98 protein-coding genes and 2 pseudogenes (1 of these 100 cut by a window edge) are annotated in these 113,251 nt (G+C 72.2%); 37 read left to right on the top strand and 63 right to left on the bottom strand.

Annotated elements, in window-relative coordinates; genetic code table 11:
- Window positions 1-114 precede the first annotated feature (114 nt).
- Complete coding sequence (locus tag ACIQM4_RS31515; RefSeq protein WP_401598549.1) at window positions 115-1,107, bottom strand: DMT family transporter; 993 nt, start codon at window positions 1,105-1,107, stop codon at window positions 115-117.
- A 273-nt stretch (window positions 1,108-1,380) separates the two neighbouring features.
- Between ACIQM4_RS31515 and ACIQM4_RS31520 the strand changes: the two genes are divergently transcribed.
- Both ACIQM4_RS31520 and ACIQM4_RS31525 read left to right on the top strand, forming a co-directional pair.
- Complete coding sequence (locus tag ACIQM4_RS31520; protein WP_401598551.1) at window positions 1,381-1,998, top strand: GNAT family N-acetyltransferase; 618 nt, start codon at window positions 1,381-1,383, stop codon at window positions 1,996-1,998.
- 356 nt (window positions 1,999-2,354) lie between these two features.
- A complete protein-coding gene (locus tag ACIQM4_RS31525) occupies window positions 2,355-2,960 on the top strand; it encodes a hypothetical protein (RefSeq protein WP_401598553.1) in 606 nt (201 codons plus the stop codon).
- 97 nt (window positions 2,961-3,057) lie between these two features.
- Here the strand turns inward: ACIQM4_RS31525 and ACIQM4_RS31530 are convergent, their stop codons facing one another.
- From ACIQM4_RS31530 to ACIQM4_RS31540, 3 genes are all read right to left on the bottom strand, one after another.
- The gene (locus tag ACIQM4_RS31530) at window positions 3,058-3,582 is read right to left on the bottom strand and encodes a winged helix-turn-helix domain-containing protein (RefSeq protein WP_401598555.1); all 525 of its coding nucleotides are present in this window, start codon (window positions 3,580-3,582) and stop codon (window positions 3,058-3,060) included.
- A gap of 282 nt (window positions 3,583-3,864) precedes the next feature.
- Complete coding sequence (locus ACIQM4_RS31535) at window positions 3,865-4,791, bottom strand: alpha/beta fold hydrolase (RefSeq protein WP_401598556.1); 927 nt, start codon at window positions 4,789-4,791, stop codon at window positions 3,865-3,867.
- Between the two features lie 54 nt (window positions 4,792-4,845).
- Window positions 4,846-6,780: a GAF domain-containing protein gene (locus ACIQM4_RS31540; protein WP_401598557.1), complete on the bottom strand. Its 1,935-nt coding sequence runs from the start codon at window positions 6,778-6,780 to the stop codon at window positions 4,846-4,848.
- 305 nt (window positions 6,781-7,085) lie between these two features.
- Between ACIQM4_RS31540 and ACIQM4_RS31545 the strand changes: the two genes are divergently transcribed.
- Together ACIQM4_RS31545 and ACIQM4_RS31550 are read left to right on the top strand one after the other, a co-directional pair.
- The gene (locus tag ACIQM4_RS31545; protein ID WP_401598559.1) at window positions 7,086-8,462 is read left to right on the top strand and encodes an FAD-binding oxidoreductase; all 1,377 of its coding nucleotides are present in this window, start codon (window positions 7,086-7,088) and stop codon (window positions 8,460-8,462) included.
- 171 nt (window positions 8,463-8,633) lie between these two features.
- Complete coding sequence (locus ACIQM4_RS31550; protein WP_401598560.1) at window positions 8,634-9,206, top strand: TetR/AcrR family transcriptional regulator; 573 nt, start codon at window positions 8,634-8,636, stop codon at window positions 9,204-9,206.
- A gap of 16 nt (window positions 9,207-9,222) precedes the next feature.
- On the opposite strand, the gene ACIQM4_RS31555 is transcribed toward ACIQM4_RS31550, so the two are convergent.
- From ACIQM4_RS31555 to ACIQM4_RS31575, 5 genes and pseudogenes are all read right to left on the bottom strand, one after another.
- The gene (locus tag ACIQM4_RS31555; protein ID WP_401598562.1) at window positions 9,223-10,422 is read right to left on the bottom strand and encodes an acyl-CoA dehydrogenase family protein; all 1,200 of its coding nucleotides are present in this window, start codon (window positions 10,420-10,422) and stop codon (window positions 9,223-9,225) included.
- Between the two features lie 135 nt (window positions 10,423-10,557).
- Window positions 10,558-11,475, bottom strand: coding sequence for an aminoglycoside phosphotransferase family protein (locus ACIQM4_RS31560; protein WP_401598563.1), 918 nt, complete (start codon window positions 11,473-11,475; stop codon window positions 10,558-10,560).
- A 48-nt stretch (window positions 11,476-11,523) separates the two neighbouring features.
- The gene (locus ACIQM4_RS31565) at window positions 11,524-12,243 is read right to left on the bottom strand and encodes a class F sortase (protein ID WP_401598564.1); all 720 of its coding nucleotides are present in this window, start codon (window positions 12,241-12,243) and stop codon (window positions 11,524-11,526) included.
- Window positions 12,244-12,428: 185 nt separating this feature from the next.
- Complete coding sequence (locus ACIQM4_RS31570) at window positions 12,429-12,881, bottom strand: hypothetical protein (protein WP_401598566.1); 453 nt, start codon at window positions 12,879-12,881, stop codon at window positions 12,429-12,431.
- Window positions 12,882-13,230: 349 nt separating this feature from the next.
- Window positions 13,231-13,566 (bottom strand): annotated as a pseudogene (locus ACIQM4_RS31575) (gfo/Idh/MocA family oxidoreductase); the annotation flags it as partial.
- Here ACIQM4_RS31575 and ACIQM4_RS31580 point away from each other — a divergent pair.
- Window positions 13,486-13,686: a hypothetical protein gene (locus ACIQM4_RS31580; RefSeq protein ID WP_401598817.1), complete on the top strand. Its 201-nt coding sequence runs from the start codon at window positions 13,486-13,488 to the stop codon at window positions 13,684-13,686. The pseudogene ACIQM4_RS31575 and the gene ACIQM4_RS31580 sit on opposite strands and share 81 nt — an antisense overlap.
- A 113-nt stretch (window positions 13,687-13,799) precedes the next feature.
- On the opposite strand, the gene ACIQM4_RS31585 is transcribed toward ACIQM4_RS31580, so the two are convergent.
- From ACIQM4_RS31585 to ACIQM4_RS31600, 4 genes are all read right to left on the bottom strand, one after another.
- Complete coding sequence (locus tag ACIQM4_RS31585) at window positions 13,800-15,149, bottom strand: APC family permease (protein ID WP_401598568.1); 1,350 nt, start codon at window positions 15,147-15,149, stop codon at window positions 13,800-13,802.
- Between the two features lie 63 nt (window positions 15,150-15,212).
- A complete protein-coding gene (locus tag ACIQM4_RS31590) occupies window positions 15,213-16,232 on the bottom strand; it encodes a DNA topoisomerase IB (protein WP_401598570.1) in 1,020 nt (339 codons plus the stop codon).
- A 138-nt stretch (window positions 16,233-16,370) separates the two neighbouring features.
- Window positions 16,371-16,712, bottom strand: a complete 342-nt coding sequence (locus ACIQM4_RS31595) for a DUF3140 domain-containing protein (protein ID WP_401598572.1) — start codon at window positions 16,710-16,712, stop codon at window positions 16,371-16,373.
- Entirely contained in the window at window positions 16,709-16,942 is a 234-nt protein-coding gene (locus tag ACIQM4_RS31600; RefSeq protein WP_401598573.1) for a DUF2945 domain-containing protein, read from the bottom strand. The genes ACIQM4_RS31595 and ACIQM4_RS31600 overlap by 4 nt, the downstream gene beginning before the upstream one ends.
- Before the next feature lie 242 nt (window positions 16,943-17,184).
- Here ACIQM4_RS31600 and ACIQM4_RS31605 point away from each other — a divergent pair, with 242 nt between their 5' ends.
- On the top strand, window positions 17,185-17,940 hold the full coding sequence (locus ACIQM4_RS31605; protein WP_401598574.1) for a dienelactone hydrolase family protein: 756 nt from the start codon (window positions 17,185-17,187) through the stop codon (window positions 17,938-17,940).
- A 33-nt stretch (window positions 17,941-17,973) separates the two neighbouring features.
- On the opposite strand, the gene ACIQM4_RS31610 is transcribed toward ACIQM4_RS31605, so the two are convergent.
- The 3 genes from ACIQM4_RS31610 to ACIQM4_RS31620 form a co-directional block, all read right to left on the bottom strand.
- Window positions 17,974-19,119, bottom strand: coding sequence for an LCP family protein (locus tag ACIQM4_RS31610; protein WP_401598576.1), 1,146 nt, complete (start codon window positions 19,117-19,119; stop codon window positions 17,974-17,976).
- A 53-nt stretch (window positions 19,120-19,172) separates the two neighbouring features.
- Window positions 19,173-19,688, bottom strand: a complete 516-nt coding sequence (locus ACIQM4_RS31615; protein WP_401598578.1) for a transglycosylase SLT domain-containing protein — start codon at window positions 19,686-19,688, stop codon at window positions 19,173-19,175.
- Between the two features lie 445 nt (window positions 19,689-20,133).
- Window positions 20,134-21,195, bottom strand: coding sequence for a chaplin family protein (locus ACIQM4_RS31620; RefSeq protein ID WP_401598580.1), 1,062 nt, complete (start codon window positions 21,193-21,195; stop codon window positions 20,134-20,136).
- Between the two features lie 424 nt (window positions 21,196-21,619).
- Between ACIQM4_RS31620 and ACIQM4_RS31625 the strand changes: the two genes are divergently transcribed.
- Window positions 21,620-22,504, top strand: coding sequence for a M12 family metallo-peptidase (locus tag ACIQM4_RS31625; RefSeq protein WP_401598582.1), 885 nt, complete (start codon window positions 21,620-21,622; stop codon window positions 22,502-22,504).
- Window positions 22,505-22,540: 36 nt separating this feature from the next.
- Here ACIQM4_RS31625 and lexA read toward each other — a convergent pair whose 3' ends face one another.
- A complete protein-coding gene (gene lexA / locus ACIQM4_RS31630) occupies window positions 22,541-23,227 on the bottom strand; it encodes a transcriptional repressor LexA (RefSeq protein ID WP_401598584.1) in 687 nt (228 codons plus the stop codon).
- A gap of 156 nt (window positions 23,228-23,383) precedes the next feature.
- Window positions 23,384-23,926 (bottom strand): hypothetical protein, encoded by a 543-nt coding sequence (locus ACIQM4_RS31635; protein WP_401598586.1) that lies wholly within the window; start codon window positions 23,924-23,926, stop codon window positions 23,384-23,386.
- 10 nt (window positions 23,927-23,936) lie between these two features.
- Here ACIQM4_RS31635 and ACIQM4_RS31640 point away from each other — a divergent pair, with 10 nt between their 5' ends.
- A complete protein-coding gene (locus tag ACIQM4_RS31640) occupies window positions 23,937-24,170 on the top strand; it encodes a hypothetical protein (RefSeq protein ID WP_401598588.1) in 234 nt (77 codons plus the stop codon).
- Here the strand turns inward: ACIQM4_RS31640 and ACIQM4_RS31645 are convergent.
- Window positions 24,167-26,374, bottom strand: a complete 2,208-nt coding sequence (locus ACIQM4_RS31645; RefSeq protein WP_401598590.1) for a SpoIIE family protein phosphatase — start codon at window positions 26,372-26,374, stop codon at window positions 24,167-24,169. The genes ACIQM4_RS31640 and ACIQM4_RS31645 overlap by 4 nt on opposite strands.
- Window positions 26,371-26,826: an STAS domain-containing protein gene (locus tag ACIQM4_RS31650; RefSeq protein ID WP_401598591.1), complete on the bottom strand. Its 456-nt coding sequence runs from the start codon at window positions 26,824-26,826 to the stop codon at window positions 26,371-26,373. The genes ACIQM4_RS31645 and ACIQM4_RS31650 overlap by 4 nt, the downstream gene beginning before the upstream one ends.
- Window positions 26,827-26,886: 60 nt before the next feature.
- On the opposite strand from ACIQM4_RS31650, the gene ACIQM4_RS31655 reads away from it, so the two are divergent.
- Window positions 26,887-27,744 carry a maleylpyruvate isomerase family mycothiol-dependent enzyme gene (locus tag ACIQM4_RS31655; protein WP_401598593.1) on the top strand — a complete coding sequence of 286 codons (858 nt, stop codon included), beginning with the start codon at window positions 26,887-26,889 and terminating at the stop codon, window positions 27,742-27,744.
- On the opposite strand, the gene ACIQM4_RS31660 is transcribed toward ACIQM4_RS31655, so the two are convergent.
- The 17 genes from ACIQM4_RS31660 to ACIQM4_RS31740 form a co-directional block, all read right to left on the bottom strand.
- A complete protein-coding gene (locus ACIQM4_RS31660; RefSeq protein WP_401598595.1) occupies window positions 27,665-28,723 on the bottom strand; it encodes an acetylxylan esterase in 1,059 nt (352 codons plus the stop codon). The two genes, ACIQM4_RS31655 and ACIQM4_RS31660, sit on opposite strands and share 80 nt — an antisense overlap.
- Before the next feature lie 244 nt (window positions 28,724-28,967).
- Window positions 28,968-30,008, bottom strand: a complete 1,041-nt coding sequence (locus tag ACIQM4_RS31665; protein WP_401598596.1) for a twin-arginine translocation signal domain-containing protein — start codon at window positions 30,006-30,008, stop codon at window positions 28,968-28,970.
- Between the two features lie 10 nt (window positions 30,009-30,018).
- Window positions 30,019-31,296 (bottom strand): transporter, encoded by a 1,278-nt coding sequence (locus tag ACIQM4_RS31670; RefSeq protein WP_401598598.1) that lies wholly within the window; start codon window positions 31,294-31,296, stop codon window positions 30,019-30,021.
- A gap of 4 nt (window positions 31,297-31,300) precedes the next feature.
- Complete coding sequence (locus ACIQM4_RS31675) at window positions 31,301-31,981, bottom strand: hypothetical protein (RefSeq protein ID WP_401598600.1); 681 nt, start codon at window positions 31,979-31,981, stop codon at window positions 31,301-31,303.
- The gene (locus ACIQM4_RS31680; RefSeq protein WP_401598602.1) at window positions 31,978-34,107 is read right to left on the bottom strand and encodes a hydantoinase/oxoprolinase family protein; all 2,130 of its coding nucleotides are present in this window, start codon (window positions 34,105-34,107) and stop codon (window positions 31,978-31,980) included. Before ACIQM4_RS31680 ends, ACIQM4_RS31675 begins: the two co-directional genes overlap by 4 nt.
- Window positions 34,108-34,225: 118 nt before the next feature.
- Window positions 34,226-35,809: an FAD-dependent oxidoreductase gene (locus ACIQM4_RS31685; protein WP_401598604.1), complete on the bottom strand. Its 1,584-nt coding sequence runs from the start codon at window positions 35,807-35,809 to the stop codon at window positions 34,226-34,228.
- Window positions 35,806-36,906, bottom strand: a complete 1,101-nt coding sequence (locus tag ACIQM4_RS31690) for a LacI family DNA-binding transcriptional regulator (protein ID WP_401598606.1) — start codon at window positions 36,904-36,906, stop codon at window positions 35,806-35,808. The genes ACIQM4_RS31685 and ACIQM4_RS31690 overlap by 4 nt, the downstream gene beginning before the upstream one ends.
- 250 nt (window positions 36,907-37,156) lie before the next feature.
- Window positions 37,157-38,383, bottom strand: coding sequence for a cytochrome P450 (locus ACIQM4_RS31695; RefSeq protein WP_401598607.1), 1,227 nt, complete (start codon window positions 38,381-38,383; stop codon window positions 37,157-37,159).
- The gene (locus ACIQM4_RS31700; RefSeq protein WP_401598609.1) at window positions 38,308-39,891 is read right to left on the bottom strand and encodes a cytochrome P450; all 1,584 of its coding nucleotides are present in this window, start codon (window positions 39,889-39,891) and stop codon (window positions 38,308-38,310) included. The genes ACIQM4_RS31695 and ACIQM4_RS31700 overlap by 76 nt, the downstream gene beginning before the upstream one ends.
- Entirely contained in the window at window positions 39,888-40,460 is a 573-nt protein-coding gene (locus ACIQM4_RS31705; protein ID WP_401598611.1) for a GTP-binding protein, read from the bottom strand. Before ACIQM4_RS31705 ends, ACIQM4_RS31700 begins: the two co-directional genes overlap by 4 nt.
- A gap of 34 nt (window positions 40,461-40,494) precedes the next feature.
- Window positions 40,495-40,854: a DUF742 domain-containing protein gene (locus ACIQM4_RS31710; RefSeq protein WP_401598613.1), complete on the bottom strand. Its 360-nt coding sequence runs from the start codon at window positions 40,852-40,854 to the stop codon at window positions 40,495-40,497.
- Window positions 40,851-41,279: a roadblock/LC7 domain-containing protein gene (locus tag ACIQM4_RS31715; protein WP_401598615.1), complete on the bottom strand. Its 429-nt coding sequence runs from the start codon at window positions 41,277-41,279 to the stop codon at window positions 40,851-40,853. Before ACIQM4_RS31715 ends, ACIQM4_RS31710 begins: the two co-directional genes overlap by 4 nt.
- Window positions 41,276-42,835 (bottom strand): ATP-binding protein, encoded by a 1,560-nt coding sequence (locus ACIQM4_RS31720; protein WP_401598616.1) that lies wholly within the window; start codon window positions 42,833-42,835, stop codon window positions 41,276-41,278. The genes ACIQM4_RS31715 and ACIQM4_RS31720 overlap by 4 nt, the downstream gene beginning before the upstream one ends.
- 423 nt (window positions 42,836-43,258) lie before the next feature.
- Window positions 43,259-43,765: a MarR family winged helix-turn-helix transcriptional regulator gene (locus tag ACIQM4_RS31725; RefSeq protein ID WP_401598617.1), complete on the bottom strand. Its 507-nt coding sequence runs from the start codon at window positions 43,763-43,765 to the stop codon at window positions 43,259-43,261.
- A 53-nt stretch (window positions 43,766-43,818) separates the two neighbouring features.
- Window positions 43,819-44,247 (bottom strand): STAS domain-containing protein, encoded by a 429-nt coding sequence (locus ACIQM4_RS31730; protein WP_401598618.1) that lies wholly within the window; start codon window positions 44,245-44,247, stop codon window positions 43,819-43,821.
- Window positions 44,244-45,371 (bottom strand): B12-binding domain-containing protein, encoded by a 1,128-nt coding sequence (locus tag ACIQM4_RS31735; protein WP_401598620.1) that lies wholly within the window; start codon window positions 45,369-45,371, stop codon window positions 44,244-44,246. Before ACIQM4_RS31735 ends, ACIQM4_RS31730 begins: the two co-directional genes overlap by 4 nt.
- Entirely contained in the window at window positions 45,368-46,921 is a 1,554-nt protein-coding gene (locus ACIQM4_RS31740; protein WP_401598622.1) for a PP2C family protein-serine/threonine phosphatase, read from the bottom strand. Before ACIQM4_RS31740 ends, ACIQM4_RS31735 begins: the two co-directional genes overlap by 4 nt.
- Before the next feature lie 386 nt (window positions 46,922-47,307).
- Between ACIQM4_RS31740 and ACIQM4_RS31745 the strand changes: the two genes are divergently transcribed.
- Window positions 47,308-47,691, top strand: a complete 384-nt coding sequence (locus ACIQM4_RS31745) for an STAS domain-containing protein (RefSeq protein WP_401598623.1) — start codon at window positions 47,308-47,310, stop codon at window positions 47,689-47,691.
- Window positions 47,692-47,752: 61 nt separating this feature from the next.
- Here the strand turns inward: ACIQM4_RS31745 and ACIQM4_RS31750 are convergent, their stop codons facing one another.
- The 3 genes from ACIQM4_RS31750 to ACIQM4_RS31760 form a co-directional block, all read right to left on the bottom strand.
- A complete protein-coding gene (locus tag ACIQM4_RS31750) occupies window positions 47,753-48,652 on the bottom strand; it encodes an NAD-dependent protein deacetylase (RefSeq protein WP_401598624.1) in 900 nt (299 codons plus the stop codon).
- Between the two features lie 123 nt (window positions 48,653-48,775).
- Window positions 48,776-49,006 (bottom strand): hypothetical protein, encoded by a 231-nt coding sequence (locus ACIQM4_RS31755; RefSeq protein ID WP_401598626.1) that lies wholly within the window; start codon window positions 49,004-49,006, stop codon window positions 48,776-48,778.
- A 101-nt stretch (window positions 49,007-49,107) separates the two neighbouring features.
- Window positions 49,108-50,238 carry an FAD-dependent oxidoreductase gene (locus ACIQM4_RS31760; RefSeq protein WP_401598627.1) on the bottom strand — a complete coding sequence of 377 codons (1,131 nt, stop codon included), beginning with the start codon at window positions 50,236-50,238 and terminating at the stop codon, window positions 49,108-49,110.
- Window positions 50,239-50,496: 258 nt separating this feature from the next.
- On the opposite strand from ACIQM4_RS31760, the gene ACIQM4_RS31765 reads away from it, so the two are divergent.
- Window positions 50,497-51,111 (top strand): TetR/AcrR family transcriptional regulator, encoded by a 615-nt coding sequence (locus tag ACIQM4_RS31765; RefSeq protein ID WP_401598629.1) that lies wholly within the window; start codon window positions 50,497-50,499, stop codon window positions 51,109-51,111.
- A gap of 466 nt (window positions 51,112-51,577) precedes the next feature.
- Window positions 51,578-52,057 (top strand): C40 family peptidase, encoded by a 480-nt coding sequence (locus ACIQM4_RS31770; RefSeq protein WP_401598630.1) that lies wholly within the window; start codon window positions 51,578-51,580, stop codon window positions 52,055-52,057.
- 469 nt (window positions 52,058-52,526) lie between these two features.
- Here ACIQM4_RS31770 and gvpJ read toward each other — a convergent pair whose 3' ends face one another.
- Complete coding sequence (gvpJ, locus tag ACIQM4_RS31775; RefSeq protein WP_401598631.1) at window positions 52,527-52,907, bottom strand: gas vesicle protein GvpJ; 381 nt, start codon at window positions 52,905-52,907, stop codon at window positions 52,527-52,529.
- A gap of 551 nt (window positions 52,908-53,458) precedes the next feature.
- On the opposite strand from gvpJ, the gene ACIQM4_RS31780 reads away from it, so the two are divergent.
- Both ACIQM4_RS31780 and ACIQM4_RS31785 read left to right on the top strand, forming a co-directional pair.
- On the top strand, window positions 53,459-54,610 hold the full coding sequence (locus tag ACIQM4_RS31780; RefSeq protein ID WP_401598633.1) for a S1 family peptidase: 1,152 nt from the start codon (window positions 53,459-53,461) through the stop codon (window positions 54,608-54,610).
- A 410-nt stretch (window positions 54,611-55,020) separates the two neighbouring features.
- The gene (locus ACIQM4_RS31785; protein WP_401598807.1) at window positions 55,021-55,626 is read left to right on the top strand and encodes a hypothetical protein; all 606 of its coding nucleotides are present in this window, start codon (window positions 55,021-55,023) and stop codon (window positions 55,624-55,626) included.
- On the opposite strand, the gene ACIQM4_RS31790 is transcribed toward ACIQM4_RS31785, so the two are convergent.
- Together ACIQM4_RS31790 and ACIQM4_RS31795 are read right to left on the bottom strand one after the other, a co-directional pair.
- Complete coding sequence (locus ACIQM4_RS31790) at window positions 55,598-56,242, bottom strand: glyoxalase (RefSeq protein ID WP_401598635.1); 645 nt, start codon at window positions 56,240-56,242, stop codon at window positions 55,598-55,600. The two genes, ACIQM4_RS31785 and ACIQM4_RS31790, sit on opposite strands and share 29 nt — an antisense overlap.
- A gap of 154 nt (window positions 56,243-56,396) precedes the next feature.
- On the bottom strand, window positions 56,397-56,852 hold the full coding sequence (locus tag ACIQM4_RS31795; protein WP_401598636.1) for a carboxymuconolactone decarboxylase family protein: 456 nt from the start codon (window positions 56,850-56,852) through the stop codon (window positions 56,397-56,399).
- Window positions 56,853-57,077: 225 nt separating this feature from the next.
- Between ACIQM4_RS31795 and ACIQM4_RS31800 the strand changes: the two genes are divergently transcribed.
- Window positions 57,078-59,531, top strand: coding sequence for an ATP-binding protein (locus ACIQM4_RS31800; protein WP_401598638.1), 2,454 nt, complete (start codon window positions 57,078-57,080; stop codon window positions 59,529-59,531).
- An 80-nt stretch (window positions 59,532-59,611) separates the two neighbouring features.
- Here ACIQM4_RS31800 and ACIQM4_RS31805 read toward each other — a convergent pair whose 3' ends face one another.
- Window positions 59,612-60,466, bottom strand: coding sequence for an NAD(P)H-dependent oxidoreductase (locus ACIQM4_RS31805; protein ID WP_401598640.1), 855 nt, complete (start codon window positions 60,464-60,466; stop codon window positions 59,612-59,614).
- Between the two features lie 588 nt (window positions 60,467-61,054).
- On the opposite strand from ACIQM4_RS31805, the gene ACIQM4_RS31810 reads away from it, so the two are divergent.
- From ACIQM4_RS31810 to ACIQM4_RS31820, 3 genes are all read left to right on the top strand, one after another.
- Window positions 61,055-63,922, top strand: coding sequence for an RICIN domain-containing protein (locus tag ACIQM4_RS31810; protein ID WP_401598641.1), 2,868 nt, complete (start codon window positions 61,055-61,057; stop codon window positions 63,920-63,922).
- A gap of 229 nt (window positions 63,923-64,151) precedes the next feature.
- Window positions 64,152-66,503 (top strand): AbfB domain-containing protein, encoded by a 2,352-nt coding sequence (locus tag ACIQM4_RS31815; RefSeq protein WP_401598642.1) that lies wholly within the window; start codon window positions 64,152-64,154, stop codon window positions 66,501-66,503.
- Between the two features lie 412 nt (window positions 66,504-66,915).
- The gene (locus ACIQM4_RS31820; RefSeq protein WP_401598643.1) at window positions 66,916-68,355 is read left to right on the top strand and encodes a cellulose binding domain-containing protein; all 1,440 of its coding nucleotides are present in this window, start codon (window positions 66,916-66,918) and stop codon (window positions 68,353-68,355) included.
- A gap of 152 nt (window positions 68,356-68,507) precedes the next feature.
- On the opposite strand, the gene ACIQM4_RS31825 is transcribed toward ACIQM4_RS31820, so the two are convergent.
- Window positions 68,508-70,133: an amidohydrolase gene (locus ACIQM4_RS31825; RefSeq protein WP_401598644.1), complete on the bottom strand. Its 1,626-nt coding sequence runs from the start codon at window positions 70,131-70,133 to the stop codon at window positions 68,508-68,510.
- Between the two features lie 21 nt (window positions 70,134-70,154).
- Entirely contained in the window at window positions 70,155-70,796 is a 642-nt protein-coding gene (locus ACIQM4_RS31830) for a TetR/AcrR family transcriptional regulator (RefSeq protein ID WP_401598645.1), read from the bottom strand.
- A gap of 68 nt (window positions 70,797-70,864) precedes the next feature.
- Between ACIQM4_RS31830 and ACIQM4_RS31835 the strand changes: the two genes are divergently transcribed.
- A complete protein-coding gene (locus ACIQM4_RS31835; protein ID WP_401598646.1) occupies window positions 70,865-72,301 on the top strand; it encodes a purine-cytosine permease family protein in 1,437 nt (478 codons plus the stop codon).
- 73 nt (window positions 72,302-72,374) lie between these two features.
- Here the strand turns inward: ACIQM4_RS31835 and ACIQM4_RS31840 are convergent, their stop codons facing one another.
- Window positions 72,375-73,319: a MerR family transcriptional regulator gene (locus ACIQM4_RS31840; protein WP_401598648.1), complete on the bottom strand. Its 945-nt coding sequence runs from the start codon at window positions 73,317-73,319 to the stop codon at window positions 72,375-72,377.
- Window positions 73,320-73,502: 183 nt separating this feature from the next.
- On the opposite strand from ACIQM4_RS31840, the gene ACIQM4_RS31845 reads away from it, so the two are divergent.
- Window positions 73,503-74,108 (top strand): GPP34 family phosphoprotein, encoded by a 606-nt coding sequence (locus ACIQM4_RS31845; RefSeq protein ID WP_401598649.1) that lies wholly within the window; start codon window positions 73,503-73,505, stop codon window positions 74,106-74,108.
- Window positions 74,109-74,187: 79 nt separating this feature from the next.
- Here ACIQM4_RS31845 and ACIQM4_RS31850 read toward each other — a convergent pair.
- Window positions 74,188-74,997: pseudogene (locus ACIQM4_RS31850) on the bottom strand (helix-turn-helix transcriptional regulator); the annotation flags it as partial.
- A 126-nt stretch (window positions 74,998-75,123) separates the two neighbouring features.
- On the opposite strand from ACIQM4_RS31850, the gene ACIQM4_RS31855 reads away from it, so the two are divergent.
- Window positions 75,124-75,903 carry an SDR family NAD(P)-dependent oxidoreductase gene (locus ACIQM4_RS31855; protein WP_401598650.1) on the top strand — a complete coding sequence of 260 codons (780 nt, stop codon included), beginning with the start codon at window positions 75,124-75,126 and terminating at the stop codon, window positions 75,901-75,903.
- A gap of 32 nt (window positions 75,904-75,935) precedes the next feature.
- Here ACIQM4_RS31855 and ACIQM4_RS31860 read toward each other — a convergent pair whose 3' ends face one another.
- A complete protein-coding gene (locus ACIQM4_RS31860) occupies window positions 75,936-76,376 on the bottom strand; it encodes a hypothetical protein (protein ID WP_401598652.1) in 441 nt (146 codons plus the stop codon).
- A 152-nt stretch (window positions 76,377-76,528) separates the two neighbouring features.
- Between ACIQM4_RS31860 and ACIQM4_RS31865 the strand changes: the two genes are divergently transcribed.
- Window positions 76,529-77,485, top strand: coding sequence for a Ku protein (locus ACIQM4_RS31865; RefSeq protein WP_401598654.1), 957 nt, complete (start codon window positions 76,529-76,531; stop codon window positions 77,483-77,485).
- Between the two features lie 39 nt (window positions 77,486-77,524).
- On the opposite strand, the gene ACIQM4_RS31870 is transcribed toward ACIQM4_RS31865, so the two are convergent.
- Entirely contained in the window at window positions 77,525-77,797 is a 273-nt protein-coding gene (locus ACIQM4_RS31870; protein WP_401598655.1) for a hypothetical protein, read from the bottom strand.
- A gap of 128 nt (window positions 77,798-77,925) precedes the next feature.
- Window positions 77,926-78,687 (bottom strand): response regulator, encoded by a 762-nt coding sequence (locus tag ACIQM4_RS31875; protein ID WP_401598809.1) that lies wholly within the window; start codon window positions 78,685-78,687, stop codon window positions 77,926-77,928.
- 147 nt (window positions 78,688-78,834) lie between these two features.
- Between ACIQM4_RS31875 and ACIQM4_RS31880 the strand changes: the two genes are divergently transcribed.
- Both ACIQM4_RS31880 and ACIQM4_RS31885 read left to right on the top strand, forming a co-directional pair.
- Window positions 78,835-80,454 carry an ATP-binding protein gene (locus ACIQM4_RS31880; RefSeq protein WP_401598656.1) on the top strand — a complete coding sequence of 540 codons (1,620 nt, stop codon included), beginning with the start codon at window positions 78,835-78,837 and terminating at the stop codon, window positions 80,452-80,454.
- Entirely contained in the window at window positions 80,451-81,647 is a 1,197-nt protein-coding gene (locus ACIQM4_RS31885) for a PP2C family protein-serine/threonine phosphatase (protein WP_401598657.1), read from the top strand. Before ACIQM4_RS31880 ends, ACIQM4_RS31885 begins: the two co-directional genes overlap by 4 nt.
- A gap of 14 nt (window positions 81,648-81,661) precedes the next feature.
- On the opposite strand, the gene ACIQM4_RS31890 is transcribed toward ACIQM4_RS31885, so the two are convergent.
- Genes ACIQM4_RS31890 through ACIQM4_RS31900 form a run of 3 tightly spaced genes read right to left on the bottom strand, consistent with a single transcriptional unit; the run spans window position 81,662 to window position 84,043 of the window.
- The gene (locus ACIQM4_RS31890) at window positions 81,662-82,087 is read right to left on the bottom strand and encodes an OsmC family protein (protein ID WP_401598659.1); all 426 of its coding nucleotides are present in this window, start codon (window positions 82,085-82,087) and stop codon (window positions 81,662-81,664) included.
- Between the two features lie 37 nt (window positions 82,088-82,124).
- A complete protein-coding gene (locus ACIQM4_RS31895; RefSeq protein ID WP_401598661.1) occupies window positions 82,125-82,550 on the bottom strand; it encodes a hypothetical protein in 426 nt (141 codons plus the stop codon).
- A gap of 41 nt (window positions 82,551-82,591) precedes the next feature.
- Entirely contained in the window at window positions 82,592-84,043 is a 1,452-nt protein-coding gene (locus ACIQM4_RS31900) for an aromatic amino acid ammonia-lyase (protein ID WP_401598662.1), read from the bottom strand.
- A 238-nt stretch (window positions 84,044-84,281) separates the two neighbouring features.
- On the opposite strand from ACIQM4_RS31900, the gene ACIQM4_RS31905 reads away from it, so the two are divergent.
- The 6 genes from ACIQM4_RS31905 (at window position 84,282) to ACIQM4_RS31930 (ending at window position 90,079) form a co-directional block, all read left to right on the top strand.
- Window positions 84,282-85,649: an MFS transporter gene (locus ACIQM4_RS31905; protein ID WP_401598664.1), complete on the top strand. Its 1,368-nt coding sequence runs from the start codon at window positions 84,282-84,284 to the stop codon at window positions 85,647-85,649.
- 136 nt (window positions 85,650-85,785) lie between these two features.
- On the top strand, window positions 85,786-86,451 hold the full coding sequence (locus tag ACIQM4_RS31910; protein WP_401598665.1) for an endonuclease: 666 nt from the start codon (window positions 85,786-85,788) through the stop codon (window positions 86,449-86,451).
- A 159-nt stretch (window positions 86,452-86,610) separates the two neighbouring features.
- Window positions 86,611-87,648: a non-homologous end-joining DNA ligase gene (gene ligD, locus ACIQM4_RS31915; RefSeq protein ID WP_401598666.1), complete on the top strand. Its 1,038-nt coding sequence runs from the start codon at window positions 86,611-86,613 to the stop codon at window positions 87,646-87,648.
- 168 nt (window positions 87,649-87,816) lie between these two features.
- On the top strand, window positions 87,817-88,377 hold the full coding sequence (locus ACIQM4_RS31920; protein WP_401598667.1) for a Dps family protein: 561 nt from the start codon (window positions 87,817-87,819) through the stop codon (window positions 88,375-88,377).
- Window positions 88,378-88,483: 106 nt separating this feature from the next.
- Window positions 88,484-88,996, top strand: coding sequence for a VOC family protein (locus tag ACIQM4_RS31925; protein WP_401598669.1), 513 nt, complete (start codon window positions 88,484-88,486; stop codon window positions 88,994-88,996).
- 156 nt (window positions 88,997-89,152) lie between these two features.
- On the top strand, window positions 89,153-90,079 hold the full coding sequence (locus tag ACIQM4_RS31930) for an NADP-dependent oxidoreductase (RefSeq protein ID WP_401598811.1): 927 nt from the start codon (window positions 89,153-89,155) through the stop codon (window positions 90,077-90,079).
- Between the two features lie 83 nt (window positions 90,080-90,162).
- Here ACIQM4_RS31930 and ACIQM4_RS31935 read toward each other — a convergent pair whose 3' ends face one another.
- On the bottom strand, window positions 90,163-90,924 hold the full coding sequence (locus ACIQM4_RS31935) for an SDR family NAD(P)-dependent oxidoreductase (protein WP_401598671.1): 762 nt from the start codon (window positions 90,922-90,924) through the stop codon (window positions 90,163-90,165).
- Window positions 90,925-91,250: 326 nt separating this feature from the next.
- On the opposite strand from ACIQM4_RS31935, the gene ACIQM4_RS31940 reads away from it, so the two are divergent.
- Window positions 91,251-92,111: an SDR family oxidoreductase gene (locus ACIQM4_RS31940; protein WP_401598673.1), complete on the top strand. Its 861-nt coding sequence runs from the start codon at window positions 91,251-91,253 to the stop codon at window positions 92,109-92,111.
- A gap of 34 nt (window positions 92,112-92,145) precedes the next feature.
- Here the strand turns inward: ACIQM4_RS31940 and ACIQM4_RS31945 are convergent, their stop codons facing one another.
- Entirely contained in the window at window positions 92,146-92,982 is an 837-nt protein-coding gene (locus tag ACIQM4_RS31945) for an enoyl-CoA hydratase/isomerase family protein (protein WP_401598674.1), read from the bottom strand.
- A gap of 256 nt (window positions 92,983-93,238) precedes the next feature.
- Between ACIQM4_RS31945 and ACIQM4_RS31950 the strand changes: the two genes are divergently transcribed.
- Entirely contained in the window at window positions 93,239-94,009 is a 771-nt protein-coding gene (locus ACIQM4_RS31950; RefSeq protein WP_401598675.1) for an alpha/beta hydrolase, read from the top strand.
- Here the strand turns inward: ACIQM4_RS31950 and ACIQM4_RS31955 are convergent.
- Window positions 93,990-94,919, bottom strand: a complete 930-nt coding sequence (locus ACIQM4_RS31955; protein WP_401598676.1) for a phosphotransferase family protein — start codon at window positions 94,917-94,919, stop codon at window positions 93,990-93,992. The genes ACIQM4_RS31950 and ACIQM4_RS31955 overlap by 20 nt on opposite strands.
- Before the next feature lie 212 nt (window positions 94,920-95,131).
- Here ACIQM4_RS31955 and ACIQM4_RS31960 point away from each other — a divergent pair, with 212 nt between their 5' ends.
- Window positions 95,132-96,904 carry a penicillin-binding transpeptidase domain-containing protein gene (locus ACIQM4_RS31960; protein ID WP_401598677.1) on the top strand — a complete coding sequence of 591 codons (1,773 nt, stop codon included), beginning with the start codon at window positions 95,132-95,134 and terminating at the stop codon, window positions 96,902-96,904.
- A 218-nt stretch (window positions 96,905-97,122) separates the two neighbouring features.
- Window positions 97,123-99,534, top strand: a complete 2,412-nt coding sequence (locus tag ACIQM4_RS31965; protein ID WP_401598678.1) for a phosphoketolase — start codon at window positions 97,123-97,125, stop codon at window positions 99,532-99,534.
- A gap of 63 nt (window positions 99,535-99,597) precedes the next feature.
- On the opposite strand, the gene ACIQM4_RS31970 is transcribed toward ACIQM4_RS31965, so the two are convergent.
- Window positions 99,598-100,203: a GNAT family N-acetyltransferase gene (locus ACIQM4_RS31970; RefSeq protein WP_401598680.1), complete on the bottom strand. Its 606-nt coding sequence runs from the start codon at window positions 100,201-100,203 to the stop codon at window positions 99,598-99,600.
- Entirely contained in the window at window positions 100,200-101,369 is a 1,170-nt protein-coding gene (locus ACIQM4_RS31975) for a ThiF family adenylyltransferase (protein ID WP_401598682.1), read from the bottom strand. The genes ACIQM4_RS31970 and ACIQM4_RS31975 overlap by 4 nt, the downstream gene beginning before the upstream one ends.
- 188 nt (window positions 101,370-101,557) lie before the next feature.
- Between ACIQM4_RS31975 and ACIQM4_RS31980 the strand changes: the two genes are divergently transcribed.
- Together ACIQM4_RS31980 and ACIQM4_RS31985 are read left to right on the top strand one after the other, a co-directional pair.
- Complete coding sequence (locus ACIQM4_RS31980) at window positions 101,558-103,381, top strand: protein kinase (protein ID WP_401598683.1); 1,824 nt, start codon at window positions 101,558-101,560, stop codon at window positions 103,379-103,381.
- 110 nt (window positions 103,382-103,491) lie between these two features.
- Window positions 103,492-105,498: an amino acid permease gene (locus ACIQM4_RS31985; RefSeq protein ID WP_401598685.1), complete on the top strand. Its 2,007-nt coding sequence runs from the start codon at window positions 103,492-103,494 to the stop codon at window positions 105,496-105,498.
- 63 nt (window positions 105,499-105,561) lie between these two features.
- On the opposite strand, the gene ACIQM4_RS31990 is transcribed toward ACIQM4_RS31985, so the two are convergent.
- The gene (locus ACIQM4_RS31990) at window positions 105,562-109,332 is read right to left on the bottom strand and encodes a glycoside hydrolase family 2 TIM barrel-domain containing protein (protein ID WP_401598686.1); all 3,771 of its coding nucleotides are present in this window, start codon (window positions 109,330-109,332) and stop codon (window positions 105,562-105,564) included.
- A gap of 147 nt (window positions 109,333-109,479) precedes the next feature.
- Window positions 109,480-110,178 (bottom strand): M15 family metallopeptidase, encoded by a 699-nt coding sequence (locus ACIQM4_RS31995; protein WP_401598687.1) that lies wholly within the window; start codon window positions 110,176-110,178, stop codon window positions 109,480-109,482.
- A 222-nt stretch (window positions 110,179-110,400) separates the two neighbouring features.
- Here ACIQM4_RS31995 and ACIQM4_RS32000 point away from each other — a divergent pair, with 222 nt between their 5' ends.
- Window positions 110,401-111,090 carry a response regulator gene (locus tag ACIQM4_RS32000; protein WP_401598689.1) on the top strand — a complete coding sequence of 230 codons (690 nt, stop codon included), beginning with the start codon at window positions 110,401-110,403 and terminating at the stop codon, window positions 111,088-111,090.
- A 104-nt stretch (window positions 111,091-111,194) separates the two neighbouring features.
- On the opposite strand, the gene ACIQM4_RS32005 is transcribed toward ACIQM4_RS32000, so the two are convergent.
- A complete protein-coding gene (locus ACIQM4_RS32005) occupies window positions 111,195-112,721 on the bottom strand; it encodes a CitMHS family transporter (protein WP_401598813.1) in 1,527 nt (508 codons plus the stop codon).
- A 171-nt stretch (window positions 112,722-112,892) separates the two neighbouring features.
- Window positions 112,893-113,251, bottom strand: the final stretch of a protein-coding gene (gene map, locus ACIQM4_RS32010) for a type I methionyl aminopeptidase (protein ID WP_401598691.1). It continues 415 nt past the right edge of the window; 359 of the gene's 774 nt are visible here — the last part of the coding sequence; its start codon lies off the right edge, out of view; its stop codon occupies window positions 112,893-112,895.

Raw genomic sequence — 113,251 nt, forward strand, 5'->3', positions numbered from 1 at the left:
GCGACCCGCTACGACAAGACCGCCGAGTCCTACCAGGCCGCCGTCACCCTGGCATCCCTGCTGATGTGGGCGTGAGATTTGACGACAACTCCTAGCCCTCGACTTGTTCGGCCTTTACCTCTCGACGCGTTCCGCCTCCGACGTACGGGCCGTCCCGCCCGCCGCCACGACACGACCCGGCCGCCCGCCCGAGAGCGCGGCGACGGCGACCGCCACCAGGGCGAGCGCCGCGCCCGCGACGGTGGCGGCCGTGACGTGTGCGTCGCCGTGCGGCAGCAGCAGGTCGAGGGCGAGCGACCCCACCAGCTGACCGGTGATCGTGCACAGGCCGAGTACCAGCACACCGAGCTTGCGCACCGCGCCGACCGCGATCGTGATGAAGGAGATGCCGACCAGCCCGCCGAGGTAGAGGTACGGCTCGGCGGGCAGACGGGCCGGGAAGCCCGTGAAGGCGGCATGCGTCAGGAAGATGAGAAGCAGCGCGCCCACACCGGCGGCGAAGTTGAAGAAGGTCCCGGTGTACGCGGAGCCCGACGCGTTGCGCACGTGCCCGTTCACGGCCTGCTGCCAGCTCACGCACACGCCCGCCACCAGCGGAAGCAGCAACATCGGGTACGGGAAGCCGCCGCCCAGCTTGTCGGCCATCGACAGGCCCACGGCGCCGAGCACGCACACCGCGCCGACCAACCGCCGCCTGGTCGGCCGCTGCGGCCCGGCGGGCCCGAGCCCCATCCGGTCGAAGAGCAGGCCCCCGGCCACCTGGCCCGCCACGATCGCGACGGTGAACAGGGCGACCCCGAGCGCCCCGACGGTGAGACCCTGCGCGAGCAGGAAGGCCGCACCTCCGAAACCGCCGAGCACCTGCCACCACTTGAGCCGGCGGTTACGTACGTCAGCGACGACCAGCCGGACGCCTCGACGCGGCTTGCGCAGCACGAGGAGCCCGAGGGCCAGTACGGCGAATCCCGAACCGAACGAGATCACGGCGGCGGCGAAACCGTCCCCGCCGAGCCCGGCGGCGAGCTCACCGGTGATACGGGCCTGCAGGGATATCAGCGTGCCGGAGAAGACAGCGAGAAGCAGCCAGGGAGCTGCGGCGGTGGGCATGTGCGGACGACCTCTGGGACGTTGACGGATACGCGGCAAAAGTCCCCGTCCACGCACGGCGCCTCCGGGTCCCCAGGACCCCGGCCGCACGGGCGGCGCATTCGGGACCCCGCCCCCTTTGTAAGCGATCAACTCACCCCGCCGCGGCGCGGGCCGCATGACGAGACGGGGCGCGGGAGCGGCGGACAACCGGGCGCAACCCGGTACCTGACGCGGCCCGGTACCGGACCCGACCCAATCCGCCCCGGAACGGGGTGAGGTCACAATGAGGTCATGCCTGATCATGTTCGAAGCGACGCGCACCCCGACTTCCGCAACAAGCCGACGCTGAAGGGGGAGAGGTTGTGGCTCAGGCCGGTCACGGTGGACGACGTGCCCGCGCTGCTGCCGATGTTCCTCGACGCGGAGGTCGCACGCCTCACCGGCAGCCACGGCGAGGCCGAGCCCGACCAGGCCCGGATACGCACCTGGTACGACACGCGCCAGGAGCAGGACGACCGACTGGATCTCGCCGTGGTCGAGCGCGCGACGGGGGACGTCGTCGGTGAGGTGGTGCTCAACGAGTGGGACCCGTGCAACGAAAGCTGCAACTTCCGGATCTCTCTCGTACCGGCCACCCACGGACGCGGTCTCGGGACGGAGGCGACCCGGCTGCTCGTCGGACATGGCTTCGAGACGCTGGCGCTCCATCGCATCTCGCTGGAGGTCTACGCCTTCAATCCGAGGGCCCGCCGTGTCTACGAGAAGGTGGGGTTCGTCGCCGAGGGCGTGCTGCGGGACGCGCTGCTCCGGGAGGGCGAGCGGGTGGACGCGACGGTGATGTCGATCCTGGCGCCGGAGTGGTTCCGCCACCGCGGCAGGCCGGGCGCGGTGGGCCCGGCGGCGCGTTGACCCGCTTCGTGGGCAGAGCGGGGCTCGGTGGGGGCGGCTGACGCGCAGGCGCAGGCGCCTGGGCTTCCGTGGTGCTGGTTGCGAGGGGGCGGTTTTTCATTTTGTTCGGTGGGGCGGGCCCTTGGTCACTTCGGTTGGGGGCGTGCCCGCCTTGTGGCCGAGCGAACCGTTTCGCAGCTGTTACGTCGTCGACGGGCGGTCGTCGGACAGGCGCCGGAGGGGCCAGGACCTACTCCCCGTAGGGCAGGGACCTGTGCGGCCGGTCCGCGCGCCGGGAGCGTGATGTGGTGGAGGGACCGGTGGCGCTCAACGCCGCGCGCCGCACCCGTTCGTTCCGTTCCGGAAGGCGTCTATCCATGATCTCTGCGCGTTTCACCTCGTCGCGCGGCCGCCGTGCCGCTTCCGTCGTCGCAGGCCTTGCCGTCACGGGGGCGGCCCTCACGGCCGCGACCGCCGCTCCCGCTTCCGCGGCTCCCACCGAGCCGAAGCCCCCGGCCCCCTCGTACGGGTACGACGGCCACTACGGCGACGCCTGGACCGGCGGCCGCTGGGGCCAGGACTACTACCGGTACCCGAAGCCGAAGGTCGCCCAGGCGGACCTCAAGGTCTCCGCATCGGGCCCCGCCCACATCGACCACAACCAGGAGCAGGTCTGGCGCGTGGTCGTCACCAACGTCGGCAAGAGCACCGCCGCCGACGTCAACCTGGTCACCACCCTCCCCAACGGCATCAGCCACGTCGCGGACCGGGTGAGCCAGGGTTCCTCCTCCTACACCCCCGGGGGCAACCTCGTCGCCGGAGTGGGTTCGCTGAAGCCGGGCGCCACGGTCACCCTGGAGCTCGCGGGCAAGGGCCCCTCGTACGGTGGCGGCACGGTCCACCTGCGTACCGAAGCCGGTACCAGCAGCCGTGAGACCAACACCGCCAACAACTCCGCCTCGGTCGCCACGCGCATCAGCTGACGAGGTCGCGCCCAGGGCATCAGGACTCCCCGGATCCAGGGCATCAGGGCTCCCGGCCGCCGTGCGGACGCACTCCCGTACGGCGGCCGGGCACCGCTCAGCGCGTGACGAACCGGTAGCCCACACCCCGCACCGTCTCGATCGCCTCCCGGCACGGGGAGCCCAGCTTGCGCCGCAGACGAGCGATGTGGACGTCGACGGTGCGGTGGTCCGCCTGACCGCCGTAGTACCCCCACAGTTCCGCATACAGCTTCTCGCGGGTGTGCACCCTCCCGGGGTGGTCCACGAGGTGAGCGAGCAGGTCGAACTCCAACCGGGTGAGCTCCAGTTGGTGCCCGGCCGCCACCACGGTCCGGGTGTCGGCGTCCACCTTGATCTGCTGCGCCGGGGAGGCGCCGCCCGACGGCAGCCCGTCAAGTGCCTGCGGCAGGGCGGGTACGAGTACGAGATAACCGGCCAGGCGCGTTCGGCCCGGTGGGTCGGGCAACGCCGATTCCGGCACCTCGAACCAGGTGGCGTCCGCCAGTTCGCTCCACGGGGCCGGTGGTCCGGCGGCCGGGTGCAGTGTTGCCAGGCCCTGCCCGTCGGAGAAGTCGAGACGGGGCGAACGAGTGGTGCTCACGGAGAGACCGCATCCTCTCTCGGGACCGGCGAACAGCTCACGAACGCGTCGTGGCGCGTCCACCGGTGCGGGGCATCTTGTCCGTCCTGCGCCCGGTTGACACTACAGGTGACGACCCCTCATCGGAAAGTAACTTCCGGAAGCCGAGATTCTATGGCTGGATCTCGGGGATGGCTGTCCGGGCCCGGTGGTGTGCGCACGTGCGTGATCTGCGTGATCTGCGTGGTCGAAGTCTCGGAGCGTGCGTGCCGAGGATTCTCAGAGCGTGCGTGCCGAGGATTCTCAGAGCGTGCGTTCAAAGCTGAGGAGAGCCCTGTTGAAAGCCTTCGGCTGCTCCATGTTGGCGGCGTGGCCGTCGGCGGCGATGACACACGACGAGCCTCTGGGCGCGAGGGCCGCCGAAGCCTCGGCGTGGGCCGAGGGCCAGTACTCGCTCTCGGCGCCGGCGACGAACAGCACCGGCACGGCGGTCCCCGCGATCGTCGCGCGCCAGTCCGCCTTCGCGTGCTCGTTGAGCAGTGCGAGCTCGCCCGGGGTGAGGGCGCGTTCGGCGTCCTTCATCGCCCTGAGCAGGCGTACCAGTCGCCTGCCACGGCGCCACAGGGGAGTGCCGTGGCCGGTGTCGGGAATGCGCTGGGCGAAGTACGTGTCGACGTTCGACCCGTCGTAGCCGTAGAAACCGTAGGGCCAGTCCGCGGTGTTCAGCATTTTCGGGGTCTGGTCGACGACGGCGATCCCGGCGACTCGGTCCGTGGCGGGTCCGGCCTGGTCTCGTCGGTCCACTTCGGGTCGGTCGGCGCTCCGTTCGTCGCGACCGTGCCGGGACAGGTAGGCCCAGATCGTGTTGCCGCCCATCGAGCCGCCGACAAGCAGGGCGTTGCGCAGGTCCAGGGTGTCAAGGACGTTGCGCACGTCCTGTCCGCGCCGTGCCATGTCGACGCCTGACTCCGGCCGGTCGGACCGCCCGTGCCCGCGCAGATCGACCGCGAGCACGCGGTGTCCTGCGGCGGCGAGCGGGCCCACCTGGTAACGCCAGCTCGTCGCGGCTGCCTTGAAGCCGGCCAGCAGGACGACGGGCCGCCCTGACGGATCCCCCGTCTCCGTGAGGTGGAGACGGACGCCGTCGTCCGCGGTGATCGAGGTCGTCGAGGTCACCGGGTTCGCCGGGTTCTCCGGGGTCGTCGGGTTCTCCGGGGTCGTCGAGGGCATGAACTCACGCTCCGTTCGGGGTGGTTGTCGGTCAGTGCCGACCATGTCTGTCTGCTACCTGGCCATTCGGAGTGCCAACTCGCGCAGTCGTAGCGCCAGTTGAATGTCGAGCGAGCGGTCGGGGCCGCGCCAGTCCTCGCCCAGCAGCTGGTCCGCCCGCTTGAGCCGCTGGTAGAGGGTGTTGGCGTGGATGTGCAGGTCGGCGCAAGTACGGGCGTGGTGCTGGGCGTTGGCCAGGTACACCGCGACGGTCCGGGCAAGCGCGCCGCCCCGGCCACGGGATTCGTCGTGGTCGAGTACCGCCCCCACCGTGCGCTCGATGAACACCCGCGCGTCGTTTGCCTCGGCGCGCGCGAAGAGCGCACGGTAGGCGCCCAGGTCGGCGGGCTCGGCGACGCCCTCCGTGCGGCCCAGGGCCCTGAGCATGGTCGCGGTCTGCCGGGCCTCCTGGTGGGCCCAGCGGATCCCGGCCACCCCCCGGCCGCACGGGGCGACACCCACGGGGCCGGACAGCCGCCGCCCGGTGAGCACCTTGCGCAGCCCGGCCAGGTCAAGGCCCGGCACCACCAGGGTGATCTGGTCGCCGAGCCGGGTGCTCCACCCCGAGGTCTCATGGGTCAGACGCGCCACCTGGTCGGCTGCGCCGTCGATGTCGTACGCGTCGAGAACGGCGACGGCCGTGATGGCGTCGACGTCCATGCCGGCACCTCGCGCCCGGCGCCGTACGTTCGTCTCGTCGGAGTCCGGCGAGAGCAGCGAGGTGAGGATCTCGCCACGGGTGCGCAACTGCGCTTCCTGCATGGAGCGTTCGAAAGCCGCCACCAGAGCGACCGCCATCGCACCGATCGACAGCAGCCGCAGGTCCTCGTCGGTGATCTTGCGTTCCCCGATGGCCACCAGGGAACCGGCGTGGCCGTCACGCACCAGAACCGGCAACACCACGCCGTGGCGCGAACCGCGCCGGAAGCGGTACGGGGACGAGGCCGGCGAGGGCGACCGGGAGGGAGCTGACGACGGCGACCGGGACGAATCCGCCGACGCCGACGCCGACGCCGACGCCGAATCCGAATCCGAATCCGAATCCGAATCCGAATCAGCGTCGGACGGCGGCAGCGCCTGCGCCATGTCCTCGGCCCCCGCCAGCAACGCGCCGCCCGCGTCGAGCACAGAGGTGCGCAGCCCCGTGGCGTCGGAGACGACCTCCGCCAACTCGCCGAATCCGCCGCCGCGGACCACCGCCTCCATCAGCCGGTCCCGCAGCGCGGCCTCCTGCCGACGCGACGCGTCGGCTGCCCCCATCGTGCGGTTCGCCGCCCGTAGATCGGCGATGAGGGCGGCGTTACGGACGGCAGCCGCCGCGTGTGCGGCGAGCGCGGCCAGCAGCTCGACCTCACGGTCGGTGAACCGACGTGGGCTGCGGTCCGCCACGAGCAGTACCCCGACCGGCTCGTCGTCGACGATCATCGGCACACCGAGAATGCTGCTGAGCCGCTCCGACGCGGCGACGCTGTCGACGGTCGGCAGATGCGTGAACGTCGCATCGTCGAGGTACCCGTCCGTGGACCGTGGCGCCCCCGTGCGCAGGACCTCGCCGCCGAGCCCCATCCCGCGGTCGAGTTCGATGCCGCGCAGCATGGAGCCCATCGAACCGTCGACCGTCTCGATGCGGAGCCGCCCGTCGTCGTGCAGCACCATGATGTACGCGAGGTCCACGGAGAGCAGTCGGCGGGAGTGTGCCACGACCTCCTGGAGCATGCCCTTGGACGGGGTCAGCGCGGCGAGCTGGCGGGCCAGGTCGTTCAGCGCGGCGAGTTCGGCGGACTGGCGCTGCTGGCGGGTCATCCGGCGCAGGATCTCGCGGGCGTGCGCCGCGTCCGTCTCCACGTCGGCGGACTCGTCGCCCCGCGCCAGCAGTTCGACCCTGAGCACGTCGACGGCGTCGGGTGAGGGGCCGTCGGCGAGCAGGCGCAGCCACGGGTTCTCGCTCATCCTCACCTCCGCGAAGCTCCGGGCAGCACGGTGCGGCAGTCTGCAGTCCTCTGCCGGGCCTCCAGGTCTGCCAGCCCTCTTCAGGTCCTACGCAGCCCTCTGCAGGTCCTCCGCAGCACTCTTGCGTACCGACAAATCTTCCAGCCCGGGGCCACCACCGCTGTGGAGATTTCCTCCGGTAAGTATGGGGGAGGGTGGATCTTCTCTCCATGCGGATCCGGGGCGTGACGTGCTTCCATTCGTCCCGGACCGGTAGTCGTACTTCCGTCGGATCGAGGCGGTCGCACCGTGAGAGAGGACCGATCATGAGCGCCCCCGTCGTCAGCGCGATCCTGCGACACCTCCCGGAGGACCGGGTGCTCACGGCCCCGGAGAGCGTCGAGGGGTACAGCCACGACCAGGCCGCTTGGGCGCCGTACGGCCGTCCGGTCGCGGTGGTGCGGGCCACCTGCACGCAGGACGTCGCCGCCGTGGTCCGGGCCTGCGTCGAACACCGCACTCCCGTCGTCGCGCGCGGCGCCGGCACGGGCCTGTCCGGCGGCGCCAACGCCCTCGACGGTTGCGTCGTGCTGGCGCTCGACGGCATGGCCGAGATCGTCGAGGTCAACGAGCTGGAACAGCTCGCCGTCGTACAGCCGGGCGTCGTCAACGACGACCTGCGGGCGGCGGTGGCCAGGCACGGGTTGTGGTACCCGCCCGACCCGGCCAGCTCCCCCTGGTCGACCATCGGCGGCAACGTCGCCACCAACGCGGGCGGGCTGTGCTGCGTCAAGTACGGCGTCACCCGCGACTACGTACTCGCCCTGGAGATGGTCAACGGGCTCGGCGAGGTCGTACGCCTGGGCAGGCGGACCGCGAAGGGCGTCGCGGGCTACGACCTGGCCGGACTCGTCGTCGGTTCGGAGGGCACGCTCGGCATCGTCACCGAGGTCACCGTACGGTTGCGCCCGCTGCCGGGCCCGGCGATCACGGTGGCCGGTTTCTTCTCGTCCCTCACCGACGCCGGAGCCGCCGTGCGTGCGGTCGCCGCGGCGGGGCTGACCCCGTCGGCGCTCGAACTCATCGACCGGCACTGTCTGCGGGCCGTCGACGAGTGGAAGAACATGGGGCTGTCCGAGAGCGCGGACGCCGTACTGCTCGCCCGGGTCGACGAGCCGGGGGAGGCGGGGGCCGCGCAGGCCGAGCGGATGGTGGCGTGCTTCCGGGACGCGGGGGCGGGATGGGCCGAGCGGTCGAGCGACGCGCAGGAGGCCGACGCGCTGTTCGCCGCCCGGCGGCTGGCCTACCCGGCCCTGGAGCGGCTCGGTCCGGTACTGACGGAGGACGTGTGCGTCCCCAAGGAGCACGTGCCGGAGATGCTGCGGCGGATCGAGCGGACCGCGGCCCGGCACGACATCGTGATCGCGAACATCGCCCACGCCGGGGACGGCAACCTGCACCCGCTGCTGATCACCCCGCCAGGCGACGAGGCGGCGAAGACCCGTGCGCAGCAGGCCTTCGCGGAGATCATCACCGACGCGATCGCGCTCGGCGGGACGGTGACGGGGGAGCACGGAGTGGGACTGCTCAAGCGCCCGGGTCTCGCGGCGGAGGTGACGCCGGAGGTGATGGCGATGCACCACGCGGTCAAGAAGGCCCTCGACCCGCACGGCGTACTCAACCCGGGCAAGGTCCTGTCCTGACGTCCTGACGTCCTGACGTCCTGACGTCCTGACGTCCTGACGTCCTGACGTCCTGACGTCCTGACGTCCTGACGTCCTGACGTCCTGATGCCGCAATGCCGGCTGTCCCTGTCCACTTGTCCAAGACCGGCGCCGGACGAAGCGACGCGGGGCCGCCGATATCCTGTGCCCATGCCACCCACGCGCCGCACCGCACGACAGACCGACCTTCTGGAGCGGCTGGTGGTGCTGGTGATCGCTGAGGGGTTCGCCGCCTTCACCCTCGACGACCTCGCGGAGCGCCTGCACTGCTCGAAGACCACGCTGTACCAGCTCGCCCGCAGCAAGCACGGTCTCGCCCGCGAGGCGGTCAAGCACTACTTCAGGAACGCGACGTCCGCGGTCGAGAAACAGGTCGCGGACGCCGCGGCGCCTGCGCAGCGGGTGGTCGTCTATCTCACCGCGGTCGCGGAGCAACTGCGGCCGCTCTCACGTCAGTTCCTCGACGACATGGCCGACCTCGACGTGACCCGTGAGGTGTACGAGGCCAACACCCGGCGGGCGGCCGACCGGATCCGTGAGCTGATCACGGAGGGGGTCGCCGCGGGCGCGTTCCGGCCGGTGCACGCGGCGTTCGTCGGGGAGGCCGCCGCGGCGACCATGCAGGCGATCCAGCAGGGCGAGGTGGGCCACCGCACCGGCCTGAGCGATTCGCAGGCTTACGGGGAACTGGCCTCACTCATCGTGCACGCCGTCGCGCCCTGACGCCGGGGCGTGGCTCTCAACGCTCCTCGGCGACGGCGCCGCCGACGGGCCGGGCGCTCAGCACGCCCGTGCCTGCGGAGCGCAGCGCGCGGCTGATGACCAGGCGCTGGATCTGGTTGGTGCCTTCGAAGATCTGCATGACCTTGGCCTCGCGCATGTAGCGCTCCACCGGATGATCGCCCAAGTAACCCTCGTCGCCCAGGAGTTCCACCGCTTGCCCGGTCACCCGCATGGCGTTGTCGGTGGCGAGCATCTTGGCGATGGACGCGTCACGGCCGAACGCCAGACCCTGGTCCTTGAGGCGGGCGGCGGCGAGGGTCGCGGTTCTGGCTGATGTCACGGCGGCCGCCATGTCCGCCAGGGTGAACGCGGGTCCCTGGTGTTCGATGAGGGGCACGCCGAACATCTCGCGGCGGCAGGCGTGTTCGACCGCCGCGTCGAGTGCTGCCTGGGCGAGGCCGCTGGCGACCGCCGCGATGCCCATCCGGCCGTTGTCGAGGGCGGCGAGCGCGATCTTCAGCCCCTGCCCCTCCTCGCCGATCCGCCGCGCCACGGGAATGCGTACGCCTTCGAATCGCATGCTCGTCGTGGCCGACCCGGTCAGCCCCATCTTCCGCTCGGGCGGGTCGGCCACCAGGCCGGGGGTGTCGGCGGGGACGAGGAAGCAGGAGATGCCGCGCGAGCGGTGGTCGGAGGTGCGGGCCATCACGGTGTAGAAGTCCGCGTGACCGCCGTGCGTGGTCCATGCCTTCAGGCCGTCGATGACGTAGTGGTCGCCGTCGAGCACCGCGCGCGTGCGCATCGCCGCCGGGTCGGAACCGGCCTCGGGCTCGGACAGGCAGTACGCGCCCAGGGTGCTGCCGCCGAGCATCTCCGGCAGCCACCGGCGTTGCTGCTCCCGCGTACCGAAGTGGGCGAGCGGGAAGCAGGCCATGACGTGCACCGACACGCCGACACCCACGGTGGCCCAGACCGTCGCCACTTCCTCCAGCGCCTGCAGGTAGACCTCGTAGGACCAGCCCCCGCCGCCGAACTCGACGGGGTAGGGAAGTCCCAGCACGCCCAGGTCCCCCAGCGCGCGGAAGGCAGCACGGGGAAAGACCGCGTCGGCCTCGGCCGCGGCGACCTGCGGTGCGAGCTTCTCCTGTGCCAACGCGCGGACATCGCGCAGGAGTTGAACGGCGTCGGGGCTGGGCAGCACGCGGTCAGCAGGCAAGACTCCCCCTGGCTTTTTGATACTGAGAACAGCTTTTGATACTGACAACAGAACGACAGTATCACCGTTGGTATCGTCTTGGGGGTTGTGCGGGTTGCCGGTGGGTGGACGTATGAGTGCGAGGAGAGGCCGGAGTCAGGGGCCGGCCGTGGCGACGAGGCGTCGCAGGGCGGCTCGGGCGGGCGGGCCCCAGCTGGGTTTGCCACCGGGGCGGCCGTGGGCGCCGGCGTCCGCGATGACGAGGCACACGAGGGCTTTCAGGGCCGCGTACCCGCGGGCGCGACGCAAGGTTGCCGCGTCCACGGATGGCCCGTACGCAGCCAGGAAGCGGTCTGCGGCGCCGTCCGGCAGCAGGAGCCAGGCGGCAGCGAGGTCCCAGGCAGGATCGCCCGCGAACATATCTCCGAAGTCGATCACGCCGCAGAGAGCTCCGTCGGAGGTGAGAACGTTTGCCGCATGCAGATCGCCGTGGAGCCACAGCGGCGGTCCGGCCCAGCAGGGCGCGGCAACGGCGTCCTCCCACACGGCTCGGACGGCGCCCGGGTCGGCGAGCAGCCCCAGTTCGGTGGCCGAGGTGAGCAGCCCGGCGAACCCCGTGGCGTGGTCGGCCGGCGGCCCGCCGCGGTCACGTCCGGCGGGTGCGCCGACGGGCGCCGGCCGGTGCAGCGCCGTCAGGAAGGCAGCCAGCGCGTCGGCCGCCTGCGCCGCGCGGGTGGCGGGGAAGCGGTCGGCAGGCTCGCCCGGCACCCAGGTGGTGACCAGCCAGGGCCGCGGAAACCGCTCGGACGGCTCGCCGAGGCGCTGCGGTACGGGGACGGGCAGGGGGAGGCGCGGGGCGAGAGCCGGGAGCCAGGTGTGCTCCTTGCGCAGCAACTCGTCCGCGGAGTGGGTCGCATAGGGCAGCCGGACGGCCAAGTGGTCCCCGAGCCGCCACAGTTGGTTGTCCCAGCCGTGCGCGCCGAACTCCAGTGGGAGGCCGGCCAGATCGGGGTGCTGGTCACGGAGCAGCTTCCGGACCAGTCCCGCGGTGACGTCGATCCCGGTGTGGCTCATGCGGAACAACGGTAACCGGTGGGTGCACCCCCACCGGCGCGCTCCGGGTCAGCTGTTCGTCAGGTGGGCCGTGACGACCACGTTGCCCCGGTAGCGCTGCAGCTTCTTGTCGAAGCCGCCGCCGCAGGTGATCAGGCGGAGTTCGGGGCGTCCGGTGTCCGCGTACACCTTGTCGTTGGGGAAGTCGTCCGCGTCGTAGACGTTGACGCTGTCGATGGTGAAGCGGGCGGTCCTGTCGTCGGCACGGGTGACGTTGATCTTCATGCCCGGGGTGAGGGCGCCGAGGTTGTAGAACGCCGCCGGGCCGCCGGGGACGTCGACGTGGCCCGCGATGATGGCGGTGCCGTCCGTGCCGGGAGCGGGCCCCGCGGCCCACCAGCCGGCGAGATGCCGGTCGTCCTCGGGCGGAGCGGCCAGCCGCCCGTCGTCCTGGAGGGCGAGGTCCGTCAGCGGTACGTCGATGCGGACGGCGGGCACCTCCACGCGCAGGGGCTGCGCCGCCGGGAGCGGAGGAGCGGCAGGCTCCGTACGGGCGCCCTGCCGGACAGCGCCGTCGGCCGGTACCGGGGCGGGCTGCGACGGGTGGGAGGGCAGCACGTGGGCCACACCCGAGACGACGACCGTCATACCGATGAGGACCAGGCACAGTTCCCGGGGGAACCGCCACTTCAGCGGCCGCCGGTGCTCGCCGTCCCGCGACCGGCCCGCCTTCGCGTCCGCGTCCGTATCCGTATCCGAAGGCGCGGTCGCGATCGCGGACGAAGTCACGTTCGTACCCGTACCCGTACCCGCACCCGTACCCGCACCCGTACCCGTCCCCGCACCCGTGTGCGCGCCCGCTTCCATGCCCTGACCTCTGTTCGTCCTCAGCCTGCCAACGTGCCCGAGCTGTCCTTCGCGGGTGCCGTGCCGTCCTGCCTGTCCCTGGGCAGGACGGCGCACGGCGTCGGGAGTCAGTGCTTGCGGCTGCCGGTCGCGCGGCGGTGCAGGGCGAAACCGCCCGCGGCGGCGACGACGAGGCCGCCGGCGGCGGCGAGGGCGGGAAGGGCCGCGGGGTCCGTGCCGGTGGAGCCGGTACCGGTGTGCATGGCGCCGGAGGGCTTCGTGGAAGCCGGTGCGGTCGGGTTCATCACCGTGTCACCGCAGACGCGCTGGGCCGCTGAGGCCGCGGAGTCGGACCTCTGCTTGAGCTGCTCGACGTTGTCCTGCTCGGCCTTGCCCGGGTGTCCGCCGGCGTCGACCTGCTTCTGGTAGTCGGCGAGGGCGGCCTTGTAGGCGGTCTCCGCCTCCATCGCCGCCGCGGTGGCGGGGTCGCACCGGGTGTCGGCCGCCACGGCCATCGGCGCGGCGAACAGGATCGCGGTGCCGGCCAGGATGGTACCGGTGGCTATCTTCAGCGAACGCATCAGGTTCCTCCAGCTACGGGCGACCGCGGCACCACACGCGCCGTCAAGCAAACCGCCCTCGCCCCGACTCAAACCGGAACGGCCGCACCCCGCAGCCTCCGCGCCGGGTGGCCGCCGCGGCCTGCCCGTACCACCGGCCAAGAGCGTGCAGCTCACAGCTATCGGTGTGGTGCAGCCGGGTGAAGCAGCGGCGACTGCGCTGAACGGGACGCCGCACGGTCGGCGAGTGCCGGAGCGACCGCATACGGGCACGGGCTGTCGGCCGCCTCGGCTGGCGACGGGCTGTCGGCCACCTCAACCGGCGACAGGCTGCCCGCCCCCCCCAGCAGGCGACAGGCTGTCCGCCGCCTCAGCTGCCGGTGGTGACCTGGTGGATGAGTTCCTGGAGGCGCAGGCCGCGGGCCGCGTCGATTCCCGTGCCGGTGCCGGTACGGACCGCCGTGGCGAACTCTTCGCGCAGCACCGGCCAGCACTCCTCGGACAGGGAGGCCTGGCTGACCGCCCCGTTGGCGTGCTCGCAGGTCAGCTCCATTCAGCGGCGGGGATCACCGGCGCCGCGCACGGACACGATCGGTGCCACCGCGCTGTCCAGCAGGTCCAGCAGGTGCGGGCCCAGATCGAGCAGCGCGCCGTGCTCCCGCCGGCAGGAGGTCGCGAACTCGCCGCCGAGGAAGGCGCCGTGGAGGGCCAGGCCGACCACCCCGAGGCGGTGCCCTACCCGCACTCCTGCACACCGCAGGCATGGGCCGCGGCCACCCCGCTGGCGATCCTCACGGCCCTGCGAGGGGTGGCCGGCGGCGCCTGAGCGACCGTCGGTGACCGCGACCCCACGGTCCCACGGCGCTGCCCCGCATCCCGGCGGGCAGCGCCGTGGGGCCGCCGCCACCCCCGTACGGTCAGATCATCAGCCCCAGCAGCTCACGCGTCCTCGGCCGGCCGGCCGGAGCCCCTGCGGCGCACCCGTACCGCCGCGACGACGCCCAGCACGCACCCGGCCGCCAGCACGATGAGCCCCCTGAACCAGACGCCGCCCTCGATCTGGGTCGCGAGCAGCACGCACGACAGCGCGCCGAGCACCGGCACGACGGTCGGCGCCCGGAAGTGGTCGTGCGCGACCGTGTCGCGCCGCAGGACCAGCAGCGAGGTGTTCACGAGGAAGAAGACGACCAGCAGGAGCAGTACCAGCGTGGAGGCGAGCGTGTCCACGCCGCCCGTCATCGCGAGCAGCAAGGAGAGGGTTGTCGTCGCCGCGATCGCCGCCCACGGCGTGCGCCGTCCGGGCAGGACCTTCGTCAGGAAGCCGGGCAGCAGACCGTCCTGCGCCATGCCGTACGCCAGCCGGGACGACATGATGCCGGTGAGCAGCGCGCCGTTCGCGACGGCCACCAGGGCGATCACGCTGAAGAGCTCGGTCGGGACGCCGCCGGCCGCCCGGACCACCTCCAGCAGCGGACCGCTCGACTCGACCAGCTTGCCCGTCGGCACGGCAGCCGCCGCGGCCGCGCCGACCAGCGCGTACACCGCCCCGGCGGTGATCAGGGCGCCGAACAGCGCGCGGGGGTACGAGTGCCGGGGGTTCAGGGTCTCCTCGGCCACGTTGACGGATGTCTCGAAGCCGACGAAGGAGTAGTACGCGAGCACGGCCCCGCTCAACAGGGCCGCCACCGGGCCCTTGTCGGAGGTGCCCAGGTCCGTGAGCCGCCCCAGGTCCCCGTCACCGCGCAGCACGATCCAGGCACCCAGCCCGATCACCAGCAGCAGCCCGCCGACCTCGATGGCCGTGGCCACCGCGTTGGCCCGCGTGGACTCGCGGATGCCCCGCGCGTTCAGCAGGGCGAGCGCGACCAGGAACACGATCAGCACGAGTACGAGCGGCAGGGTGACGAACTCGGACAGGTAGTCCCCACCGAACCCCCGGGCCAGCGCGGCCACCGAGACGATACCGGCGGCGAGCATGCAGAACCCGGTGACGAACCCAGCGAAGGGCCCGTACGCCAGCGTCGCGTAGTGCGACGAACCACCCGCTCGCGGGTACTTGGTGACCAGCTCGGCATAGGACGCGGCGGTCAGCAGCGCCAGACACAACGCCGCGAGCAACGGCGCCCACACCGCCCCGCCACTGTCCGCCGCGACCTGTCCCACCAGCACGTACACACCTGCGCCGAGGACGTCCCCGAGGATGAAGCAGTAGAGCAACGGCGTGGTCAACGCCTTCTTGAGCGCCGCCGGAGAGCTCGATGCCGCCGGCTGGTCGGGGGAAGTTTTCACGCGATGCCGTATACCCACTCCGTCGCCGGACAGGCGCCGGTTCCCTCGGATGCGGGGGCCCGGTCAGGACTCCGCCAGCAGCCTGCGTACTGCTTCCTCTGTCGGGCCCTGGGTCGCGGGGTGGCCGAACACCGCTCCTTCGCCCAGCCGGTCCAGGTCCTCCGCGATCGTCCTGCCGTCCTCGAACAGTTCGATGAGGCGCGGGTTGATGTAGGAGGCGCGGCACACCGCCGGTGTGTTGCCCAGGTAGTGGCTGACCTCCTTCACCACCCTGGCGACGGCCCGTCTGCGGGCGGTCGGTGAGTCCTGGGCCGCGGGGGCGGAGACGGCAAGGCCGACCGCCGCCAGGACAGTGGCGTGCCAGGTGCGGAAGTCCTTCGCGGTGACGTCCAGCCCGGCGAAGTCCTTCAGGCACGCGTTCAGGTCGCCACCGGTGAGGCCGTGCCAGCGCCGGCCCTGCCAGTACTCGAAGAGCGGGCCCTCGTTCGAGCGTCTGCGCAGCAGGGCCCGTACGGTCTCGTAGGCGGGCGGGTCCACCACGGCGCGCACCTGCTGCACGGAGGCCTTTCCCGGATAGCAGAAGGAGATCACGCCGGCCCGGCAGTCCACGTGTTCCCTGAGCATCGTGGTGAGGCCGTACGTCTGGTGCTCCTGGGTGTACGCCGGCGTGCCGATCCGGAAGAGGCCGAGGTCGAGGAGCCGTACCGCGCACGCCGAGACCCGCTCCTGGGAGAGTCCGCGCGTCGCGAGATCGGCGGTGGCCCGTTCCCGCAGCAGCGGCAGGGCGGCGGCGAACTCGCGCACGTGCTCGTGCTTGGCCCGCTCCTGCCGGGCCCGGAACTCCGCGTGGTAGAGGTACTGACGGCGCTGGGCCGCATCCGTGCCCAGTGCCTGGAGATGGCCGTTGGGCCAGGGGCTGATCCAGACGTCGGTCCACGCGGGCGGGATGGCGAGCGCGCGCACCCGCTCCAGATGGGACGCGTCGGTGAGAGGCGCACCGGCGGTGTCCAGATACCTGAAGCCCCGGCCCCGGCGCTCCCGTCGCAGCCCCGGCGCGTTGGGGTCCACCGTCCGCAGCCGCATCGTGGGTGCCTTTCGCCGTCGGTGGTACGGGGAGACGCCGTGCCGGCGGGTGCCGTGCCTGCCTGGGGCCCCTCGTGCGGCGCCGGCGGCAGATCACCGGCGTCCTCGTGCGGCGCCGGTGGCAGGTCCCGGGCCGGCTTATTTCTCGGGGTCGTGGCCCCAGTTCATCAGCGAGTAGCGCCAAGGGGTGTCGTTGGCGTCGCCCTTGGGACGCTGCGCCAGGTGCCGGTGCACGTAGCCGGTGACCTTGCGCATGTGCGCGAGGTCGGCCTCGCCCAGGTCTGCCTCACGGGTTCGGAGCAGCTTCACGATCCTTCGGCCGGAAGCGTGCCCCGTGGACTCCCCGCCGCCGTCCTTCTGGCCCACTTCGCGGGAGCGCTCGGTGCCGAGCCACTTCTCCAGCTCACCGGCGGTCATGTTGACCGCCTCGTCGAACCCGTCCAGCGTCTCCTGCCGTTCCTGGTCGCTCCCACCGGTCACGAACCGTCTCCGCTCTTCTTCCTGCGCAGTGACTCCGGACGGTGGACGGCCTTCTTGCCCGTCTTGTCGCTGCGCACCTCGTACTGCGGCTCCTCCGTGGAGGCGTCCACCGTCCGGCCGGCCGCCGACGACCGCTTCTCGATCTTCCGGGTCACCGATCCGTCGACCTTCTGCCCGTGGCTCCGCCAGCTGACGTCGTCGCCCTTGGCAAGCTTCTTCTCCTTGGCCATGGTGTGCTCCTCTCCGGTCGCCGGCCCGCTGCCGGCCGCCGGGCCACCCTGTGTGCGCCCGACCCAGCCAGGATCGTGGCTGTGCGCCGACCGCGCACCACGGCGGGGCGGTGGGGACGAACTCCGCGCCCGCCCTTACAGGTGAGTCGTCGTCGCCGTCGGAGGACTCCTCCCGCGCCGCTGCGTTCCGCCCGCGGTGAACCCCGGCCCGAGGGGGCTCGAAGGTCACTAGGTTCCGGCCCATGACGACGATCACCACGCGCACGGTCGAGTACCCCGCCGACGGTCTGACGATGGTCGGGCACCTCGCACTCCCGGCCGGCGTCGACCGCCGGCCCGCGGTGCTGCTCGGGCCGGAGGGCACGGGGCTCAGCGACGTCGAGCGCCGCCGGGCCGACGCGCTCGCCGAGCTGGGGTACGTGGCGCTGGCCTTCGACCTGCACGGCGGCCGCTACCTGGGCGACCCGGAGGAGATGCTGGCCCGCTGTCTGCCGCTGCTCGCCGACCCCGACCGGATGCGGGGCATCGGTCATGCGGCGCTCGACGTACTGCGCGCCGAGCAGCGCACCGACCCGGACCGGATCGCCGCCGTCGGCTACGGCACCGGGGGCGCCGTGGCGCTGGAACTCGGGCGCGACGGCGTCGACCTGCGCGCGATCGCAACGGTCAACGCGACCACCACGGGCCGACCGGGCGAGGCCGCGCGCATCCGCTGCCCGGTGTGGGCGGGGGTCGGGTCACTGGACCCGATCATGTCGCCCGAGCGACGGGACGCGTTCACCGCCGAGCTCCAGGCCGCGGGCGTCGACTGGCGCCTGGTGGTCTACGGCGGCGCCCTGCACGCCTTCCACCACCCACCGGTCGACCACCCCGTGGTCCCCGGCGTCGGCCACCACCCCCGGCACGCGCAACGAGCCTGGCGCGACGTGGTCGACCTGCTCGCCGAGTGCCTGCCCGTGACCGGGGAATCGGTGGGTCCAGGCTCGGGCACCCGCTGACCAGCGATTGCCGGGGGCAGCCGGGCAGCTGCCTCAGCCGCCTGCCGTGACCGGGGAGTCGGACCTGTCGCCGACGGATGCCCCGGTGGCGGATTCGGGGATGGGGCGGTCCTGGCGCACGGCCGACCAGACCTCGTGGGACGCCTTGGCCAGCGGGAGCACCCGGCCGGGGTCCTGCGGGTCGTAGGTGACGGGCAGGGTGACCATGTTGGTGTTGTCGGGCGTGACGCCCTTCAGCTCCTTGGCCAGGCCGAGGAGTTTGTCGGCCGAGGCCAGGTCCGAGTCGGCGCTGATGCTGCGCGTGGCGGTGTCCGCGAGCTCGTAGGACTTGGCGGGGCTGGCGAGCGGGTCGACGGATTCGGCGCGTCGGATCAGCGCCTTGACGAAGGCCTGCTGGAGCTGGATCCGCGCCAGGTCGCTCCCGTCACCCACACTGTGGCGGGTACGGACGAGTGCCAGGGCCTGTTCGCCCTTGAGCCGGTGCTTGCCCGCGGTCAGGTGGAGGTGGCTGCCCTCGTCGTTGATCGCCTTGTGGGTGGTGATGTCCACGCCGCCGAGTTCGTCGATCAGCTTCTGGAATCCCTTGAAGTCGACCTCAAGGTAATGGTCCATGCGCACCCCGGACATCGCCTCCACCGTCTTGACGGTGCAGGCCGGCCCGCCCGTGGCGTAGGAGGAGTTGAACATGGCCCGCTGCGCCGCCGATGGGCCGGCGCCGTCCGACGTGCCGCACGCGGGGCGCTGCACCACCGTGTCGCGCGGGATGCTGACGACGGAGGCCTTGTGATGGGTCCTGTCGACGTGCAGGACCATCGCGGTGTCCGCGCGGGCACCGCTGACCCCCTGGCCGTACCGGCCGCCCGTGCCGGCCCGGGAGTCGGAGCCGAGCAGCAGGATGTTCATGGCTCCGTCCCGACCCTCGGCGGGGCGGTCCTTGCCGAGGGCGGCGCCCACGTCGGTGCCCTGGATGTTGCCGTTGAGGTGCTGCCAGCCGTAGGCAACCCCTCCGCCGCCGATCAGAGCCAGCCCGAGTGCGCCCCATGTCACGCGGCGCAGGGTTCTCCTGCGGTGCGCGTGCCGGGCGCGGTGGGTGCGCGGCGGCCCGTAGCCGGGCGCTGCCGGGCCGGCCGCAGGGAGGTTCTGGTCGGACGGGTGGTGATGTCCGCTCTCGTGCGGCATGCGCTGCACCTCTTCCTCGCCCCCCTGGGCCCGGCGGGCCCTCGGCATACGGATCAGTAGGCGGAGTCGACGTTGTCGATGGAGCCGTACCGGTCGGCGGCGTAGTTGGCAGCCGCGGTGATGTTGGCGACGGGGTCGGTCAGGCTCTGCGAGGTGCCGGACACGTGGTAGGCGTCGAAGGTCGGCTGGATGACCTGGAGCAGCCCCTTGGACGGGGTGCCGTTGACGGCGTTGATGTCGGTGTTGTTCTGGGCGGCGGGGTTGCCCGAGGACTCACGCATGATGTTGCGGTGCAGTCCCTCGTAGCTGCCGGGGATCCCCCTGGACTTCATGATGTCCAGCGACTGACGGATCCAGCCGTCGAGGTCGTCCGAGTAGGTCTTGGCGTTCACCGCGGTCTTGACGGTGGGGGCCTTGGTGACGGCCGGCGCGGCGGCCTGGGCCGGCGAAGGAGCCAGGGCCAGGGTTGCGGCGGCGGCACCTGCAGTGGCAATGCCGGCGACGGTGAACCTGCGGATGCGGGCGTTGCGACCGGTGGTGGTCTGCGTCTGCGTCTGCGTGGTGGTCATACGGGTCGAGCACTCCAATGCGTACGTCCTAAATCCTGCGGGCGAATCCGCCCGGCAGGTCCCTGGCTGTCCGGGGACGTCACAAGAGTTAGCGGTGGTGGGAGCGGGGCGCAATGATGCGATGTACTACCCGATGTCGGGAGAGCTCCCGAACATGACGCCCCCCGAGGCCCCTGGTGGGGCCGCACGGGCTCACGCGTTCTACTACCGCCGTTAGTTTGTGCAGTGGGTCATATGTGTGGAGTCACAGCTGGGGCGCCGTGGAGGGGGTTGGAGGCGGATGGGAGTGGCGTACGCGAACGAGGGCCGGCGGGAGTGGCGTACGCGAACGAGGGCCGGCGGGAGTGGCGTACGCGAACGAGGGCCGGCGGGGGTGACGGCCGCTGTGCGACTGACACCCCCACCGGCCCTGTGCGGCGGCGACCGGGCCGCCCGTACCTCTTCGTCAGCGCTGGGCGGCGCGTCCGCGACGGGTCAGCAGCAGACCTCCGCCGAGCAGTGCGGCACTCAGGGCCGCGGCGCCACCGAGTTCACCGGCACCGGTGTGGGCCAGGTGCGGCTTGGTGGCCGTCGGGTTGCCCGGGGTGGTGGGCAGGGCAACGGAGGGGCGGCCCGGCATGGACGGCTCGGCACCGGAGGGGTTACCGGGGGTGATGGGCGTGGCACCGGAGGGGTTGCCCGGGGTGGTGGGGTTGCCCGGGGTGGTGGGCCTGTCCGAGGTGGGGGGCTGGGAGGCCGGGGGCTCTGCAGCCGGAGGCTCCTCGGCGGGGGGCTGCTGGGTGGGGGGCTGCTGGGCCGGGGGCTCGTGGGCCGGAGGCTGGTGTACCGGCGGCTGGTGTACCGGAGGCTCCTGCGTCGGAGGCTCGTGGGCCGGGGGCTCCTCGGTCGGCGGCTGGTGTACCGGAGGCTCCTGCGTCGGAGGCTCGTGGGCCGGCGGCTCCTCGGTGGGCGGCTGGTGCACCGGCGGCTCGTGGGTGGGCGGCTGCTCTGTCGGCGGCTCGTGGGCCGGGGGCTCCTGAGCCGGCGGTTCGTGCGCCGGGGGCCCGGCCGGGGGCTGGTCCGTCGGCGGCTTGTGCTTGCCCGGTCCGTTGGTGCACTCGTTGCCGAAGGCCGGATTCAGCAGGGCCACCACGTCGACCGTGTTGCCGCAGGCGTTGACCGGAACGTGCACGGGGGCCTGCACGTTGTTGCCGGACACGACCCCGGGGGAGTTGGTCACCCTCGACCTCGCCGTCGCGCCGCTCACCTTGCCCGGGCCCCTGCCGGACGGGTTCGCGCACTTGTTGCCGAACGCGGGGTTCAGCAGCCCGATCACGTTGACCGTGTTGCCGCAGAGGTTCACCGGGACGTTCACCGGTACCTGTGCGCTGTTGCCGGAGACGACGCCCGGGGAGTTCGAGGCCGAACCCTCGGCCGCCGCGTCCGCGTAGGCGTGCCCACTCGTCATGGACATAACACCCGAGACGGCCGCTGTCACCAGCACGCTCTTGCTCAATACCTGTCGCACTTCGCCGTTCCCTGTCTTTCATGCTTGCGGGGCTAGCCGATTGCTCACCCACACACGAGGAGGCGTTGACCGGCCGGCCCCCTGAACGCATGGCGTGCGTTCAGGGGGCCGGGCGGGCCCGGACACGCGAGGGTCCGGGCCTGGGACCACTTGTTGATGCGGGGGTCGCCGAACGCCAAGTCCGGCGGGCCGAGTCCACGTTGACGCTGGTGCCGCGGAGACCCACGGGCACCCTGGAGCCTGTTGCAGATCCCCGTAACGCCGCCGTCGCTATCCGTAACGACCCGGCGGCGCTGAGGAAACTCATCTGATTCCGCGAGATCCCCGCTCCAGGCCGCCGTGGTCGTCGAGTGCGGTGGCGGGGGCTGTGCCCGGACGGCTCTCCCGGCGGGTGCCGCACCTGACCCGGTGTTAGACAGAGCGCATGACCATGACGCGTTCCTGGGCGGTGCGTGCGGCCGCGACCGCATTCTCGGGGCTCCTGGTGTGCTCCCTCGCCGCGTGCGCCGCGAGTGAGGGGCCTGTGCGCGGCCCCGGCCGGGCGGGGGCGGCGGCGGGGGCTCCGGCAGGGACTCCGGCAGGGACGGCTCACCTGGCCGGCTGCCCCACGGTCGACGTCCTCGGCATCTACACACCGAAGGCCGTCGCGGCCGTGGGAGGCGACCACCGCCTCCCGGCCACCTCGCGCACGATCGCCGCCCGGATGAACCGCTCGCTCAAGGACAGCGGTGTGTGCGGGAAGATCCGGTTCCTGCGCTCGTACGCGGCCACCGACTACACCGGCTCCGACGAGTTCTCCTCCGCGTACCACCACATCAAGGACCCGGACGACCCCCTGGGCGCGGAGGCGCACCGCCAACGCGACCGGTACGGCGCCGATCTCGTGGTGCTCCTCGTCAACCAGCCGGAGCGGGGCGGCGGCACCGCGGACTACACCACGACGCTGGACCGGGCGTCCGACGAGTACGCGTACTCGATCGCCGACATCCAGGGCGTGGACCTGGACTCGGTGAGCCACGAGATGGGCCACAACCTCGGCCTCGCGCACGACCGCGACACCATCGACGCCGACCCCGAGGGCAGGATGAGGATCAGCACCACCCGGCCGTACAACACCGGCTGGATCACTCCTGACCGGCAGTACTTCACGATCATGGCGTACCAGGGCACCTGCGGCCCCTCGTGCAGGCGGATCAGCCAGTTCTCCAACCCGGACCGCACGTACCGCGGCCAACGCCTGGGCGACGAGGGCAGCAACAACGCCCGCGTCCTGCGCGAGACCCTGCCGATCGTCGCCGGCTACCGGTGACTCGCCCGCTACCTGTGACTCGCCCGCTACCTGTGACTACAGGGCGCGCAGAACCGCGGTGACCTTGCCGAGGATGACCGCTTCGCCGCCCCAGATCGGGGCGAAGTCGTCGTTCTCCGGCAGCAGCCAGATGTCGTCGCCGTCGCGCTTGAAGCGCTTGACGGTGGCCTCGCCGTCGATCATGGCGGCCACGATGTCACCGTTGCCGGCGTCGGGCTGACTGCGGATGACGACCTGGTCGCCGTCCATGATGTGCGCGCCGATCATGGACTGCCCGCACACCGTGAGGATGAACAGCTCGCCCTCGCCCACCAGTTGCCTGGGCAGCGGCAGTACGTCCTCGACGACCTGCTCGGCCAGGATGGGCGCTCCGGCGGCGATGCGCCCGACGAGCGGCACGTAAGCGGCGGCCGGGGTCGAAGGGCCGCCGTCGGCCGTACCCGCGCGGTCGGCGCAGATGCGGTAGGCGCGGGGGCGGAACGGGTCGCGCTCCAGGAACTTCTTGCGCTCCAGCATCGTCAGCTGATGGGCCACCGACGAGGTGGAGGCGAGACCGACCATCTGGCCGATCTCCCGGATGGACGGCGGGTAGCCGCGCTCGTTGAGGTGGCGGCGGATCGCGGCGACGATCGCGGACTGACGGTCGGTGAGCCCGTCGGCACGGTTGCGGCTGCCGACGGGCCGCCCGGGCCCGGCGTTGGTCGCGGTGGTCGTCGTGCGCATGAAACTCCCCGTTTGTGATCTCCAGGTGGGTCGACCGTACCCCGACCTCGGACCGAATGGGAACGCGCGTCCCCCTTGCCGTACGCGACGGCTCATCCCCGCCGCCGGGCGCGGGAGTCCGGCGCCGCGGTGTCCTGGGCCGGCCGCGCGCAGGTGTCAGCGCCCTTGCAGCCGTGTGACGCAGGAGCCGGTGCGGCCGGGGGAGTCGCTCGCGTACCCGGCGTGCAGAAGGTAGTCCCCGGGACCGCACGAGGCCGCCTCCGTCACCCGGAACTGCGCCTGCGGGGAACCGCAGTCCACCTTCGTCAGCCGCTGCTCGGGCCAGTCGGCCTCGTTGCGTACGCAGTCCCCGACGGACAGCGTGGCGGGGGTTTCGTCGTCCCCCGCGAACAGGCCAACGGCGAGCAGGACCGGGACGGCCAGGGCGACCAGTGCGACGGGGGTCAGGATCAGCATCGCGGGGGCGCGGCGCAGCACCCTGCGGCCCGGATCGAGCGGCCGGCGCACCGCTCCGTACGGTTCGGGCAGCCGTCGCAGCGCGGCGCGTGCGCCGAGGACGTTCGCCAGGACCACGAAGGGCGTGACGAACAGCGAGAACAGCCCCCACCAGCCGGTGATCAGGGTGCTGGAGGTCATCTGCCGGTAGACGGCGAGACCGCAGGTACGGCAGAGAACCGCCCGCCGCGTGACGGTACGCATGATCACGATCATGCCCTGGTGGGAGCGTACGGTCACACCGGCCGCGGGCTGCGCCCCGCAGACCTCGCACCCGGACGGGCATCCCGGCGGCGTCGGCGCCGGTCCGCCGCCGGGGTACCCGTACGGCTGCGTCGGGGCGGGAGCCCCGAAGTGCTGCTGGGGGAAGGGGACTTCGTACGGCTGCGGGCAGGTCATGGCGAAGTCCCCCTGTGTCGACGAGATCAGCACCCTAGCCGGACGCTAGGCGGGACCCGCGTCCGGAGGGGTGGCGGTCAGGATGAGTACCGCCTGGTCGTCGTCCACCTCGCGGTCTTCGGTGAAGGCACGGACCGCGGCGGTGAGGGTGGCCAGGACCTCCGGGGCCCGGCGCGGTGACGGGGTGAGCGCGTCGGCCAGACGGGCCTCGTCGAACAGCACGTCCGCACTGTTGCGGGCCTCGGTGATGCCGTCGGTGTAGAGCACCAGGCTCTCCTCGGGGGCGAGGGCGACCCGGCAGGATTCCAGGGCGGGCTCCGGCAGGACGCCGAGGAGCGGGCCCTCGCTGGTGACGGGGCGGGCGCCGGCGTCGGTGAGGTGCAGGGGGAAGGTGTGGCCGGCGCGGACGAGTTCGATGTCGATTCCGCTGCCGGTGGGTGTGAAGTGGCCGTAGACGAGCGTCACGAAGCCGGTGCCGTGGCTGCCGTGCCGCTTGATCAGGGCTTGGTTGATGGACTGGACGACCGCCTGCGGGCCGGGCAGGAACGAGGCGACGGCGCGCGCGGTGTGGCGTACCAGCGCCGTGGTGGTGGCCGCCAGCGCTCCGCGGCCGCACACGTCACCGAGCATGAAGGCCCAACTGCCGTCCGCCAGGGGGAAGACGTCGTAGAAGTCCCCGCCGATGTCCAGTCCTTCGCCCGCCGGGTGGTAGTAGGTGGCGAGCTCCGCGCCCGGCAGGGCGGGCAGTTCGGGCAGCAGCAGACCGGCCTGGAGGTCGCGGGCGAGGGCGGCGCGCTGGGTGTACTGGCGGGCGTTGCCGGCGGCGGTGGCGGCGCGGCGGGCGAGTTCCTCGGCCAGGGCCACGGCATGACCGTCGAAGACGTGGTCACCCGTGGTCAGCAGGGTCAAGGTGGCGAAGGTCTGCCCGCGGTCGGTCAGCGGCACGCACAGGTAGCCGGTGACGCCCAGGTCCTGCCAGGGGCCGGGGCCGGTGGGCACGCGGCGGGCGACCTCCGTCAGCGAGGAGGCCAGCACCCGCGCGACGGCGTCGTCGTCCGCGTCGAAGACCGGTATGTAGGCGGCCAGCGTCTGCCGCGCGTGTTCGGTCGGGGCTGCGGTGGCGACCCGGCGCACCCGCCCTCCTTCGACGGCGTCGACCGCGCACAGCGGGGCCAGGGCCGGCACGCACAGCGCGGCCAGCCGCTGGAGGGTCTGGGCGTAGTCGAGATCCGCGCCCAGCGCCGTGCTGGCCCGCAGGAGGAACGCCAGGTCGTTGCGGGCTGCCTTCTCCCGCGCCTCGGCGGCCAGCCGGGCCTGCTCGGCACGGTGGCGTTCGATGGCCAGCGCCGCAGTGTCGGCGAAGACACCGGCGAGCGCGAGGTCGGCCTCGACGGGGGCGCGGGGCACGCGGTGGTACATCGCGAAGGTTCCCAGCAGCTGCCCGTCCCGGGCCAGGATGGGCGTGGACCAGCAGGCGGCGAGCCCGGCACGGACGGCCAGTTCGCGAAAGTCGTCCCAGTACGGGTCGGTGGCGATGTCGGAGACGATGACCCGCTGCCTGCGGTGCGCGGCGGTGCCGCAGGAGCCGACGCCGTCACCGGTGGCGATGCCGTCGATGGCCTCGTTGTAGAAGTCCGGCAGGCTCGGCGCGGTGCCGTGCCGCAGGTGAAGTCCGTCGGCGTCGGCCAGCAGCACCGAGACCAGGACCTCGGGGGACAGGTCCTCGATGGCCTTCGCCATGCCCTCCAGCACCTCCTGCAGGGGGGCCTGGCGGGCGATCTGTTCGAGCAGGGCGCGGTGCTCGGCGGTCAGCCGCTGGGCGTGGTGGACCTGGGTGGTCTCCACCCCGATCATCCGCACGCCCATGACATTGCCGCCCACGTCGCGACGGGGCTCGTAGGTGAAGTCGAAGAACACCTCGCGCTGCTGCGCGCCCTCGCCCAGCAGCACCCGTGCGTTACGCCCGGTGAAGGGCCTGCCGGTGCGGTACACCCGGTCGAGGAGCGTGACGAAGCCCTGTTCGGCAAGCTCGGGCAGCAGCTGCCCGATCGGCAGCCCGGTGCGTTCCTCGGTACGGCCGAAGGCGGTGAAGAACACCGGGCTCGCGGCCTCCAGGAGATGCGCGGGACCGGACATCGACGCGAACACGACGGTCGACTCTCCGAAGAGCGCGCGCAGGTCCGCCTCCGCGGCAGGCCGCACCCCGTCCTCACGCTTGTGCAGGGAGGTCGGCCGTTCTGGCGTACCGGTCATCCCGTCCCCCCTCGCAGGGCGGTGATTTCCGCCCTGTCGTCAGCCGGCCCGCCGCGCCGCCCCCGGGTGGCGGCGATGGCCTGACCGGTGCTGGAGTGTACGGGGATCACGCCGTCCAGTCCGGTCAGCGAGAAGACCTTGGCCACCGGGGCGGGCGCGGCCGCCAGTCGCAGCTGTCCCCCCGCGGCCGACAGCCGCTGGTAGAGCCGGACGAGACCGCCGATGCCGGAAGAGTCGCAGAACGTGAGAGAGGTGCAGTCGACCACCACCAGCCCTGGGGCCGGCCGCGCCGCGAGCGCCGTCTCGGCCGCCTCGTTCAGCTGCACCACGCTTTCGACGTCCAGTTCTCCGCGAAGCTGGAACACCGCAGCACCCTCCACCGGCCCGACCGTAACTGAAAACACCTGCCGCCACGCCTCCTGCCCGCCGGTTCGCCGCACAATGCCCCTCATCGTAGAAGTATTCGCACGTATCTACGAAGCCCGCCCCCCCGCTGCCTCGGACGGAGACCCATGACCTACGACGAAGAAACCCACCCCGGTCCGCCCGACGAAGCGCACGACGGCGCCCTGGACGGAGGCCGGGACGGAGCACCTGACGGCCGGCCGGGCAGCGCACCCGTCGGGGGCCAGGACAGCGCCCCCGACGGACAGCGTGACAGCCCCGCGGCTCTGCTTCCCCTGCTGCGTACCTCCGTCGACCGGCTGCTCTCGACCGCCGCCGCGCTGTCGGACGGGGACGTGCGCGCCCCCTCCCTGCTGCCCGGCTGGACCCGCGCCCACGTCCTGACCCACCTGGCCCGCAGCGCCGACTCGCGCTCCCGCCTGCTGGCCGCCGCCAGGACCGGCGCCGACCTGCCGCAGTACGCCGACGAGGACCAGCGCGAGCGGGAGATCGAGCAGGGCGCAGGGCGCCCCGCCGGGGTGCTGCTCGACGACCTGGGAACCTCGCTGCGCCGATTCCTCTCCGCGGCCGCCGACCACCCTCATCGCGCCTGGGAGGTGCCGGTGCGCTGGCTCGGGGGTGGCCTGCGGCCGGTACGCGGAGCCGTCGGCAGCATGCTGCGCGAGGTGGAGGTGCACCACACCGATCTGGCCACGGGACACGCCCCGGCCCACTGGCCCGCCTTCTTCGTCGCCCGCGAACTGGAGTCGACCACCGGGAAGCTGCGCGACGACCCCGATGCCCCGCCCATGGTGCTGTGCGCCGACGAGGACCACGTCCTGCGGGTGATCGGCGACCGCCCTGGACCGCGGGTGAGCGGACCGGCGGCCGAGGTGCTCGGGTGGCTCACCGGACGGGCCGACGGCCAGGCGCTGACCGTCGAGCCCGGAGGCCCGCTGCCGGCCCTGCCCCCCTGGCGGAGCTGACCGTCGAAGCGCCGAACCGGGCCGGGAGCCAGGACAGTTGCACCGCCTCCTGGAACCGGCCGCCGCCCTCGTGGCCGTTAAAGGAGTAAACCTCGATGCTCTTGTCCCGTCCGGCGTAGGCGTGGAAGGCGGCGAACACCGTGGAGGGCGGGCACGTCCGGTCCTCCAGGGCGACGGAGAAGAGAGCGGGCGCCAGCCCGCGGGAGGCGAAGTGCACCCCGTCGAAGTAGGTGAGGGTACGGAAAGCCTGCGGCACCCGGCCGCGGTGCGTCGCCAGGTAGTGGCCGACCTCGCTGTACGGCACCCGGTCGGCGAGCGCGACGGCTCGTGGCAGGTCGCAGAGGAAGGGCACGTCGGCCAGTACGGCCGCCAGGTCGGGGACCAGGGCGCCGACGGCGAGTGAGATGCCGCCGCCCTGGCTGACGCCCAGGACCGCGGTGTGCCCGGCGTCGACGAGCGGGTGCGACCTGGCGGCCTCCACGGCCCGTACCGCGTCGGTGTACAGCCGCCGGTAGTAGAAGTCGTGCGGGTCCTCGATGCCGCGGGTGAGGAAGCCCGGGTAGGAGGGCGCGCTGCCCACCGGGTCGGATGTGTCGCCGACCGCCCAGCCGCTGCCCTGGCCCCTGGTGTCCATGACGAAGTGCGCGTAGCCGGCCGACGCCCAGAGCAGGTGGGAGTGCGGCAGCCCGCGCCCGCCGCCGTAACCGAGGAACTCCACCACCACGGGAAGCGGTGCGGTGGTGTGCGCGGGGACGACGAACCACCCCTTGATCCGGTGCCCGCCGAACCCGCTGAACGTGACGTCGTACGTCTCGACGGTGCTGAGCCCGGTGTCCGTCCGTGGCGAGAACCGGGCGTCGAGGTCGTACGTCCGGGCCTCGGCGAGTGTCCGCGACCAGAACGCGTCGAAGTCCTGCGGCTCCTGCGAGCTGCTGCGGTAGGTGCGCAGCTCGTCGAGCGGAAGATCGAAAAGGGGCATGGGAGGAACGTCGCCTTCTCGTGGGCGGGACGCCGCGGGGGTGGCGCGGCCTCGTGGGTGGGGCCGGCGGCATTGGAGTAGCCGTCCGGCAGGGGGAGGGACGGTGCGCCGGGAGGGGGGACGGACGGTGCGCCGGGAGGGGGACGGACGGCGCGCCGGCAGGGGGACGGACGGCGCGCCGGGAGGGGGTGCACGAGGCGCGCACCCCCTCCCGGCGACCGGCGGCCGGCGGCCGGCAGCCGGATCAGCCGCGGGCCACGGCGATCGCGCCGGCGAGCCGCTCGCCGGCCTCGTAGACCATGTACGGCACGCCGTTGTCGCTGCCGAAGGACGGGGCGGCGGCCCTGCCGTTCTCCGGGGCTGCCGCGAGGGAGTTGTAGAACACGCCGAGGTGGTTGGCGCGGGTGAAGTCGTTGCCGACCTCGGTGATGAGGATGTTCCCGCCGTTCTCGATGTTGGAGTTGTAGACGACGTACGTCGTGTTGTTGCGGTACAGGAGGTGCGGGCCGCCGATGTTGACCGCCCCGACCTCCTCGTGCCTGACCAACGGCTGCTGTGCGAAGGACCAGTTACGGCCGTCCGCCGACCAACCCCAGCCGATGTCACGGTGATTGCTGGTGTTGTTGGTCATGAAGACCATGACGTAGCGGGCGCCCCGCGAGGGGAGGTCGTGCCGGAAGACGCGTGCGTAGGATGTCTCGGTGGTCCCGGCGGGCAGCATGGCCGTGCTCAACACGCCTTTGTCGTAAGTAAAGTTGATGCCGTCCTTCGAGCGGGCGAGGCGGGTGGTGGTGTTCTCGCCGTGGTAGTAGAGCCAGAGTTCCTTGACGTCCTCGTTCCACATGACGTGCGGGGAGGAGACGTGGCTGACGTTGTGGTGCGGGCTCCAGTTGTTCTTTACGATCGGGTTGGCCGTGTACTCGGTGAACGGGCCCTCCAGCGAGTTCCCGTAGGCCAGGCAGATGCCGCCCGGGGCGTCGTGCGGTGCGTAGTAGAGGTAGTACCTGCCGAGCGGCGATGCGATGCGGCCCGCCACGCCCCGGATGCACGGGAAGATGATCTCGCCGGTCGGGTTGTACTTGAGCTGCGAGGGCTTCAGCAGCGTCTTCACGTACTTGTACTGCGGGAATCCGGCGGGCACGGCGGCCGGTCCCGCGGGCACCGGTGCGGCCGGTCCCGCGGGTACGGCGGCCGGTGCGGGGCCCGCGGTGAGGCCTCCCACGGTGAGGGCGCCCCCTGCTGCCGCGGCACCGAGGAGGAACTTGCGGCGGTCGATCTGCGACATGGCGGTACTCCTAGAGGTAGCTGGCGGCGGTGACGCACAGGCCCGCGAGGGCCACGGCCCAGACGTACGGCAGGGTGCGGATCATGACCTGCTGCGGACTGACACCCGCGTACTGGGCGCTCCACACGGTCTGCGTGCTGGTGGGGTCGGCGACGCCGAAGACCTGGTTGTACGAGGTGGCGAGGCCGAGCACCGCCACCGCGGGGTAGATGCCCGCGGCGATCAGCACACCGGCTATTCCGGCGCCCAGGCCGAAGACGTTGAGCGGGCCCCGGTAGAGGCAGAGGGGCACCAGGAGGGTGAAGACCAGGACGAAGAGCACCGGGTTCTGCGGGCTGACCGCCTTCACCAGGGGCTCCAGCGCGGAGACCGCGCCCGGCAGCTTCACGGCGGCGAGCAGCATGCCGATGGCGACGAACAGGGCGATCGGCGGGGCCGCGACCTCGAATCCGCCGTAGAGGGTACGCAGCAGCCGCTTGGCCCACTCGCCTGGGCGGGTGGTGGTGACGAGCGCGTACAGCACGCCCGCCAACAGCGAGGGAATGATGGGCAGTTCGAACCCGAGCGCCAGGGCCAGCGGGACCACGGGCGTGAGCAGCGCGAACCAGGGTGCGTCGCCGAGGCGCCTGCGGTGCGAGGGGCGGGCGGCGGGGGCCCGCACCGACCAGGCGTGCTCGACACCGCGCCGCCGGGACTCGACGACGACGAAGAGGACCGCGGCCGCCAGCGCGAACGGGAACAGCTTGAACATGAAGCCGCGGACCACCGGGATCGGCAGTTCCAGCGCGGTCGAGAAGAACTGCCAGATCGGCAGCTCGAACGGCATCCCGGCGGCGATGCCCATCAGGATCGTGCCGCCCGCGGTGACCTTGGGGATACCGACGGCGATCATCGCCGGGATACCGATGATGCCGGCGAGCATGGCGGCGGGCGCGGAACCGGTGACGGTTCCCACCAGGGTGGAGACGGCCAGCACACCGAGCGCGACGACCACCGGGCGGTCGCCGCCGAATTCCACGATCTTGCGGACGAGGGTGCCCGCGATGCCGGTCTCGTCCAGGAGCTTGCCGAGCCAGGAACCGAGAATGATCGCGATCATCGTCGCGGCGAGGGCGGGCGCCCCTTCCTGGAGGACGGTGTCCAGGACGCTGTTCTCGCCGCTGAGGGACGCGCCTGCGGCCACGGCGATGGCCACGGCGAGCAGGACCAGGGCGAAGGCGGTGGGGACCTTACGGGTCAGCATCGCGAGGACGCCGAGAGCCATGATGAGCAGGATGACGACACCCATGGCGTCAGTTCTCTCTTCCGGGGGATGCCGCGGCGAGGGCGGGGGATGTCGCGGCGGGCGCGGCGGGCGAGGGGGCTGCCGCGGCGAGGGTGGGGGATGCCTTCGCGACGGCGGGGGATGCCGCAGCGGGCACCAGGGACACCTCGGCGAGGGCTTCGGTGAGAAGCAGGGGGCTGCGGCCGAGACCGCAGACCTTGCGGGCGTACGCGTGGGCGGCGATCTCTTCCGCGCCCGCCACGTGGCCGTAGAGGCGACGGCGGCCCACGCGCAGCACCACGTGGTGCAGCGCGCGCCGCAACCCGGCCCTGCCAGGACCGTGGTGGAGCTGCTCGTGCACCGCCTCGTGGGCCAACGCGGCGGCGCGCACGGAGCCTTGGGGGAACCAGTCCCGCCAGCCGTTCGCGTCGATCAGGGCCTCGGCCCTGGCGAGGGTGTCGGTGAACAGCTCCACGGTGGGCCTGGGCCGTGAGGTGTAACGGGCGAGCAGCCCGAGCGGCAGGCCCCCGTCGCTCTCCACCACGCGCGCCCGGCATGGAACCTCGCCCAGCGACTCGCCGAACTCCGTCGCGGCGGCGGCCCACCGACGCAGCAGGGCGTGCTCACGCCCCTCGTGGGTGGGCGTGCGGGCCAGGAGACGGGCGCCGAACTCCACCGCGTCCAGGGACTCAAGGTCCGCGGCGCTCATCCGCGTGCCTCCACGACCGCCACGACGGGTTCGTCCGCGCCGCGGGTGCGCAGTTCACCGGCGGCCAGGGCGAGCAGCGGCTGCGGCTCCAGGACCCCGGAGAGGTCGGCGATCCTCGATCCGACGAGCAGTCTGAGTGCGGGGGCGCGCACCCCGCCGTCGCCGTACGACGTTCCCTCCCGCACCAGACGGGCCAGGAGTTCGGGCGCTCGGGCGACCGTGGTCGTCTCGACCCGGGCATCGGGGGCGTGCAGCCGTACGACGCCGTCCGCGTCCACCACCCGCACCGGGCGGCGCACCCCGCGCAGCCGTCGGCGTACCTCGGCGCCGTAGACGGTGTGCGCGGAAGTGCCCGCCAGGACCCGCACGTCGGAGGGGTCCGCCTTGAGGCTGGCGGCGGCGGCCCGCAGTCGTTCGGCGTCGTCCGCGCGGTGCGCCCGGTCCTGGGCGCGCAGCTCGGTCGCGCCGGTGGCGACGGCGCGGACCGTGGAGGTCTGCGGGTCGACGGTCACCTCGACCTCGACGCCGTCGGGCGCGGCACCCTGGGCGATGACGGCGCGCTCGGCCTCCGCGCGCACCGCGAGGATCTGTTCCTCGCCCGCGCCCGGGACGATCCGTTCGATCTGCTCGCGGACCAGGGCCAGTGCCACACCGATCGGGCTGATGACCTCGCTGTGCCGGGCGATCCGGCCCTCGAAGCCGGTACCTGCCGCGAGGTGCGGAGTGACGGCCGCGGCGCCGCCGCCCCCGCCGACGAGCACCAGGGTGTCCTCGTCGAGCCGGTAGTCCGAGATCATCGTCTCCACGGTCCTGCGCACCTGCGCGCAGCCCGCGTCGAGCACCTGGGTGGCCGCTGCGGCGACGTCCGTGCCGAGCGCCCGCGCGAGGGGTGCCAGCGCGGTGCGCGCCGCCTCCGGGTCGCAGCGGGCGAAGTCGCCCTCGGCCACCCGGCCGAGGGCGTTGGCCGCGCACGTCATGGTGAGGGCGAACCGGCCGCCGGCCGCGTCGATCACCGCGAAGTCCTCGGGGTCGCCGGCCATCGGACGCACCGTGGCGAGCCTGGCGTCCCGCAGTTCGTCCAGGGAGGCGAAACAGGCGTACGGCAGTCCCGCGATGTGCGCGCTGCGCGGACCGACGGCGGTGACCCGGCCGCCCGCCACGCGGACCATGGACCCGCCGCCGACCCCGACGGTACGCACGTCGAGCGCCGAGAGGTAGGAGCCCTTCCCCAGGATGGTCGCGTGCCTGACGGCGACCTTGCCACGGCGTACCACGCTGATGTCGGTGGAGGTGCCGCCGGTCTCCAGGAAGACGCCCTCGCTGACGCGTTCCTGCATCAGCGCGCCCGCGACACCCGCGGCCGGCCCGGACAGTACGGTCAGCAGTGGCCGCCTGCGCATCTCGTCCAGCGACATCACGCCGCCGTCGCACCGCATCACCATCAGCGGCGAGGTGACGCCCGCCTTGGTGATGGAGGAGTCCACCAGGTCCGCGGTGGCGAGCATGCGGGGCAGGATCGCGGCGTTCACCACGGCGGTCCGGGTGCGCTTGTGCAGACCGTAGAGCGAGGTGATCTCGTGCGCCGCGGTCATCGGCAGCCCGTGCGGGCGGGCCGCCTCCAGCACGGCCAGTTCGCCGTCGGGGAGGTCCACCGCGAACGGTTCGCTCGCGACCAGCACCTGGGCGCCCTGCTCGACGACCTGGGCCACGGCCTGCCGTACGGCGGCGAGGTCGTCGGGGTCGGCCACATGGGCGTAGGCCAGCGGAAGGCGTTTGCCCGGGGTCAGTTCGAGCTTGGCGAGCGAGGCGAGCCTGCGGGTCAGCACCGCGCCCGGCCCCTTGCCGATGCCGAGCAGCCCCACGGTGGCGACGTCGCCCTCCAGCAGGGCGTTGGTAGCCTGGGTCGTGCCGTGGGCGAGGAAGGCCACGTCGTCTGGGGCGCAACCGGTCTGCCGTAGCAGCCGGTCGAGGGCCTCGACGATGCCGTGGGCGACTCCGCCCTCGTGATGGTGGCTGGTGGGAACCTTCACTTGCCCCAGCAGAGCGAGTGTCGTGGCGTCTACGGCCACGGCGTCGGTGAAGGTTCCGCCCACGTCGATGCCGACGCGGATGCGGTGGGTGGTCATGGTTGGGCACCTCCTCGTGCGAGTGGGTCGATCTGCGCGGGCGGGCCGGGGGGACAGGTGGAGCTGTCCCCCCGGCGTTCTCCCGCGGTCGGTTCTGCGGGCGGGCGTCGGCGCCGGGTCAGTAACCCCGTACGTCCGGCCAGTGGCGCTGCACCCCGGCGCGCTCCAGCAGGGTCGCGAACTGGGCGAACCGCTTGTCCTCCGCCTGGACCCGGTGCGGCTCGACGCCTTCGTCGAGGCAGTGGGCGGCCAGTGCGCCGGCGACCTCGCCGACGTTCCACTCCACCGGGTGGAGCCGGTAGCAGCCGTTGGTGATGTGGGTGGTGCCGATGTTCTTGCAGGCGGGGAGCAGGTTGCGGACCCGGCGCGGCACGAGTGCGCCGAGCGGGATCTCGAACGGCACCGAGCCGATGTCGATGTAGTTGTCGCCGCCGGTGGACGGGTGCAGGTCGATCCGGTAGCCGCCGACGCCCACCGAGTCGCGGTAGCGGGTACCGCCGCGCGGTCCGACGATGTCGATGGCCACGTCGTGCTCGGTGATGGTGGTGACCGCCTTGATGCGGCGGGACTCCCGCACGTACGCGGCCTTGGCGAGGCCGTCGGCGGTGCCGGTCACGTCGGGGCGGATGCGCAGCCCGGGGAAGCCCTTGCCGCCGTCCTCGCGGGGCGCCTCGGTCTGGAGCCAGTACAGCAGGGACAGCGACAACTGCCGTGCCTCGTGCAAGGCTTCGGCCTCCTGGCCGATGTACGGCTTGAGCCAGTAGTCGTTCAGCGGCCAGTTGACGAGGGTGATGTCCGAGTCGAAGGCGCCCGGTCGGTGCATCTTGCGGGCCAGGATGCGGCGGAACCCCCACAGCTCCTTGTCGCCCGCGTCGGCGCTCTGGTCGGCCGACACGTCGAGGGGGTCGAGCTCCGGGTTGGGGACCAGGGTGCGGGCCACCGGTTCGAGCGAACGCGGGTCCGGCGCCTGGAAGCCGAGCAACGGGCCCGGCCAGAAGTCGGGACGGTAGGAGCGCCAGAAGTCGTAGTCCGCGGGGCGCTCGACGGTGTGGTCCTCACCCTCGTGGTACGAGAGCGCGAAGCACACGGTGATGCCCTGCTGGTTGGCCGGGTCGGCCTCCTCCGGTGCGTGCGGCTCGTCGAACTCCGCGCGGGACTCCGTGCCCAACGCATGTTCCACACCGGCGAGTTCGAGGAGTTCACCGGTCTCGGTCGCGTCGATGACGTAACGGGCCCCCAGCGTGCGCCCGTCGTCGAAGGTGACGCTCCTGACGTAGTCGCCCTCGGTGGCGGCCGCGGTCGGGCGGATCCCGGTGAGCAGCGTCAGCAGCCCGGCCGACCGGTAGGGCGCGAGCATGCCCTCCAGTACGGCGAGTGCGGCGCGGGGCTCCGCACACAGCTTGCTGACGCGTCCCGCCCCCGGGTTGAGCCGGTCCAGCGCGAGGGCCTCCGAGCGCATCGGGTACCACTGCCGGTAGTGCGTACGAATGCCCTCACGCAGGGTCCGGTACGCGGCGGTCGTACCGAACTGCTCGACCCAGGGGTGCTCGTCGGGCGGCACGGCCTGGGAGGTGAGCTGACCGCCGATCCAGTCGCTCTCCTCGGTGAGCAGGACCGTACGGCCGGCCCGGCAGGCGGCGAGTGCGGCGGCCACGCCGCCCAGGCTCCCGCCCACGATGAGGATGTCGGCTTCGGGTATCACAAGACTCCTTGCGCTGTGCGCTGGACGGGCCCGGAGGTGGTACCGGGCCGGAAGGTGCAGGCCACCAGGGGCTCGGGGGCAGGATCGCCCTCGACGAGTGAGGCCAGCAGACGTACTGCTGCGGCGCCCAACTCGGGCCTGGGGATGTTGAATCCGGTGGGGGGCGGGTCATCGGCGAGATCCGACGGGGGGCTGCCGAGCAGTGCCAGCGACACCTCGTCCGGCACGGCGAGGGCGGCGCCGCGCACTGCCGCGACGAGTTCGCGCCAGGCGCTTGCGGTGTCGGTCTCCTCCGCCACGAAGGCGGTGACACCGTTGTCGTGCCAGGCGCGCACCCGGGCGGGGGTCAGCTCGCGGTCCGGCGCCGCCAGCCGTACGACCTCGCCGGTGAGGCCCGAGGCCGCAAGCCCCTCCCGGAATCCGCGTTCGCGGTCGGTGGAGGCGGGCGCCTCGTCGTCCTCCCGGACCAGCATGATCCGCCGGTGTCCCAGCCCGGCCAGGTGTGCGACCACGTCACGGGTGGCGCTGACGTAGTCCGCACCCACCCAGGCGAGGCCCTCCAGTTCGTCCCGGCGCCCGAGGTGTACGGCTGGGAACCCCTCGTCGACGAAGCGGCTCAGCTGGTCGGTGGGAATGTGCCGGCCGAGGAAGAGACAGCCGTCCGCCAGCCGTACCCGGCCCAGCGCCTCGGGCCCGCCGGCCCCGGCGCCGCCGGGACTGGAACCGGTGAACAGCACCAGGTCGTACCCGCGGGAGGCCGCCTCCTGCTCGACCCCCACGAGGAACGGGTAGTAGGAGTGCTGCACCTCGGTCGGGAAGGTCGCCGTGAAACTGAAGACGCCCAGCAGGTTGTTGCGCGCGGCGGCGAGGCGGCTGGCGGCCGGGTCGGGGACGTAGCCGAGCTCACGCGCCGCGTCCATGACCTTGCGACGGGTCTCGTCCGAGATCGCGACACTCGCCTTCTTCGCCAGGACGAGGGACACGGTCGCCTGCGAAACGCCTGCCAGCCTGGCCACTTCGGCCTGCCGCGGCCTGGCCGCACGGCCACGACGCGCCACGGGCCGGCCCCGCCGGGGCGTCGCTTCGGGGTGTTCCACCGTTGACTCCTTCTGCGTTAATGCGCATTAGTAATGCGCATTAGTCCGCTACTTTGGAGCTGCGGGGCGCACCGGTCAAGGGTTCGCGCAGAACTTTCCTCCCGCGAACTGAACCGTGCGGGCGGGTACTTGGGGTGGCACCCGCAGCGCGTACGGGACCGGCCCCCTCGCTCCCGCCGGTGGGACCGGGCGGGAGCGAGGGGGCCGGGAGGGGGTGAGCCGGAGCCGCAGCACCGGCGGCCGGCTGGGGTCAGGCCTTGCCGAGCCGGACCGGGAGCGCGCGCAGGCCGCCGACGATGAAGCCGCCGGCCGGTTCCAACGCGTCCTCAGAGGCGGCGAGTTGGAGGTCGGGGAACCGGGTGAAGAGGGCCGGGAGGGCGATCCGGGCCTCCATGCGGGCCAGCGGGGCACCGATGCAGTGGTGGACGCCGTGCCCGAAGCTCAGATGCTCGGGGCTCGGGCGCCGTACGTCGAAGACGGCCGCCGTGTCACCGTGCTGCTGCGGATCGCGCCCTGCGCCCGCGAACGACGCCAGGATCGCCTCGCCCTTGCGGATGGTGGGCCCGCCGGAGATCTCGATGTCCTCCACGGCGTACCGCAGCGGGAGGTTGGCCACGCTGGGCGCCCAGCGCAGGGTCTCCTCGATGACGTCGTTCCAGGGCACCTCGCCGGAGAGCGCCGACGCCAGGGCCTCGGGATGCGTGAGCAGGGCGTGCACGGCGTTGCCGATGAGGTTGACGGTGGTCTCGTGGCCCGCGACCAGGACCAGCAGGAGCGTGTCGATCAGCTCCTGCTCGCTCATCCGCTGCCCGTCCTCGTCCCGCGCGGAGACCAGGATGCTGGTCAGGTCCTCCGCGGGCTCCCGGCGCTTGAGCGCGGCGAGATCGCGCAGCAGCCCCTGGATGGCGACGAAGGTGGCACCGGCCTCCGCCGGGTCGACGGAGGTCATGATGATCTCCGACATCCGGGCCAGCTCGCTGCGGGTGTCGCCACCGTCGGGGATGCCGAACAGCTCACATATGACCTGCATCGGCAGGGGATGCGAGAAGGCCTCCCGCAGATCGACCGTGGCACCGTCGGCGCTCGCGGCCAGCCGGTCGAGGAGGTCCGCGGTGATGCGCTCGACGGACGGCTGCATCGCGTCGGTGCGACGCGCCGTGAAGGCCGGGGCCATCAGTTTGCGCAGCCGTCGGTGGTCGCTTCCGTACGCCGTGAACATGTTGTTCACACCGACCCAGGTTGCAAGCCAGGTCTCCCGGTACTCGCCGCGCTGCCAGGCGGGCCAGTGCTGACGGGCGTCCTTGGAGACGCGCGGGTCGGTCAGGAGGTCCTTCAGCAGGCCGTGCCGGGTGATCGCCCAGGCCTCGGGGCCGTCCGGGAGCCGGACCAGGGTGGCGGCCCCTAGCTCGCGGAGGCGGGCTGCCTCGGCGTGGACGTCTGATCCGGCCGGGTCGATGGCGATGGGCTGCTGTCCCACGGTGTGGCTCCTGCCTGGTTGGGGGTGATGGGGGTGAAACGGGCCGGAAGGGCGGCGAGGGCCCGCTGGAAACCACCGGGCCGCCACTCCACCCGCTGTGCGGGGACGGCGAGTTCGATGTCGGAGAGCCACGCGGTGAGCCGCTCGATCGCCGTGGTGGCGATCACCAGCGCGTGCCGTTGCACCGGGCACGCGTGGGGGCCCGACGACCAGGAGAGGTGGGCGCCGCCCCCGGAACGGCCCGCTTCGAGCTGGACCGCCCCCGCCTGGGTGTTCGCCGCCGCGTAGGACACCAGGACCAACTGCCCCGACCTGACCCAGGTGCCGTGGAAGAACACGTCGCGGCGGGGGTAGTGCGCGGAGTAGTTGGACATCGGCGGGTCGTTCCACAGCACTTCCTCGATGGCGTCCCGCGCCGTGAGCGCGCCGCCGGAGAGGGTGCTGTAGTAGCGGTCGTCGGAGAGCATCCGGGACAGCGCGTTGCCGATGAGGTTGCCGAGCGGCTCGTTGCCCGCCGCCATCGTGAGCACGATCTGCGCGATGACCTCCTCGTCGGACAGGCCGTTGGGATGGTCCATGAACCACGAGGTCACGTCGGGGCCGCGCTGCGCCTTCTTGGTGGCGACCATCTCCATGATGTAGGCCTCGAACGCGGCGTTCGCGCTGTTGGCCTCTTCCGGGGACGCCCCGTCCATCAACCCGCCGACGGCGGCGATGAGTTGGGGGCCGTACGAGTCGGGCATGCCGAAGAGGTCGTTGAACATCAGCATCGGCAGCAGCTGCGCGTACTGCGCGACCAGGTCGACCTTGCCGGTGGCGCCGAAGCCCCGGATGAGGGTGTCCGCCGCGTGCCGCACGCGGGCGCGCAGCTCGTGCGGCTCGACGAGCCGGAAGCTGTCGGTGATCACCTGCCGGTAACGCCGGTGCACCTCACCGTCGTTGAAGAGCGCGTTGGGGCGCCAGCCCAGCATCGGGACGACCGCGGAGTCGGGGGGCACCGTCTCCATCCAGGCGCGCGAGTCCTTGGACCAGGTGGTGTCGTCGTTCAGCAGCTCCAGGGCGGCGCGGTAGTCGGTGACCAGCATCGCGGTCACGCCGGGGGCGACCTCCACCGGTGCGAGGGCCCCGTACCGGCGCAGGTGCGCGTAGTAGCGGTGCGGGTCGGCGGCGAACTCCGGGTCGTAGAGCCTGACGAGCGTGTCGAGCCCGGCGCCGTCGAGCGGATGGCCGCCGGGGCCGGCGGCGCTCCTGTCCTGCTGTGCCTGCGGCAGGGCGTACGGGTCGGCCCCGCCGTGCGAGCCGGCGACGGCGAACGGTTCGGCCGTGACGGCCGTGTGCGCCGTGGTGAACGGTTCGGCCCCGCCAGGGGATGCGGCCGCGGCGAACGGTTCGGCCCCGCCGGGAGTGTGCGCGTGTGCGGGGCAGCCCGGCGGCGGTGCGGCCCCCGGCGGGTGGGGGGAGGCCCCTGGCGGATGCAGGGAGGCCCCTTGCGGGTGCGGGGAGGTCAAGGATTCTCCTGGGGCGTGTGGGCCAGTACGTGACCGACGAGCGCGATGAGCGCGTCGACGGACTGGTTCTGGTCGCGGGCGTCGCACATCACGAGCGGCGTCTCGGGGTGCAGGTCGAGGGCCTCGCGGAGCTTCTCGGCGTCGTAGTGCGGGGCGTCGGGGAAGGTGTTGACGGCCACGGCGTAGCGCAGCCCCGCCTCTTCGACGATGTCCATCACCTCGAAGGAGTCCGCGAGGCGACGGGTGTCGGCGAGGACCAGGGCGCCGAGAGCGCCGCGGGCGATGTCCTGCCACAGCGGCCGGAACCGCTTCTGTCCCGGGGTGCCGAACAGGTACAGCACCAGGTCGCCCGGGAGCGTGAGCCGCCCGAAGTCGATGGCGACGGTGGTGGTGGTCTTGTTCCGGACCCCGGCGAGGTCGTCCACGACGGCGCCGGACTGCGTCATGACCTCCTCGGTGTGCAGCGGCGGCGTCTCGGAGAGGGTCCGGATGAGCGTGGTCTTGCCGACCCCGAACGGGCCCGCCACGAGCAGCTTGACCAGGGTCTGGTCGGCGCTCGACAGATACATGCCGGCGGTGTCGGTCCGGGGAAGGACGGAGTGGTCAGGACTTGAGAGAGCGGAGTCCATCGAGAACCCTCTCCAGGATCTGCCGGTCGAATCGCTCGGCTTCGGGTATGGGGACACGGGCGTGCAGCCGCCCGGCATCGACGAGGTCGGCCACCAGGACCTTCGCCACACTGACTGGCAGCCCCAGGTGGGCCGCCACCTCGGCCAGAGACAACGCCCCGGGCTGGAGGAGTTCCAGGACCCGGTGCTCCTGAGGGCGTACCTCACTGGTGACCGGCATCCTCGAACTGCTCAGCAGCGAGAGCCGGTCCAACGTGTTGCGGCTGGGCGTGGCACGGCCGCCGGTCGCCAGATATGCCGGTACGAGACGCCTGTTGCTCTGGCGCGGGGTCATGCGGGGCTGCCGAGGTCCCGGGCCGGGCTGTTCATGACCTTGGCGCCGAGGGTGCTCACCTGGACCTGCATGTGGTGGGCGACGACCCCCATGTTGACCTCCGGTGCCGCGAACACGGCGAGGTAGGTGTTGCGCCCCGCGGGGATGGCGAAGACCCAGCCCTCCTCGGACTCGATGACGGTCTGGCGCAAGGTCGCGTCCTCCTGCTCGGCGAAGGCCGCGGTCACCGCCCGGCCGGCGCCCTGGAGCGCGGACATCATCGCGGCCACGCCCTCGGCCGCCTCACGTCCGAGGCCGGGGGAGGCCCCCTCGACGAAGCCGTCGCCGGAGATCACGGCGGCGTGGGTGACGTGCGGCAGCTCCAGGAGCGGGGCCAGCACCCAGGACTTGTCCTCGGTGACACGGCGGCGTACGGGGCTGTTCATGAGAGTGCGTTCCCTTCGGGGTGACGAGGGGGCCGGGGGCCACCGGGAGGCTGGGCAGCCGGCCCGGCCCCGGGCCGGCCCGCGGCCCGGCCGGACTCTGTGCCCTGCTGGAGGGCGGCCCAGCGCGAGGCGTTCTCCTCCGGGGTACGTGAGGGGGCGGGTTCGGCGCGCGGAAGGCTCTGCTCGACCTCCGAGGCGGGCCTGCGGCGCCGCCTGCGGGGGAGCTCACCCTCGGCGTCGGGGGACACGGCGGATCCGCTGGGGACGCCGGCTGATCCTGTCGGGGCGGCGGACTGGGCCGGGGCGGCGGATTGTGCCGGGGCGGCGGTGGCTCCTGCCGGGGGCGGGGCGGTCGCGGTTCCGGCCGCACCGCTCGGCGCGACCTGCGCCGTGCGCGACGGCAGTGGCGTGTGCGGCCGGTCGGGGGCGCCGGAGTGGTGGGGCAGCGGGGTCATCACGGACATGGGCTGCCGGCTCTCGTCGAGTACGGTCAGGAGAGGGTCACCCGGGATGTACACGACGGCGCGCACGCCGCCGTAGGGCGAGGGTTCGACGTGCACGCCGAAGCCGTACTGCCGCACCAGCCGGCCCGCGGCGGCGAAGCCGGACCGGGGCGGGTCGCCGAGCTGGGTGAACAGCAACTCGTCGTCGCCGGACAACAGCTCCTTGGCACGCTGGAGTTCGTCCGCGTGCATGCCGACGCCGTAGTCGTCGATGATGACCGACGCGCCGCGGTTGCCCTGCTGCAGGGTGACGGCGACGGGCAGCCCGTGGTGCGAGTGGTGCAGCGCGTTGGCCAGCAGCTCGGTCACGGTCACGGCGACCGGCTCGACGGCTCGGGCGACCACGGCGACCGGGTCGCGCAGCTGGTTGCTGACCTGTACCCGCTCGTAGCCGCGCAGCCGGGAGGAGGCCCCGACGACGAGTTCCGCGAGGTAGGAGTCCTCCCGGGTCAGTCCGGGCCACGCGCCGCAGACCACACCGGTCGCCTGGATGCGCCGCAGCGCCTGCTCGTTGAGGAAGTCGGCGGTCAGCAGGTCCTGGGCGATGCCCGGGTCGTCGTAACGGTGCTGCATGTCCTGGAGCGCCGTCTGGAGCTGGTAGAGCAGCGCCTGGATGGTGGTGGTCGCGCCGCGCAGCGTGGACTGGGCCGCCGCGTCGACGCGCTCGCGCTCCTTGGTGACCGCGGCGCCGGTCTGCTCCAGCACGGCGCTGAGCGCGAGGTCGGTCCCGGTGCCTGCGAACCGGGGGTCGAGCAGGCCGCGCACGGGTACGTGCGGGTGGGCGAGCGCCTGGGCGAAGTCGGGGAGCCGGGCGCCCGCGAGATGCTGGATCTCCGCCTCGACGGCGCGCAGCCGCGCCGACAGTTCGGTGTTGGCCTGCAGGGACGCGCTGTGCCGCGCCTCGGAAGTGGCGTGCTGTGCCTCGGACTTCGTCAGGCGGTGGCGAAGGTCGGCGCCTTGCATCCGGGCGCGGAACAGGGCCGCCGCCAGAACCACGGCGGCGGCCGTACCTGCGCTGAGGCACCACAACAGCGCCTCGGGTATGGATGTCATCGAGTTCCTCGGGTGGGGGACGATTTCTGGTCGGCACTTACCGGGGGTTCGGTCGGCACTTACCGCGGCGGAGCCGATCTTCGTGCGATGCTACCCGCGAGTTGACGGACCGTAAGCTTGTTCGGCGTGAGGGTACTGAGAAGTACGGAAGGTGCGATTCCGTCCGTGATGCCCGGTCGGTGACGCGATGGCCCGCACGGCAACGCGACGCCGTGGATGCGGAATTGGGCCTGTCGGCATTCCTGCTGCGAAATCGGACGGAGGCAACGCACCTTGTGCGCAACGAAGTTGCACCGTCCGGACGTCCCGCGCGAGAAGCCCGACAGCTCGACGGCCCAAACAGCAGGACGGCTCGACAGCCCGACAGCCCGACAGCCCGACCGGCGACCGGGCGGAGCCGGTGCCGGGGAACGCCGGGGGGCCTCAGGCGGCCGGGGTGGCGGCGGTTCGGCCGGTGTCCTGGCCCTCGGTGGCGGTGAGCCGGGTGGCGAGTGAGGCGAGTCCCCTGGCCAGGGCGCGGCGCTCGCCCGCCGGCATGCTGTCGATGGCGTCGTGCAGCATGTCCTCGCGCTGTTCGCGGATGCGGTGCAGGTGCCGCTTGCCGGCCGGGCTGAGCCTGAGGGTGATCTCCCGGCCGCTGTCGGGGCAGGGGAGGCGTTCGAGGAAGCCGACGGCCTGGAGGCGGTCGCACATCCGGCTGACGTTGGGTGCCGAGGAGGCCATCAGCTGGCAGACGACGCGCATCCGGATGCCGTCCTGGCGGTCGACGACGTACATGAGGCGCAGTTGCGAGGTCGACACGGGGGCGGTGGCCTGGGCAGTGGCGTCCTTGGCGCGTTCCCACATGATGTCGAGGAGTTCGGCGATGCCGCTGGCGGTGGGCGCGGCTTCGTGGCGGGCACTGCTGGAGGCGGCGTCTGGTGCGGGCATGGCTCCCCGTCGGGTGGGTGTGCTGCTGCCTGACGATCGGTCCGGGCAGTGGCTCAGGTGGTGCCGTCAGGTCCGGTGGGGCGGGCCGCTCCTGCCTTCTCCTCACGTAGGGGAGGGTGCGCGGTGCCGAGCTGCGGGTTCGCGGCTGTGGTGGTCATCGCCCTGAAGTGTTCGAGGGTACCGGTGACGGCCAGCAGCCGCTCCAGTCCGGACGGCCGGTCGGCCAGATGGAGACGCACCTGCGCGGCGGTGGTGCGGCGGCCGATCATCAGCAGGACGGACAGCCCCATCGAGTCGACGGTGCCGAGCCCGCCGCAGTGCAGGTGCAGATCCTCCAGGTGCGGCCGGGCGGCCAGCAGGGCGGTGACCTCCTCCAGGAGGAGGTCGGCGGTGTCGTGGTCGAGGTCCCCGGTGATCTCGACGCGGACTCTGTTGTCGGCGTCGACCGTGGTCAGGTGCAGGGCGGGGGGCGGCGTGCTCATGCTGGCTTTCCGAGGGCGGCGGAGGGGGCGGCGGACGAGGTGGGAGCGAGCGATTCGGTGCCGCGCCGAAGGATGCGGGCGGCGCGGGGGAAGTCCTTGAGTTCCCCCGCGAGGAGGTCAAGGGCCGGCGGCAGGGAGTGCGCGGGCACCCCGCGGGCGACGAGGATCCGCGCGGTCCAGGCGAGGAACCGGACGAAGAGGTCTCCGTCGCCGAGGTAGAGCGCGGTGGCGAGGAACTCCACGATGTGCGCGAGATCCTCCGCCGTACGCTCGCGCTGCATGTCGTCGTAGCCGCGCATGGCGGGGAACGCGTCCTGCAGGGCGTGGAACACGGTCCGCAGGGCGTGGAACACGGTCCGCACCAGCGTGTCGCTGCTGCGGGAGACCATCGTGTACTCCTGGTCGGCCAGGTGCGGCAGATCGTCCATCTGCTGGCGGTCGGCCTCAGGGCGCGGCAGCGGCCCCTCGGCGAGCAGGTCGGCAGCGGCTCGGGCATCGGGCGCCCACGCCTGGGCGCCCAGCAGGCGTGCGTACCGGCCGTCGGGCCCGAACGCGGCGCCGCCGACCAGGACCGGCACGCCCACGGCCTGGCACGCGGTGATCGCCGCGTGCGCGGTCGGCAGCCGGGTCGCGATGGAGCTGGACAGGGCGACCGCGTCCGCCCCGGTCCGGTGCAGATGGGCGATGAGGTGCGGTGCGGGGACCTGGGCGCCGAGGTAGTCGACCTGCCAGCCGCGCAGCTTCAGCACCTCCGCGACCAGGCGGGCGGGCAGGGCGTGCCACTCACCGTCCACGCAGGCCACCGTGATCCGGCCGAGGTCCGGGGTCCTGCGGGCGGCGGGATGCCCGGCGAGGGCGGCGACCGCGCGTTCGTTGACGGCGGTGGCGGCGTGCTCCTGGGCGACGCTCATCCGGTTCGCGGCCCATTCCTCCCCCACCTTGCCCTGCACCGGGGCGATCACGTCCAGCAGGACGGTCTCGGGGTCGACGCCGTCGTCGAGGGCGCGCGTGACGACCCCGGTGGCGGAGTACTCGTCCCCGGCGGACACGGCGTCCCACAACTGCTCGGCCGACCGCGCCGGTCGTACGGCGTCCGGCAGACGGGGAGCGGTGGGCGCGCTCATGCGGTGTACCTGCCGCGGGTGTGCCCGTCGACCGCGCTCAGGTGGCGGGTGCGGGGCGCGGAGATGGCGACGACGGCCATGTCGTCGTGGCGGCGGTCGCCGAGCCACTGCGAGGCCAGCATCTGTACGTGTTCCACGATGCCCTCGGACGGCATCCCCGCGCACCCGGCCAGGGCCCGCTTGAGGCGGTCCTCGCCGAACAGCGCGTCACCCATCGGGCCGCCCTTGGCCTCGGTGATCCCGTCGGTGTACAGGATGCAGGACTCTCCCGGCGCGAGGCTGACCGTGGTGGTACGGGCAGGTGCGTCCGGCATGGCGCCGACGAGGGTGCCGCGGGTGTCGGCCTCGTCGACGGTGCCGTCCGCGCGGACGATCAGCGGGCGCGGGTGGCCGGCGCTGGTCAGCCGTACCCGTACCTCGTTGCCCCGGCGGACGGCGGAGGCCAGCACGAGCGTCGCGAAGCGGGTGTGATGGGAGTTCAGCAGCGCGGTGTTCAGCAGGCTGAGCATCCGCTGGTGATCGTTGGCCATGGGCAGCAGCGCGTGCAGGGTGTTGCGGATCTTGCCGGTGAGGACCGCTGCCTCCAGCCCCTTCCCGCACACGTCCCCCAGCATGACCAGCGAGGGCTCACCCTCCACTGCCGAGGGGTGCACGTCGTAGAAGTCCCCGCCGATCCGCTCGTGGTCGGCGGACGGGCGGTAGCTGCCGGCGAAGTCCACGCCCGAGATCTGGCGCAGCGTCGGGGGAAGCAGTTCCCGCATCAGCACCTCGGTGATGGCCGTCTGCTCCGCGTACAGGCGGGCGGCCGACATCGCCGCTCCGGAACGCGCGGCGAACAGCCGGGCGAAGACCTCCTCCTCGTCGGTGAACGCCTCGCTGCCCGCCTTGCGGAGCAGCACCAGCGCACCGGCCGGAACACCGTGGCCGGGCAGCGGGGTGATCACGATCGAGCCGATCGGGCCGAAGCCCTCGGGGATCATCCACGCGGGAGCCTGCGCAGGGTCGATCCACCGGGAGGGCACCGGCGGAAACCCGCGCAGCGCCTCGCCCAGGCCCGGGACGTCGTCCGCCTCCACCGCTTCGTGCGCGGTGGTGGGAGTGCCGCCGCGCAGACAGGTCACCACGGGCAGCCGCCGGCCCCGGGCCGGCGCGATGGCGAGCGCCGCGTCGGCGAGGTTCTCGGCGGCCAGCTGCGCGGTGACGTCCATGCAGCGTCCCAGGTGGAGGGAGGAGAGCAGCGTGCTGGACGCCTTCGTGAGGAACGCGGTCCGCCTGCGCTCCGTGCGGAGCGCCTCCCGGGCGAGCTGGTGGTCCGTGTCGTCGACCAGCCACCAGGCGACCTGGCCGTCCTCGCGCACGCTCGGGTGCGCCTCGTAACGCCGCCCGTCGATCACCCCGGTCAGCGGTACGCCGTCGGCCGGCTCGGGGCGGCCCCCGCGTCGGTGCAGCGCCCGGTGGGCCGTGGCAAGCCAGTCAGGGGTGGCGTCCGCCAGAGGTGTGCCGGGCCTGGCCGCGGGCAGGAGAGCCTGTGCCGCGTCGTTGCGCTGCACGACAAGGCCGTGGGTGTCAGCGACCAGAACGGGATACGGGGCGTGGGCCCACGGGAAGTCCGGCTCCGTGACGGCGACGGTTTGCGCTTGGGTCGAGACCAAATATCGAGGACCCGCTGGGCGAATCCCTCACCTCATCCTCTCGGAGAAAACGTTGCCTGAGGGAAACCATCCCGCACGGGACGTCCTCCTGGCAACCCACCCCCTCCGTCCACCCTGATCTGCACAGACGTGGAGAGCGGGTGCGTACGGGCACTCCGAGCACGGAACGGGTCCGCACCGGCACGCCGGGAAAGAGGGAGCCTCCACGCGCGCTGCGGAGAAGGCCGGCGGGCAAGAGGGGAGTCCCTTGCACGGCCGTCCGCGAAAGTAGGTATCTTGCGGCGGTGCCCGATCCGAACACGTCCTCCGCCGGCGACCCGACCCCGCCACCCCTGCCCGTGACGACGGGTCATGGGGTGATGGGGCAGTACCGGCTGCGCGAGGCCGCGGTGGTCGTGGCCTCCGGCGACCTGGACGCCGACACCACCCCTGCCCTCGGCCGGGCCCTCGCCGAGGCGGCCTCGGCCGCGTCCGTGCTCGTGCTGGACGCCCGCCACGTCACCTTCGCCGACTCGTCCTTCCTGACCGTTCTGGCCCGTGCCCATCAGGCGGGGGACTTCCGGGTGGTGGGGCTGCCGCCGTCGGTGCTGACCATCCTGCAGATCACCGGGCTCGACATGGTGCTGCGCCGGTACGACACCGTGGCAGCCGCCGTCGGTACCGGCTGAGGGTGGGCACCGTGGCGAGCGCCACGGACCGGACCGGGCGGGTACCGGCGTGTCCTTCGTCTCAGGGTGTTGCCGTGCCTTCGACGGGGACACCGAGCCGGTCGGCCGCGTCGGTGAGGACCTGGCCGAGCGGCAGCGCCACCCGGGTCAGGGCGTGCCGGTCGCCACGCGTCGGGTCCCTGTTGACGATGAGCACCGGTTTGCCGGCGTCGGCCGCCTGCCGCACGAACCGCAGACCTGACATCACCGTCAGGGACGAGCCCAGCACCAGCAGGGAAGCCGCCTGCCTGACCGCCTCACGGCACTGCTCGACCCGCTGCGGCGGGACGGACTCGCCGAAGAACACCACGTCCGGTTTCAGGACGCCGCCACAGATGGTGCACGGCACGACGTGGAAGTCGCCGACCTGCTCATCGGTGAGATCGGCGTCACCGTCCGGGTTGATCCCGGCCGCCACCGGCGCGAAGCCCGCGTTGGCCTCGGTCAGGCGCAGGGCCAGTTCCCGGCGGGCTCCGACCGTGCCGCAGGTCAGACAGACCACCCGGTCGAGGCTGCCGTGCAGTTCCACGACGTCCTTGCTGCCCGCGGCCTGGTGCAGGCCGTCGACGTTCTGCGTGATCAGCCCTGAGACCAGGCCGTGCCGCGCGAAGGCGGCCACGGCACGGTGCCCCGCGTTGGGCCTGGCGCGGCCGAAGACCCGCCAGCCCAGGTGGCTGCGCGCCCAGTACCGACGCCGGGCCCGCGGGTCGGAGGTGAACTCCTGGTAGGTCATCGGAGTGTGCCGGCTGAGGCTCCCGCCCTCGCCCCGGTAGTCGGGGATCCCCGACTCCGTGGAGATGCCCGCCCCGCTGAGCACCAGGACGCCGCCGCGCCCCAGCGCGTCGGCGACCGGCCCCCAGTCCGAGGAGGCGGGCGGCAGATCCCCGTCGGGGACCCAGTTCAGGGTGGGGCGCATACGCATGCTGCCAGGGTACGAAAAGCCCGGCGGACGGGAGCAGGAGCGGGGTGCGTCACGAGGGCGGGGACGGGGAGCGCAACGAGGGCGGGAACGGACCACGTGTTACGAGGGCGGGGACGGGGAGCGTTACGAGGGGAGGGACGGCGTACGCGCCTCGTCCTGGGAGCGGCCGAAGGCGGAGAACGGGCGCTCCTCCCGTTTGGTGGCAGCGGGTCGCAGGGCGCTCCAGTCCAGGGCCTGCTGTGCCTTGTCCTGGGTCTGCCGGGCGGCGGTGCGGCTCTCGGTCAGTGCGTCGCCCAGTTCCTGGACGAGAAGGTCGTAGATCGGGGTGGGCGCGGGTATCGCGGAAGTAGTCACGAACGATCATCCTGCCCCCTCGTGAGCGAACTATGAGGCGGGGGTCCACCAGAAGTGATGGAGCCCGGCGTCACGGCCTCCCGACCCGGGTCTCCCACGGCTCAACTGTGCGCGTCGGCGCCGAAGTCGGGAAGCTCGGCGGAGATCAGGGTTGCGGCGCCGTCATCGAGGAGCTTCTGTATCTCGTGGGAGCGGGGCACCATCGTCTTCTCGTACGTGCGGACGGCGTCCTGGACGCTGTCGCTGTGCACCACGGCGAGGGCGAGTTCGGCGGCATCGAGCATGGCGAGGTTGACGCCGACACCGAGCGGGGGCATCAGGTGGGCGGCGTCCCCGAGCAGGGTGACGGCGGGGTCGGGGTCCCAGGTGTGCGGGACTGGAAGGGCGTTGATGGGGCGGTCGACGTAACGGCCGTCGTTGTCGGTGAGCAGCCGGCGCAGGGCGGGTGACCAGTCGCGGAACCGCTCGACGAGGAGCGCGCGGATGCCGTCGGTGTCCTGGAGGGTCAGGCCGGCGGCGGTGATCCAGTCCTGGGCCACCCGCTGGATGACGTAGACGCGGATGTGGCCGCCGCTGTTGCGCTGGGCGAACAGACCGCGCTCCCCGTCGGCCGCGGCGGCGCTGCCCTGCCCCACGAGTGCGGCGATCTCGGGGTGCCGGCGCTCGACGTCGTGGAACCGGGCTTCGAGAAAGCTGATGCCGGTGTACCGGGGGACGGCCGGTGAAACGGCCCGGCGGACCTTCGACCAGGCGCCGTCGGCGCCGATGACGAGGTCTGCCTCGACGGCGGTGCCGTCGGCGAACCGCAGCTGCCGCGGTCGCGCGCCGCGTCCTTCGACGGACGTGAGGGTGTGACCCCAGCGGACGGTACCGGGCCGCAGGGAGTTCAGGAGGAGGTCGCGGAGGACGCCACGGTCGATCTCCGGCTTGAAGAGTTCGCCCTCCGCGGGGGTGTGGTGGAAGAGGGTCGTGCCGTCCGTGGCCAACTGGCGCATCTCCTGTCCCTCCGGGCGGGAGAGGCGGGAGAACTCGTCGAGGAGACCGGCTTCGCGCAGGGCGATCTGCCCGTTGTCCTCGTGCAGGTCGAGGGTGCCGCCCTGGTTACGGACGTGCGGGCCGGCCTCGTGGTCGTACACGGTGACGGCGATGTGGTGCCGCTGGAGGATGCGGGCGCAGGTGAGCCCGCCGGGGCCGGCGCCGATGACTGCGATGCGGGGGGTGGTGGTGTTCATGGGAATGCTCCGTTTCTGACGGTTCGTCGGGGGACGGGGCGGCAAAGAGAGTGCGGTCATGCGCCCGGCCTGCCCAGGGCCCCAGGCCCCCGTCCGGGGCGCTGCAAGGCCGGTCGTACGGCCGGTCGGCCGTGGGTGACGCCGGGGGCCGGGCCCTGCCTGACGTCACTTCGCCGCCACATGAGAAAAGCACACCAGCTCATTAAGTGCAACGGTTAAACTTTTTCATTCGGTCCACCTTCGCCGTAGACTGCCGGTATGACCCAGCCAGAGCCCCCCGCCCCTGCGTCGCCCCCGGGGCGCCGCGAGCGCAAGAAGGCCGCCACCCGGCAGGCCATCGCCGATGCGGCGCTGCGCCTGTTCCTGGAGCGCGGCTACGACGACGTCGGGATCCGCGAGATCGCCGACGCCGCGGACGTGTCCACCACCACCCTCTTCAAGCACTTCCCGGTCAAGGAGGCCCTCGTTTTCGACGAGGAGGCCGACCGGGAGACGCAACTGCTCGCGGCCGTACGCTCCCGCCCCGAGGGGCAGTCGATCCCGGCCGCCCTGCGCGACCACGCGCTGCACCACCGCGTCGCCATGGCCGGCGGCGACGCCCCTTTCCGGGAGTTCGCCGCGTTGGTCAACGGCACCCCGGCGCTACGCGACTACGCCCAGGGCATGTGGCTGCGTCATGCGGATGCCCTCGCCCGCGCCATCAGTGCGGAGAGCGGTCTGCCCGAGGACGACCCCGCCTGTACGGCTCTGGCCCACTTCGCCCTGGAAGTGCCCCGTGTCACCCGCGGCCACGACGACCCGCGCCGAGCCATCACCCGCGTCTTCGACGTTCTGGAACAGGGCTGGTGCGCCGTGGCGGTGGACGGGCCGTAGTCGTTCGTCGGCGGCGGCCCTCCCCGCGCCGCCCGGGCCCGCGCCGCCCCGGCTGGTGTTCGGCTCGCGTGTGACGTCCGGCCCACCGGTTCGGCCGTCCGCGCCGACCGGTTCGACCGACCGGGCGACCGGCACATGGGCCAGAGAACGTCGCCCGATCGGTTCGTGCGCGCCCCGTGCGCCGGTCCGTCCAAGTTGCGCGCCGCTACCGCGCGGCGTCCGGAGGGGTTTCCTTCCACGCTGGTCCGGGGGCCCTCACCGCCGCCGGCCAAGATCACGATCCGTACGCCCCACCCGAACGGCCCAACCGCCAAAAGTCACACCAGCCCCACGTCTTGCAGCAAATCCGGGCGTCAACCGGGACAGGATTCCCGGAACGACAAGCCCCCGCCGTCGTGGCGGGGCGGTCCCGGCGACGTCCGCACCTCGGGTGTCGCCGGGATGTCTGGTCGACGAAGGGTTGCGCATGACTGCGCACATGCACGCACATGTCCCGACGCTGATCGCCAGGGCCTTCACCACATCGGCCCTCACGTTCGCGGTGGTGGGTGCCGGCCTGGTGGCCCCCGGGGTCGCCCCGGAGGCCCACGCCGCGGCGTACGCCACGAAGGCTCTGGAGATCGCAGCGTCGAAACGGGGCGCCCCGTACAAGTACGGTGCCAGCGGCCCCTACCGCTTCGACTGCTCCGGGCTGACGCTCTACTCTTTCAAGCAGGCGGGCAAGAGCCTGCCGCGCTCGGCACAGTCGCAGTACAGCAGGACAAGGCACGTGGGCTCCGAGAGCCGGCTCCGTGGTGACCTGGTGTTCTTCCACCGCGGGAACCACGTCTACCACGTGGGCATTTACGCGGGCGGCGACAAGATCTGGCACTCACCCACGCCGGGCTCCGTGGTGCGACTTGAGCGCATCTGGTCGAAGGGTGTCTGGTACGGGCGGGTGAAGTGACGGCCGGTCAGGTATGAGGCGCCTCGGGGGCGCCGCACCCTGGCCGCCCGCGCCGCAGCGGCGAGCACGTGCGCACCGGCCGCGAAACCCGCGCGCTCGCCACATGTCCGTACAGGTCCCGCCACGGGTTCGTGCAGACACGCCACCTGTTGGCGCAGGCCACCTACGCGTTCGTACGGGATGCGCCACCGTCACGAGTGCCGTGCCGGCTTGCGATGCGTCTCCTGCGTGCTCGCCACACGCCTCGTGCGCGCTCGCCACCTGGTCGAGCCGCGCACGCCACCCACGCGTTCACGCGTGATGCGCTACCGCCGCGCGCCTCGTGCCCGCGCGCCCCACGCTCGTACGCACTACCATCCGGCACCCGCGCCAGTCGGACGTACGCACGGGCTCACGTGCGTCCCTGCGCGGCACCGCCCGCCCCCAACGCCCCGTCAGTCCCGCCACGGCGTACGCGCCCCCGCTCGTGTCAGCGGCGTCGGTGGCTCGCCTTCTCGATTTCTTCGCGGGCATGACCGAGCGCCTCGGAGAACCCCTTTGCGACGCCCGTGATCGCCCCCTCCTTCGCAGTGCGGGAGCCCGTCGTGCCGTTGATGATGTCGCCGAGCCCCGGCGTCCGGCTGCCGCCCGATTCGAGGTCGAGACGGTTGCACGCCTCCGCGAAGCGCAGGTACGTGTCGACGCTGGCGACGACGATTCGGATGTCGATCTTCAGTATCTCGATGCCGACCAGGGACACCCGTATGAAGGCGTCGATCACGAGGCCGCGGTCCAGAATCAGTTCCAGCACGTCGTAGAGGCCGCTCGTGCCCCCGCCCCTGCCTTGCTGCTGAGGTATCGCCGTCGTCATGTCCGTCTCTCCTGTTCCTCGCCGGGGGCCGCGTGCCGCTCCGGAACGTGTCCGCGTGCCCGATGAAATCCGGTGCCACGTCGACCCGCCCGCCGTCGCCTCCGCCCCTGTGTCGTTCCGTATGCCCGCCATCCGCGAATGCACGACCGCCGGAGCAGCACAAAAACGGAAGGACCGCCCGCCTCCGAGGTGCCGTCGACGTGCAGGTGGAGGCGGTACGGGGCCGGGGCCCGGCGTCTCCGGGGGAGGCTCGCTCCTCGCGCGAGCGGCTGCCGCGACCGGCGCGGCTGACCAACTAGCTATCTGGGGAGCGGGAGTTGGGCGAGACAGGGTTGGTCGGCCACCCCGTGCGTCGCCGCCTGCCCGCCCCCTCGGCCCCGTGCGCCACGCCGCGTGCCCGCTCCCTCGGCCCCCGCCTCGAACACGCTACGGCATTGGCATGGACCTGTTCATGATCCTTCGCTAGTCTCCCTACCGGCACGCCCTGAGAGCGCTCTCACCATCGCACTGTTCCACCCCCACATCGCCGGAACAACGAAGGGCCCATCGTCATGAGACGTCACACAACTCTGCGTACCGTGTTGTCCGCATTCCTCGTCACAGGAGCTTGCGCGACCCTCGGATCCGCCCCCGCGTCCGCTGCGGACGACGCCCCGAAAGCAGTTCGCGCCCCGGCGTCCGAAGGTGTACTCGCTGCCATGCAGCGGGACTTCGGGCTCACCCGGGGAGCGGCGCAGGCGCGACTCGCGGCGGAGAAGGAGGCGACCGCGGTCGAGGGCAAAGCCCGCTCCGCGGCAGGCTCCGGGTACGCCGGCTCCTGGTTCACCCCGGAGAACGGCCGGCTGACGGTCGCCCTCGCCGACCGCGAAAGGGCCGACGAGGTACGGGCCACCGGTGCGACCGTGCAGCTCGTCACCCGCAGCGCCCGGCAGCTGGAGGCGGCACAGATGCGTCTGGACAGCCTCAAGGCCCCGTCCGGTGTGAGCAGTTGGCACGCCGACTGGAAGAGCAACAAGGTCGTCGTGGAGATCCAGGCCGACCGGCAGGACGACAACGCTGTCAAGCGCTTCCTCGCGCAGGCACGTGACACCGGGCCCCTCACGGTCCGGGTCACCGAGCACAAACCCACCACCCTCGCCGCGGGCACTGTCGGCGGTGACCCGTACTACACGGGCAACGTGCGCTGCTCCATCGGCTTCTCCGTGCACGGCGGATTCGTCACGGCGGGTCACTGCGGTGGCGCCGGCCAGAGCGTCAGCGGGTGGGACGGCTCGTACATCGGCAACTTCCAGGGCTCCTCGTTCCCGGGCGACGACTACGCCTGGGTCAACGTCGGCAGCGGCTGGTGGACCGTCCCCGTGGTGATCGGCTGGGGCACCGTCTCCGACCAGCTCGTCCGCGGCTCGGCAGAGGCCCCCGTCGGTGCCTCCATCTGCCGATCGGGCTCCACGTCCCACTGGCACTGCGGAACCGTGCTCGCGAAGAACGAGACCGTCAACTACAGCCAGGGCGCGGTCTACCAGATGACGAAGACGAACGCGTGCGCCGAACCCGGCGACTCGGGCGGCTCGTTCATCAGCGGTGACCAGGCCCAGGGCGTCACCTCCGGCGGCTGGGGCAACTGCGGCAGCGGGGGAGAGACCTGGCACCAGCCGATCAACGAGATCCTCAACCGCTACGGCCTGACCCTGCACACGGCCTGACCCTGCACACGGCCTGACCGCCGGCCGGCGGGGCCGGTCCGGCGCGGGCGACCTCTCAGGGCCGGCCATCGGCCGCCAACACCACACGGGGTCCACGTGCACCTGCGACGTGGGCCCCGACGTGGCTCCGCTTCTGCGCTCCCGCGCTCCCGCGCAGTCGGGCCTTCGGGCCGTCAGACCGTCGATCGTCGGGTGGGACGCAAACCGCGGCGTGTCGCGCCGAGTTGACGGCAGCGCGGTAGGCCCTACTGGGACCGTAACGCCTCGTTCGTGCACCGCGTGCCGCGGACGTGGGCATCGCACACGGCCCGGGGCTTCCCCGGGTCCCGGTCAGGAGCGAGACATTGCGCAAGTCCCCCCGCGCCCCCGCACGCCGTCGCAGGCTGCGCTTCGACGGATGGATCGCGGGGATGGGCACTTCCTCGGGAACGCGCATCGTGGTGGGACACTGGCCGCGCACCCCGTACGGCCCGTTCAGTGACGTGATGCTGGAACGCCCCGACGGGGAAAGGCTGTTGCTCGCGCCCACGGAGGACACGGCTCGGTTCATCCGGGAGACCTACACCTTCGACACGGTTCACGTCGTCCCCGTTCACGTGCGCGTCGAGGGTGACACCTGGACCGTGGCGGCAGGGGAGCTGGACCTCCGGTTCACCGTCGGCAGGCGAGGCCCTCTCGGGCTCCTGCTGCGCGCCGTACCCGGCGCCCTCGCCCGCCGCCCCGCCTGGATCGCACTGATCGACCGGCCCGCCCGCCTGTTCCTGGACGGAGTACGCACCCGAGGCAGTGCGGGCGGAGGACGCCGTGAGTGGTACGGGGCACAGGACCTGCGGCCGGTCGTCGCGCTGTCCGCGGCCTACGGGGCGGACGACCTCGGCACCGGCGCACCGGTCGAACCACTGGTGCGCTTCGGCTTCGGCTCCGTACCGCGCAGGCCGGGCCTCACCCGGGTGACGACAACGGTGGAGCTCGGACCTCTGCCGCCGGTCACTGCGCCGGGGCGCTCGTCCAGGTGAAGCCGTCCGGGTCGGTGAAGTCGCCGAGCGTTCCGCCGAGCACCAGGCGGTGGGAGCCGGAGCCCTCCGGCGAGGTGCCGAGGTCCTTCGCCAGGCCGGTGCGCTTGTACAGGGCGAGCTTGGCACGGCTGCTCCCGTGCACGGCGAACTCGGCGTACTTCCCGCCGAAGGACCGGGCCACCTGAAGCCCGCGGTCTGCGTAGTACTGCTTGCTGGCCTTGACGTCGTCGACCCCGAGCAGGACGACGAAGTCGTCGATCTCGGACGTGGCGGGACCGGTGTCCTTCTTGGCGGACGTGGCGACCTTCCAGATCGCGCCGTCCGGAGCCTGCACCACACCCCCGTAACCCCACAGCGACTTCGAGCCGGGCTTGAGCACGGTGGCGCCCGCCTGCACAGCGGCGTCGAGGAAGCGGTTGACGGTGGCGGGCCCGGCCACGGTGAGCGCCAGGGTGAACCCGCGGAAGCCGGAGGAACCGGCCGCGGACTCGCCGAGGGGACGCAGGGAGACGAGCGAACTCACACCGAAGGCGGTGCAGAAGCGGTCGGCGGCCGCCACGTCGGGCACCTCAAGGGCGACGGTCGTGAGGGAGGCGGTGCGCGTGCTGGTGGTCATGGCTGATTCCTTACTCGGTGGGTCGGGCGGGGCGGGCGGGGAGGTGGTGACTCGTGCGTGGAGCGGGGCCGTGGTGATCCGAGCGGGTGGGGCGGACGGGACCCGGCGGGCTGTCGGCAGGTTGTTGGCGGGCTGCCGGCCGGGTTCCCCGTGCTCACCCCCAGGCGCCGGCGATCTGCCTGGTCGTGGCGTTGAGCCGGTTGAAGAGGTTGGTGATGCCCGTCATCAGGACGAGCGCGGCCAGTTGCTTCTCGTCGAAGTGGGTCGCGGCCGTGTCCCACACCAGGTCGCTGACGGCGTCCGGGCGGTCGGCGAGGCGGGTGGCGGACTCGGCGAGGTCCAGCGCGGCCCGCTCCGGCTCGCTGAAGTACGGGGCCTCGCGCCAGGCGGCCACGGAGGCGAGCCGGTCCTCGTCCACGCCGGCCTTGCGGGCGGACTTCACGCCGCCGGCGACGCACGCGCTGCACCCGTTGATCTGGCTGACCCGCAGATGCACCAGTTCGAGCGTCCGCGCGTCCACCCCGCCGGAGTGGACCGCCTTGAACAGGGACTGGATGGCCGGCATCGCATCGGGCAGGAGGACTGCGGGATTCTGAAGGCGAGACTGCATTTCGGTGGGCTCCTTGCGGTGTCCTTCGCCCCGTCCCTCGGGGCATGACCCCATCTCAGCCCGTCCCGCTCCCCCCGCCCAGCTCCGTGGGACACCGTGGGACAGTGCCCCGGCCCTTGAGCAGCGGGGACGTGTGGGGTTACGTTCTTCCGGCAGCGGGACACTGGTGTGTTTCCCGCCGGCGCGCGGGAGCGTGCCGTAAGCGTGCGACGGCGGGGGCGTGCGGTGGACGTGGGAAGAACGGCGGCTCCGGGGCCGCAGGGTGAACTGGCCGACAGGCTCCGGCTGATCCAGGAACTGTCCGGACTCGGGGTGCGGGCCCTGGCGCGGGAGACCGGACTCAGTTCGTCGTCCCTGTCGCGTTACCTCACGGGCCGGTCCGTGCCGCCCTGGCCCGCCGTCGTCGCCCTGTGCCGGCTCGTCAAACGCGACCCCCGCCCGCTGCGCCCCCTGTGGGAGCGCACCTCCCAGGCGCCTCCGGCGCCACCGGTGTCCAGCCGGCAGGGGCGGCCGGCGCCCCGCAACGACCTGCCCCGCGACGCGCCGGACTTCACCGGCCGCGAGGAGGAACTGGCCGCCGTGCTGGCCTCGGTGGGCGCACAGCGGGTGGTGGCCGTGGACGGCATGGCCGGGGTGGGCAAGACCTGCCTGGCGGTGCACGCGGCGCACCGGCTCGCCGGTGACTTCCCCGACGCCCAGCTCTACGTGGACCTGCACGGGTTCACCGAGGGCAGGCAACCGCTCGACCCCGAGTCCGTCCTGCGGATGCTGCTCGGCGCGCTCGACGTGCCCTCCGAGCGGGTCCCGCGGGAAGGCGTCGAGCAACTCGCCGCGTGCTGGCGCTCCGAGCTCGCCCGGCGCAGGGCCGTCGTGGTCCTCGACAATGCTGCCAACGCCGACCAGGTACGCCCGCTGCTGCCGGGCGCCGGTTCCTCCGTCGCCCTGGTCACCAGCCGAAACCGGTTGCTGGGCCTGGACGAGGTGCCCCCGGTCTCCCTGGACGTGCTGAGCGCGCGCGAGAGCGCCGAACTGCTGGGCCGGGCGAGCAGCGGGCCGGCGGGCCCCGACGCCCGGCTGTCCCGTGAGCCGGACGCAGCGGCCGAGGTGGTGCGGCTGTGCGGCCGGCTGCCGCTGGCGCTGCGGCTGGCCGCCGCCCGGCTGCGCCACCGGCCGGGCTGGACGGTGGGCATCCTGGTGGAGCGGCTGGGACAGGGCACCGACGAGCTCGACGCCGCGCTGGCCATGTCGGTAAGGCAGTTGGACCGCGCGCAGGCCCGGCTGTTCCGGCTGCTGGGGCTGCTCCCGGGCGGGTACTTCGACGAGTACCTGGCCGCTGCGCTCGCGGACGTCTCCCTGGGCAGTGCGCGGGACATGCTGGACGATCTTCTCGACGCCCACCTCGTGGAGCAGCCGACGGCCGACCGCTACCGGCTGCACGACCTGGTGCACCAGCACGCGCGCCGGTCCGGCGGCCAGGAGGACCCGGCGGTGGACCGGGAGCGCGCTCTGGGCCGGATGCTGGACTACTACGTCCACGCGGCCGCCGCCGCGGACGCAGCGCTCACCTTCCTGCCGCCCGGCCGGCCCGCCACCGCCGGCCAAAGGCCCGCCGCCCTGCCGCCGTTCAAGGACAAGCACGCCGCGTACGCCTGGCTGGTCGCGGAGTACGGGAACCTCGTGGGCGCCTTCGAGACGGCCGACGCCGTCGGCGCGGACGCGCACGTCTGCGAACTGCCGCGCTTCCTGCGGGCCTACTTCGCCCGCCGCTGCGGCACGACCCACCTCAACGTGCTCTTCGAGCGGGCGCTCGCCGCCGCCCAGCGCCTGGGTGACCCGCGGCAGGAGGCCGAGGCGTACGCGGACCTGGGCTTCGCCAGGTACAACGCGGGGCGCATGGCGGAGGCCGCCGACGCCTACCGGCTCGCACAACCCCTCCTGCGGCAGGCGGGCGAAACCGTACGGGAGGCGGAACTGCTGCTGCGTCAGGGGTACTTGGCGTGGGATGCGGGGCGGGTGGAGGAGCCGCTCGAACTGTTCCGGCGGGCGGGCAAGCTGTTCGACGAGGCCGGCTCCCCGGCGGGCGCTGCGCACGCCGCCGCGTCAGAGGCCTGGGCGATGCTGCAACTGGGGCACCGCGAGGAGGCTGCCGCCCAGGCCCGTACGGTACTCGCCTTCCCGCACGAGGACCCCGCCTGGCCACCGGCGCTGACCGCCCGGATCACCCTCGGTCTGGCCCTCGCCCTTGAGCAACCGGACGAGGCGGCCGCCCACTTGGAGGGCGCACTGGCCCAGGCACGCCAGGAGGGGCACCTGCACAACGAGGCGTGGTGCCTCAACTGCCTGGGTGTCGCGTACAGCCAGATGGGCCGGTACGAGGAGGCGCTGGCGAGGCACAGCGAGGCGTTCGCGCTGCTGGACGACCTCTTCGAGGAGCACTGGAAGGTCCGCTACCTCAACGGGTACGCCGAGACCTGCCGGCTCGCGGGCCGGCCCGACGAGGCCCTGCGGCTGCACCGCCAAGTGCTGAGCCTGGCGCCGCAACTGGGCCGCAGGCACGAGGAGGCCAGGGCCCACGAGGCCCTCGCGGCGCTGCTCGACGGCGCGGACCCCGACGCGGCGGCCGGGCACCGCGCGGCGGGCGAAGCGCTGTCACGGACCGTCGCGGGCAGCCTGGCGTAACCCGCCGTCGCCCGGCGCGACCTGCTTCGCCCGTCGCACCGGGTGCGGGCCCGCCACGGCCCGTGGAGGCACGTGCCGGCTCAGTGCCCCTGCCGGGCGCCGGGGGGTGGTGTCCCGTCCTCGTCCTCTGCGCGGTGGTGGACGGCGAGGCCCGTGGTGTGCGGGCTGAGGGCAGGGCGCAGTACCAGGTTCTCGTCGTAGTCCCCGCCGTTCTGGTGCCGGAACGGGATCGGCCGGGTGTGGGGGAGGTCCTTGAGGCGGCGGCGCAGGGCGTCCGCGTGGGCTTCGTAGGCGGCGGCGTCCACCCGGTCGGCCCCGTGCACGAGAAGCGGGGGCAGGACGTCGATGCCCGCGTACCAGAGGGTGCCGTGCTGGAGGGGGAAGAGCAGGTCGCCGAGTTCGCCGTTGATGCCGCGCGCGCCGAGACTGGCCTCCCGGGCGCCCGCGCTGACGACGACCATGGCACGCTTGCCGGCGAGCGCGCCCTCCCCGTAGCGCAGTTGGCGGCCCTGGGCGTCGTGGATCCCGAAGGCGAAGCCCCTGACGAAGACGCGGTCGAACCAGCCCTTGAGGATCGCGGGCATCCCGTACCACCACAGGGGGAACTGCACGATCAAGGTGTCCGCCCAGGAGAGCTTCTCGTGCTCCGCGAGGATGTCGGGGGAGAGGGTGCCGCGCCGGACGGCCTCCTCGGCGGCGCTTCCGACGACCAGGCGCTCGCCCTGCCCGTGGGGGAGGGGCCCGCCGCCCTGCGAGGGGCCGCCCTGCCCGTGGGAGAAGTCGGCCGCCGACACGACCGGGTTCCACCCCATGGCGTACAGATCGGACGTACGGACCTCGTGCCCCTGCTCCTCCAGGAAACGGACGCCTTCGCCGTACAGGGAGCCATTGAGGGAGCGGGGATCGGGGTGGGCGGCGAGCCAGAGGACTTTCACCGTGTGCTTCCTTTCGGCCGAGAGCATGATCCCCGGCGCGTACCCGTGCCGCCGTCGGGCAATCACAGTGGCCGGCGGCGTGGGGAGCGTCACCGTGCGAGAGCCCGCCCGTTCCTTGCAACGATAGAAATCCGGCGGCCGGCCGAGGGCACGGGAACGCGGCGACCGGACGGGCACTCACGAAGGTGTCGGGGCCGCGTCCGGCTCCTACGGCCGCCAACCCCTCCGGATGCCGTTCCGTGAACGCGTTCCATGATTTTGTGCGCGAGACATGGACACGCCCAAAAGAGCGTGCTGTCATTCCGCATGACACCGCTTTTCCAACGTTGGAATCCGTGCACCCCTCGGATCCCGACCGCTCCTCCCCGCACCGTGGCTCCCTGAGATCTGCTCGGGGCGGTGATCCGGTCGCACGGGGCGGGGTGCGCAGCTCGCCGCGTCGCCGAACCGCCCGGCAACTCCACCAGGGCGCTCCGGTGCTCCGCGGCCACGCGCGCCCCACCCCGCTCCGTGCCGGACCCCCACCCCGGCAGGCCCGCTCCGCGCACCTCCCCGCGCGGATCCGTCCCGCTTCCCACGGAGAGCAGCATGTCCCTGACGCGACGTCAGTTCACCCTCCTGGCAACCTCGGTGGCTATCGCCACCACCGGTCTCAGTCAGGCCCTGCCCCGCCCCGCGGCGGCAGCCGGGGCCGGCCTCCCCCCGGCGCCCGGGGGCCGCTACCACCCCAACGCCGCTCCGCTCGAACCCACCGCCCTGCTCAGACTTCCCACCACCGCCGTCACCCCCCGCGGCTGGCTGGCCGGGCAGCTGCGGTTACAGCTCGACGGCCTCTGCGGCCGTCTCGACGAGCTGTCGCACTTCCTGGACCTCGACACCTCCGGCTGGATCAGAACCGCCCGCGCCGGCTGGGAGGAAGCCCCCTACTGGCTGCGCGGATACGTCGACCTCGCCGTCGTCACCCGGGACCCCGACGCGCTCGCCACCGCCCGCCGCTGGATCGACGGCATCCTCGCCACTCAGCGCCCCGACGGCTTCTTCGGCCCCGAGGCGCTGCGCACCTCCCTCGGCGGCGGCCCCGACTTCTGGCCCTTCCTGCCGCTGCTCCAGGCACTGCGCTCCTGGCAGGAGCACGCCCAGGACAACCGGGTCATCCCCTTCCTCACCCGCTTCCTGCGCTTCATGAACGCGCAGGGCCCCGGTGCCTTCAACCAGAGCTGGGTCTCGCTGCGCTGGGGCGACGGGATCGACACCGCGCTCTGGCTCTACAACCGCACCGGCGAGGCCTTCCTGCTCGACCTCCTCGACAAGATGCACACCCTGGGCGCCGACTGGACAGGTGGGCTGCCCAACCAGCACAACGTCAACATCGCCCAGGGCTTCCGTGAACCCGCCCAGTACGCCCTGCGTTCCGGCGCCGCCGCCGACACCCGCGCCGCGTACACCACCTACGACACGGTCATGGGCCGGTACGGGCAGTTCCCCGGCGGCGGGTTCGCCGGGGACGAGAACATCCGCGAGGCGTACACCGACCCCCGGCAGGGCTTCGAGACCTGCGGTGTCGTGGAGTTCATGGCCAGCCACGAACTGCTCACCCGGCTGACCGGCGACCCGCTGTGGGCCGACCGCTGCGAGGAACTCGCCTTCAACGCGCTGCCGCCCGCCCTGGACCCCCAGGGCAAGGCCGTCCACTACGTGACCAGCGCCAACAGCGTCGATCTGGACAACAGCCCCAAGACGATGGGCCAGTTCCAGAACGGCTTCGCCATGCAGTCCTATCGCCCCGGTGTCGACCAGTACCGCTGCTGTCCGCACAACTACGGCATGGGCTGGCCCTGGTTCACCCAGGAGCTCTGGGCCGCCACCCCCGACAACGGCCTCTGCGCCGCGATGTACGCCCCCTCCTCCGTCACCGCCGAGGTCGCGGACGGCGTGACGGTCACCGTCCGCGAGGACACCGACTACCCGTTCGGCGACACGGTCACCTTCACCGTCAGCACGCCGAAACCGGTCGCCTTCCCGCTCGCCCTGCGCATTCCCGGCTGGTGCGCCGCACCCGTGCTGACCGTCGCGGGCCGGGCCGTGGCAGCTCCCGCGGGCCCCGCCTTCACCGTCGTACGGCGTACCTGGTCGAGCGGTGACACCGTACGGCTCACGCTCCCGCCGCGCCTTGCCGTCCGCACCTGGCCCGTGAACGGCGGCTCGGTCACCGTCGACCGCGGCCCGCTCAGCTACGCCCTGCGGGTGGGGGAGGAGTACGTCCGCACCGGCGGCACCGACACCTTCCCCGAGTACGACGTGCACGCCACCACCCCGTGGAACTACGGGCTCGCGCTCGACCCCGCCGACCTCACCGCGGGCCTGGCCTTCACCGCCGCGGGCGGGGCGCTGCCGGCCAACCCCTTCACCCACGCCACCACCCCGTACCGGATCACCGCGCCCGCCCGCCGGATCGCCGAGTGGCAGGCCGACAGCCAGCGGGTCGTCACCCCCCTCCAGCAGAGTCCCGCACGGTCCACCGCCGCGGTCGAGTCCGTGACGCTGGTGCCGCTCGGCGCGGCACGGCTGCGGATCTCCGCCTTCCCGCTCGCCTCACCCACCGGCCGGGCCTGGACCGTGCCCGGCGCCTCCTTCCGGATCGCCAACCGCGTCTCGGGCAAGGTCCTCGGCGTGGACGGGATGTCGCAGGCGGACAGCGCCCAGGTCGTGCAGTTCGGCGACACGGGCACCGCCGACCACCTGTGGCAGCTCGTGGACGACGGCGGGGGCTGGTACCGCGTCCGCAACGTGCACTCCGGCAAGGTCCTCGGCGTCGACCGGATGTCCACGGCCGACGACGCACGGGTGGTCCAGTTCGGCGACACAGGGACCGCCGACCACCTGTGGCAGGTCGTCGACCAGGGCGACGGCTCCTTCAAGCTCCGCAACCGGCACAGCGGCAAGGTACTCGCCGTCCTCGGCGGCTCCGCCGCGGACAGCGCGCCCGTCGTGCAGTACGCGGACGACGGCGCGGCCGGCCACCTCTGGCGCTGGCTCCCCGACGGCGACGTCCGCGTGGAGAACAGGCACTCGGGCAAGGTCCTGGGCGTGGACGGGATGTCGCAGGCGGACAGCGCGCAGGTCGTGCAGTTCGGCGACACCGGCACCGCCGACCACCTCTGGGCGTTCCTGCCGGACGCGGACGGCTGGTTCCGCATCCGCAACCGGCACAGCGGCAAGGTCATCGGCGTCGACGGCATGTCGGGCGCCGACAGCGCGCGTGTGGTCCAGTACGCCGACAACGGCACCGCCGACCACCAGTGGCGCCTGGTGCACGACGGCGGCGGCTGGTTCCGGCTGCGCAACCGCAACAGCGGCAAGGTGCTGGGGGTCGACGGAATGTCCACGGCCGACAGCGCACGGGTCGTGCAGTACGCGGACAACGGCACGGCCGACCACCTGTGGCGCCTGCGCTGACCCGCCTCTCCACCCGCCGGCACGCACCCGGCGCGCACGCCGGGACCAACGCGCCGCTCCGCACCCGCACCACTGCGCACCCGTACCCGCGCCACCGAGCACCCGCACCACTGCTCACCCGTACCCGCGCCACCGCGCACCCGTACCCGTACCCGTACCACTCCGTACCCGTACCACTCCGTAGCCGTACCCGCACCCGTACTGCCCCACCCGACAGAGGAGTTCTCCCGTGCACCTTCCGTCACCGTCGTCCCGCAGACCCCGGCGTCCGGCGCGACTTGTCGCCTTACTGAGTGCGCTGGTCCTCCTGTGCCTCGGCCTCGTCGTCGCCGGCGGGAGCGCCCAGGCCGCGCCACTCGCCTGGACCCCGAAGCCGTCCCCGATGACCACGCCGTGGACCAACCAGGTCTCCGTCGACAATCCGCTGCCCGAGTACCCGCGCCCGCAGCTCACCCGGCCCGACTGGGCCAATCTCAACGGCATCTGGGACTTCGCGGTCACCGGGGCTGACGCCGGGCAGCCGGCCTCGTTCGCCGAGCAGATCCGCGTCCCGTTCGCCGCCGAGTCGGCGCTCTCGGGCATCCAGCGGAAGATCACCCAGAACGACAAGCTCTGGTACAAGCGGACCTTCACCGTGCCGGCCGGCTGGAACGGCCGCCGAGTCCAGCTCAACTTCGGCGCCAGTGACTGGCGCACCACCGTGTGGGTCAACGGGCAGCAGGCGGGCGCCGTCCACAGCGGTGGCTTCGACGCCTTCCGGTACGACATCACCCCGCTGCTCAACGGCGGTACGAACACCGTCGTGGTGTCCGTCTTCGACCCGACCGAGACCGGCAACCAGGCCGTCGGCAAGCAGCGCATCCGCGACACCGCCCCGCACCCGGGCGGCGGCATCTTCTACACCGCGGCCTCCGGCATCTGGCAGACCGTGTGGCTGGAGCCGACGGCGCCCGCCCACGTCAGCAGGCTCGACATGGTGCCCAGCCTCTCCGACAACAGTCTCAAGGTCACCGTGCGCGGCACCGGGACCACCAACCAGACGGCCAGGGTGACAGTGTCGTCCGGCGGCACCCAGGTGGCCACCGCGACCGGCGCGGTCGGCAGTCAGATATCCGTGCCGATCCCGAACCCGCACCTGTGGTCCCCCGAGGACCCCTTCCTCTACGACGTGCGGGCCGACCTGCTCTCCGGGACCGCCACCGTCGACTCGGTCGGCAGCTACGCGGGCCTGCGCTCCATCTCCGTGGGCAAGGTCAACGGCGTCCAACGCACCCTGCTCAACGGCAAGTTCGTCTTCCAGACCGGCACGCTCGACCAGGGCTACTGGCCCGACGGCATCTACACCGCGCCCACCGACGCCGCCCTGAGGTCCGACCTCCAGAAGCACAAGGACCTCGGCTTCAACATGGTCCGCAAGCACATCAAGGTCGAACCGCAGCGCTGGTTCTACTGGGCGGACCGGCTCGGCCTGCTGGTCTGGCAGGACATGCCGTCCATGGACAACACCCCCTCCGACACCGCGTCCCGCGACCAGTGGGAGGCCGAGTACGACAGGATCATCGACCAGCACCGCAGCTCGCCCTCCCTGGTGATGTGGGTCAACCAGAACGAGGGCTGGGGCCAGTACGACCAGGCCCGGATCGCGAACGAGGTCAAGGCCTACGACCCGTCCCGCCTGGTGAACAACATGAGCGGCGTGAACTGCTGCGGCTCGGTCGACGGCGGCAACGGTGACGTGATCGACAACCACATCTACGTCGGTCCCGGCAGCACCACGCCGACCGCCACCCGCGCCGCCGTCCTCGGCGAGTTCGGCGGCCTCGGCCTGCGCGTCCCCGGCCACGAGTGGTTCCCCGGCGGCGGCTTCAGTTACGAGGACCAGCCCGACGCGGCGGCCCTGAACAACCGGTTCGTCGGGCTGATCGACTCGCTGCGCGAGAACCAGATGCCCGCCGGTCTCTCGGCCTCCGTCTACACGGAGATCACCGACGTGGAGAACGAGGTCAACGGGCTGCTGACTTACGACCGCCAGGTCGTCAAGGTCGACGCCGCCCGGGTCAGGGCCGCCAACCTCGCCCTCGTCGACGCCTCCCGCAACCCCCCGCCGCCGGTGACCCTGCCGGTGGGCCAGAACAAGTCGCTCCGGGTCACCACACCGGGCCACACCAACAAGTACCTGCGCCACCAGGAGGGCCTGGCGTTCACCGCGGTCGTCGACGCGAACAGCTCCGCGCTGCTCAAGAACGACGCCACCTTCAAGATCGTCGCCGGGCTCGCGGGCACCGGCTGCTACTCCTTCGAGTCGCGCAACTACCCCGGCCAGTACCTGCGCCACCGCGACTTCCGGGTGTACAAGGAGGCGGGCGACGGCTCGGACCTCTTCAAGGCCGACGCCACGTTCTGCGCGGTGGCGGGCAACGGTGGCGTGCGCCTGTCTGCGTACAACTTCGCCGGGCAGTACCTGCGGCACATCAACTCCGAGGTGTGGCTCGCGACCCCGGGCGGTTCGCACGCCTGGGACAACCCGGCCAGTTTCGCGGCGGACACCACATGGGCGGTGGACGCCCCCTGGGCGCCCTGATCCCGACCCGGACCTCGACCCCGACCCCGACTTCGACCCCGGTCCCGGCCGTCTGACGGCGGCACAGGTTCACGGCACCCCCGGACGTACATCACCCGGGGGTGCCTTTCGTGTGCCCCGCACGTGCCTCCGGCGGCCAGAGCGGGGGCGACGCGTGGTTGGCCAACTGGTCAAGTGGTAAAGGAGGGTTGTTCGGTCACGGCGTGGCCGATTGCTCCGTCGCGCTGTGAATACCCGTTTCCTCTCCCGGGGTTGACGCTCCCAGTGGTCTATGCCACCTTCAGTCTCGTACCTGACCAGTTGCAAAATTGGTCAGGTGGTAACCCCCTGGGCGTACGCCGTGCACCCCTCGGTGACGTCTCCGCGCCATGCGCTTCAGCACGATCCCTCACCCCCCCCCGAGAGGAACACCGTGTCGAGAAACAGCACCCGCCAGAGGACCACTCGCCCGTGGACCCGCACGGCAGTCGCCACCGCGACGGCCGCCGTTCTGGGCGCCACGGCGCTCGGGGTCTCACCGGCCTCCGCCGCCGGTGAGGCACTCACCGTGCAGTACCGGCAGAGTTCGGCAGGCGGTGACCAGGTCGAGCCCTGGCTCAAGGCGGTCAACACCGGCAGCGCCCCTGTCGCGCTCAGCCAGGTCAAGATCCGCTACTACTTCAAGGCCGACTCCGCCTCGTCCTCCTACACCTACGCCTGTTCATGGGCGGTCAAGGGCTGCGCGAACATCACCGGCACTTTCGGCACACTCCCCCACCCGACCGCCACGGCCGACCGCTACCTGGAGATCGGCTTCACCGCCGGCGCAGGCAGTCTCGCGCCGGGCGCCGACACCGGGGACATGCAGCTGCGCTTCCACCGCTCCAACTGGCAGGCGCTCAACCAGGCCGACGACTACTCCTTCGGTCCCTCCCGGACGAGCTACGGCAACTGGTCCAAGGTCACGGCCACCGTCGCGGGCGCTCAGGTGTGGGGCACCGCACCGGAGGGCAACGACCCCACTGACCCGACGGACCCCACGGACCCCACTGACCCGCCCCCCACGGGCGCCACGCTCTTCGACGACTTCAACTACACCTCGCACACGGACCCCTCGATCGCCGCCCACGGGTGGAGCGTACGGGCCAACTCCGGCGGCCCCGGCGTGCCGGGGGCGACCTGGGACCCGCAGAACGTCACCTTCGCGAAGGAGGGGACCAACTCGATCATGAACCTGGAGAGCTCCACCGCCGGCACCGCGCAGAGCACGGAGCACAGCGAGGTACTCACCCAGGCGTCGAAGTTCAAGAACGGCACCTACGCCGCCCGCGTCCGCTTCTCCGACGCGCCGCGCTCGGGCCCCGACGGCGACCGGCTGGTGCAGACGTTCTTCACCATCAACGACCTGAAGGCTCCGATGGCCGACGACTACGCGGAGTACGACTTCGAGTACCTGCCCAACGGCGGTTGGGGCGAGCCCGCGAACATCCTCTACACCACCTCGTGGGAGACCTACCGGCCCGACCCCTGGGAGGCCGTGAACCAGCACAGTGAGTCCCGCACCAGCTTCGCGGGCTGGCACGACCTGGTGCTGACCATCGACAACAACGCGATCGTGTACTACGTCGACGGGCAGGAGTTCGGCCGGCACGACACCCGCTACCTCCCCGAGCGGCCGATGTCCATCAACTTCAACCAGTGGCTGATCGACCTCGCAGGGCAGACCAGCACCACGCCGCGTACCTACGACCAGAAGGTCGACTACGTCCTGCACGTCAAGGACAAGGTACTGACCCCTGCCCAGGCCGCCGCCACGGTCGCGGCCTACCGCACGGCGGGCACGACCTTCGTGGACGGAGTCCCCTCCGCCTGACCGGACCGGTTACCCGGCTCCTCCTCCCCGGGAGACCGGGAGACCGGGAGCCGGGGAGACCGGGAACTCAGGAGCCGGGGAGACCGGGAACTCAGGAGCCCAGGGCCCCGGAGGCGGGCGGGTGCCGCGCGGAGCACCGCGCGGCACCCGCGTCAGACCTGGGCGGCCCGGTGCGTGGGTCGCCCGTCGAGGACCGTGAGCAGGACGGGCAGCTCGGGGAGGTCCGTCGCGGCGGTGGTGAGCGGGTTGCCGGCGAAGGCCGTGAGATCCGCCCGGCCGCCGACCGTGATCCGGCCGGCCTCGTGCTCCTCTCCCGCCGTCCACGCGCTGTTGACCGTCATGCCCTGCAGGGCCTCCAGCCCGCTGAGCGCCTGTTCGGGGCCGTGCGGCGGCTGCGTGACGTCGCGGGAGGGACGGCGGTGGCGGGCCCCGGCCATCACGCCCAGCGGGGGGTAGGGGGCGATGGGCCAGTCGGAGCCGAGGACGACGGTGGCTCCGGCGTCCCACAGGTCACGGCAGCGCCAGGCGCGCGCCGCGCGCTCCTGGCCCAGCCGGCGGGACCAGTTGTCGGTGTGGTCGGCCCTGGTGAAGTCGCAGCAGTGCGTGGGCTGCATGGAGGCGACGACGCCCAGTTCGGCGAAGCGGCGCACGGTGTCGTCGGGGACGGTCTCGATGTGCTCGACCCGGTGGCGCACCCCGCGGCCGCTCTCGGCCTGGGCCTGCTCCACGGCGTCGAGGACGTGCCGGACGGCCGCGTCCCCGATCGCGTGGGTCGCGGTGGGCACGCCTGCCCGGTGCAGCTCGCCGACGATCCTGGTGTAGACGGCAGGGTCGGGCCAGAACGCGTGCGTGGACTCGCCGTGGTGGTCGGGCCGCTCCAGCCAGGCGGTGCCGTTGTCGATCGTGCCGTCCATGAAGATCTTCACGCCGTCGGTGCGCCAGAGCCGTCCTCCGGCGCCCTGTTGGGCGATGAGCGCGCGCAACTCGTCGTCGCCGGTGCCGGGTTGGCACCAGGGCGCGACGCGCAACCGCAGCGGGAGGTCGCCCGCGGCGTCGAGTTCACCGTAGAAGGCCAGGCTGTCCCCGCCCGCGTCCATGACATGGCCCCCGGTGAGGCCGGTGGCGGCCATCGCGCGCAGCGTGGCGGCGAGCCGGTCGCGGCGCTCCGCACGGGTGGGCCGCGGAGCGGCACTCTCCACCAACGCGCAGGCGGCGTCCTCCAGCAGCAGACCGGTCGGGCGGCCGTGCCCGTCGCAGACGATCTCGGCAGACGCCTGGGTGAAGGTGCGCGGACCGTCCACCCCGGCGAGTTCCATGGCCCGGCGGCTGGCCAGCATGGAGTGGGCGTCGAACAGGAGCAGCAGGGCCGGGACGCCGTCGAGGACCGCGTCGAAGGGCGCGGTGGCGACGGGCAGGTCGCCGAAGACGTTCGGGTCCAGCCCCCAGGCGTGCAGCCACGCCCCGGGAGCCAGGGAGGCGACCTCGCGTGCGAGTGCCGCACGTACACCCGGGATGTCGGTGCACGCCGACAGGTCGAGGCCGTGGGTGAGTTCGGCGCCGGACACGGGGTGGAGGTGTCCGTCGACCAGGCCCGGGGTCACCACGGCCCCCTTGAGGTCGATCACCGTGGTCGAGGCGTCGGCGAGGGCGCGGATCTCCCGGTCGTCGCCGAGGGCGGTGATGCGTCCGCCGGCCGCGGCGAGGGCGGTCTGCGGGAGGAAGGCGCCCGAGACGGGGTCGAGCAGGGCTGCCGAGAGCAGAACGAGGGAAGTGGACATGCTGGCTCCATCGGGGACGGGTCAGTTCGGGGTGGCGGCCGTGCGCAAGGAGCCGGTGGGCAGGCCCAGTTCGCGTTCGGCTGTCGTGACGGCCAGGTGGGTGATGCCGGAAGGCCGGTCCGGGGCGCCCGTGTTGGCGTGGGCTCCGAGGCCGTCGATGACGACCAGGATGTGAACGGCCGTCGCGGACGGGGATTCGGTACGGAACTCCCCCCGCTCGACGCCCTCGCGGATGAGCCCTTCGAGCCGGCCGCGCCATGATTCCTCCTGCGCGGCCACCCGGTCGCGAAGGACGGGGCGGTAGCGGCTGAGGTGGCGGGCGTTGAGCCAGAGCCGGCTGACGTCGTCGTACGCCGGGCCGCTCGCCCGGGTGAAGAAGCGCGCCAGGTGCTGGGTGGGCGTGGCGTCGGCCCGGTCGGCCGGCAGCAGGCAGTCGAGCTCGCTCCCCGCGGCGTCGCCGTACGCCTCCGCGACGAGATCCTCCACGGCCGGGAAGTAGTGGCTGATCAGTCCGGGCCGCACGCCGAGCTCGTCGGCGATGCGGCGCAGGGTGATGCACTCCAGACCTTCCGTCAGAGCGACCGCCGATGCAGCGGCAACGATTTCCGCACGTCTGGCCGCCGGAGATCTACGGATTCGCTTGTTCGGAATGCTTGACGACATGGAATCGATGCTATTGAGTTTGCGACCAATAAACAACCAGGTGGGTACGCAGCATGCGGAGGAGCCCGATGGCAGCCACGTTTCCCGACCCGCGACCCGGCACCCGCCCCACGGACGAGGCCGCGCATCCCGCCTCGGACCGGGCGAGCCGCGTCGAGGCGCACGGCATCGACCACATCGCCGACGAGGAACGCCACGGCCACCCGCGGCAGTTGTTCTCCATCTGGGCGGCGGCGAACGTCAACTACCTCAGCCTGGTGACCGGTGGGGCGCTCGTCCTGATGGGACTGAGCCTGTGGCAGGCGCTCGCGGTCATCGTGGTGGGCAACCTGTGCTGGCTGCTCACCGGACTCCTCGCCGTCTCCGGACCCGCCGCGGGGGCGCCGAGCGAGGTGATCACACGGGCGATGTACGGCGTGTTCGGAAACCGGGTGAACAACGCGATCGTCGGCTGGCTGATCTCCGTCTGCTACTTCGCGCTCAACCTGGCCGCCGCCGGGACCGCCGCCTTCTCCCTCGTCGAGAAGGCCGGTCTCACCGCGAACACCACCGTCAAGATCATCGTCGTCATGGTCATCGCCGCCGTCACCCTGGCCATCGGCGTCTACGGCCACGCCATGATCACCAGGCTCTACCTCCCGATCACGCTCGTCCTCACGGCGGTCTTCGCCGTGGTCGCCGTACCGGTGCTGGCGCACACCGACTTCGGCCACACCCCGGCCGAACCGCTCAGCGGCGCCGGTCTCTGGTCGGCGCTGGTCGCGGGCGTGACCCTGATCGGGGCCGGGCCGCTGTCGTACACCACCAGCGCCGACTTCTCGCGCTACCTGCCCCGTACGGCCCCGGTGAGGGCCGTGTTCGGCTGGACCGCCCTGGGCGGCTTCGTCCCGAGCGTCGTCGTCTGCTCGCTCGGGGCCTGCGCGGCGACCGCGGTGGACATGAGCAATCCGCAGACCGGCCTCGAACAGCTCCTGCCCGCCTGGTTCACCCCCGTCTTCCTGCTGGCCCTGGTCCTCGGCACGATCGCCATCAACGCGCTGACCTCCTACAGCGCAGGGCTCGCCCTCCAGGCCGTCGGGATCCGTATCCGCCGCACCCGCAGCGTGCTCGTCGACGGTGTGGCAGCCGTCTCCCTCACCCTTTACGGACTGCTCATGTCCAACTTCCTGGACACCGTCAGCAACGTCCTCCAGCTCACCGTCGTCCTCCTCGGCCCCGCCATGGCCGTGTACGCCACGGACATCCTGCTGCGCCGCAACCGCTACGACGGGCCCGCGCTCATGGACGAGACCCCGGACAGCCGGTTCTGGTACACCGCGGGGTTCAATCCGGCCGGGGTGCTCGCCCTCCCGGCCGGAGTCACCGCCGCCGCCCTCTGTGTGAACACCCTCTACACGGGCCCGGTCGCCCACGCGCTGGGCGGCCTGGACCTGGCGCTGCCCGTCGGCATCGTCGTCGCCTCGACCCTGTACGCCCTGCTCACCAAGGCGTTCGCCCGCACCTGAGCCGACCGGGCTCCTTCAGACCGGCCGGGCCCTCTCAGACCGGGCCGGGCCCCCTCAGACCGGCCGGGCCCTCTCAGACCGGGCGGGGCCCGGACGCCGCGGCCGGTGGTTCCTGCGCCGCGGCGCGCAGCGCCCGCGCCAGCCACTTCAGCTGTCCGGTCGCGTCGGGGGAGGCGGCCTGTCCGCGAACGCGGGCGACGAGCCCGCGATAGCGTTCCGCCTCCGCCGCGATCCCGGCCTCCAGACTGCGCAGTACGCCGGCCCGGTCGGCGTCGCCGAGCAGATCGTCCAGCACTCCGGCCGCGTCGGGCCCCTCGGGGGTGATCCCGCGCTGCTGGGCCTGGGCCACGCGCCGGACGGTCTGCCTGGCCCACCAGACGGAGGCGCCGGGCGGCGGGCCCTGCCCCGGCGCGGGCGTGTTGAGTTCCATCCAGGTGCGCAGCCGGACGCGGAAGCCGGGGTCCGCCACCAGTTCCGCCAGTTCGATCCAGGCGTCGGCCTGCCCGGGGGTGGGGTCGTCTGGCAGGTCGACGCGGAAGGCGCGCAGGCGCTCGCGCAGGTGCGGGTCGACGTCGAGTGCGCCGAACACCTCCTCCTTGAACTCCTCCACGATTCGCTCGCGTTCGGTGGCGGAGAGCCGTGCCAGTCGGTTCATCAGTGCTGTCTCCTCGGTGGTCGATCCACGTTTCGCCACGGTCGAAAGGACGGCCCGGCTCACCTTGAGGGAGCGGATCCGGGCGTCGAGCGCGGTCACGTGCGCGGCGGCGATCTCGGCGACCGTGGTGCGGCCGCCCAGGACGCGGCACACGTCCTCCAGTGCGAGATCCAGCTCGCGCAGGGTGCGGACCAACTCGACGCGGGCCACGGAACCGGTGTCGTACAGCCGGTAGCCGGCCGCCGAGCGGGCCACGGGCGGCACCGCTCCCTGGTCGGACCAGAAGCGCAGGGTGCGTACGGAAAGGCCGGTGCGGTGGGCGAGTTGGCCGATGGTGAGCAGGTCGGGCCGTTCGTTCTCCATGGCCGAGATCCTGGACCCTCCGGCCGCTGGAGACTCAACCGGCCGCAGCGACCGGAATCCCCCGGGAGCGGGGCCGGCCGCCCGGAGAGGGCGATACTGATCGGGACAGCCGTCCCGCCGGCCGCACGGAAGCCGGGCGCGGCAGGGCGGCACGCAGGCCGATGTCTTCGAGGGGAGCCGCTCATGACCACGGCGAAGGACCTGTTCAGCATCGTGATGGACCCGGGGTCGGTGCACACCGTGGGGCAGGGCGACCTGTCGCTCGCACTGGCCGGAGCAGAACTGGTCGATCTCATCGGCGCGGGGGCGGTCGCCCTGGACGGCGACCGCATCGTGCCCGGTGGGCCGTCGGCCCCCGGCGACCGGACCCTGGGCGAGGCCGCGGCAGCACTCACCCGGCAGCCGCCCTACGAGAGCGTGGAGGACTGGCTGTGGCGCCGCGGCCGGGACCTCGCGGCCGCCTACCAGGCCGTTCTGGAGGAGGACGGAGAGCTGACGCGCAAGCGCAGCGGCCGGTTGTCCTTCGGCCCCGACCGGCTGGAACCGGTCGAGACGCCCGCGCGCCGCCGGGCGGCCGACCGCTGGGCCGCGCGGGAACCCGTCCTGCTCTCCCTCGCCGCCTGCGTGGGAGCCGGCCCCGAAGACTCCGCCGACGAACCTGAACCCGGTGACGAGGCGGTGGCCACCGTGGTGAAGGTCGTCCACGACGCGGTGACCGAACTGGAGGCCGTACGCCAGCGTCGCTCCATCGAGAACGCGGCGTTCGCCAACCTCTGGCGCGGCCCGTGAGCGGCGCGGGCCCCTCTCCTCGCTGAGGGTTACGTCCCCGCGGCGCGGGCCGCCCGCCGCGACTCGCCGAGGGGTTGTGTCCCTGTCCTGCGAGGAGGGCGAGGCGTTCGGCGTCCTGGGTGCCGGGTTCGGCGGTGTAGACCATGACGCGCAGATCGCTGCCCGTGACGGTGAGGACGTCGCAGTCCAGCGTCACGGCGCCGACCTCGGGGTGGTCGACGGTCTTGTGTGCGCTCCGGTGCGGTCCGACGGCGCCTGACTCCCACAGCTCGTCGAACTCATCGCTCCCGGCGCGCAGTTCGGCGATGAGACGTCGCAGCCGCTGGTCCGCCGGGTAGCGGCCGGATGTGACGCGCAGGTCGGCGACCTGCTGGGCCCGCAGGGCGCCCCGGGAGTCGGGGGTGTGGCGTACCCGCGAGCCGGTGCCGAGGAAGTTCCGCCGTACCGCGTTCAGGTCGTCACCCTGCCGGTCGCCCATCAACGCGGTGTAGAGCGGGTTGGCGAGGAGCTGGGTCCAGGCCGCGTCGAAGACCGCGACGGGCGTGCCGGCCAGCCGGTCCAGCATCCGTCGAACGCCGGGGGTGACGTACGTGGAGATCGTGTCGGGGCCGGGCGGCGCGAGCGCGCACAGCTGGAAGAGGTGGGCGCGCCCGCCCGCCGAGAGCCGCAGGGCGCGGGCCAGGGCCTCGACGACCTGGGCGGAGGGACGGGTGGCCCGGCCCTGTTCCAGCCGGGTGAGGTAGTCCACGGAGACACCGGCGAGCTGGGCCAGCTCCTCGCGGCGCAGCCCGGCCGTGCGCCGGTGTCCGCCCGGGGGCAGCCCCGCCGCCTCCGGCGACACCTGGGCGCGCCATTGCCGCAGGGTCGTTCCGAGTTCTGTCGCCGCCATACGAAGCAGTGTCGCAAATGTGCCGGGAGAGGTTCCTGGTACTGCTGGTCCTATGAAGGAGGGTCTACTGGCTGTTGGGGCGTTCTGTCCGCATCGTGGAGGTACGGCAGCACGAAAGGAACCTCCATGAACAAGCTCGCCCTCGTCACAGGCGCCACCTCCGGAATCGGCAAGGCCTTCGCCGAACGCCTCGCCGCCGACGGCCACGACCTGGTGATCGTCGGCCGTCGGCAGGAGCGGCTGGACGAGTTCGTCGCCGCGCACCCAGAGGTCAAGGTCCGTTCCGTCGTCGCGGACCTGTCCACCGACGAGGGCATCGACGCCGTCGCGGCGGTCGGCGCGTCCGAGCCCCTGACCCTGCTGGTGAACAACGCGGGCGTCTCGCACTACATGCCGCTCGCCGAGCTGCCCGCCGACAAGGCCCGCGAACTGGTCAACGTCAAGGTTCTCGCCCCCACGCTGATCACCCGTGCGGCCGTCGGAGGCATGCGGGAGCGCGGGCAGGGCGCCATCGTGAACGTCGCCGGCATGATCGCCTTCAGCGGCCCCGCTCCCCATGAGCAGATGCCTCGCAGGGCCGTGTACGCCGGTACCCTCGCGCACCTCGTCGCGATGAGCCAGGCCCTGTCCGCCGAACTCGAAGGCACCGGGGTCCAGGTCCAGGTCGTCTGTCCCGGAGTCGTCGCCACCGAGTTCCACACACGACAGGGCCTGGACATGAGCGCGGTGCCCCGCATGAGCGCCGACGACCTCGTCACCGGCTCCCTGCGCGGACTTGAGCTCGGCGAAGTGGTCTGCGCCCCCGGGGTCGAGGACGCGACGCTCCTGGACGACATCTTCCGGGCCGACCTCGCGGCCTTCGGCTCCCAGAGCCCCGAACTCGCCACCCGCTACCGGACCGCCTGACCGAACACCCGCTCTCCTGTGCCGGCGGACCGCTAGGGGAGAGGCGGCGGCGGAGGCGGCCCGGAGGGCGGCCTGGGCGTGACCCGGCGTGCGGCCGGCGCCGGGGCCGCGGGCGGCGGAGGCGGCGGTCCCCATGCGCTGCGGCGGGGCCGCGGGGTCCCGGGGGCACGCGGAGTGACCGGGGGCGGCGGCTGGGGCGGTGGTACGTACGGCTCCTCGACCGGCAGCAGTGGCCGGCCCGCCCTGAGACGTTCGATGCTCAGCTCCGCGCGGCGGCGGGCGTTGGGTGCGTCGTCGCGTTCGCAGACCAGGCGCTGGCCGGCGTGCCGAAGGAATTCGTAGGCGACCAGCCGGTAGCCGAGCGCGTGCGCCACTTCCTCGGCGCGCGGGCGGTACCCGCTCTCCACGTTGGCGAGCAGCATCTCGACCCGGGCGCGCCCGTCGAGCTGGGTGCGTATCTCGTCGTCCTTCATCCGGCTCCCTTCGCGATTGACCGCCGGAGCCGTGGACCGCGGCGGGCGGGGCGCCCCGCGCAGGACCGGGCGAGGGTGTCCGCCGGCGGCTCCGGCGTGCCGCGGGGCCCGGAGCGGCCTAGGCTGGGTCGCCCGGACGCTGGAGGATACCGATGCCACGCCCAGTCTGGAGCGGTGCGGTCAGTTTTGGCCTGGTCAGCATCCCTGTCAAGGTGCTGCCCGCCACGGAGAACCACAACATCAGCTTCCACCAGTACCACCTGGAGGACCTGGGCCGGGTCCGCTACCAGAAGGTCTGCGATCTGGACGGGGAAGTCCTCAACCAGGACCAGATCGGCAAGGCGTACGAGGTCGCCAAGGACACCCTGGTGGAGATCACGGACGAGGAGCTGGACAACATTCCGCTGCCGACCGCGAAGGCGATCGAGGTGGTCGGGTTCGTACCTTCGTCGTCCATCGATCCCGTACGGATCGGCACCTCGTACTACCTGGCCGCCGACGGCCCCGTCGCCGCGAAGCCGTACGTGCTGCTCCGGCGGGCCCTGGAGCGCAGCAGCAAGGTGGCGGTGGCGAAGTTCGCGTGGCACGGCCGTGAACGGCTCGGGCTGCTGCGCATCCTGGACGACGCCCTGGTGCTGCACGCGATGAAGTGGCCGGACGAGATCCGCTCCCCGGACGAGCTGGCCCCGCGCACGGTCGACCTCGACGACGAGGAGGTCGACGCGGCCGTCTCCCTGATGGAGGAGATGACCACGGACGACGGCCTGGAGGGGTACCGCGACCACTACCGCGAGGCCCTGGAGGAACTGCTCGCCGCGAAGTCCGGCGGACGCCGGCCGGCTGCCCCGCAGGGAGGGGAGGAGAAGCAGAAGGAGACGGTCGTCGACCTGATGTCCGCCCTCCAGCAGTCCGTGCGTTCCGCCCGTGCCTCGCGGGGTGAGGGCGACGGCGAGGGTGAGGGCGACGCCAGCGTGCACGACCTCGGGGACCACGCCCAGAAGAAGGCGGCTCGCGCGAAGAAAACCCCCGCGAAGAAGGCCGCGGAGAAGAAGACCGCGGCGAAGAAGGCCCCCGCGAAGAAGACGGCCGCCCGGAGGTCGAGTGCCTGAGCCGGCAGACCGCTACCGGCTGTCGGCCGGGCGGCCGTCTCACAGGTGTCGCGGCGGACTGTTGCGGATGGCCGAGCGGCGGGCCCACAGTGCGCAGGCGAGCAGCACCAGGCCTGCGAAGGAGTAGGCCCACGCGTTGGCGGTGCCCCGTGCCGCGCCGACGCCCCAGGCCAGCGACCAGATGGCGAGCAGGACGCACAGCGCGGTCCAGGCGAGTGTCCACATCTGGTTGCGGGCGGCCAGCCGTTGTGGCGTACCTCGCTCCATCTCGCCGAGGTCGGGCGAGTCATGATGTTCGTCACGGATCGTCATACGGTGCCTGATGCCCCCGGCGGACCGCGCCAACCGCCCAACGCCCGCGCGGGAACGGCGTACTTGTACCGCCGCACGGCGGACAGGCGCGGGCGTTCCCGGGCGGGCCAGGAGCGGACGCGGGTGGCTCAGGGGCGGGCCCGGGTGGCCGTGTCGAGGTAGAAGGCGTCGATGCTCTGGACGGCCTGCTCGAACTCCTGCAGGTTGACGGGCTTGGTCACGTAGGCGTTGGCGTGGCTGCTGTACGCGCCGGTGACGTCGTCAGGGGCGGTGGAGGTGGTGAGCACGACCACCGGGATCGCCTGGAGGTCCTCGTCGGTCTTCAGGACCTTCAGCAGCTCGCGCCCGTTCATGCGGGGCATGTTGAGGTCGAGGACGATCAGGTCGGGCCGCGCGGTGTCCGCGGCGCGCAGGTGTTCCAGTGCGGCGACACCGTCGGTGACCTGGACCAGGTTGCGGGTCCCGCGCTCGGAGAGGGCTTCCTCGATGAGCATGGCGTCGGCCATGTCGTCCTCGACGAGCAGGACGTCGAAGGGGCGGGCGGGGACGGTCATCATGTGCTGCTCCGTGGGTTGCTCAGGGGAGTGGTGGAAAAGGCCCGGCCAGCGGCGCCTGGCGCCTTGGCGGGTCATGCCGCACGCGGCACCGATCTGCGGATAGCCGGCGCCCGCGCGGGCGGCGGCCACGGCGGCCTCCCGCTGGACCCGGCCGGTCGCCTGCTGGAGGTGCTCCAGGGCCTGGAGCAGCGCCAGCGCGCTCACCGGCCCGGCCGGCCGCGGCGGCGGCAGGACGTCGAGCAGCTTCCCGGCAAGACGGCGCGCGAGGTCGTCGACTGCCGCATCGGTGAGGGCGTCGGATTCTTGCGTGCTGCCCCACGGGGGGAAGTTCATCTCTGGCACACCGGCACTGTAAGGTCCCGAAGCGGCCCACGACAACAACGGTTGTCGACCGCCACCGTGCCGGCGGTCCTCGCCGCCACGGCGGCGGGTGCGGGCCGTGCTTGCGAAAGTCGGCTGTCACAGCGAGGAGTCCACACGATGAGTAGTGCCGAGCAGGGGCCGCCGCGTGCGCGAGGGCTGTCCACCTGGACCACCCGGCGCTGGCTTCGCGTGGGAGTGGCCGTCTCCCTGGTCCTGCTCGCCGTGCTCGGTACGACGGGTGCATGGGTCCTGGGGCGGACCGGGTCGCTCAGCGAGGACCTCGCGGACGTACGCTCTCCCGCACTCACCACCGCCTTCCGCCTCGAATCGGCCATCCTGAACCAGGAGACCGGAATCCGCGGCTACGGGCTCACCGGCACCCCCGAGTTCCTCGCCCCCTACCGGCAGGGGCTCGTCGACCAGCGCAGGAGCGGCGCGGAACTCACCGGACTGCTGCACGACGACCCGGCCCGCCTGGCCGACCTGAAGTCCGTGCAGGGCGCCCTGACGCGGTGGCAGGAGAGGATCGCGGACCCGCTCGCCGCCGCGCCCGCCGGATCCCCCCTCCCCCTGGCCGCCGACCGGGCCGCGGAGGGCAAGGCGGCCTTCGACAAGGTACGGGTGGCCCTGCGCGCCCAGCAGGACCGGCTGCGTGCGGACCGGGACCTGGCGCGGACCGATCTGATGGACACCATGTCCTTGCGCAACTGGATCTTCAGCGCCATCGCGTTCCTCATCCTCATCCTCACCGTCTGCGTCTTCGAGGGGCTGCGCCGCGGCATCAACAGGCCGCTGGAACGGCTCGGCGCCGACGCCCGGACCATCGCGGGCGGCGACTTCGAGCACCCCATCACCCCGACCGGGCCCGCCGACCTCCGGCGTCTCAGCGGTGAGATCGACTTCATGCGCCGACGGCTCGTGCGGGAACTGGCGTACACCGAGGAGGCCCGCCTGCGGCTGGACGCCCAGGCTGCGGACCTCCAGCGTTCCAACGCCGAGCTGGAACAGTTCGCCTACGTGGCCTCGCACGACCTCCAGGAGCCGCTGCGCAAGGTCTCCAGCTTCACCCAGCTGCTCCAGCGCCGTTACGGGGGCCAGCTCGACGACCGGGCGGACCAGTACATCGGCTTCGCGGTCGACGGGGCGAACCGCATGCAGATCCTCATCAACGACCTGCTGGACTTCTCACGGGTCGGCAGGCTGCACAACGCCCACGAAGAGGTCGAGCTGGACACCGTGCTGGAGCAGGTGCTGGCGGCCCTCAGCGTCGGCATCGAGGAGTCCGGCGCGAAGATAACCCACGATCCGCTGCCCGCCCTGGCCGCCGACCCGACGCAGATGGGCATGCTCTGGCAGAACCTCGTCGCGAACGCGGTCAAGTTCCGCCGCCCCGGGACGGCGCCCGAGATCCACGTGACCGCGGCCAAGGACGGCGAACTGTGGCGGTTCACCGTGACCGACAACGGCATCGGCATCGACCCGCAGTACGCGGACAAGGTCTTCGTGATCTTCCAGCGCCTGCACACCAAGGACGCCTACAGCGGCAGCGGCATAGGTCTCGCCATGTGCAAGAAGATCGTCGAGTTCCACGGCGGCACCATCCGCGTCGACACCACCTACACGGGCGGCACCCGGATCGACTTCACCCTCGCGCCCCGGGCGACGGAGAACGCGGACCCCTCCGTCCTGCCCCAGGCCACCCGCGCGGGCGAACAGCTCGCGGAGCTGACGCCATGACCTCCGTCGCCCCCCTCACCCCGGCGGCCTCCGTCGAACCGACCTACCGCATCCTGCTCATCGAGGACGACGCGGGGGACGCGCTCCTCGTCGAGGAACTCCTGCACGACACCGGCCTGCGGTTCGAGCTGACCACCCGCGCCACGCTCGGGCAGGCCCGCGGTGAACTGACCGGCAGTGCGACCGACTGCATCCTGCTGGACCTGCACCTGCCCGACATCTCGGGCACCGACGCGGTCGCCGCCGTACGCGCGCTGGCCCCGCACACCGCCGTGATCGTCCTGACCGGGCTGTCCGAGTCCCAGGCGGGCCCCGAGGCCATGTCCGCGGGGGCCCAGGACTACCTCGTCAAGGGAAAGGTCGAGGCGGACCTGCTGCGCCGTACGGTGCGCTACGCCGTCTACCGCAGCCAGACCGAGCGGGCCAGCGCCCAGGCCCAGGCAACCCGGCTGCGCGCGGAGGAGAACGCCCGCCTGGAACGCGGCCTGCTGCCCCGCCCGCTCCTCGACACCTCCACCGTGGAAGTGACCTCCCGCTACCTCCCCGGGGCGGCGCTGGCCCTGCTCGGCGGAGACTTCCTCGACGTCGTGGAAGGGGACGACGGGCTGCTGCACGCCGTCGTCGGTGACGTCAGCGGGCACGGCCCGGACGCCGCCGCGCTCGGGGTCTGCCTGCGGATCGCCTGGCGTTCCCTGGTCCTGGGCGGGCACCGCGGCGACGACCTGCTGCACCTCATGGAGCGCATCCTGATCGCCGAACGGGGGGACCAGCAGCTGTTCGCCACCTGCACCCTCCTGACGATCGACCAGGAAGCGGCGACCGCCACCCTGCACCTGGCCGGTCATCACGAGCCCCTGCTCACCACCGCCGACGCCACCCGCGAGGTGGCTGCCACCCACGGCATCGCCCTGGGGATCGTCCCCGGACTGCACAGCTGGCCCTCCACGGTCATCCCGCTCCCGCCCACGGGCGCCCTGACCCTCTACACCGACGGGCTCACCGAAGGGCACAACGGGGCGACGGGCGAGCGCCTGGGCATCGAGGGCCTGCTCGCCCTGATCAGCAGCCTTCCGCCCACGGACCCGGCCGCCCACGTCGACCGTCTGATCAAGGAAACGCACCAGCTGAACGCCGGACGCCACTCCGACGACCTCGCGGTGCTGCGCCTGGACTGGAACAGCGACCGGAGGTAGCGCCACAGCGGATCTCAGTCGGCGAGCCTCGCGGAGACCGGGGTGCCGACCTCGACGGTGCGGCTGACCGTGCAGAGCCGGTCGTGGGAGGCCTTGATCCCGCGCGGCAGGATCGCCCTGGCCCGCTCGCCGGCCCCGCCGTCCGGGAACGTGACGGAGAAGACCATTTCGAGGTCGGTCAGCCGGTGCCCCAGATCGTCCTCGGTCTTGTTGCCGCGCACCGTGACGGAGAACCCGGTCGGCTCCACGTGCCGGCTGGTGGCTACGTCGACGTCGACGGCCGTGCACCCGCCGAGCGCGGCGAGGAGCAGTTCCACAGGGGTGAACGCGTCACCGGGGCCGGTGCCGAATTCGAGCGTGCCGCCGCGGGCGTTGGTGGCGGTGAACCGCCCCGTGGCGGTCCGTTCGACGGTGATGGAGCGCAGGGAATCGTCAGTCATACCGGTGACAGTAGTGTCGGCGGGGCCCATTCGCGCGTCATGACGCATCGCCGGGCGGCAAGTGCAGCCAGCCGCGCAGGCGTTCGCCGAGCACCACGTCGTGCGGCAACCGCTCAAGCTCCCGCCCGTCCGGGTGGGCGTCGGCGCCCGGCCGCTGTCCGAGGGCGTGTGCCAGCGCGTCCCAGTGGGCGGCCGCCGCCTGTTCGTACGTCTGGTCCTCGTACGGTTCGTCCGGACCCACCACCATCCGGGCCGTGGTCGTGATGTCCTCGACCGACGTCAAGGCCCGGACGTCCGCGCGGGAGCCCAGGGCGGACGAGCTCCAGCCGCGGTCGTCCAGCAGAACCACCCGGCCGCCGTCCGCGAGCAGGGCCTCAAGTCGTGCCGATACCGACAACTGGCCCGCGTCCGTGGCCATTTCGTCCAGTTCGACGTAGGTGACCAGACCCACCACCGCAGCCATGCAGCTCTCCTCCCGGCCCGTACGTACGAGTCCCCGCGACCCTACAGATCCGCGAGAGCGTCGACCAACTGCTCCGCCTGCTGGATCTCGGCCGTCAGCGGGTGGTCCTCAATGACGTGCGGGAACTCCGCCGCGGCCAGCCGGAAGGCCTCCCGCAGCGGGGTGTCGGGCAGCGGGGCGTCCGACATCCGCAGGGCGCGGACCGCGCCGAGCAGCTCGCAGGCCAGCACCGTGCGGTACGCGGCGGTCGCGGCCACCGTGCTGCGGATGGCGTGGGTGGAGAAACTGGCGTGGTCCTCCAGGCCGCGGGAGATCACCGCCGTGCCGAGCGTGACCGGGGCCGCGGCGTGCCGCAGGGTGCCCAGGGAGTCGTGCGCCACGTACTCAAGGATCATGATGCCGGAGCTGCCCGCGGGCCCGGCGGCGAGGAAGGGCGGCAGCCCGCTCAGGTCCGGCTCCACCAGGTCGCTCAGGCGCGCGGCGGACAGCTCCGCGGTGTGGTGCAGCGCGGCGCGCAGATAGTCGAACGTCAACGCCACCTGGGCGGTGGAGAACTGGCCGTGATGGTAGGCGCTCTGGCTGTCGACGTCGATGAGCGGGTTCTCCGCCGCCGCGTTGAGGTCCACGTCCAGCACCCTCTTCACATGGGCGGCGGCGTCCAGCGCCGCCCCCTGCACCTGGGGGAAGGCGCGGAGTCCGAACGGGTCCTGGAGGCGTCGTCCGGGCGGCAGGTCGCCCGCGGAGGTGAGCAGCCTGCGGAGCTCGGCGGCGCACCGCACGGCGCCGGGATGCGGCCGGCTGGCGTGGACGCGCTCGTCGTACGCCTCGGCCGAACCGCCCAGGGCGCAGAACGTCAGGGCGGTCACCACGTTGCTCGCCGCCAGCAGCCGGGTCAGGTCGTGCCAGGCGAGCACGCCCTCGGCGAGGGTGGCGGCGTTGCTGGAGATGAAGGCGAGTGCGTCACCGGGGCTGATCGCGACCGGCTCGATCTCCCCGGCGGCCCAGGGCAGCTCCCCGGCCAGGGTCAGGCCGATCTCGGCCAGCGCGGTCAGGTCTCCGGTGCCGATCGCCCCCCGCTGGTGGACGAGCGGCAGCGCTCCGTCGTGCAGGGCCCGCTCCAGGGCGTGCAGCAGACGCGGGTGCACGCCGCTGCCCGCGGCGGCGAGCTGGTTGAGGCGGATCGCCAGGACGGCGCGCACCGTGTCGTCCGGGAGGGTGGCGCCGATACCGCCGGCATGGCTGCGGAGCAGCCGCAGTCCGTGCAGGTCGGCGGAGCTCGGGTCGACCACGACGTGCCGGTTCGCGCCGACGCCGGTCGTCCGTCCGTAGACGGCGCCCTTGGCGCCGAGCTCCACGGCGAGTGCGTAACTCTGTTCCGCCCTGCTGTGGGCGCCGGGGGCCAGCCCCAGCCACGCACCGTGACGGGCCACGCGCACCACGTCGGCACACCTGAGCCCGGAGCCATCTACTTCGATGCGGCGGGAGTCGGTCATCGCCCCTCCTCTTGACAAGTCTTCATTCATTGCTGCGAATGGCATGTAACTCTTTATTCATCCCGCTGGCAAGAGCTTCGAGGAGGAGCGCCGCTCCTGACGTGCGACCACCCCCAGCACGCCCAGAGCGACGGCCGCCTCCAACTCCCTTGCCCAGACGTACGACACGGCTCCGCCGCGACGACCGCCGGCCTGGCCTGCACCTCTGACGGGCACCGATCGGAAGGACCCGAAAACCATGCCGCAGAGCGAGACCGCCTGCCCCGGCGGCGACGCCACCGTCGCCACTGGGAGCACGGCCGCGGCCGCCGCCTTCGACGACGTACCGCTGAACCGCTTCCATCTGCGTATTACCGCACTGACATTCTGCGCGAATGCCTCTGACGGTTACGAACTGGGCATCATCAGCATCGCCTTGCCGCTGATCGCCGCCCAGCTCGGGTTCGGCACGGTCTGGCAGGGACTGCTCGGTGCCTCGGCGCTGATCGGCATCTTCCTCGGCAGCGTCATCGTCGGCTGGGCCGCCGACAAGATAGGCCGCCAGCGGCTGTACACGTACAACTTCCTGCTCATCGCCGTCGCGTCAGCGGCCGAGTTCTTCGTGACCGGTCCGACCCAGCTGTTCGTCCTGCGACTGCTGATCGGCATCGGCATCGGCGCGGACTACGCACTGGGGCCCACGCTCGTCGCGGAGTTCGTACCGCGCAAGTACCGAGGCGGCCTGCTGGCCTCACTGACCGTCATGTGGACGGTCGGCTACGTCGTCGCGTTCTTCCTCGGCAACTACACGGTCGCCCTCGGCGACGACGCGTGGCGCTGGCTGCTCGCCTCCAGCTGCCTCCCTGCCCTCGCCGTCGTGCTGCTGCGCCTCGGCGTGCCCGAGTCGCCGCGCTGGCTGCTCGCCAGGGGCCGCATCGAGCAGGCGCGGGCCGTCGTGCGCCGACTCGGCGGCGACGAGGGCGCGTTCACCTCGGCGCACCCCGTCGGCGTGACGAACTCCGCGCCGGCGGCGCGCTACCGCGACCTCTTCGGCCCCACCTACTGGCGCCGCACCGCGTTCGGCGTCGTCTTCTACAACGCGCAGGTGATCCCGTACTTCGCGATCTACACGTTCCTGCCGCTGGTGCTGGTGAAGATGGGAGTCGGCGAGCAGGACACGACCAGTGACGGCCTGCTCAACCTCTTCCTGCTCGCGGGCAGCCTCGCCGGCCTCTGGTTCGTGGCGAGGACGACGCGGCGCGCACTGACCATCTGGTCCTTCGCCGTCCTCATCGCCACGCTCGCCCCGATGGCGCTCTGGCCCGAGGCCCCCACCGCACTGCTCTTCCCGCTGTTCCTGGCGTTCACCTTCACCATGTCGGGCGCGGTCAACCTCGACCAGGTCTACCCGGCCGAGCTGTTCCCCACCGCGCTGCGCAGCTCCGGCGTCGGCCTCCTCAACGGCATGAGCCGCATCGGCTCGGCGATCGGGACCTTCCTGCTCCCGCTCAGCCTCGAACACTTCGGCTTCTCACCCACGATGCTGGTCCTGACCGGCGTGCTCGCGGCGGGGCTCGCGGTGTCGGTGGCGTGGGCTCCGGAGACGAAGAACATGGCTCTGGACTGAGCTCCGCACCGAAGGGGCCCGGAACCCGGGGCGGGACCCGGCGCACGAGTGGCGGACCACCCCGGCCCGGGAAAGACTGGACGGCGGTGAGGTGAGGGGAGCGCGTGATGCCGGGACGGGACGAGGGGAGCGCGTCATGACAGGCGAGAGCGAGCGCGAGCAGCGCGCCGTCGTGCGGGCGCTGCTCGAAGGACACGGGCGCACCTACGCCGCCGAGGCGGGGATCCGGCTGCGGGACACCCCGCAGCCGCTGTACGAACTGCTGGTCCTCTCCCTCCTGTTGAGCGCCCGTATCCGCAGCTCCACAGCCGTCGCGACCGCCCGGGAACTCTTCGGCTCGGGACTGCGCAACCCGCGGCACATGCAGGACGCCACGTGGCAGCAGCGGGTCGACGCACTCGGCCGCGGCGGCTACCGCCGCTACGACGAGCGGACCTCGACCCAGCTCGGCGACGGCGCGCGGCTCCTCCTCGACGAGTACGGGGGCGACCTGCGCAAGCTGCGCGACCGGGCGCGGGGCGAGGTCGCCGAGGTGCGCCGACTGCTCCAGAGGGTGCCCGGGATCGGCCCGGCGGGCAGCGACATCTTCGTACGCGAGGTCCAGGGGGTGTGGCCCGGCACCTCGCCCTACTTCGGCGACAAGGCGTTCCAGGGCGCCGAACGGCTCGGCCTGCCCGGCCGCGCCGACAGGCTGCTGCGCCTCGCCGGTGACGCGGACCCGGACGTCCTCGCGGCGGCGCTCATCCGCGCTGCCCTGGACCCGGAGGTGGTGCGGTCGGTCATGGAGCGGGCGCGGGCCTGAACCCGGGTGACCCGAAGTGCGGGACGCGGGCGGCCGTGTGAGTCTGGTCGCGGCTGAGGCGCCCCCTTCGGTGCGGGCAGCCGGACAGGGACGAGGCCCGCGCGCACGGTACCTGGCAGAGGGACCCGCGCGCCCGGTACCTGGGAAGAGGGAGCTGCGGTGAGCGACGAGGACGGACGGGACCCGCTGCCCCCAGCCCTGGACTCCCTGCCCGCCGCCCTGGCAGCACGCACCCGCCCCGCGCGCCCGGGCATCGAACTGGCAAGCTCGCCCATGCTGGCGACCCTCACCGACCGGCGGGAGTTTCCGCAGGGCTGGATCTTCGAACGCAAGCTTGACGGCGTACGGGTGCTGGCGGTGCGCGAGGACGGCCGGGTGACGCTGCGGTCCCGCTCGGGACGGCGGATCGACGCCACGTACCCGGAGATCGTCCGGGCGCTCGCCGCGCAGAGCGCCACGGACTTCACCCTGGACGGCGAGATCGTCGCCTACTCGCACGGCCGCACGGACTTCGCCCAGCTCCAGCAGCGCATGGGGCTCACCCGGCCCGCCGATGTCGCCGCGAGCAAGGTCGCCGTGACGTACTACGTCTTCGACCTGCTGCGGCTCGACGGCGTCGACGTACGCCAACTGCCGCTGCGACAGCGCAAGTCGCTGCTGCGGCGCGCGATCACTTTCGGGGCGCCGCTGCGCTTCAGCACCCACCGCAACGAGGGAGGCCCCGACCTGCTCGCCGACGCGTGCCGGCGCGGTTGGGAGGGACTGATCGCCAAGCGGGCCGACAGCACCTACCAGACACGCCGTTCGGGTGACTGGCTCAAGCTGAAGTGCGCGCGCGGCCAGGAGTTCGTCGTCGGCGGGTTCACCGAACCCACCGGCAGCCGGGTCGGCATCGGCGCGCTGCTCATCGGCTACTACGAGGACGGAGAGCTGCGTTACGCGGGGAAGGTCGGTACCGGTTTCGACGACCGCACCCTGCGCGGCCTGCGGGAGAGACTCGACGCGCTCGCGGTGAGCGAGCCGCCGTTCGCGGGCCGGCCCGTCGTGCGTACCGCGCACTGGGCACAGCCGCGGCTCGTGGCGCAGATCGCCTTCGCGGAGTGGACCCGGGACGGGATGCTGCGCCACCCGCGCTACCAGGGGCTGCGGGACGACAAGAATCCGGCGGACGTCGTCAGGGAACGCGGGCAGACGTAGCACAGGGAACGCGGGCAGACGTAGCGAGGGCGCCCAGTCCCTCACCCACCACACAGATGCCCCCGCTCATCCGATTGCAGTTGCCTTTCACGGGTACCGGAAGGCACAAAACCGCATGAGACACCACAACCTCTTGCACCACAGAGACGTACGAGACAGGAGACGCGCATGACTTCCGCGGCCACCCCCCACTACACCGTCCCGGGCCTCACGGTCGAGGACGCCGGCAAGGTCATCGAGCTGCTGCAGCAGCGCCTGCACGCGCTCAACGACCTGCACCTCACGCTCAAGCACGTCCACTGGAACGTGGTGGGCCCGCACTTCATCGCCGTGCACCAGATGCTCGACCCGCAGGTGGACCAGGTGCGCGACATGGCCGACGACGTCGCCGAGCGGATCGCCGCCCTGGGCGGCGTCGCCCAGGGCACTCCCGGCGCCCTCGTCAAGGGACGTACCTGGGAGGACTACAGCGTGGGGCGGGCCGACGCCATCGCCCACCTCGGCGCGCTCGACCTCGTCTACACCGGCATCGGCGAGGACCTGCGCACCGTGGTCAAGACGGTGGGCGAGATCGACCCGGCCACCGAGGACCTGCTGATCGGGCAGCTGCGTGACCTGGAGCAGTTCCAGTGGTTCGTACGGGCCCACCTGGAGACGGCGGGCGGCACCCTCTCCACCGAAGGTGCCTCGACCGAGGCAGAGGCCGCGAAGCAGTCCGGCGGCCGGTGACGCCGGGCCCGTGGGCCCGGGGGACGAGCCGGGGCCCGCGGGGGCGCGGGAACGTGCCGGGGGCCGTCGCGACGCGGCGGCCCGGCCGGAAGGGCACCGTGAGGGTATGACCGTACGAGGGATCGACCACGTGGGTGTCACGGTGCCCGACCTGGAGAGCGCGACGCGCTTCCTGGTCCGGGCGCTCGGGGCCGAGGTGCTGTACGACACCCTGCCGCGCGCCGAAGGGCCGAATGGCGGCCCGCGGACGGAGCAGCGGCTCGGGGTGCCCGAGGGCACCGAGCAGCGTGCGATCCGCATGCTGGCCCTGCCCCGGGGGCCGGGCATCGAGCTGTTCGAGTTCGGCGGCCCGCGCCGGCGGGAGCCCGCGCTGCCGTGCGACCTCGGGTGGCAGCACCTCGCCCTGTACGTCGACGACCTGGACAGCGCCGTCGACCGCTGTGTGGGCGCCGGCGCCACCCTGCTCGCAGACCCGCACCCCCTGCCGGGACCCGAGGCGGGTGAACGGAATCGTTTCGCCTACCTGCGGACCCCGTGGGGCAGCACCCTTGAACTACTGACCTACCCCGACCCGCAGCCGTACGAGCGGACCACCTCCCGGCGCCGCTGGACGCCGTAACAGCCCCTTGGCGCCCGGCGCCGCGCGCCGGGTCTCCGTGGCACCCACCGGTGGCCGCTCCGGCCGACTGCGGCCACCATGGGCAGCGGGAACTCCCCGCCCCCGACGAAGCGTCCGGAGTGAAGCATGGGCAACGAGCAGAGCGCACCGGCCACCATGAAGGCCATGACCTACCAGAAGTACGGGGACAGCGGAGTCCTGGAGCTGACCGAGCAGCCGGTACCCAAGGTGGGCCCCGGCGAGGTCCTCGTCCGGGTGCGGTACGCCGCGGTGAACCCCGTCGACTGGAAGGTCATGTCCGGCGGCCTGGACGCGATGATGGAGACCGTCTTCCCGGTGATCCCCGGCTGGGACGTCTCCGGGGTCGTGGAGCGGGTGGGCATCGACGCGCCCGAGTTCACGGCGGGCGACGAGGTCTTCTCCTACGCGCGCAAGGACTTCGTGCACGGCGGGACGTTCGCCGAGTTCGTGACCGTGCCGGTACGCGCCCTGGTCGCCAAGCCGTCCTCCCTGAGCTGGGGCGAGGCGGCCGGAGTGCCCCTGGCCGGGCTCACCGCCTACCAGACCCTGACCCGGCTCGGCACGGGCAGCGGCGACACGGTGCTGATCCACGGGGGCGCGGGCGGTGTCGGCACGTTCGGCGTGCAGATCGCCCGAGCCCTGGGCGCCCGCGTCATCGCCACGGCCTCCGAGGCCAACCACGACCGGCTGCGGGAGTTCGGCGCCGAGCCGGTCAGTTACGGGGACGGGCTGACCGACCGGGTCAAGGCGCTCGCGCCGGAAGGCGTGGACGTGGTCGTCGACTACGTCGGAGGGGTGCTGGACACGACCCGCGCGGTGCTCCGCGAGGACGGCAGGCACGCGTCGATCGCGGATCCGGACGTCACAGCGGCGGGCGGCCAGTGGATGTGGGCCCGCCCGGACGCCGAGGGGCTGCGGGCCCTCAAGGACCTGGCGGAACAGGGCCGGCTGCGGGTGCAGGTCGCGGAGACCTTCCCCCTGGAGCGCGCCGCGGACGCCTTCGAACTGAGCCAGTCGGGGCATGTGCACGGCAAGATCCTCATCCGGGTATCGGACGAGTAGCCGCCGCACCCCAGCGCGGGCAGTTACGAGTAGCCACCGCACCCCCGCGCGGGCGGTGCCCGCCCGGCGTGGGGGAGCGGGCGTCAGTGCGCGGTCCAGCCTCCGTCGAGGACGAGGTTGGCACCGGTCATGTAGGAGGACTGGTCGCTGGCGAGGAACAGCACGGCCTCGGCCGCCTCCTCCGGGGTCCCCAGCCGCTTCAGCAGCGTGCGCTCCTCGAACTCCTTGCGGCGAGCGGCCGCGTCGCCGGTCGAGTCGAGGGCCGTCTGCAGGAGATCGGTGAGGATCACCCCGGGGCTCAGCGCGTTCACCCTGATGCGGTCGCCCGCGTGGTCCACGGCGAGGGCGCGGGTCAGTTGCAGTACACCGGCCTTGGACGCGGAGTAGGCGGCCACCGCCTCCGAGCCGACGAGAGCCAGCTCCGACGCGACGTTGACGACGACTCCTCCGCCACCGTCGCGCAGGACGGGAAGCGCGTGCTTGGCACAGAGGAAGACCCCCTTCAGGTTGACGTCCATCAACCAGTCCCACTCCTGCACCGTGGTGTCCTCCGCCCGCTTGGCGAACTCGACCCCGGCATTGTTGACCAGCACGTCGATCCGGCCGAACCGCTCCACGGCCCGCCGCATCAGGGCCACGACCTCTTCCTCACGGCTCACGTCGCACCGGACCGCGCACGCCTGGCCGCCCGCGTCCGTGATGAGCGCGGCGGTCTCCTCCAGCGGCTGCTCCTTGTCGCCCGCGACCACGACGAGGGCCCCCTCGGCCGCCAGGCGCACCGCGATCGCACGCCCCAGTCCGCTTCCCGCGCCGGTTACCACGGCACAACGCCCTTCCATGCGCATGTGACGCTCCTTTCCTGTTTCTGCCGGTGTGTCGCTGTTTCTCTGTTCCTGTGCCGTTGTGGCTCTGCCCGGCCGACCGCGGTCCCTCCCGCGGTCGTGACGGCGCCAGAGGACCGTACCTCCGAGCGGCACGACGACCGAAAAGCCTGGCGCGCCGGTGACGACGGGCCCGGTGGCGACCGCCCCTTCCCTTCTCGCACGGCATGGGCTCGGATGCCGCCATGACAGAAGCGACCGAACCACCGGACCCCGGCCCTGCCCCCGCCCCCCTTCCGGGCCCCGCGCGCAGCGTGCCGCGGGGGCTGCCCGCGCCACCCCCGCCGGGCGTGAGCGCACTGCCCCCGGCCACGTACGACGGACGGACCGTACTCGTCACGGGCGGGGGCACGGGACTGGGCAAGGCGATCGCGGCGGAGTTCGCCCGGCTCGGCGCGAACCTGCTGCTGCTCAGCCGCGACGAGAAACATCTCGCCTCTGCCCAGGCGGAGTTGACGGGCCTTGGAGGAGAGGTACGGACAGCCACGTGCGACATACGGGACCCGCAGCGCATCGCCGAGGTCTTCGCCGCGCACGGCACCGCGGACGTCCTGGTGAACAGCGCGGCGGCGAACTTTCCCGTACCGGCCGAGGACATGTCGCCGAACGCCTGGCGGGCCGTCGTCGACATCACCCTGACCGGGACGTGGTTCATGACCAGGGAGTTCGGCCGGCGGCACCTCGCGGCCGGTACGGCGGGGTCGATCGTCTGCGTCGGCGCGTCGTACGCGTGGACCGGCGGCCCGGGGTTCGCGCACAGTTCGGCCGCGAAGGCGGGGGTGAAGAACCTGGTGGAGACGCTGGCTGTCGAGTGGGGCCCGTACGGGATCCAGATCAACGGACTCGTCCCGGGTCTGATGCCCCACGAGGACATGACGGCGGACATCCGAGAGGGCCTGCGAACCGCGGGCCCGGGGCCCGGGCCAGGGGCACGGCAGCCCGCCCTGCGGGTGGGGCTGCCGCGCGAACTGGGCTGGGCGGCCACCTTTCTGGCCTCCCCGTACGCGCGCTACATCACCGGGCACACCCTGGTCGTCGACGGTGCCAACTGGCAGCGGCGTGGGGTGGTGAGCCCGCCGGTCGTCGCGGTGCGGGAGCAGCTGGGTCGCGGACCGTTTCGACCCGAGATTCGCCGGGAGGGCCCGCCGTGAAATTTGGGTCGCGGAGTTTTCGGTGAGCCCACGATCAGCCTCCCTCGAAGCGTGGGGTCCGCCGGTCCGCTCCCGCCGCGTACCCCTCTGCCGCGTCGTCGGAGGTGAGGGTGAGGGCGGCGGCGAGTGCGGTGCGTTCGAGCGCGGAGGCCATCGCCGCGTCCGCGAACGCGTCGATGGAGCGCTTCACGGACTGCACGGCCAGCGGGGCGTTGGCTGCGATCTCGGCAGCGACGGCACCGGCCGCGTTCGCCAACTCGTCGCCCTCGACGACCTGTTGCAACAGTCCCAGCCGCTCGGCGGTGGCCGCGTCGATGCGGCGGCCGGTCAGCGCGAGCAGCTTGGCCCAGCCCGCCCCCGCGTCGCGGGCGATGCGCAGATCCCCGCCCGCGTCCACGGCGACGCCCAGCCGGGCCTCGGGCAGTGCGAGAACGGCGTCCCGCGCCGCGACCCGGATGTCGGCCATCAGCGCCAACTCGAAGCCGAAGCCCAGGCAGTAGCCCTGGACCGCGGCCACCACGGGCTGCGGGAGGCGAGCGAAGGCCGCGAACCTCTCGTGCGCCCAGCGGATGCCCTCGTGATAGTTCCGGGTGCGCCGGGCCGCCGAGCGGCCCGTGATCCCACCGCCCGGTGCGGTGAAGTCGATTCCGGCACAGAAGGCCCGTCCCTCCGCGCGGAGCAGGACCACCCGGACGCGGTCGTCGAATCTGATCCGGTCGGCCAGCAGGCCCAGCTGCCGGGTGGACTCCCAGCTCCAGGCATTGAGTTTGTCCGGCCGGCAGAGGGTGAGAGTGCCCACGCCGTCCTCCCCGACGTCCAGGCGCAGCCGCTCCTGGCCGTCCGGGATCTCCGTACCGATGGTGTCGATCATCCGCCACCCCACCTTCTCTGACGACCTGTCAGGTTACCGGCGGAGGCGCGGAATGACGACGGGCGCGCGTTCCTGGACAATCCCGTTGGGCAGGGGAGCCCGGCCCTGCTAACTTTTCCGGAGGCCGTGCGAGCGACAGAGGAGGTGGTACCCGTGAACGCAGTATCGACATGGGTGCTCCCCCCAGGGGTCACGGTCGGGCGGTAGGCAGGTCGTCCGGGAGCGCCGTTCCAGTGCACTCCCGAAAGGCACGACCATGCGTTTCACTTCCGAGCAGCGCCTCGACGACGGCGTACTCGAACGAGAATTCACCCTCGGGGAGATCCCCGGCATCCTGTGGACGCCCCCGGCGGCACCTGTACCGGGCATGGCTCCGGATCCGGCCCCGGCCCCGGGCCCGGCTCCCCTGATCCTCCTCGGCCACCCACCCCTCGGGCTCCGCAAGATGTATCCCCGGCTGGTGGACCGTGCCCGGCGCTCCGCGGCGGACGGCTTCGCCTCGGCAACCATCGAACTCCCGGGCAGCGGCGACCGGCCCCGTCAGCCCGCCGCCGAGCAGGCCCGCGCCGACCTGCGGCGCGCGATCGAGGCGGGCGAACCGGTCAGCGACGAGATCGTCGACGCCCTCGTTCTGCCGCTGGTCGACCAGGCGGTCCCGGAATGGCAGTCCGCCCTGGACGCGCTGCTCGCACTGCCGGAGATCGGCGGGCCGGTCGGTTACTCGGGGGGAGTGATCTCCGTCGGGGTCAGGCTGGCCGCGGTCGAGCATCGCGTTGCGGCCGCCGTGCTGTTCGCCGGGAGTTTCGTGCCTCGCGCGGTGTTCGAGGAGGCCAGGCGGGTCACCGTTCCGCTGCACGTCCTGTTGCAGTGGGACGACGAGGGCAACGACCGGCAGGCGGCGCTGGACCTGTTCGACGCGTTCGGCTCCGAGGAGAAATCGCTGCACGCGCACCTCGGCGGGCACACCGGTGTCCCGCAGTCAGCGGGCGACGCGGCGGCCCGGTTCCTCACCCGACATCTGAGGTGAGGTGGCCGTGCCCCGGTGCGTGCATCAGGGCCGAAAGGTAGGTGTCGAGCCGGCCCTCCACCACCGGCGTCGTCAGGTCCGGTCTGCCGGCCTCCCGCCACGGCTGCGACACCTGCCGTACCTCCTCCGAGCACGCCAGGGCGTCGCGTACCTGCCAGGACAGCCGCTCGCTCGCGGCCGCCGCCAGTACCCCGCCCGCCTCTTCGTACGCCTCGGCGAACCGCGGCCCCCACGCCGGACCGTGCAGCAGCGCGAGATTGGTGGAGCAGTGTGCGACATCGAGGTCCGCCGGGCCCCAGGAGGCCGCTGCCCAGTCGACGACACCGGTGATCCTGGCGTCCGCCGGCCAGGTCGGCGGCACGTCGAACAGCACGTTGCCGGGCTGGAAGTCCCGGTGCAGGAAGCTCCCAGCCGAGAGCGGCGGTGGCCGGCGGATGACGTCGACCGCCGCCACCCACACCGCCGCGTCGGCGCACCTCGGCACCACGACGGTGTCGGCGGTCGTCCGCGTCACGTACTCCCGGGGCCGCGCAGCGGGCCGTAGCGCGTGGATCGCCACAAGTTGCCTCGCCAGCAGCGGAACGCGCGCCTCCACCCCCACCTCGTCGAGGACCGTCCGGCCTTCCAGATGTGTCATCAGGAGCGAGGGGTACTCGCCGTGCGCGGCCGTCGGGTCGACCGCCACCAGCCGGGGAGCCGGCACACCCGTGCCCGTGAGGTCGGTCAGCGCGCGGGCTTCCCTGTCGAGCCGGTCCTCGGCGCACTCCGCGTCGACGTAGGTCCGCAGCACGAGGTCGCGGGTGCCCCCGTCCCGCGTGCAAATGGTCAGCCGGCGCATCTCGGCGGTGATGCCGCCGTGCAGCGCCCGCGCCCCGGCGATCCACTCGTCGGCCCCCAGCTGCCGACGCACCCAGGCCAGCGTCAGGGGGCGGACGGCCGAGCTCTCAGCTGTCTCATCGCCGGGGGCCACCGTTGCACCTCACCACCTGAACGGCGTCACGCGCAACGGCCGCAGGCAGGCACGCCACGCAGTCCCTGAACGGCGCACTCCGGCAGGGGGGCGCCGGTCCGGCCGTCCTACTGTGAGGCGTCGGGACCAACCAGCGGCAGGGCGGAGAACCCGTGGGCGGCGAGCGGCGCAACATCCCCAGGAGGCGGAACCTCTGGGTCGCGGGCGTGGCTTCGCTCGGACTGGCCGGCGCGGGGATCGGCGCGTGGACCGTGTTCGGCGGCCAGCAGGATCCGAGGACCGGGCCGCCGACCGCGTCGGAGGTCCGGGCGGCGGCCGACGCGTTCCTCGACGCGTGGGGGAGGGGCGACGCCACGGCGGCGGCGGAGCGGACCGACGACGTGACGAACGCCGACGCCGCGCTGCGCGACTTCCAGGAGCGTGCCCATCTCGACGCGCGGGACCTCCGCGCGGGCGTGCCGGCCGGTGCGCGGGTTCCGTACTCGGTGCGGGCCGAGTTCGCGTACCGCGGGGCTCGCGCGCCCCTGGCGTACGAGAGCGCGCTCACCGTGGTGCGGCGGGCCGGGGACGGGCAGGCGGTCGTCCACTGGGACCCCCGGGTGCTGCATCCCCGGCTGGGTGCGGACAAGCGGCTGGCGGTACGGGAGACGGGACCCGTTGCGATCCGTGCGACGGCGCGCGACGGACGCATGCTGGACGTGCGGGAGTTCCCCTCGCTCGGCCAGGTCCTGGACGGCCTGCGCCAGACGTACGGGAGGACGGCGGGCGGCAGCCCCGGCGTCGAACTCCGCGTCGAACCGACGACGGCGACAAGCACGGACGCGGCGGCGTCCCGTGCGGCGGCGCCGCCCCCGGGCGCGGCGGCGTCCCAGGCATCGACACCGCCCCCGGACGCGGCGGCGTCCCCAGCGGCTCCGGAAGCGGCGGCGTCCCGTGCGGCGGCGGCGCCCCCGGACGCCGTACCGCCCCGCGACGCGCCCCTGCTGTCCGTCGCCGCAGGTGCGTCCAAGCCACTGCGGACCACCCTCGACGCCAGCGTGCAGAAGGTGGCCGAGCGCGAGGCCGCCCTGCGCGCCGACGCGTCCATCGTGGTCCTGAAGCCGTCGAGCGGCGAGATCCTGGCGGTCGCCAACAGCCGTACGGACGGCCCGAACACCGCCCTGGTGGGCCGCCTCGCACCCGGCTCGACCATGAAGATGATCACGGGGTCCCTGCTGCTGGAGAAGGGCCTGGCCTCGTCGGACAAGCCGCACCCGTGCCCGAAGACCGCCTCGTACGGCGGCTGGCAGTTCCACAACGTCGACGACTTCGACATCCCCGGCGGTACGTTCCGCAGCAGCTTCGCCGCGTCCTGCAACACCGCATTCATCACCCAGGCGGGCAAGGTCGCGGACGAGGACCTGTCCAGGCAGGCCAGGGACGTCTTCGGGATCGGCGCGCCCTGGTCGGTCGGTCTCCCCGCCTTCACCGGGTCCGTGCCCGTGGAGCACGCGGCGTCGAAGGCGGCCTCGATGATCGGTCAGGGCCAGGTGCGGATGAACCCGCTGACCATGGCGTCGGTCATCTCCACCGCCAGGACGGGACGCTTCACCCAGCCCTACCTCGTGGCGCCCGCCCTCGGCCACCGCACGCCGACCGCGGCCCGGCGGCCGTTGGAGGCCGCCGCGCACCAGCAGCTGAAGGACCTGTTGCACACGACGGCGACGTCAGGTTCGGCGGCCGGTTCCATGCGGGAGCTGCACGGGGACGTCGGGGCCAAGACCGGTTCGGCCGAGGTGATTGGGCAGGAGAAGCCGAACGGCTGGTTCGCGGCCTGGCACGGCGACATCGCCGCTGCGGCCGTGATGCAACGCGGAGGCAGGGGCGGCGAGTCCGCGGGCCCGCTGGTGGCAGCCGTACTCAAGGCGGTCGACAGCGATCAGTGAGCAGAGAGTCGGTAAGAAGAGAGAACGAGAACGAGCAGGAAGGGCGTCCGGGCTCGGGCGCGGCATGCCCCCCTCCGGGGGCACCTGGGAAAGCGCAACATGAACTCCCCCTCCGGGGGCACCTGGGAAAGGTCGTCACGTGCTCCCGGGAATTCCCTGGGAGGCGTGGGGCCCGGTACGCGACTACGTTGGGGTCCGTGGTTCTCCAAGGAGCGGAAATGAGCGACAGCGCAGCGGACCGGATCTCAGCCCTCGAACCGCCCCCCGCCGCCGAACTCGCGGCGATGGACAGGTACTGGAGAGCTGCCAACTACCTCTCGGTGGGGCAGATCTACCTGATGGACAACCCGCTGCTGAGGCGCCCCCTCGCGGCCGAGGACATCAAACCGAGGCTGCTGGGCCACTTCGGCACCTCACCCGGGCTCAACCTGGTGCACGTCCACCTCAACCGCGTCATCAAGGCGCGGAACCAGGCCGCCGTCTGCGTATGGGGACCCGGCCACGGCGGGCCCGCCGTCCTCGCGAACTCCTGGCTGGACGGCACGTACACGGAGACCTACCCCGACGTCACCCGCGACGCGGAGGGGATGGCCAGGCTCTTCCGCCAGTTCTCCTTCCCCGGAGGGGTCCCCAGCCACGTCGCCCCCGAGACGCCGGGCTCCATCCACGAGGGCGGGGAACTCGGCTACTCCCTCTCGCACGCGTACGGCGCCGCGTTCGACAACCCGGACCTGCTGTCGGTGTGCGTCATCGGCGACGGCGAGTCCGAGACCGGCCCCCTGGCCGCCTCCTGGCACTCCAGCACCTTCCTGGACCCGGTGCACGACGGCGCCGTCCTGCCGGTGCTGCACCTGAACGGCTACAAGATCGCCAACCCGACGGTCCCGGCCAGGCTGCCGGAGGGCCAGCTCGACGAGCTGATGCGCGGGTACGGGTACGAGCCCGTACACGTCACGGGTGACGACCCCCTGACGGTCCACCGGGACTTCGCCACCGCCCTCGACGGCTGCCTGGACCGGATCGCCGCCATCCAGCACGCGGCCAGGACCGGCCGGGGCACCGAGAGCCCGAAGGGTGCCTCCGCACCGCGCTGGCCCATGATCGTGCTGCGTACCCCGAAGGGCTGGACCGGCCCCAGGACGGTGGACGGCAAGCAGGTCGAGGGGACCTGGCGCGCCCACCAGGTCCCGCTGGCCAACGTCCGCGAGAGCGCCGAGCACCGTCACCAGCTGGAGGAGTGGCTGCGCTCCTACCGGCCCGAGGAACTCTTCGACGACGCAGGGAGCCCGGTCCCCGGACTTCTCGACCTCACCCCGCGGGGCACGCTGCGTCTGGGGGCCGGTCCGCACGCCAACGGAGGCCTGCTCCTGCGCTCGCTGCCCCTCAAACCGCTGGAGGGCTTCGCGGTCGACGTGAGCGGCCCCGGCGCCTCGCGCAGCGAACCGACCCGGGTGCTCGGCGGCTACCTGCGGCAGGTGATGGCCGACACCGCCGAACGCCGGGACTTCCGGCTCGTCGGCCCGGACGAGACCGCCTCCAACCGGCTGGACGCGGTGTACGGCGCGTCGGGCAAGGCCTGGCAGGCAGAGATCCACGACGTGGACGAGGACCTCTCCCGGCACGGACGGGTGATGGAGATCCTCTCCGAACACACCTGCCAGGGCTGGCTTGAGGGCTACCTCCTGACCGGGCGCCACGGGTTCTTCTCCTGCTACGAGGCGTTCGTGCACATCGTCGACTCCATGGTCAACCAGCACATCAAGTGGCTGCGCACCAGCCGCAAGCTGCCCTGGCGGGCGCCCATCGCCTCCCTCAACTACCTGCTGACCTCCCATGTGTGGCGGCAGGACCACAACGGCTTCTCCCACCAGGACCCCGGATTCATCGGCCACGTCCTCAACAAGAGCCCGGAGGCGGTGCGCGTCTATCTGCCGCCGGACACCAACACGCTGCTCTCCACGGCCGAGCACTGCCTCGCCTCGCGTGACTACGTGAACGTCGTCGTGGCGGGCAAGCAGCCCACCTTCGACTGGCTGAGCCTGGACGAGGCACGCGCGCACTGCGCGCGGGGCGCCGGGGTGTGGCCGTGGGCGGGCACCGAGGACCGCGGTGGAGAGCCGGACGTCGTCCTGGCCTGCGCGGGTGACGTGCCCACCCTGGAGGTGCTGGCGGCGGCGGACCTGCTGCGCACCCACCTGCCGGAGCTCGCGGTGCGGGTGGTCAACGTGGTCGACCTCGCGAGGCTGCTGCCGGAGAGCGAGCATCCGCACGGCATGCCGGACGCGGAGTTCGACGCCCTCTTCACCCGCGACAAGCCGGTGATCTTCGGCTTCCACGGCTACCCCTGGCTCGTGCACCGGCTGGCCTACCGCCGTGCGGTCCACCCGCAGCTGCACGTACGCGGGTACAAGGAGTACGGCACGACCACCACCCCGTTCGACATGGTGGTCGCCAACGACCTGGACCGTTACCGGCTCGTGATGGACGTCATCGACCGGGTGCCGGGGCTCGGCGTCCGGGCGGTGGAGGTGCGCCAGCGCATGGAGGACGCCCGGCTGCGCCACCACGCATACGTACGCACCCACGGCATCGACCTGCCCGAGGTACGGGACTGGTCCTGGGGGAGCTGACCCCGCCCCGGTGGAGCACAGGGGCGGGGCCGGCGGCAGAGACCGTTGACCCCGCCCCTGTGCTCAGTGCCGTGCGAGGGGGCGGGCGCCGTCAAGGATGGCGAGTTCGCCCTCGGTGGCCTGGAGCTTCCACTCGGGGGCGACGGCGGCGTAGGTGGTGACGTCGTGCCAGATGCCCTGGGTGCGGAACAGCTGGCGCAAGGTCGCCTCCGGGTGCAGGCCCGCGGCGAGCATCACGGTGGACATCAGGTGGTGGTCGCTGCGGTGGCCCGCCCAGATGCGGTGCAGCCCCAGCTGTCCGAACCCGTAGGCCATGAGCAGGCGGCCGGCCTCGTAACCGTGACCGCGCACGGGCGTTCCCGGGAGGAGGGTGAGGCTGGTGAGCATGGCGTTGCTGCCGTAGTCCTCCACCAGCAGGCCCATGGTGCCCACGAGGGTGTCCCCGTCGGGAGGGCAGACGGCGAGGGTGTACTTGCGGCGCGGTTGGGCGTGCGGCCCGGCGAGGCTCTGGGCGAAGGCGTCGTGGGCCTGCTCGGCGGTCATCCGGTCGATGCCGAGGTAGCGGGTCAGGAGCCGGTGGGTGAGGATCCGCGCGAAGGCCTCGTGATCGCCCGCGTGCAGTTCCCGCAGGCGCAGGTGCTCCCCCTGGAGCGGCGGGACCGCGTTCACGAGGCGGCTCCCTGCGGCTGGGGCAGTTCCTGGGCCGGGATGAGCGCGTCGAGGTCCACGCAGTGGCGGCCGGAGGGCAGCGGCTCGCCGAGCAGGATGCGGCGGGCGGTGTCGGCGACGAGGGCCGCGCCGAGCATGACCCCGCTGGCCAGTTGCGGCCAGCTGGAGAGAGTGTCGCCGATACGGCCGAGGGCGTCGGTCATCGCGGGGCTCAGCCGCCGTTCGTCGACGACGTCGAGAAGGAAGCGGATGCTGCGGTCGCGGTCGAGGGCGCGTACGTCGGCTGCGGTCAGGGCGCCGGCGCGGCCGTGGAAGAGCGGGCGGTCCGGTTCGAGGTCGAAGCGCTCGATGTCCAGCAGCCCGCGGTCGTTGGTGTCCATGAGGACCGGGACCCCGCGGCGGCGGGCGTGCTCGCGGGCGGCCACCTTCACCCAGGGGGTGTCGCACTCCTCGACCAGCACGTCCAGGCCACGGCCGTCCTCGGCGTCGGCGAAGAAGTCCTCGATCGTGTCCTCGGTGACGCCGCCCCGGTGGATCTCGATGTCCAGATAGGGGTCCAGTTCGTACATGCTCCGGGCGCACAGCACGCTCTTCTCGCTGCCGAGTTCGTGCACCCCGGCACGCAGCCGGTTCAGGTTGGAGAGACTGATCCGGTCGAAGTCGGCCAGCCGGAAGGACCCGCCGACGCCCTCCATCGCACACGTCAGCGCGGCGCTGCTGCCGACCGAGAGACCGATGACACCCACCCGGCGGCGCAGCAGCCCGTGCTGCTGCTCGCGGGTGATCTTGTCGCGGTTGCGGTCCGTGCGCACCAGGCGGAACTCCGCCTCGGGCAGCACGTGGACCAGCCTTCCCGACCACGGGTACCAGGCCCACCGGCCGTACGCGTCCGGCCGGCCGTCGACGACCTCGGCGACCGCGCGGGCCGACGCCCGCTCGTCGAGTGCTGCCCGCGGCGCCCGGCAGCGCACCAACTCCGCGACCTGGTCCTCGATCCGGTCGTGCACCTCGTGCAGCCGGCCGGAGTCCCGCAGGGCGGCGAGGGCGGCGGAGCCGGCAGGGTCCGCGGGATCCAGCAGTACCGGGCGAAAGGTTTCATCAGCCTCGCGGGGCGCGGGCACGACGAAGGGGTCCGGCACCTGGCCGGATTCGAGAAGATGAGTCACGGCCAGGACGCTAGCAATCCAGCTGCGGGGAAAGCGTCCCGTCACCCGAGGTCACGTACTCGAATTGATCTTCTACTTGTACCCTGCCCGCGACCGTCGCCGACGGACCGGCCGCGATCACCTGCGCCACCAGTCAGCGCGCCGGGGGCGGTTTCGGCCGGCACCCGGGTGATCAGTAGGTTGGACGGATGAGCAGCACGGATGGACAGCGCCTGGTGGGCGGCCGGTACCTCCTGGTCGAACCCTTGGGCCGCGGCGGCATGGGCACGGTCTGGCGCGCCACCGACCAGGTCCTGGAACGGGTCGTCGCCGTCAAGGAGACGCATCCGCAGCCGGCCGGCGAGGCACGCGAGGAGCGCTGGGAGCGGGCCCGCCGCGAGGCCCTCGCCGTGGCTCGGATCGCCCATCCGCACGTGATCGACATCTACGACCTGGTCCACCAGGACGACCGGGCATGGCTGGTCACGGAGTTCGTCGACGGGCCCTCGCTCGCCGATCACGTGGCGCAGAACGGCCCTCTCGACGTCCGGCGGGTGGCCGAAATCGGCGCACAGCTCCTCGACGCGCTGGGAGCGGTGCACGCGGTGGGCGCCCTGCACCGGGACGTGAAGCCGGCGAACGTGCTGCTGCGCCCGGACGGCGCCGTGGTGCTGTGCGACTTCGGGATCGCCACGCTCGCCGGCGCGGACTCGCTCACGGTGCCCGGCGGCGTCCTGGGGTCGGTCGAGTACATCGCCCCGGAGCGGCTGACCGGCGGGGACGTCGGGCCGGCGAGTGATCTGTTCTCGCTGGGCTGCACGCTGGCCGCCCTGATCGGCGGGCGCTCGCCCTTCGCCCGCCAGGTGCCCGTCGCCTCCCTGCACGCCGTGGCGAGCGAGCCGGCCGAGATCCCGGCCGCGGCCGGCCCGCTCGGCGGCCTGCTGGAGAGCCTGCTGCGCAAGGACCCGGCCGAGCGGCCCGCTCCCGAGGAGGTGGCACGGGTACTGCGTACGGTGGCCCAGGGCGCCGGGCCCTCCCGAGGTGACACGCGCCTGTGGACAGGTCCCGTACCGGCGCCCGCACGCCGCCGCCGGAGCAGGGCCTTGCGCAGGTCGCTGGTGGTCGCGGCGGCCCTGCTCCTGGTGGGCGGCAGCGCCGTCGCCGCCACCGTGCTCCATGAGCGGTCGGCGCCCCGCGCGGGCTCGGGAGGTGCGGAAGGCGCCGCGGCTCAGGCGAAGAAGGAGCTGCGGGTCATGACGCTGAACACCTGGGACGCGGGGCAGCACGTCGACGGCGCGGCCGGGGCCATGGCCCGTGCGATCAGGTCGTCGGGCGCGGACGTGGTGGCCCTTCAGGAGTCGTCCCCCGCCCTGACCTCGCAGGTGGCCGCGGCACTCGGCTGGCGCCACCGTACGGACGGCGACGCGGGCGTCGACCTGCTCAGTCGCAGACCCGTACAGGCGCAGGACTCCTTCACCGACGACGACAGCGGCGCCGAGGCGGTCGCGGTGCGTGTGTCGGGGGTCTGGGTGTACTCGGTACGCCTGGATCCGGAGAACTACGGTCCGTACAACGCCTGCTTCGACGAGGACAGCTACCAGGACATCTACGCCGACGAGGAGAGCCGCGCGGCGCAGGCGGCGGCCGTCGCCCGGTGGACCGGGTCCGCGCCGGCGATCGTCGCGGGCGACCTCAACGGCCCCTCCCACCTGGACTGGACCGAGGACACCAAGGACCACCACTGCGACTCGGTGGTGGAGTGGCCGACGACGAAGGCGTTCGCCGACCACGGCTTCCAGGACTCCTTCCGCGAGGTGCACCCCGACCCGGCCGCGGACCGCGGCGACACCTGGTCCACGGTGGCGAAGCGGAACACCGACCACGACGACCGGCCCGAACCGCAGGACCGCATCGACTTCGTCCTGCACAAGGGCGGAGCGACGAAGGCACTGGCATCGCGCACCGTCGGCGCGGGACAGGGCTGGCCGTCCGACCACCGGGCGGTGCTCACCACCTTCCGCCTGCTGAACTGACGAGGGGCGCGCGCCGTCGCCCGCCGGACCGGGCCCGCCCCTGCCGCCCGCTGCCCCGGCCCCCGCCCGGTCGAGTCGCCGGGCCCGACCCGGCGGGTGATCATGTGCGGATGGACCCTACCGAGGAGAGCGCCCCGGGCCGCCGGAGGGCCAGGGCCGCGGCGCGCGGCGGTCGCGCCTGGTTGCTCGACGGGCTGAGCGAACAGTCAGCCCGGCACCCCGGCCCGCACGCCACCCTCCCGGCCGAACACCGCGGCCACCCGTGGTGGCGGGTCATGTGCCTCACCGGGGTGGACTACTTCTCCACCCTCGGCTACCAGCCCGGCATCGCCGCCCTCGCCGCGGGGCTGCTGTCACCGCTCGCCACCGTCGTACTGATCGCCCTCACCCTCCTCGGCGCGCTGCCCGTCTACCGCCGGGTGGCCCAGGAGTCCCCGCACGGCGAGGGCTCGATCCACATGCTGGAGCGGCTGCTGCCCTGGTGGTCGGGGAAGCTCTTCGTGCTCGTACTGCTCGGCTTCGCCGCCACCGACTTCATGATCACCATGACGCTCTCGGCCGCGGACGGGGCGGCCCACGTGGTGGAGAACCCGTTCGCACCGCACTGGCTCGAAGGGGAGCACACCCTCATCACCCTGGCCCTCCTCGCCGCACTGGGCGCGGTCTTCCTCAAGGGGTTCAAGGAGGCCGTCAACATCGCCGTCGTGCTGGTGGCGGTGTACCTGTCGCTCAACATCGTGGTCCTCGTCACCGCAGCCGTGCAGGTGATCACCGAGCCGGCCCGGATCACCGACTGGACGCAGGCGATGACCACCGAGCACTCCTCACCCTTCGCGATGCTCACGGTGGCGCTCCTCGTCTTCCCGAAACTGGCCCTCGGCATGTCCGGCTTCGAGACGGGCGTCGCCGTGATGCCGCAGGTCAAGGGCGACCCCACCGACACCCACGCCGCGCCCCTCGGACGTATCAGGGACACCCGCAAACTGCTCACGACGGCCGCCGTCACCATGAGCTGCTTCCTGCTGCTGTCCAGCCTGGCCACGACCCTCCTCATCCCGCAGCGGGAGTTCGAGCCGGGGGGCAGCGCGAACGGGAGGGCGCTCGCCTACCTCGCGCACGCGCACCTCGGCGAGGTCTTCGGCACCGTCTACGACCTCTCCACCATCGCGATCCTGTGGTTCGCCGGTGCCTCGGCCCTCGCCGGGCTGCTCAACCTGGTGCCGCGCTACCTGCCGCGCTACGGCATGGCCCCGGAGTGGACCCGGGCGGTGCGTCCGCTGGTCCTGGTGTTCATGGCCGTCGCCGTCTTCATCACGCTCTGGTTCAACGCGAGCGTGGACGACCAGAGCGGCGCCTACGCGACCGGCGTCCTGGTACTGATGCTCTCCGCCGCCTTCGCCTGCACGGCCGCGGCCCGGCACGCGGGCCGGCGCAGGGCGGTGTACGGATTCGGCGCCATCACCGCGGTCCTGGCGTACACCCTCGTCGACAACGTGGTCGAGCGGCCGGACGGCATCCGGATCGCCGGCCTCTTCATCCTCGCGATCATGCTGCTGTCACTCGCCTCGCGCATCCACCGCGCCTTCGAACTGCGCGCCATGGACGTGACCTTCGACGAGACGGCGCAGCGCCTCGTCGACGCCGCCGCGAGCCAGGGCCCGCTGCAGATCATCGCGCACGAACCGCCCCCCGGCCGGCGGCCCGGGACCCCGCCGGACAAACGCACCGCCCTGGAGTACCGGGCCAAGGAGCGCAGCCAACGCGACGAGACCCACATCCCGTACGGCCGCCCGGTCCTGTTCCTGGAGGTGTACGTCCAGGACTCGTCGGAGTTCCGCACCGACGTGGTCGTCCACGGCCAGGAGACCGGCGGGGCGCGCCGGCTGCTCGTCACCGGGCCCGTGATCGGCAACACCGTGGCCGCCGTCCTGCTGGAACTGCGCGACCGCACCGAGGAGATCCCGCACGTCTACTTCAACTGGACCGAGGGGCACCCGATCAGCCAGCTCCTGCGCTTCCTCGTCTTCGGCGACGGCGAGGTCGCACCGGTCACCCGCGAGGTGCTGCGCCGCGCCGAACCGGACCCGGAGCAGCGGCCCCGGGTCCACGTCGGCTGACGGGACCCGGAGCGGCGGCCCCGGGTCATGGCGGCCGTGCCGGTCGGCTGAACGGCGCGGGCTTCACTGCTCGGGCAGCTGCTGCCTCACCTCCCGTGCGTTCAGGGGCCGCAGTGTGAGGTCGTAGGAGTACTCCCGGTCCGCACGCACCTGGTAGCGCGTGCGCAGGTCGTTCGGTGTGTCACCGACGCCGCTTGCCGCATGGCCGGCGTGCAGGGTGATGCGGCCGGGGGAGCGGCGCAGCTGATGGGGCAGCGCGGCACGGTCGATGTCGGCGTACGGGGTCGCGCTGACGTCGTGGGCACCTGCGACCAGGAGTCCGCCGCTGCGTCCGTCGGTGAGCAGCGCCCAGCGGGAGTCGGTGTGGTTCCCGTGGTCCTGCGGGCGGTGGTAGCCGACGTACTGGTCGTCGACGTCGGAGGTGTACACGCCGACGGGCGAGCCGTCCTTGCGGTCGTTGTACGTCTCCTCGGGCCCGCGGCCGTACCAGCTGAACCGGTCGAAGCGGTCGGGCACCGCGAGCTGCAGCCCGATGCGCGGCAGGTACGACAGTTTCCGGGCGGCGCCCCGGGCGCCGACCTGGTGGGACAGCCGCACGGTGCCCGCGGCGTCGACCCGCAGTGTCAGCGTCTGGTCGAACGACGAGGTGTCCGCGAGACCGGGGGCGGCGGCCGTGGAGGTGACGCGGACCGTGGCGCCCGTGTCGTCGTCCTGGTCGACGGCGACGGACCGCACCGTGGTGACGAGCCGGTCGAGGCCGGCGGCGCGCCAGTCCTCGCCCTCGATGGTGCGGCCCCAGCTGCTCTCGTTGCTCAGCGGCGGGCGCCAGGCGTCCAGGCTCGGCCCGGCCGGCGCGACGCCGTCCTCCTCGCCCGGCCGCGGGGGAGGAGCGAGGAGCTGGGTGCCGTGCGCCGTCATCGACTCCAGCGTGCCGGTCCTCTTCGACAGTACGTAGCGGAAGCCGGTTCCGGTCAGGACGACCGAGCCGTCCCTGTCGGCGACGCTCACCTTCCCGGACGGCGTGGGAGCCGTCGTGCCGGGCACCGAACTGCCGCCCAGCGGGAACTGGTCGAGCGACACCACGTCGCCCGTGCTGCGCACGGTCAGGAAGCGCTCCCTGTCCCGCGGGTTGCCCGGCAGACGCACCGGAACGGTGGTGCTCGCCCCCGGCGCCAGGCTCAGGGCCCGGTCACCGGCGCCGACGGTGCGTGAGCCTTCCCTGACCTGCCAGTGCAGCCTGGTGCTGCCGGTGCCGGCGAAGGCGCGCTCGCTGCGCACGGTGAGCTTGCCTTCGGCGTACGAGTACCGCAACGGCTGGTGCACCTGCGCGAGTTGCGCCGTCTCCGGCTGCGGGGTCCGGTCGGCGGAGACGAGGCCGTCGATGCCGGAGAGGCTGCCGCCGTAGGAGAACATGCTGCCCTTGCCGGGCGCCTCGTCGAGGTCCAGGGCCAGGACGGCGTCGTCCGAGCGGTCCGCGGTGCCTCGCAGGTCGCTCGGGGCGAGGGCACGGTCGTAGACGCGGACGTCGTCGACGGCGCCGTGTGCGGTGCGCCCGTTGTGCTCCTCGCGCATGTTCTCCGAGTCGCGGCCGACGCTGACCTCGTGGGAGGTACGGTCGATCGGGCCGTCGTACGCCGTGGCCCCCACCTGCTCGCCGTCCAGGTAGAGCCTGACCTGCTGTCCGTCGTAGACACCGCTGACGCGGTGCCAGTTGCCGTAGAAGTCGTCGGGCACCTCGGCCCGCGCCGCGTGGTAACCACCGTTGGCGGCGCTGTGCACGAAGAACTCCAGGGTGTCGCGGTCCTTCATCTTCAGCGAGTAGGCGTGGTCGCCCTTGCCGACGACGGGGAAGCTGCTCATCCACTCGCCCGGCTTGATCCAGGCGTCCAGGGTCAGTGCCCTGCCGGTGATGTCGAGCTTGCGGTCCCGGTAGACCTCGACGAAGTCGTCCAGGCCCGACAGCTCAAGGGCGTGCCCCTTGCCGTCGTGGCCCGGGACCTGGCGGGGCAGTCCATTGAGGTAGGCGTCGATCTGGTTGCCGGACGAGTCAGGTGTGACGCGCAGTTCCGTGCGGATGTTCTGCTCGACCCAGTCCCAGATGAAGCCGCCCTGCAACTGCGGGTGGGTGCGGATCTCGTCCCAGAACTCCCGGAAGTTTCCGAGGCTGTTGCCCATGGCGTGGGCGTACTCGCCCATGACGACGGGCTTCTTGGTGGCGGCCGCCTGCTCCTTGAGCCGTTCGGGGGTCGGGTAGCGCGGCCCCCAGACATCGGCGAACGGCGCGTCTCCGTCCGGGCTGTTGGACTGGTGGTAGAGCAGCCGGGTCGGGTCGTTGGCCCTGGCCCAGTCCGCCATCGCGTGGTGGGCCTTGCCGAGTCCGGCCTCGTTGCCGGTGTCCCACATGATGACGCTGGGGTGGTTCTTGTCGCGCTCCACCATGGCGACGAAGCGGTCGAGGAAGGCGTCCTGCCACTCGGGGCGGTCCGCCAGGCACTCCGTGGGGCAGGACTCGTGGGCGTGCGTCTCGACGTCGACCTCGTCGTCCACCCACAGGCCCTCGCTGTCGGCCAGTTCGTAGAAGTACGGGTCGGAGGGGTAGTGCGAGGTGCGTACGGCGTTGACGTGGAACTTCTTCATCAGCGCCACGTCCTGGGCCGTCCGCGCGCGGGGCACGTGACGGCCGCCGTCCGGGTCGGAGTCCGAACGGTTGACGCCCTTGAGGAGGATCCGCTCCCCGTTGACCTTGATCTGCCGGTCCTGGACGGTGACTTCCCGGAAGCCGACGCTCTCGCTGGTGAGGTGCGGGCCGTTGCGCAGGACGAGCGTGTAGAGGCGGGGGGTCTCGTCGCTCCAGAGCTGCGGGCCGCGCACCTCGGCCGTGAGCCGTGCGCTGCCGCCCTCGGCCCGCCGCGCCCGCAGGACGGCGACCTCCCGGCCGTCAGGACCGCGCAGCGAACCGCTGAGCACCGTGCCGTCGGGGGTGCCTTCGAGATCCGTGACGGCGGTGAGGACGGCGGACCTGTTGTCCGCGGCCACGTCGGTGGAGATTGTCAGGTCCCGGATCTGCTGCCGTGGCGCGGAGTACATCCAGACGGAGCGGAAGATGCCGCTGTACCGCCACTGGTCGACGTCCTCCAGGTACGAGCCGGAGCCCCACCGGTGCACCTGCACGGCGACCCGGTTCTTCCCCGGGTGCAGGGCCTCGGAGATGTCGAACTCCGCCGGGGTGTAACCGCCTTGGTCGTAACCGATGTAGCGGCCGTTGACCCAGACGAAGAACCCCGAGGTGACGCCCTCGAAACGGAGGTAGTTGCGCCGCCCGTCGTCCTGCCAGCTGTCGGGCAGGGTGATGTCCTTGACGTACGCGCCGGTGGGGTTGGTGTCGCGGGGGACCTTGGGCGGGTCGTCCGGGTAGATCTCCTCGGCGATGTTGCGGAACATCGGATGGTCGAGCCCGTCGGTCTGCCAGGTGTGCGGGACGCTGACCGTCTCGAATCCGCCGGTGTCGTAGTCCTCGGCGTAGAAGCCGCGCGGCACGTCCTGCGGCCGCTCGGACATGTGCAGCCGCCAACTCCCGTCCAGCGAGCGGGTGTACGGGGTGGACTCGCCGCGACGTGCGGCGCTGTCCGGGTCGGCGTACGGGCGCAGTTCCGCGTGCGGAGGCTGTTGCCCCTCCCCGGTCAGCTCGGGGTTCTCCAGGTAGGCGTAGGCATCGGGCGCCGCGGCGACGGGCGCGACGGGTGCGGCGCGCGCGGGTGCGCCCGGTGCTGTCAGGCATGCGGCCGTCAGGACCGCGAGCAGGGATCCGAGCAGTGAGCGTGAATGCCTTCGCACACTATTCCTCTCATTCGATCAATCCGTCACACTGAATTAACAGAACTCAACAGTTCTTGCTATGCCCATGACAAGACTGGCGCGAACGGGCCCGCCGGCCGGGGCACCACCTGCGGAGATCATCGGACACGGCGCCGCCCCGGATGCCTACTGGCCGGTCGCGGAGAAGTGCTGGTAATCGGGGTGGGGCCAGCGCCCGCCCCAGAGCCAGCCCACCGCTGCCATTGACGTGGTCACGGCGTCACCGCGCCGGATCATTCCCTTGACCGGACGGTCCCGGCGCAGGTACTTCCGGCCGGCTGCGGGGTGCACCACGCCGTTGGCGTCGACGTAGGGGTTCTCGACGGTGTTGATGTCGACGGCGTCCCCGTAGGAGTGCCGGGACAGCTCGGACGGATCGCCCGTCACGCGGCGGCAGTTGAACGCCGAGGTGTTGTCGTCGGCCATGGCGGCCTCGTCGTCGCCACGGTAGTGGGCCATCACACGCATCCTGCGGATGGGGAAACGGGCGGCGAACATCTTCCCGAACACCTGGGTGACGTCCTTGACGACGCTCGCGCGCACGATGAGCTCCCCCCGCTGCACCCGCCCGTCGAAGTCCCAGTGATTCATCCGGATCAGCCGGAGGTCACGCGCGGGCACGGGGCAGCCGGGACGCAGGGTGTGGCGCAGTTTCGCCCCGGGTACGGCGGACACCACCGCGCTCAGCGCGGGGGCCGGGGGAGGAGCCGTGGCCTCGGCGCGCGCCGGACGCTCGCCCGTCGCGGACGGGTGGCCGCATGCCGGAACCGGAACGGACAGGGCCAGAGGCAGCGCCAAGGCGACGAAGCGCATTCTGATGCTCACCAGCGCAACGTAGAACGAAGATCACACATCTGGCGCGCCAACACGGTCCTGACGCCGGGAGCAGGACCGATCGGGCCAGTGGTGACCGGGTGCACACCGCGCCCCGGGCCCGTCACCGCAGGACCGTACCCCCGGGTGCCGGGGGTGCGGGAGGGACCGGGGAGACTGGTCCTCCGTACGGCAGCCAGGTGCGGTGGACATGCAGGAGCAGGAGGAGTGCCGATGATCGAGGTGCTGGTCGTCGACGACGATCCCCGGGTGGCCGGGATCAACGCCGCCTACACCGAGCGCGTGCCCGGCTTTCGCGCGGCGGGCACGGCGCACACCACCGGCGAGGCGCTGGCCTGGCTGGACGAGCACCACGCCGACCTCGTACTCCTGGACCACTACCTGCCGGACGAGAACGGTCTCCGGCTCCTTCGCCGGCTGCGCGAGAGCGGCTCCCGTACCGACGTGATCATGGTGACGGCCGACCGCGACGTGGCCACCGTGGAGGCCGCCATGCGCTACGGCGCCCTCCACTACCTGGTCAAGCCGTTCAGTTACAGCGGCCTGCGGGCCAAGCTGGAGGGGTACGCCGTACTGCGCCGCACCCTCGCCGACGGCCCGGAGGCCGGGCAGGACCAGGTCGACCGGATCTTCGGGGTGCTGGGCAGCGCCGCGGCCGGGCCGACCGTACTGCCGAAGGGGCACTCGGCGCAGACGGTGCGTCTGGTGCGGCAGGTGCTGCGGGAGACCGGGCAGCTGTCGGCGAGCGGGACGGCCGACCGGACCGGGCTGAGCCGGCAGACCGCGCAGCGCTATCTGAAACTGCTGGAGAAGGCCGGGCAGGTGGGACTCACCCTGCGCTACACGGGCTCGGGCCGCCCGGAACACGTATATACGTGGACGGGCACCGACACGGACGAGTGAGCGGGCCGGCCCGGCCGGGCAGAGCGGGCCGGCCCGGCCGGGCAGAGCGGATCTGTCCGACCGGGCCGGGGCCTGCCGAGGACGGGGCGGTGGAGCGTCCGGCGTCAGGCGATGCCGAACAGCAGGGCTGCCGCGAGGATCACCAGCGAGACCAGGACCGCCCATTTGACCGTGGCACGCGTGTGGTCGCCGAACTCCACCTTCGCCATGCCCACCAGGACGTACACGGCCGGCACCAGCGGGCTGGACATGTGGAGCGGCTGTGCGACGAGCGAGGCACGGGCGATCTCCAGCGGGGAGACGCCGTGCTGGGCGCCCGCCTCCGCGAGGATCGGCACGATCCCGAAGTAGAACCCGTCGTTGGACATGAAGTACGTGAACGGAATGCTCAGCAGGCCGGTGATGAGTGCCATGTGCGGGCCGAGGGCGTCCGGGATCGCACCGACCAGGGACTTGGCCATCTCGTCCACCATGCCGGTGCCGGTCAGTACGCCCGTGAAGACGGCGGCGGCGAAGACCATGCCGGAGACGTTGAGTACGTTCTCCGAGTGGGCGGCGATGCGCTCCCGCTGCTGTTTCATGTGCGGGAAGTTGACCGTCAGGGCCAGGGCCGCGCCGAACATGAAGATCACCGGGATCGGCAGCCACTGGGCGATCAGGGTGACCAGCACGGCCAGGGTCAGCAGGGCGTTGAACCAGAAGAGGCGGGGGCGCAGGGTGGGCCGGCCCGGGTCCAGCGTGCCCCAGACGGCCGCGGCGCCGTCGCCGTCGCCGGGGAGCGCGGGGTCGGAGCGGGGGGACGACTCGGCCTGCTCCGGCGAGGCTGCGGTACCGGGGTAGCCGGAAGCGGCGGGGGAGCCGGGGGAGCCGAAGGCGTCGGGTGTGCCGGAAGCGCCCGGGGAGCTCGGCCGGTTCGCGGTGAACGGCGCGCCCGCGCCCGCGCTCACCAGGGCGAGGTCACGGCTGTCCGCCTCCTCGGTGACGACGGCCTCGGCCGCGGGGCCGGTCTCCGTGAGCAGCCCCAGACGGCGGCGTTCGCGCAGGCCCAGGCACCAGGCGAGGGCGAGGACGGCGAGCATCCCGCAGCCGAGCGCGGGAAGCATGGGCACGAAGATCTCGCCCGCGTCCAGCTTCAGCGCGGTGGCGGCGCGGGCGGTCGGACCGCCCCAAGGGACGGTGTTCATCACGCCGTTGGCCGTGGCGGCGACCATCGTCAGCTTGAGCACGCTCATCCTCAGCCGCAGATAGAGCGGGAGCAGGGCGGAGACGGTGATCATGAACGTGGTCGAGCCGTCACCGTCCAGCGAGACGATCGCCGCGAGAACGGCGGTGCCCAGCACGATACGGGCGGGGTCGGCCTTGCAGAAGCGCAGGATGCCCCGGACGATCGGGTCGAACAGGCCGACGTCGATCATCACGCCGAAAAAGATGATGGCGAACATCAGCATGGCCGCGGTGGGCGCCAGCTCGCCGATCCCTTCCAGGACGTACTCACCCAGGTGGGCCCCCTGCCCCGCGATCACGCAGAAGAGGGCCGGGATGAGGATGAGCGACGTCATCGGAGACATCTTCTTCAGCATGATCAGCGTCAGGAATGTCGCGATCATGACGAATCCGAGGACCGTCAGCAGCATAGATCTTTCACCTTCGTCCAGCTCAGGGCCACAGCTCTGTGGCTGGACGAAAGTACGAGCGTGGCTTCCGCGCACACAAGGAGTAAACGCGTGAGCAATACCCGCGAAACCCTGTTCCCGATCACCGCCGGACCGTCGTGGGTCCCTTCGTGACGGCTGCGACGGCCGTTACGGCCTCGGCAGCGTGAGGATCTCGGCTCCGTCCTCGGTGATGGCGATCGTGTGCTCGCTGTGTGCCGTCCGGCAGCCCGTCGCGCTCCGGAGGGTCCATCCGTCGGCGTCGGTGACGAGCTCGGCGGTGTCCGCCATGACCCACGGCTCCAGCGCCAGCAGCAGCCCGGGGCGCAGTTTGTAACCACGGCCGGGCCGTCCGGTGTTCGCGACATGCGGGTCCTGGTGCATCGTCGACCCGATGCCGTGCCCTCCGAACTCGGTGTTGATCTGGTACCCGGCCTCGCTGAGGACCGTCCCGATGGCGTGCGAGAGGTCGCCGACACGTGCTCCGGGACCGGCGGCGGCGATCCCCG

Source organism: Streptomyces sp. NPDC091272 (assembly GCF_044757485.1).
Taxonomy (GTDB): domain Bacteria; phylum Actinomycetota; class Actinomycetes; order Streptomycetales; family Streptomycetaceae; genus Streptomyces.

Excerpts from the sequence above, each read along its gene's own strand:
- ACIQM4_RS31515 (WP_401598549.1), bottom strand. The coding sequence starts at position 1,107 with ATGCCCACCGCCGCAGCTCCCTGGCTGCTTCTCGCTGTCTTCTCCGGC.
- ACIQM4_RS31520 (WP_401598551.1), top strand. The coding sequence starts at position 1,381 with ATGCCTGATCATGTTCGAAGCGACGCGCACCCCGACTTCCGCAACAAG.
- ACIQM4_RS31525 (WP_401598553.1), top strand. The coding sequence starts at position 2,355 with ATGATCTCTGCGCGTTTCACCTCGTCGCGCGGCCGCCGTGCCGCTTCC.
- ACIQM4_RS31535 (WP_401598556.1), bottom strand. The coding sequence starts at position 4,791 with ATGCCCTCGACGACCCCGGAGAACCCGACGACCCCGGAGAACCCGGCG.
- ACIQM4_RS31540 (WP_401598557.1), bottom strand. The coding sequence starts at position 6,780 with ATGAGCGAGAACCCGTGGCTGCGCCTGCTCGCCGACGGCCCCTCACCC.
- ACIQM4_RS31545 (WP_401598559.1), top strand. The coding sequence starts at position 7,086 with ATGAGCGCCCCCGTCGTCAGCGCGATCCTGCGACACCTCCCGGAGGAC.
- ACIQM4_RS31550 (WP_401598560.1), top strand. The coding sequence starts at position 8,634 with ATGCCACCCACGCGCCGCACCGCACGACAGACCGACCTTCTGGAGCGG.
- ACIQM4_RS31560 (WP_401598563.1), bottom strand. The coding sequence starts at position 11,475 with ATGAGCCACACCGGGATCGACGTCACCGCGGGACTGGTCCGGAAGCTG.
- ACIQM4_RS31570 (WP_401598566.1), bottom strand. The coding sequence starts at position 12,881 with ATGCGTTCGCTGAAGATAGCCACCGGTACCATCCTGGCCGGCACCGCG.
- ACIQM4_RS31590 (WP_401598570.1), bottom strand. The coding sequence starts at position 16,232 with ATGCGGCTGCGGACGGTGGACCCCAACGCGCCGGGGCTGCGACGGGAG.
- ACIQM4_RS31600 (WP_401598573.1), bottom strand. The coding sequence starts at position 16,942 with ATGGCCAAGGAGAAGAAGCTTGCCAAGGGCGACGACGTCAGCTGGCGG.
- ACIQM4_RS31605 (WP_401598574.1), top strand. The coding sequence starts at position 17,185 with ATGACGACGATCACCACGCGCACGGTCGAGTACCCCGCCGACGGTCTG.
- ACIQM4_RS31610 (WP_401598576.1), bottom strand. The coding sequence starts at position 19,119 with ATGCCGCACGAGAGCGGACATCACCACCCGTCCGACCAGAACCTCCCT.
- ACIQM4_RS31615 (WP_401598578.1), bottom strand. The coding sequence starts at position 19,688 with ATGACCACCACGCAGACGCAGACGCAGACCACCACCGGTCGCAACGCC.
- ACIQM4_RS31625 (WP_401598582.1), top strand. The coding sequence starts at position 21,620 with ATGACCATGACGCGTTCCTGGGCGGTGCGTGCGGCCGCGACCGCATTC.
- lexA (WP_401598584.1), bottom strand. The coding sequence starts at position 23,227 with ATGCGCACGACGACCACCGCGACCAACGCCGGGCCCGGGCGGCCCGTC.
- ACIQM4_RS31635 (WP_401598586.1), bottom strand. The coding sequence starts at position 23,926 with ATGCGTACCGTCACGCGGCGGGCGGTTCTCTGCCGTACCTGCGGTCTC.
- ACIQM4_RS31640 (WP_401598588.1), top strand. The coding sequence starts at position 23,937 with ATGCCCTGGTGGGAGCGTACGGTCACACCGGCCGCGGGCTGCGCCCCG.
- ACIQM4_RS31645 (WP_401598590.1), bottom strand. The coding sequence starts at position 26,374 with ATGACCGGTACGCCAGAACGGCCGACCTCCCTGCACAAGCGTGAGGAC.
- ACIQM4_RS31650 (WP_401598591.1), bottom strand. The coding sequence starts at position 26,826 with ATGAGGGGCATTGTGCGGCGAACCGGCGGGCAGGAGGCGTGGCGGCAG.
- ACIQM4_RS31655 (WP_401598593.1), top strand. The coding sequence starts at position 26,887 with ATGACCTACGACGAAGAAACCCACCCCGGTCCGCCCGACGAAGCGCAC.
- ACIQM4_RS31660 (WP_401598595.1), bottom strand. The coding sequence starts at position 28,723 with ATGCCCCTTTTCGATCTTCCGCTCGACGAGCTGCGCACCTACCGCAGC.
- ACIQM4_RS31665 (WP_401598596.1), bottom strand. The coding sequence starts at position 30,008 with ATGTCGCAGATCGACCGCCGCAAGTTCCTCCTCGGTGCCGCGGCAGCA.
- ACIQM4_RS31670 (WP_401598598.1), bottom strand. The coding sequence starts at position 31,296 with ATGGGTGTCGTCATCCTGCTCATCATGGCTCTCGGCGTCCTCGCGATG.
- ACIQM4_RS31675 (WP_401598600.1), bottom strand. The coding sequence starts at position 31,981 with ATGAGCGCCGCGGACCTTGAGTCCCTGGACGCGGTGGAGTTCGGCGCC.
- ACIQM4_RS31680 (WP_401598602.1), bottom strand. The coding sequence starts at position 34,107 with ATGACCACCCACCGCATCCGCGTCGGCATCGACGTGGGCGGAACCTTC.
- ACIQM4_RS31705 (WP_401598611.1), bottom strand. The coding sequence starts at position 40,460 with ATGTATCTGTCGAGCGCCGACCAGACCCTGGTCAAGCTGCTCGTGGCG.
- ACIQM4_RS31710 (WP_401598613.1), bottom strand. The coding sequence starts at position 40,854 with ATGACCCCGCGCCAGAGCAACAGGCGTCTCGTACCGGCATATCTGGCG.
- ACIQM4_RS31715 (WP_401598615.1), bottom strand. The coding sequence starts at position 41,279 with ATGAACAGCCCCGTACGCCGCCGTGTCACCGAGGACAAGTCCTGGGTG.
- ACIQM4_RS31720 (WP_401598616.1), bottom strand. The coding sequence starts at position 42,835 with ATGACATCCATACCCGAGGCGCTGTTGTGGTGCCTCAGCGCAGGTACG.
- ACIQM4_RS31725 (WP_401598617.1), bottom strand. The coding sequence starts at position 43,765 with ATGCCCGCACCAGACGCCGCCTCCAGCAGTGCCCGCCACGAAGCCGCG.
- ACIQM4_RS31730 (WP_401598618.1), bottom strand. The coding sequence starts at position 44,247 with ATGAGCACGCCGCCCCCCGCCCTGCACCTGACCACGGTCGACGCCGAC.
- ACIQM4_RS31735 (WP_401598620.1), bottom strand. The coding sequence starts at position 45,371 with ATGAGCGCGCCCACCGCTCCCCGTCTGCCGGACGCCGTACGACCGGCG.
- ACIQM4_RS31750 (WP_401598624.1), bottom strand. The coding sequence starts at position 48,652 with ATGCGTATGCGCCCCACCCTGAACTGGGTCCCCGACGGGGATCTGCCG.
- ACIQM4_RS31760 (WP_401598627.1), bottom strand. The coding sequence starts at position 50,238 with ATGAACACCACCACCCCCCGCATCGCAGTCATCGGCGCCGGCCCCGGC.
- ACIQM4_RS31765 (WP_401598629.1), top strand. The coding sequence starts at position 50,497 with ATGACCCAGCCAGAGCCCCCCGCCCCTGCGTCGCCCCCGGGGCGCCGC.
- ACIQM4_RS31770 (WP_401598630.1), top strand. The coding sequence starts at position 51,578 with ATGACTGCGCACATGCACGCACATGTCCCGACGCTGATCGCCAGGGCC.
- gvpJ (WP_401598631.1), bottom strand. The coding sequence starts at position 52,907 with ATGACGACGGCGATACCTCAGCAGCAAGGCAGGGGCGGGGGCACGAGC.
- ACIQM4_RS31780 (WP_401598633.1), top strand. The coding sequence starts at position 53,459 with ATGAGACGTCACACAACTCTGCGTACCGTGTTGTCCGCATTCCTCGTC.
- ACIQM4_RS31785 (WP_401598807.1), top strand. The coding sequence starts at position 55,021 with ATGGGCACTTCCTCGGGAACGCGCATCGTGGTGGGACACTGGCCGCGC.
- ACIQM4_RS31790 (WP_401598635.1), bottom strand. The coding sequence starts at position 56,242 with ATGACCACCAGCACGCGCACCGCCTCCCTCACGACCGTCGCCCTTGAG.
- ACIQM4_RS31795 (WP_401598636.1), bottom strand. The coding sequence starts at position 56,852 with ATGCAGTCTCGCCTTCAGAATCCCGCAGTCCTCCTGCCCGATGCGATG.
- ACIQM4_RS31810 (WP_401598641.1), top strand. The coding sequence starts at position 61,055 with ATGTCCCTGACGCGACGTCAGTTCACCCTCCTGGCAACCTCGGTGGCT.
- ACIQM4_RS31825 (WP_401598644.1), bottom strand. The coding sequence starts at position 70,133 with ATGTCCACTTCCCTCGTTCTGCTCTCGGCAGCCCTGCTCGACCCCGTC.
- ACIQM4_RS31830 (WP_401598645.1), bottom strand. The coding sequence starts at position 70,796 with ATGTCGTCAAGCATTCCGAACAAGCGAATCCGTAGATCTCCGGCGGCC.
- ACIQM4_RS31835 (WP_401598646.1), top strand. The coding sequence starts at position 70,865 with ATGGCAGCCACGTTTCCCGACCCGCGACCCGGCACCCGCCCCACGGAC.
- ACIQM4_RS31840 (WP_401598648.1), bottom strand. The coding sequence starts at position 73,319 with ATGGAGAACGAACGGCCCGACCTGCTCACCATCGGCCAACTCGCCCAC.
- ACIQM4_RS31845 (WP_401598649.1), top strand. The coding sequence starts at position 73,503 with ATGACCACGGCGAAGGACCTGTTCAGCATCGTGATGGACCCGGGGTCG.
- ACIQM4_RS31855 (WP_401598650.1), top strand. The coding sequence starts at position 75,124 with ATGAACAAGCTCGCCCTCGTCACAGGCGCCACCTCCGGAATCGGCAAG.
- ACIQM4_RS31860 (WP_401598652.1), bottom strand. The coding sequence starts at position 76,376 with ATGAAGGACGACGAGATACGCACCCAGCTCGACGGGCGCGCCCGGGTC.
- ACIQM4_RS31865 (WP_401598654.1), top strand. The coding sequence starts at position 76,529 with ATGCCACGCCCAGTCTGGAGCGGTGCGGTCAGTTTTGGCCTGGTCAGC.
- ACIQM4_RS31870 (WP_401598655.1), bottom strand. The coding sequence starts at position 77,797 with ATGACGATCCGTGACGAACATCATGACTCGCCCGACCTCGGCGAGATG.
- ACIQM4_RS31875 (WP_401598809.1), bottom strand. The coding sequence starts at position 78,687 with ATGAACTTCCCCCCGTGGGGCAGCACGCAAGAATCCGACGCCCTCACC.
- ACIQM4_RS31880 (WP_401598656.1), top strand. The coding sequence starts at position 78,835 with ATGAGTAGTGCCGAGCAGGGGCCGCCGCGTGCGCGAGGGCTGTCCACC.
- ACIQM4_RS31885 (WP_401598657.1), top strand. The coding sequence starts at position 80,451 with ATGACCTCCGTCGCCCCCCTCACCCCGGCGGCCTCCGTCGAACCGACC.
- ACIQM4_RS31890 (WP_401598659.1), bottom strand. The coding sequence starts at position 82,087 with ATGACTGACGATTCCCTGCGCTCCATCACCGTCGAACGGACCGCCACG.
- ACIQM4_RS31895 (WP_401598661.1), bottom strand. The coding sequence starts at position 82,550 with ATGGCTGCGGTGGTGGGTCTGGTCACCTACGTCGAACTGGACGAAATG.
- ACIQM4_RS31900 (WP_401598662.1), bottom strand. The coding sequence starts at position 84,043 with ATGACCGACTCCCGCCGCATCGAAGTAGATGGCTCCGGGCTCAGGTGT.
- ACIQM4_RS31905 (WP_401598664.1), top strand. The coding sequence starts at position 84,282 with ATGCCGCAGAGCGAGACCGCCTGCCCCGGCGGCGACGCCACCGTCGCC.
- ACIQM4_RS31910 (WP_401598665.1), top strand. The coding sequence starts at position 85,786 with ATGACAGGCGAGAGCGAGCGCGAGCAGCGCGCCGTCGTGCGGGCGCTG.
- ACIQM4_RS31920 (WP_401598667.1), top strand. The coding sequence starts at position 87,817 with ATGACTTCCGCGGCCACCCCCCACTACACCGTCCCGGGCCTCACGGTC.
- ACIQM4_RS31925 (WP_401598669.1), top strand. The coding sequence starts at position 88,484 with ATGACCGTACGAGGGATCGACCACGTGGGTGTCACGGTGCCCGACCTG.
- ACIQM4_RS31930 (WP_401598811.1), top strand. The coding sequence starts at position 89,153 with ATGAAGGCCATGACCTACCAGAAGTACGGGGACAGCGGAGTCCTGGAG.
- ACIQM4_RS31935 (WP_401598671.1), bottom strand. The coding sequence starts at position 90,924 with ATGCGCATGGAAGGGCGTTGTGCCGTGGTAACCGGCGCGGGAAGCGGA.
- ACIQM4_RS31945 (WP_401598674.1), bottom strand. The coding sequence starts at position 92,982 with ATGATCGACACCATCGGTACGGAGATCCCGGACGGCCAGGAGCGGCTG.
- ACIQM4_RS31950 (WP_401598675.1), top strand. The coding sequence starts at position 93,239 with ATGCGTTTCACTTCCGAGCAGCGCCTCGACGACGGCGTACTCGAACGA.
- ACIQM4_RS31965 (WP_401598678.1), top strand. The coding sequence starts at position 97,123 with ATGAGCGACAGCGCAGCGGACCGGATCTCAGCCCTCGAACCGCCCCCC.
- ACIQM4_RS31980 (WP_401598683.1), top strand. The coding sequence starts at position 101,558 with ATGAGCAGCACGGATGGACAGCGCCTGGTGGGCGGCCGGTACCTCCTG.
- ACIQM4_RS31985 (WP_401598685.1), top strand. The coding sequence starts at position 103,492 with ATGGACCCTACCGAGGAGAGCGCCCCGGGCCGCCGGAGGGCCAGGGCC.
- ACIQM4_RS32000 (WP_401598689.1), top strand. The coding sequence starts at position 110,401 with ATGATCGAGGTGCTGGTCGTCGACGACGATCCCCGGGTGGCCGGGATC.